Origin of the sequence: Acinetobacter sp. YH16038 (genome assembly GCF_013417275.1) — a bacterium.
In the GTDB taxonomy this organism is placed as follows: Bacteria; Pseudomonadota; Gammaproteobacteria; order Pseudomonadales; family Moraxellaceae; genus Acinetobacter.
Genome location: NZ_VPEG01000009.1, coordinates 1 through 115,343 on the forward strand (window position 1 = coordinate 1; position 115,343 = coordinate 115,343).

The window sequence follows — 115,343 nt, forward strand, 5'->3', positions numbered from 1 at the left end:
GAGAATTGAGACATCAATATGGCAATAAACTGATCCCACCGGGAAGCCGCTCTAAATTTCTGTCCAACATGGTGTACTTTAGCAAGTTGTTCAAAATCCTGTCGCACAACAGGTTTAATTAGCTCATGAAATACGGTATTCTGATGGGACAAAACCTGAATCCTGGTCGTTAAAGTGTTTGTTTGCACTCATATTTTAACTGTTAGGACTCAGGTTTTTTTATTTAAAGCAAACTATGGGATAGCAGTGATCTTTCGATTCCTTTTTTTATTGCTGAGCAGTTTAGCGCTGCTGGATGACTTTTTTACTTTTCAGCTCTTCCATTTCAGCAGGGCTTAAATACTGGCTCAAGATGGCGTCGGTATCTTCACCCAGACACGGTGGTGCTTTTTTATATTCTACCGGGGTCTTGGAAAGTTTAATCGGCGAACCAATCGAGGTGTAATCGTCACGTAGAGTATGCGGCATCTGAATGACCATTTCACGCGCCAGAACCTGTTCTTCTTCCAAAGCCTGTTTCAGGTTATTGATCATGCCCACTGGGACTTTGACTGCATGAATCAGATCTACCCAGTGTTTTGCCGGTTGAGAATAGAAATGCGCCTGCAGAAGGGTGGTCAGTTCTTCACGATGTGTAACCCGGCCTGAATTTTTCAAGAAACGCGGATCTTCTGCCACTTTGGTCAAACCCACGGCCTGACACAGCGCTTGAAATTGCAGGTCATTCCCACAAGCAATAATGAATTCACCTTCCTGTGCTTTAAACACCTGATAAGGCACAATATTGGCATGGGCATTTCCGAAGCGGCCAGGGACTTTACCTGAGGTCAGATAATTCATGGCTAGAACAGAGAGGGAAGCGACCTGGGTATCCAGCAGTGCCATATCAATATGCTGACCTTCACCAGTTTTTTCACGGGACAATAAAGCAGCTTGAATCGCAATTGCAGCATATAAGCCAGTGGTCAGATCAGCAAAGGCTAGACCTGCTTTTTGCGGACCACCCCCTGGAAGGTCATCACGTTCACCCGTAACACTCATCATACCGCCCATACCCTGAACAATGAAGTCATAGCCTGGTTCTTGCGCACGCGGGCCATTCTGGCCAAAGCCGGTAATTGAACAGTACACCAGACGCGGATTTATCTGGCTCAGACTTTCATAATCCAGACCATATCTTTTCAACGAACCCGCTTTATAGTTCTCAATCACTACATCACTCTGTTCTGCGAGTTTCTTGATAATGCGTTGACCTTCCGGAGTAGATAAATCTACGGCAACTGAATGTTTACCGCGATTGGCTGAAAGATAGTAAGCCGATTCATGGGTATCTTCCTGCTGATTATTTTTAAGCCAAGGTGGTCCCCAGATGCGTGTGTCATCTCCATGATCAGGCTTTTCAATTTTAATCACTTCCGCACCTAAGTCCGCCAGAATCTGGCTACACCAAGGACCAGCCAAAATCCGGCTTAAATCCAGTACACGAAAGCCTGTTAAAGCACCCATCGTTACGCTCCTTGTTCGATGTTATTTAGATTACATGTCATTTTAATAATCGCTTTAAAGCTATATGAAAATGGAAAAACAATCAACTTTACGATACTTAATTTCGTCTAACAAAATAAAACATCTAAAATGATTGAAAAATCATCCTAACTTCTTTAGCCTGATGACGAGAATAAATACGATTCAAAAATAACAGGAAAGGGAAAAGTCTCGGGAATGAGACTATAAGAACAGGAGTAAGTACTGTGCTTTGAAAACGGATCGCGCTTAAAGCGCATGCATACAGAAGTGTGCATACACAAGATCAGAATGAAAAAACCTAAGGATAGGAATAGAGATTTAAATATGACGGAATTAGTAAGAGAACAAGTTTTAGAAAGAGAACTCGCAAAGATAAAACCCACTACCAAACGAACCCAGCAGATTGCCTTTGTATTTGCCTTTTTGGCACTCTTGGTCGATGGCGCGGACATGCTACTGCTATCCTTCAGCTTAAACAGCCTGAAAGCAGAATTTGGTTTAAGTAATTTACAAGCCGGTACCTTGGGCAGTTTTACACTGGCGGGTATGGCGATTGGCGGATTTATTGGTGGATGGGCTTGTGACCGTTTAGGCCGAGTACGTACAGTCGTTATTTCAATTCTGATCTTTTCAGTATTAACTGCAGCCTTGGGCTTTACCCAAAACTATGAACAGTTCGCGGTACTACGTTTCCTGTCTGCGTTTGGGATCGGGTCTTTATATATTGCAGCCAGTACCCTGATGGCTGAATATGTACCAACCAAATACCGGACTACAATTTTAGGTACTTTACAGGCAGGTTGGACGGTTGGCTATATTGTAGCTACTGTATTGGCAGGTTGGATTATTCCTGAATATGGCTGGCGTACACTTTTTTTTGTCGCGATTATCCCATCCGTCATGGCGATTTTTATCCAGAAACTGGTTCCTGAACCAGAATCGTGGCAGCGTGCAAGATTACTGCGTTTATATGCACCCGCTGAAGAAACCACCAAACAGCCTGTTAAGAAAAGTACTGTCAAAGAAATCTTTGCGGATCCTGCGAATCGCAAGATGTTTATTTTATGGATTTTCACGGCTGGGTTTCTGCAGTTTGGCTATTACGGTGTAAATAACTGGATGCCTGCTTATCTAGAATCTGAATTACACATGAACTTTAAATCAATGGCGGGTTATATGATCGGAACCTATATCGCCATGATTTTTGGTAAAGTTCTGGCCGGATTTGCTGCAGACCGTTTAGGTCGACGCGCCGTTTTCTCGTTTGGTGCGATTGGTACGGCGATTTTCTTACCTGTAATTGTACTGTTCAACACCCCCGATAATATTGCCTATCTACTGATTTTCTTCGGCTTCCTCTATGGTATTCCGTATGCGATTAATGCCACTTATATGACTGAAAGCTTTGCGACATCGATCCGCGGTACTGCGGTCGGTGGTGCTTATAATGCAGGGCGTATCGGCGCCATGTTTGCACCTGCGATTATTGGTGCAGCAGCCAGCGGAGGTTCAATTGGCTTGGGCTTCCTGATTATGGGCGGTGCTTATTTCTTATGTGGTGCAGTGTCTGGGATCTTTATCAAAGATCGTCAATACGACCCACAAAAAGCATAATGATCTTTTAAACAATTATATTAAAAATGAGCCTCATAAGGGCTCATTTTTTTATCTGTTTAATTTAAAAATAGAATTTTTATTTTTTATTGGTCCGACTCTTTTTGCAGATGAATACTTTTCAGACCATCATTTACTTTATTGAGTAAATGAATCAGGGTAATCACATCATCAAAAGCCAGTTTATTTAAGGCTTGTCCATAAAACTCAAAAAAATCATCCTGCAGGCTATCCCAGGTCTGAAAACCTTCAGTGGTGAGTGCAACAATTTTGGCACGTCGATCCTGCTCATTGATCACTCGCTCTACCAGTCCATCACGTTCCAGTCTTTTTAATACGGCATCCAGATTTTGTCGGCTTACCCCCAGATATTCGGTCAGATCTGAAAAAGACATACCAGATTTAACTTTAGGACGAGACAGGGCACCCAGCACCGCCCAATGCACGGGAGATATTTTTAGCTCATTTAAGCATTTTCGATCCAGACTATTTCCCACCTGAAACAGACGGAAAAACAGCCGGTTATGAGCGGAATATAAGGATTGATCATATTTTTTTGACAAAGTATCACTCACTATATGCAACATCCTCAAAACTGAAATAGCCAAACGGCGCAAAGTATAACCTATCGCTTTTTCGCATAAATCAGTTTCTTTTATAATTTGTTTTAAAAATCATAGTGTTTTAGCAGAAATCTGCATCTTTAAATCCTGAACTAAGCGATTAAATCATTTAAAAATATCTTTCTTGATATTCACAGTTTCAGTTTGTTCTCTAGCTGAATATCAAGACAGTCATCTAGCAATCTAAAGAAATAAAACATCCTTCATGAAACAGAAACAGCTTAGTAATAAGCTGGGACTAGATATGGGTTACTCTAAAGATAAAAGTCAATATAGGTCAATACATTGAATAAATAAAATTATTAACTAATTGTTATTTAAATATTTATAAAAATATAAATATTATTTTATGTAAATATATTGACATAAATTCAATCTCTTTCTATTTTAGATAAAACACACCGAATTAGAACAACAGCTGATTAAATTCGACAACAAATAGCGTAGGGATAAAGCAATGAAAGGTTTAAAAGACAAGGTCATGATTGTGACAGGCGGTGCAGGCGGAATTGGTTCCGCAACCTGCCGACGTCTGGCTGAAGAAGGTGCAAAAGTTGCCATTTTTGATATGAATCTGGAAGCTGCCGAGAAGCTGGCAAATGAAATTAATCAATACGGTCAGGCGTTAGCAATTCAGTGTGATATTACCCAAAGTGACGTCGTTGAACAGGCAGTCCAAAAAACGGAAGCCGAACTGGGCCCGATCGATGGACTGGTGAATAATGCCGGTTGGGACATTTTTAAACCCTTCATTAAAAGCACCCCAGACGAATGGCAGAAACTGATCCAGATCAATCTGGTCGGTATGCTGAATATGCACTTTGCTGTGCTGAAAGGCATGGTCGAACGTAATTCCGGCAGTATCGTTAATATTGCCTCAGATGCAGCCCGTGTCGGTTCTTCGGGCGAAGCAGTCTATGCTGCCTGTAAGGGAGGATTGCTATCTTTCTCCAAAACTCTGGCACGCGAACATTCACGCCATAACATCAAAATTAATGTGATTTGCCCAGGACCAACTGATACCGCTTTACTTGCAGGCGTGACTGAAGGTGCATCAAATCCAGAAAAATTACGTGAAGCCTTTGTTCGTGCCATTCCACTGGGCCGTTTGGGTCAGCCGGATGATTTAGCTTCTGCGATTGCTTTTTTCTTAAGTGAAGATGCCAGCTTTATTACCGGACAGGTCCTTAGTGTCTCTGGCGGTTTGACCATGAATGGTTAAAGCATCAAATTAATTAACACTAAATTAGACAGATAAAACAGTACAGGACGTAATGAACATGAATTTTGAAGATATCTTATATGAAGTAAAAAACGGTGTAGCCTGGATCACGATTAACCGTCCAGAAAAAATGAATGCCTTTCGTGGTACGACCTGTGATGAACTGATCAAGGCTTTAAATAAGGCAGGCTATGACCGTAACGTTGGGGCGATTGTATTGGCTGGTGCGGGTGAAAAAGCGTTTTGTACCGGTGGTGATCAGTCTGCGCATGATGGCAATTATGACGGTCGCGGTACCATTGGTTTACCGATGGAAGAATTGCATACCGCCATTCGTGATGTTCCAAAACCGGTAATTGCGCGCGTACAAGGTTATGCTATTGGGGGTGGTAATGTACTGGCCACCATTTGTGATCTGACGATCTGTTCAGACAAAGCTATTTTCGGTCAGGTCGGACCAAAGATGGGTTCAGTTGATCCAGGTTATGGCACGGCATTTTTAGCGCGCGTCGTGGGTGAGAAGAAAGCCCGTGAAATCTGGTATATGTGCCGCCGTTATTCTGGTCAGGAAGCGGTTGAAATTGGCTTGGCCAATAAATGTGTGCCGGCAGATCAACTTGATGCAGAAGTTCAGGCATGGGGCGAAGAAATCTGTCAGCGTAGTCCGACCGCAATCGCGATTGCCAAACGCAGTTTCAATATGGATACCGCACATCAGGCAGGGATCGCTGGCATGGGTATGTATGCGCTAAAACTTTATTACGATACTGAAGAGTCTCGTGAAGGCGTGAATGCATTGAAGGAAAAACGTCAGCCTGAATTCCGTAAATATGCCAAATAAGGAGACTCATTAATGAAAAAGAATCCTTATATCACCGAAGATCTAGAATTTTTAGCTGAAACGGCAGAAAAGTTTGCCCAGAAATATGTGGCTCCGGGATTTCTGGAGCGCGACCAAAGCCGAGTCTTTGATCGTGATTTGGTGAAAAAGATGGGTGAAATGGGCTTTATTGCACCAGAACTGCCGGAACAATACGGCGGTCAGGGCATGGGCCGACTGGCGGCAGGGATTATCCATGAAGCCATTGCCAAAGCAGACTTAAGTTTTTCCTATATCAACTTGCTGGCTTCTTTAAATGGTCAGATTCTGGCAGAACATGGACAGCCTGAAGTGGTGGAACCATGGTTAAAAAAACTGACCGCTGGTGAAGCGATTTTCTCAATTGCGCTGACCGAACCGCGTGGTGGTTCAGATGCTGCCAACTTACGTTTAAAGATTGAACGTGATGGCGATGAATATGTCATTAACGGTGAAAAGACTTCGATTTCAGCAGCCGATCAGGCAGATGCTTCAGTGGTTTTCGGCCGCACTGGTTCAAATGAAAGTGGCGCACATGGCGTAACCGCCTTACTGGTACCAATGAATTTACCAGGCATTAGCACGACACGTTTTGATTGTCATGGCCAGCGTGCGATTGGTCGCGGTTCGATCTTCTTTGACAACGTCCGTGTACCGGTAAATCATCGTCTGGGCGATGAAAATAAAGGTTTCGTTCAGGTTATGCAGGGCTTTGATTTCTCGCGTGCCCTGATTGGTTTGCAAGTTTTGGCGGTTGCACGCGTTAGTCTGGATGAGGCTTGGGAATATGCTGCGCAACGTGAAGCTTTTGGTCAGCCACTTACCGCTTTCCAGGGTGTTTCCCATCCGTTAGCAGAATATGAAACGCAGGTTGAAGCTGCGCGCTTACTTTGTCTGCAAACATTATGGTTGAAAGACAACCATCTGCCACATACCTCTGAAGCAGGCATGTGTAAATGGTGGGGGCCGAAACTGGCCTATGATGTGATTCATCAATGCCTGCTGACTTTTGGTCATGCCGGTTATGATCGTGGTGTGATGGAACAGCGCATGCGTGATGTACTGGGCTTCCAGATTGGCGATGGCACAGCACAGATCATGAAAACAATTATCGCTCGGCATAAGGCAGGACGTAAGGCTGTACCAGCTTAAGGAAAGTATGCCCCCGCCAAAATAAGACTATTATAAAAAATGAGGAATAAGCGAATGGATTTCGATGCGGTTCTGATCCCGACAAGAAAAGAGGCCATGCTCAAACAGGGACACTGGCTCAATCAAACAATTCTCGATTTTTTACGCAGTGCGGTAGAAAAAAATCCGGACAAAACAGCTTTAGTGAGTTTTAAGGTCGAGAATCAAACTGAACAGACCTTCAGCTACCAGCAGATTTGGGACATGACCAATAAAATTGCGCTGGGCTTGAAACAGTTGGGTGTCGAGAAAAATGATGTGGTGTCTTGCCAGTTACCGAACTGGTGGGAATTTACCTTGCTTTATCTGGCTTGTAGTCGTATCGGCGCCGTATTGAATCCACTCATGCCGATATTCCGTGAACGTGAGCTGGAATTCATGCTCAAGCATGGTGAATCCAAAGTTTTTGTTGTGCCTAAAACTTTCCGCAATTTTAGCCATGAACAGTTGGCCAATCAGCTGCAAAGCAAGCTGGACACCCTGAAACATGTCGTTGTAGTGAATGGGGATGGCGAGAATAATTTTGATCGCCTGTTGCTCAATCATGGTCTGGAACAGAATGTTGCAGCCGTTGCTGCACTAGATGGACTTGAATCCGGCCCGGATGATATTACCCAACTGATCTTTACCTCGGGCACCACAGGTGAACCGAAAGGCGTGATGCATACGGCCAATACCTTGTTTTCCAATATTGTGCCTTATGCAGAGCGACTGCATTTAACTGAAAATGATGTGGTGTTGATGGCTTCACCGATGGCACACCAGACCGGTTTTATGTATGGCCTGATGATGCCGATTCAGCTCAATACCAAAGTGGTGTTACAGGATGTCTGGGATGTATCCAAAGCAGTCGATCTGATTCATCAGCATCAGGTGAATTTCACCATGGCTTCAACACCATTCCTGAATGACCTATCCAATACTGTGGCTGAACAGCATGACAAAGTCGACTCACTGAAAATTTTCCTTTGTGCCGGTGCGCCAATTCCTGGACCACTGGTACAAAAAGCTCGGGAGATTTTAGGGGTCAAAGTGATTTCAGCTTGGGGGATGACCGAATGTGGCGCGGTCACTACTACCTGTCCAGAAGATGACGATGAACGTTCTTTTAATACTGATGGCATCGCCTTGCCGGGTGTAGATGTCAAAATTGTCGATAAAACAGGGAAGACTAAGCCGGTGAATGAGTCTGGCCGCTTGATGATTCGCGCTTGTTCTGGATTCGGTGGCTACCTCAAACGTGCTCATTTAAATGATACCGATGCAGATGGCTGGTTTGATACGGGCGATATCGCCTATCAAGATGAGAAAGGTTATATTCGGATTTGTGGCCGTAAAAAGGATGTAATCATTCGTGGCGGTGAAAATATTCCGGTCGCAGAAATTGAATCACTTTTATATAAACATCCCAATGTGGCGGTGGTCGCTTTAGTGGCTTATGCAGATGAACGGCTGGGTGAGCGTGCCTGTGCGATTATCAAGTTGAAAGATCCGACACAGTCTTTAAGTTTTAATGAGCTGGTGGATTTCCTGAAAACCCATAATCTGGCAGTGCAATATATTCCAGAACGTTTGGAAATTTGGGATGAGATTCCGATGACACCATCTGGGAAAATCCAGAAATTTAAACTCAGAGAGTTACTGGCCCAGCATATTGCATCAACAGCAGCAGTAGCGAATTAGAATCTCGGCATAAAACTAATAAAAACCCTGATGTGACATGACATCAGGGTTTTTAACCAGCAAATAAGTAACTGGCCTACAATGACTTATATCTGGATGAAATCTTATTTTAATAACTTTAATAGGGCCTCAGCCGTTGCAGCAGAAGATGCCGGATTTTGTCCGGTAATTAACAGGCCATCTTGCTGTACATACACCTGCCAGTCCTCAGCCTTGGAATACTGTCCGCCTTTTTCTTTCAGTGTATCTTCAACTAAAAAAGGCACAATATCAGTCAGGCCAACACCATCTTCTTCAGTGTTACTAAAACCAGTTACCGACTTACCTTCAACGATAGGTCGGCCTTCTGCATTCTTAACATCGCGAAGTACACCCGGTGCATGACAGACAAGTGCCACAGGTTTATTGACCTGTAGAGTCTGTTCAATTAAGGAAATAGAATTCTGGTCATTGGCCAGATCCCATAACGGTCCATGACCGCCCGGATAAAAGACCGCATCAAAATTCTGATTCAGCACATCACTTAATTTATGCGTATTGGCAAGAGCCTGCATGGCCACGTCATCTGCTTCAAAACGTTTGGTAGTTTCGGTTTGCGCATCAGGTTCATTACTTTTTGGATCAAGTGGTGGTTGGCCACCGGCTGGAGAAGCCAAAGTTACGTCCGCGCCTGCATCAATAAAAGTGTAATAAGGAGCAGCCAGTTCTTCGAGCCAGAATCCGGTTTTTTTACCCGTTTCGCCAAGTTGATCATGTGAGGTTAATACAATCAGAATTTTCATATTTTTCCTTAAAATTATCTTGAATGACTTGATGAAATAACGAAACAAAGGAAGGAATCTGACTTCTAACGCAATCAGATTTTTTCGATTGTTTAAAAAATAAAAAGAATAAAATCTGGATAGTTGGAATGATGCTAAATCAATAGCATCATTTTCTTTGAATTTTAGACAGTTCAGTCTTTCTTTTTCTTACCACCGCCGTCCTGCTTATTCACAGTCGACCAGGCAATACGCTCTGCTTCGTCTTCAGAACGACCACGATCTTTTTCACTGTCTTCAATATGCTTAGCTTGCCGTTTTTGTTTTTCGGTATAAGCTGATTTATCACCTCTAGGCATTTTAGAATCCTCATCAGGTAGGGTCTGAAATCACTATAACAAGGGATGATTTTTATGCGGGTAATCATCTGTCAGGATTTGTTTGAATTGTTTTATAGCTTTAAGATGAATTTTATAGATATCCATCAAATTCTTTTTTTTAAAGATGTCTAAAATAAAACGTATCAAATAATTAATAAAAAGTAGATAACAGTTAGAAAGACTGCTATCTACTTTCAAACTTTGATTAGCCGTTAATAATACTGCCACCATTTACGTGAATGACCTGTCCTGAGATATAACTGGCTTCTTCACTGGCCAGAAATAAATAGGCAGGAGCGACCTCACTCGGTTGTCCCATACGTCCCATTGGTGTCTGTTTACCAAAATCTTCCAGTTGTTCTTCATCAAAGCTGCTTGGAATGAGTGGTGTCCATATTGGGCCTGGTGCAACACCATTCACACGAATTCCGGTTTTATTTTTAGAAAGATTGGTAGATAAGCTACGCGTAAAAGAAGTAATCGCGCCTTTGGTGCTCGAATAGTCTATCAACGTGTCATGCCCATGATAGCTGGTGATACTGGTCGTATTAATAATACTGTCACCTGCCTGCATATGCGGAAGCACCGCCTGAGTCAGATGGAACATGGACAGGATATTGACATTAAAGGTCTTGAATAACTGGTCTGGAGAAATATCAGTAATACTGTCCTGCGGATACTGCACACCTGCATTATTTACCAGAATATTAATGGTTTTAAATTCCTGAAGGGTCTGCTCCACCATTTTCTTGATTTCATCAGGATGCTGTAAATCGCACTGAATCAGCAGGCAACGGCGTCCTTCTGCTTCAACCATTTTTTTGGTATCAAGCGCATCCCGGTCTTCATCCAGATAGCAAATGGCAATATCAGCACCTTCACGGGCAAACAATACTGATACAGAGCGACCAATCCCGCTGTCACCACCTGTAATGAGTGCTACTTTGCCTTTTAATTTATCGCTACCTTTATAATTCTCTTTAATGACTTCTGGGGTAGGATCCATTTTAGTCTGGTCACCCGGTTGATGGGCTTGGGTTTCAGTTGAAGCTGGAGTTTCAGGATAGTTATTCATATTTTTTCCTTGATTGCTCTTGATGAAAAAATATATTAGGAGCTTTTAGTTGGGATTAAATTAGACTCAACATTTCATAACAGAACCTGTGCAAGATTTAGCATTTATTCATTTAGCTTAAATTGACACTTTAGAACTGCCTATTTTAGTTATTTAAAGTCGACTTCTAGAATGAAATATCGGGTTTCTTTTTAAGGAAAAGAGCGATAAGCAGGAATATACCTTCAGTGGATTGCAGCAGAGTTAAGTCGATTTAGGAACCAATCTGCAAAATAAAACCAATAACTTATTTACAACCAAATAAATCTAAAATATACAGCTAGATAAGCTACAAGTATTTCTTTACAACTGCGCTTTTAACCAGAATGGAGAAGCACATTGCGCGCTATCCGCTATAAATATATTGTCCTGATCCTTTTATTTTTGCTCGTTGCATTTGGCGTATTTCGCTGGTGGCAAGGGCCACAAGTCACAGGTTATACCTTAAAGCCGATGCCGCTGGTGCAATCAGTCGTTGCCACCGGGCAGGTAATCACCGTTTCACGTGCTCAAGTCGGTAGTGAAGTAACCGGCGTGGTACTAGAACGTCGGGTTAAGGAAGGTGATCGGGTCAAACCGGGCGATTTGCTGGTTGTACTCAAATCGGATGAACTTGCAGCTCAAGTCCGTCAGGCAGAAGTCGCATTGAATGAACTGGCAACCAATCGCCGTCCACAAGCCACCGCAGAATTAGCTTCAGCTAAGGCTCAGCTGGAACAGGCCAGCCGTGAAGCGACGCGCCGTCGCAACGCCGAAGCAGGTATCCTTTCGGCAGAAGAAGTTGAACAGGCTGTAGAGGCAGAAAGGGTAGCACGCAATAATTATGAAACTGTGCGTTTAAAAGCAGCTGCACTGGCACCGGGTCAGGTAGAAGAGGCTTCATTACGTGAGCAGCTTTCGGTGGCACAGGCTCAACTGGCTAAAACCAAAATCCGGGCAACCGTTGCTGGAACGGTGCTGACCCGTGATGTTGAGCCTGGCGATCTGGTTCAGCCAGGACGTACCTTATTTACCATTGCAATGGATGGCAATACCGAAATCCGTGTACCACTGGATGAACGTAATCTGTCACGGCTGGCGTTGTCCCAGAAAGCCACTGCAATTGCCGATGCGTACCCGAATAAGCCTTTCCCAGCCCGGATTAACTTTATTGCACCGAGTATCGATCCTCAACGTGGCACGGTAGAAGTGCGTTTATCGGTTGATCCGGTACCAGATTTTCTGCGTCAGGATATGACGGTATCGGTTAATGTTGAAACAGGTCGCCGTGATCGTACCTTGGCGATTCCGAATGATGCGCTAGGGAAAGTACAGGGCGGTCAGGCCACCGTATTACTGATACGTGATAGCAAAATCCAGCGACAAAAAGTGGAACTGGGTCTGCGCGGACTTGCCATGTCCGAAGTGATTTCCGGTTTAAAAGCGGGTGATCAGGTACTGTCAGATGCAACTTCAACTTTAAAAGATGGCACACGAGTTCGATTTAAGCCCGAAGAAATTAACTATGCCAACCAGAACAATGATGCCAGCAATAAAAATGAATTACCGGTGAAATTCGAGTGAAAAAATTACTAGGGCGTCTCTGGATTGAATGGAAGATCGCAATCAGTTTTTTGCGAGAAGGCCGAATGCAGTCTCTGATGATTACAGTGGGTGTTGCTGTAGGGGTGTCTGTGATTGTTTTTATCTCGGCACTGATACAGGGCTTGCAGTCTAATATCATCGAAAGGACTTTGGGGACACAGGCGCATATCCGTTTATTGTCTCCCGATGAAGTGAACCAAGTTATACCAGCACCCGCAGGCACTGTGCAGCTGGTTCTGGAAGATAAACGGGCCCAAAGGCTGCGCTCTATCAATAACTGGCAAGAAGTCGTAACGACCTTGGATCATGTGCCTTTATTGACAGCTGTTTCTCCAGTGGTTTCTGGACCTGCATTTGCACAGCGTGGTGAAGCTCAGGAATCGGTTGCGCTGGTGGGCATGGATCCAGAATGTTATCAGAAAATTATTCCACTTAAAGAATATATGATCAGTGGGCAGTTACGTGTCGGCGCGGATGATGTACTCATTGGCAGTCAGCTGGCTAAAGATCTGGGTGTACAGGTGGGTAGCAAGCTACGATTAGATACTGGTCAGGACAACAGTACTGTCGTAAATATTGCCGGGATTTTTGAACTCGGGGTACGTGAACTGGATTCGCGCTATGTCTATATGGATTTAAAACAGGCACAGTCTTTACTCAGCCTTCCCGGGGGGATTACCGTAATCGACCTGACGGTAGAAGATATTTTTGAAGCAGAAAATATTGCAACGCAGGTCGGGCGTTTGACTTCCTTACAGGCAGAAAGCTGGATTAAAACCAATGGTCAGTTAATGAATGCCATCTCAGCACAAAGTCTTTCAACCAATATGATTATTATTTTTGTGGCTATTTCTGTCGCTTTTGGTATCGCCAGCGTCTTGTCAGTCAGTGTCGTACAACGGACTCGTGAAATTGGCATCTTAAGGGCAACAGGGGCTACACAAAGACAAATCCTGCGCGTTTTCCTGTTTCAAGGCGCAATTTTTGGCTTGTTGGGGTCTATTATCGGCAGTGCAGTCAGTTATTTACTGGTCTGGATCTTTAATGAATTTGGCCCGGGCCTGTTCTATATTCCAATTTCAATCAATCTGCTATTGCTGGCTTTATTGCTGGCCACATTGACTGGTGTAGTGGCAGCGGCTATACCATCCCGTCGTGCTGCGGCACTTGATCCTGTGGAGGCAATTCGTCATGTCTGATTCATCGAATGAAGTCTTGCGGCTAGAAGCACTACGTAAATCTTATAATATTGGTCAGCCTAATGAAGTCGAAGTTCTGCATGGCATTGATTTGTGTATTGAACGTAATGACTTTGCAGCACTAATTGGTCCTTCAGGCTCGGGGAAAAGTACTTTATTGAATATTCTGGGTCTATTGGACCAGCCAACTAGCGGTGAACTATATCTGCTTGGTCAACCCACCAGCCGTATGGATGACGCTGCACGTACCGCATTACGCGGCAGCAGTATTGGATTTGTATTTCAGTTTCATCATCTGATTCAAGCTTTTAATGCATTAGACAATGTCCTAATGCCGTTAATGATGGCACATGGTAAACCGGATCAAAAAGCTCTAGACCGCGCTCATGAACTTCTGGCTGCAGTCGGACTGGAAAAATATGCACATCGAAAACCGAATGAGCTTTCCGGCGGGCAACAACAGCGTGTTGCAATTGCTCGGGCACTGATTACAGAACCCGCCTTGTTACTGGCCGATGAACCAACCGGTAACCTGGATACCCAGACCGCATCTGAAGTTTTTGAACTATTCCGTAAAGTAAATAAGGAACAGGGCTGTGCCATTTTGCTGGTGACTCATGATCCGCGCTTGTCTGTTAGTTGTGATCGCACCATCAAGTTAGTTGACGGTCTGATTCAAAGTGATACCAAAACAGCTCCAGCAGATATTCCTGAAAATACTTAATCTTTAAATATTTTAAGAATTTGTATTCTGCAATTATGGATTAATGAAGATTTTTCATATCACTTAAGCTTTACAATAAAGCTGATATAAGGTTTGCATCAGGGTGAGTACTTTGGGATCGGAAAGCTGATAAAAAATCTGCTTGCCTTCACGACGTGTGCTGACCATTTCTGCTTTTCGGAGTACGGTAAGTTGTTGTGAGAGAGTAGGTTGGTGAATATCAGTTTGTAGCTCAATCTGTTGCACATTCATTTCACTATCGACCAGTACACATAGAATTTTCAGACGGTCAGAATTCGACAACACTTTTAAGCGTTCGCTCACTACATGAGCCTGAGAAAAATCAATACGTGTCTGAGTTTCATCTGCTGTCATATAAAAACCTGTATTTGTATTAGTCACGCAATATTCAAAAACTGTCTTGATTAATATTTTTAATTATATAATATAAAAATATATATTGTAAGTAGGATATGCTCATGCATGACTTTTTGGCAGCGTTTCTCGGTGGATTACTGCTTGGTCTTTCAGTGGTCGGCTATCTGTATGTCAATGGCCATATTGCGGGCGTGAGTGGTTTGGTTGGGCAAGTACTTAATCGAAAGACGATTTTCAAAACTCCTGCGGTCTGGTTTTTAGCAGGACTATTTATAGTTCCATTTATCTACGGCGTTTTGTTTCAGCCAGAAATTGAGCTGAATGCCAGCCCATGGATGATGGTCATTGCCGGTTTGCTGGTCGGTTTTGGTACACGTTTAGGCTCAGGTTGTACCAGTGGGCATGGCATCTGTGGGATTAGCCGTCTGTCAAATCGCTCCTTTGTTGCGACCGGGTCTTTTATGCTGGCGGGATTTATCACGGTTTATGTTGTTCGTCATCTGGTTGGAGCTATTTAAATGAAAAATCTATTCGCTTTTCTATTTGGTGGCCTGTTTTCAGTCGGCTTAATGCTCTCAGGCATGTCTAATCCTGAAAAAGTTCTGGATTTTCTGGATCTGTTTGGGGATTGGGATGCCAGCCTTGCCTTTGTCATGATGGGGGCTATTCTGGTGGCTTTTATTCCTTTCCAGAAAGCTAAACATAATCCAAATCCAACCACTTTATTTAATGAACCCATTGATTTACCAAAGCATCAAAAGATTGACCCTAAACTGCTGTCGGGTAGTTTATTATTTGGTATCGGTTGGGGAATTGCAGGCATTTGTCCGGCACCCAGTTTTACCCTGATTGGTTTGGGACATTATCAAGCCTTGTATTTTATTGCAGCTATGCTGCTTGGGGTCTGGATTCACCGTAAATGGGCAGGAGTATAAATATGACACAACACCCAAACGTCAAAGCATTTTTTGATAAAAATACCAATACTTTTAGTTATGTGGTGAGCGATCCCCAAACAGCCCAATGTGCCATTATTGATAGCGTGCTGGATTACGATGCTGCGTCTGCCACTACATCGACCGAGCATGCCGATCAGATGATTGCCTATGTAAAATCAAAAGGTTTGACCGTGGAATGGATTCTGGAAACCCATGTGCATGCTGATCATCTGACAGCTGCCCATTATCTGAAGCAGCAATTAGGTGGCAAGATTGCAATCAGTAAGAAAATTGCGCTGGTGCAGGAAACTTTTGGCAAGATATATCATCTGGACATGAAACAGATCAATGCGCATCAGCCTTTTGATTATCTGTTTGAAGATGGTGAGCATTTCAAGATTGGCGAACTGGAAGTTTATAATATTCCTACACCAGGCCATACACCTGCCTGTTTAAGCTATGTGATTGGTGATGCCGTCTTTGTAGGGGATACACTGTTTATGCCGGACTATGGCACGGCTCGTTGTGATTTTCCAAATGGCAGTGCCTCGGTTTTATATGATTCTGTTCACCAGCTGTTCCAACTTCCGCAAAGCACCCGGGTATTTCTGTGTCATGACTATTTGCCAGAGTCACGTCATGAATATCAATGTGAAACCACGATTCAGCAGCAAAAACACCAGAACGTTCATATCCGTGAAGGGATTAGCAAATCTGAATTTGTACAGATGCGACAGCAGCGTGATGCGGGTCTAAGTATGCCTAAACTAATTTTGCCTGCCATCCAGGTCAATATGAATGGAGGGCAGTTTCCAATGCCAGAAGACAATGGTGTGTCTTATTTGAAGCTGCCGCTAAATTATTTTAAGAAGTGATCAATTTATCAGGAACAAAATATTAATCTTTAAATTAAGCGTTTATAAAGTTTGCGAATTTTAATATTCCACCCTATGCTATTTGGGTTAACTCATTTTTATATTTTCAGGGTGCATCGTGCTCAGACAGTTCTTTAAACAGATCTGGTTTGTGATGCTTATGGTCTTCGCCGTAGGCTGGAGCAGCATGTCTGTTGCTTCAACAAAAACGATGCATCTGGAAACGTCAGCCAAGCAGATGAGTTCCCATTGTCAGGAAATGGCAGAAATAGAGAAGTTACATAGCCAGCATCAAGCTATGCATGGTTCTGCTCATGATATGAGTCAGGACATGGATTGCCACTCCGACTTAAATGACCATAAAGATGACTGTCCGGATTGTATTTATAGCTCTTGCCATAACTTGAGTAGCTGGATCGATGTGGAAATCTCGAAGTTAATTCTCCCTGAGATTCATGCCTTAGAAACTACTTTTATTTCTAATTATCAAGCCAAGCACCTTGCCGGGTATTGGCAGGAAATTCTGCGCCCACCTAAAGCTTAATCCTCGTTATTTATATTTTAATAAATCAAGGATTAAGTTATGTCGATTAAAATTAGTCAAAGCCTATTATTGGGCTTAAGTTTAGTGATCTCGTCTTCATTATTTGCTGCTGTAAAAGAATATCAGCTGGTTATTGAAGAAGGTCCAGTCAATCTCACCGGTAAAACCGTACAGCGTATTACAGTGAATGGAAAATTTCCTGCGCCTTTACTGGAATTTGAGGAAGGTGATGAAGCTGTTATTCGCGTCAAAAACAATCTAAAGAATAAAGAAAGTTCTCTGCATTGGCATGGTTTATTGCTACCCGGTCTGATGGATGGCGTCCCGGGTTTTAACGGGTTTCAGGGCATTGCACCTAATCAGGAATTTGTCTATCGCTTTAAAATTCGTCAGAGTGGAACCTACTGGTATCATGCCCATTCCAAGGGGCAGGAACAGGACGGCCTTTACGGCGCCTTTGTAATCTATCCTAAAAACCAGGCGGAAGTTCCTGCACATGAGCAGACCGAGCGTGATTATGTGGTCATGCTTTCAGAATTTCATGAGCAGTCCGGCCTGCAGATCATGAATAATTTAAAAAAATCTGCCGAGTATTATCAAAATCAGCGTGAAACTCTGAGCGATGTTTTTCAGCAAATCAAACGGGAAGGGCTTAAAGCCACCTGGAATGATCGCAAAATGTGGAATCAGATGCGCATGCTGAAAACTGATCTGTCTGATGTAACCGGCTATACCTTTCTGGTGAATGGAAAAACGCCTGAACAGAACTGGATGGGACAGTTTAAACCGAATGAAAAAGTGCGACTGCGTTTTATCAATGCCTCTGCCATGTCATTTTTTGATGTGCGTATTCCACAGTTGAAAATGACGGTGGTCAGTGCAGACGGACAGCCTGTCAAACCTGTAGCGGTCGATGAATTCCGCATTGGTGCCGCAGAAACCTATGATGTGATTGTAGAGCCTACTGCGGAGCATTATCAGATTGAAGCTGAATCGATTGACCGTTCCGGTTTTGCGATTGGCAGCTTACAGAATGAGTTAAAGCCAGTTCATCACGCCATACACAAACCTATATCCCGTCCTCGTGCCTTATTGACCATGGAAGATATGGGACATGGCAATATGCAGGGTGAAGCACACGAGCAGATGAATCATCAGAATCATGCTAGCCATGACATAAATGTTAAAAAAGATACTGAACATTCGATGATGGGACATAAGCAGCATGCATCAGCCAAAATTATCGAACAAGGAGAGGACAATCATACCGAGCATTCAGATACTTCATCCGCTATAGATCATGTGAATCACTCAAATATGACCGGGGATATGCAACATGAAAAAGATGCCAAAACTTTTACGCAGCAACCAGTTTACGGCTGGGCCAATGCCTCTACACCTGCAGGGCATAAAGCTTTGCAATATAGCGACCTCAAATCTTTAACTCCGCAAAAAGATATTCGCGACGCAGAAAGCGAATTGGTGATTCGTTTAGGCGGCACCATGGAACGGTATATCTGGACCATGAACGGCAAGAAATTTAATGAAGCAGAGCCGCTCAAAGTGAAATTTGGGGAACGGATCAGGCTGAAATTTATCAATGACAGTATGATGGCACATCCGATGCATTTACATGGCATGTTCATGCAGCTCGAAAATGGCCAGTTTGCAATAGATATGCCGAATAAACATACAGTGATTGTCCCACCTGGAAAAACCGTTACGACTTTGCTGACTGCAGATGAACTAGGTGAATGGGCGATTCATTGTCATCTGTTGTATCACATGACTGCCGGAATGATGAATAAACTGATTGTAGCAAATGTTCAGGAAAATGACGTTTCGACTCAGAATACTGTGCGGGAAGAGCATTCCCATCATCACATGACAAAACCAGTAGAAAAACAAGGAGATGCTCATGCACACCATTAATCTTTGTTTGAAGCCTGTTTTGGCTAGTGTGTTGGCGTTGGGAAATATGACTGTTTTTGCCGAAGATATATCTCAACAGCATGCTGATCATTCGATGCATCATCAACAATCACTCCAATCGTCAGAGCATCATTTAACTTCAGTAGCACTGGAAGTTACTGAAAGTTTAATTTCAGATTCAGCTTCAACCTATTCCAGCGAACATGATCATCGCAAGGAACATGGAGGGCAAATTTATACGCGGGTCAAACTGGACAATAAATGGATCAAAAACTCAGAAGGTGAGGGAGGCTTACAGTCTGAGAATGAGCTTCGGATTGGCACGGATGAAAATAAACTGTTCATTAAACTCAAAGCTGACAAACAAGAATCCGGAGCAACAGAATATGCAGTCCAAGCTCTGTATAGCCGGAATATTTCAGATTTCTGGGATGCTCAGGCGGGTCTTCGCTACCGTCAGGAAAATTTGGGTCAGCCTAATGCTGGGCAAAATATTGAACATGTAGATGCAATATTTGGATTCCATGGGTTGGCGCCGTATTTCTTTGAAACCAATACACATCTGTATCTTGGTGAAGATGATTTTATCGGGCTTGAATTGGAAACAGAACGTGATCTGCTACTCACACAAAAACTGATTTTGCAGCCTTATTTTGAAGTTGACCTCATTCTGAAGGATAAAGCAGCCAATGCCAAAAAGACTGGAATAAGTCATGCGGCATTCGGTCTGGAAACTCGTTATGAAATCAATAAAAAGATCATGCCTTATCTTGATATTGCTTATGAATATTCCAAGGGCAACGAGAAAACTGCATGGCAGGACGCATCTGATTCTGAACAGGGCTGGCGTTATGGAATCGGTTTAAGAATGATGTTCTAAACAGATATGTATGTAAGCTAATATTTATGAGGCGGGAAAATCATTTTCTCGCCTCATATACTCAGCTATATCTTATTCTTAAGGCCTCTATAAACTTTTATATTTTTCTTTGTTTTAAATTATTCATTTTCAGAATAAATATAAATACGATTGGACTTATAACAACCCAAAGTGCCATAAAGCTAATACTACTACTGAATTGAGTTCGTAAAAGGAACAATACCAACAGTAAAAGATTGCCTGAGATCAATTTAACGATGACCGGATAACTCACCAGAAAAGAATATCGAGACTGTCTGGTTTTTAAAATCTGTTTTTCACTCACTGCATAAAAACCAAAACAGGCCATCCAGATCAGTCCTACTATTGCCATCCATATCATGAAGAAGACTCCTGCTGTGCAGTTTTAAGCTTGGCCTGAATTTTATGAACAGCTTTTTGCTGGATAGGTGTAATTTTCTGATGTAGGAAGTAAGCGAGAAGTGCCAAGATCCAGAGCATCAGATCGATACGCAAAAACAGCCAATAGTTCGCAAAAGAATCCAGATAATGCTGGGACCACAAATAATACAGGTCGATGAGTGGAAGCATAAAAGCGGCACAGATGAGAATTTTAAGCTGCGTTTTCCATAAATGCTGTTGTGGCGTTAAACAGGCCAAGATAAAACTACTCAGCCAAATACTAAAGAAGATATAGATTTCATAATTTGTGGTGCCCACAGGAATGTGAATCAAACGGTTTGCATAAAGATAAGCCAGCATGGCAATAGGTAAACCAATTATAATGGTGATATTCAGACGATTCACCAGATAATATCCAAAGTGAAAACGATCCGATTTTTTCTGCATCTGTCGTTTCAGGCTCCAGAGCAATAATCCGGAAGCGATCATGGCACAGCCTAATATGCCTGAGAAAAATAGGGCGAAACGTAAAACAGGTTCGGCAAAACGTGCCATATGCAAACCATATACTCCAGCATTCAGGGTAGCAATTGCACTGTCATTACGGGTGTTTTCAAGCAATTTGCCTGTCGTCGCATTTAATACGAGTTGTGCCTGATTGCGGGTAATAGAATGATCTTTCAATTCGGTTAAGGTAATCTTTGCCAGCTGGGTATTCGGCTGCTTCACGGTAATATTGTCAAATTCTGATTTTCCCCAGTGCTGCTGCGCCGTAGTGATAAAATGTTGAATCGGTAACATCTCCGTTTTAATGGGCACAGCAGAGGGAGCAAGCACATTTTTGGTTCGGATTTCTTCAAAATATTGAAATGGATTTTCTGGATATAGCTGCTTCATGCCAGAAGGCAAAACAATATAAAAGAAAATAGCCAGTCCAGTAAAAGTCATAGTTAAAAAGAACGGTAGCGCAATGACGGAACTGACATTATGAAAATCCAGATAGGAACGTTGTCCTTTAAAAGCTCTCAGAGTAAAGAAGTCGGTCAGAATTTTTTTATGAGTAATGATTCCGGAAATCAGGGTCATCAACATGATGAATGCAGCAATGGTGACAATCAGACGGCCAATGGTATAAGGTACGCCATATAGCTGAAAATGAAAGTTATAGAAAAAATCTCCGCCCTGTGTAGCCGAAAGCGTTAATTCCTTACCTGTCATAGCATCCAGGGTTTTAAGTTGATAAGCACCCTCTGCAGTTTGCCAATAAATTTTATTAACCGGTAAATCCTGATTCGCTACCCCGATATACCAGTTCTGTGCATCAGGTGCATGTTGCTGTAAATAGCTATAAGCAGTTTTTAAAGCAATTTCCTGGTTAACCTGCATCGTGGCAAATTGTGGCTGCATCCACATTGTAATTTCATGGCGATAATAGGTAACCGCACCTGTTAAAAAGATCGCGAAGAGGAGCCAGCCAAAACTTAAACCTAGCCATGAATGTAGCCATGCCATAGATTGACGGACAGATTTATGCATGGTTTAACCTATGAAGCGGGAAATGATAAATAAAACAATGAGAGGAATCAGGCTATAGACTGAAAGTGTTTTAAGATTTTGGATACAGAAGATTCCAATCACAAAACAGACATAAAAAATCAGGGCAATAAAGGCAGCCAGATAAACCGATTCAGCTTTGGGTAAACTCGCCTGTAAAAAATAGGCCAGATCGAGAGCAATCAGATAACTACATAAATAACCAATACCAAAGCTCATGCCTAATCGATACAGGATAGCAAGTGGCTGAAGGGTAGAAATCATGGAAAGGCCTTTATATGAATCTGTATAAATAAATATTGAGGCAACTTAATGCACGAAGCTTAAGGTAGTGACCAGGTACTGTTTCTTATACACTTGCTGATTCAATTTTCCTGTCTTGTCTACTTCTTGACTCACCTCTAGTACATATTGACCCTTCCATGGCGTAGCAATATTAATTTGGCCATGCTTGTTGGTCGTATAGTTTTTAAGCCAGTGCTGTGGGGAATAGACAGTCACTTTGACATCCGCAGCGGGTTTACCCTGATACATGACTGTAAAAGTATTACTGTTCGGTTGAACCGGTACGATATCCAGCTCTGAGTCTGCTTTCAGGTTTTGTCTGCCGGATTTCGCGTGATAGCTGAGTAAGGATTCCCCATAGATCAGTTCATGATAGAGCTCTACATCTGCTTGATCTTTTGTAGAGTAGACCAGATGATCCTGGTGTAGTTGGGGACTAAATTGTTTTTTAGTCTGAATCGCTTTTGCTTGGCTGAATGACTTTAAGGCACCTTCTTGAGTCTCTTTGAGCTGTTCACTATATTCACCAAAAAATGCATGTGTTTTTGCATCTGAAGCACGTTCTAGCCAAAGCATATGGGCCTGAGTAGAAAGGGCCATTGACAGTCCAATTGTCAAAGTAATGATTTTTTTCATGAATTCTACCTGATTATTGTTTACATATAAGAAAATGAGCTCCGAATATTCTTTCAAAGCTCAAGCGAAAAATTAATATTTGAATTTTACGGCCACACTGTAATTTGCCGGTGCACCATAGAAGCCTTGCTGATTCGGGAAATTAAATAAGTATTTTTCATTGGTCAGATTATTCCCGTTGGCCTGCAAAGTAATGTGATCATTGAGTTCATAACTGGCCATCAGATTCACAAGCGCATATGCATCCTGTTTGATAATGCCTGCTTGTTGGGTAACAACACCCTCTGTAGCAGCTTCAGGAACTTCTAGATAAGTTTTATCCTGCCATTGCACACCAAGGCCCAATTTCAGTTTTGGAATCTGTGGCACCTGATAGGTGGTCAGAAGATTGAAAGACTGATTAGGATTAAAAGTACGGGCATCACCACCGTTGATCAGATCTTTAAGACTAAACTGAGTGTAGCCAAAGCTTAGATTTAAATGATCCGTTAACTGACCAGCCAAACCGAATTCATAACCTTGTGAACGTAGATCACTCACCTGGGTTTTACGTAAAGTCGGGATACCGTCAGAATCTCGCAACGGATAATTGCTTTGTTCTGTTCTGAATACGGCCATGTTGGCGGTGAGCTTATCATCTAGCCAGGAACTTTTAATCCCGGCTTCATAACTTTCACCTTCAACCGGTTTATTAATACTGCCATCCAGCGCTTTAGTTGTTTGTGGACGGAAAATTGAGGTATAGCTTAGATAACCTGTATATTCAGGACTAAATTCATAAGTCAGGCCTGCATAAGGTAATAGCTTATTCTCATCATAAATCGTGTCTGTTCCATAACTGCTGCCTGTACTTTCAGCCTGAACATAGTTGGCACCTAAAAGCAGTTTCAGATCGTCAGTCATATGTAAACGGGTGGCGGCATATAGGCTTTGGTTTTTTTGCCGGATGTGCATCTCACCACTGGTTTTTGACATATCCCAAACTGGTTCGGGCGGCGTAAAACTGGATAAATCTGTGGTAAGTGGGTTGGTAAAGCTGCCTGCATAACCTAACTCATTCAGATTGTTTTCAGCCCAGATATAGCCAAAAGATGCCTCATGTTGTTGTCCCCAAAGTGGATAGGTGCCACTAAAACTCAGACTGGCCTGCTGTTCCTTGTTGTCATCAATATACATACCTGGATATAAGAAAATACCTGAAGTACCGTCAGCACCAGGTTTACCGGACAGGAATAAAAGTTTTGAATCCCGGTCAGTCCGTTTTTCCTCATAACTCAGTTTAGCTTTCCAATCAGCGCCAAATTGTTGTTCGATCTCGGCAAAATAGTTTTTAATATTACTGTCCCAGTAGGCCCAGTCCGGACTGTAATTATAATTTCTTGAATAGCTTAACTGTTCACCTTCAGTATTGATTAAAGGATTGGAACCCCAATTGACACCATTGGGATTATGATTCGTTTCGGTATAACCAGCAGTTATTAAGGTCGAATCAGTCAGGTCAGCCTCAACCACTGCACCAATGCCATTTTTTTCGAGTTCATAGTGATCCAGATAACTATCACCTGTCTGCTGATAGCCAAATACTCGGCCTCTGATTTTTCCATCCTGTGTCAGGGGAGAGGAAACATCTGCTTCATAACGTTGGGTATTCCATGAACCATAACTGGTATTAAACGCGGCCTGAAGTTCCTGAGTAGGGCGTTTTCTAATCATATTAATGGTAGCGCCCGGATCGCCAATACCATTATTTAAGGCATTTGCACCTTTAACGATCTCTATACGGTCAAATAAAAAGCTGTCTGGATTGTCATTATTGTAGTTATAGCCTTCAAGCGGAATCCCAACGCCGTCTACCAATACGTTTGAGATTTCAAAACCACGTGATAGATATGAAGTTCGTTCGGTTTCCTGGTTACTTACAGTGATCCCCGGTGAGTTGCGGAGTACATCACGGGTATTATCCAGTGCAAAGTCATCTAATTGTTGACGCGTCACTACATTCACTGTTTGTGGCGTTTCCTTAAGAGGAATATTTAGTTTTGAAGCTGTTGCAGAATTTTGAATAATATAGCTTTTAGTCTGTTCAGAGCTTTCTTTTGTTTGTGCTGCATCAGTGACTATCGTGATGGTAGGAAGCTGCTGACTATTTTCTGCAAAACTTTGCTGGGTCATCAAAATAGCAAAACTGAGCAAAGATAGCTTGAAAGTTGGATGATTGGTATAAAACATTTTAATAAATGTAAATGATAATAATTATCGCTAATGTTATTGATTAGATATTTTTAAATCAATCTAAATATAATAGGAAATTTAAATTAAAAATTACTCATTGATAGAGGAATACTTTGCAGTTAAAGCAGATTAAAAGAAGAAGGGGTTAAGATTTTACTTAAAATAAAAGCGATTTATTTTAGTAAAATAATATGTAAATTATTGACTTCATATTAATTTTTTAAATTTATAAAGTATATTCGCTAAATTTTTTTCATGTAGAGAATGAGATTAATGCTCAAATATAAAAAGAAAAATGAAATAAAAAAAAAGCCATCACATTGATGGCTTTTTATAAATGATATTGATCAATAAGTTTTATAAGGCAAGAACTTGCCAGACAATACGACATTGACACGGTCGCCATTCGGATTTTCTTCGCGTTGAATATCCATACTAAAATCAATCGCGCTCATAATACCGTCACCAAATTCTTCATGAATCAGTTCTTTAATGGTAGAACCATATACATTCACCACTTCATACCAACGATAAATTAAAGGATCGGTCGGTACGCTGGTTGGCAGGGAACCTTTATATGGCACGATCTGTAGCCATGCAACGGCTTCATCACTTAAGCCAAAAATCTGACCAATCTTTTCTGCTTGCTCTTTATTAAACGCCATCTGACCTAAACATGCAGCGGTTACCCATTCTTTAGAAAGACCAATCTCTTTGGCAACATTTGACCACTTAATTGACTTTAAAACTTTCGCTGAAATGATCATGTCAGTTACTTGTTGACGATGGGTAATCATAATCCTCTCCAAATTATTCTCAAATGAATGTATGCAGAACGGATAATGCAGATATCATGCCAATAGCATTTTAGAGTTCATGCTAAATAAAAAATGAATATTTAAGCGATTATTAATTATTTATGGCACAGCTTTTGCTTCTATTTCGATATACATGGCAACGACGCCATTCACCATTACCTGTTCTAATATTCAAGGCAACGGCGCCTAAGGTCTTCAGTGATCTTAGGCGTCTTTTTTTCGAAAAACAGGTCCGTATATTGAAAAAGAGGACGACAACATGGCATATCTTGCTCCTGCGGAGTTTGCAAAAAAAGTAGTAGATGCGGGTGAATCCAAGCTTCATATGGCAACCCGTGATGTTTTGATTCGTGCCTTTATGGCAGGTGCGATTTTGGCCTTGGCAGCCGTATTTGCAATTACGATTGCAGTGCAAACTGGTGTGCCATTGATTGGCGCATTACTGTTTCCTGTTGGCTTCTGCATGTTGTATTTATTGGGCTATGACTTGCTGACTGGGGTATTTGTATTGACACCGCTGGCATGGCTGGATAAACGTCCTGGCGTAACCTGGGCACGCATTTTAAAAAACTGGGGACTGGTATTTTTAGGTAACTTTACTGGGTGTTTAGTCGTTGCAGTACTGATGGCTGCTGTTTATACCATGGGCTTTGCGACTGATCCGAATCCAGTCGGTGAAAAGATTTCTCATATTGGTGAAGACCGTACCTTAGGTTATGCGGCTTATGGTTTCTCAGGTTGGATAACTATTTTTATTCGCGGCATGCTGTGTAACTGGATGGTGTCTTTAGGGGTGATTGGTGCGATGATGTCAACTACAGTGAGTGGCAAGTTCATCGCAATGTGGATGCCAGTGATGCTGTTCTTTGCCATGGGCTTTGAACATTCAGTGGTAAACATGTTCCTGTTCCCATTTGCCATGATGATGGGTGGTGACTTCTCGATTGCAGATTATTTCCTGTGGAATGAATTACCGGTTGCTTTAGGTAATCTGGTAGGGGGTTTAGCCTTAACAGGTCTGGCACTTTACACCACACATGTACGTACTGGCGCGAAAAAAGAATTCTAATAATGAATCATTTTTAAAGGGATCAATATGATCCCTTTTTGAGTTTTCAATATGAAAAAAACATTAAAAGTCGCTATTGGACAGTATTCTACGGCTGGTATTAAAGATCAGAATCAGGATTTTTATGGCATCTATTTGCCAGAAGGTCATGTACTGAAGCAAAAAGGTATAGGCTGTGCGATTGCCGACGGGATCGGCAGTAGCAATGTCAGTCACATTGCCGCAGAAACAGCCGTTAGCAGTTTTCTCTCTGATTATTATTCGACTTCGGATGCCTGGAGCACTCAGACTTCAGCAGCACGGGTGATTCGTGCCACTAATTCATGGTTATATGCACAAACTCAACAAAGTCAGGGACGTTTCGATAAAGATCGGGGCTATGTCTGTACCTTATCCGCACTTATTTTAAAGCAGCATCAGGCGCATATTTTTCACGTCGGTGATAGTCGTATTTATCGAATCCGAGATGGTGAAATTGAATTATTAACCCATGATCATCGCGTCTGTCTGTCTTCGACAGAACATTATCTCAGTCGTGCCTTAGGGGTGGATTATCGTATTGAAATTGATTATCAAAGCCTTGAACTAAAAGAAAAAGATGTCTTTCTACTCATGACTGATGGGGTTTATGAGTTTGTTACAGACCAACAATTATTAGATTTCACCTTAGCAGCAGATCACTTAAATCAGCTTGCCAAATTCCTGGTTGAACAGGCTTTAAAACAGGGCAGTGATGATAATTTAAGTCTTCAAGTGCTCCGTATTGAGCAGTTGCCTGAACCAGATCAGTTTTATATGCACCAGGATTATGTCTTTCCACCCCAGCTCAGCAAAGGTGAAGCATTTGAAGGCTATGCCATTGACAAAATCCTGCACCAAAATCACCGCAGTTGCCTGTATTTGGCACACGATCATGATCGGCAACCGCTAGTGATTAAAACTCTGGCAGTAGATTTACAACAAGATGAACAGGCTGTTGAACAGTTTCAACTTGAAGACTGGGTTTCAAAGCGTCTTAAGCACGAAAATCTGCTACAATGTTATACGCATCAATCAGAGAAAAAATATTTATTCCAGAGTTATGAATATTTGCAGGGAGAAACCTTAGATCGCTGGCTGCATCAACAGAAAAAGCCTTTGCAGATGGAAGATATTCTCCCTATTTTGCAGCAAACAGCATTGGCCTTAAATGCAATGCACCGACTGGAAATGTTGCATCAAGATGTACGTCCTGAAAATATTATGGTCTTAAACGTTGATAATACACTTAAAGTCAAACTGATTGATTATGGTTCAACTGCTGTACGAGGTTTAGTCGAAATTAATCCTAAACATGTGAATCGGACACTTGGTACCTTGGCATTTATGGCGCCTGAATATTTCATTGAACATTCACCATCGATTCAGTCCGATCAATTTTCTTTGGCAGCCATGGCTTATTATTTACTGACTAAACAGCTTCCTTATGGTACAGATTTAGCTCGATGTAAGTCATTGAAACAGATGAAAAAAGTTCAATATCATTCCATTCAAAAATATCGGCCGGATTTACCACTCTGGTTAGACCAGATTCTAAAAAAGGCACTGAATATCGAGCCGATGCATCGTTATGAGGCATTGACTGAATTGATCCATGATCTGGAACACCCATCCAAGGAATTATTAAAATCCAAAGCTCCTACCATGATTGAACGTGATCCTTTACGTTTCTGGCAAATCAGTTGTGCTGTATTAGGACTTTTACTTTTATTAAGTATTGCATGGCCATTTATTTAAGAAGGTTGGAGTGAATATAAGTAAAAAAATTAGACAGCGTTCTATGCTTTAGGCAACTTGCGTCACTAGTATATTTACGGCAATCAATCCACAACCAGAAACTACAAGAACTATATCATTACGATTTCAACCACCTTTTAAAATGGGAGAGATAAAAACAAAAAGCAAGGAAATACCATGGCGGCTCAATTTCTCCTATCAGCCTTAAGTACCGTAATCATATTGGCATTTACCGGCTGTACAGTTTCATCCAAAACACCTGTAACAGATAGTTATGGCGCTCAGCCGTCTTTACCTGAACCAAAATCAAGACTGTTTCCGGTCGTCAACATTGCCCCTGCAAAAGGTTGGCCTGAAGGTGTCATGCCGACGCCAGCACCAGGTTTAAAAGTGCAAGCATTCGCACAAGGCCTTCAACACCCGCGCTGGTTATATGTATTGCCGAATGGAGATGTACTGGTAGCTGAAACTGATGCTCCACCTAAGCCTGAAGACAGTAAAGGGATTAAAGGTAAAATCATGAAAATGGTGATGAGAAGAGCAGGATCATCCTATCCAAGCGCTAACAGTATTAGCCTGCTACGTGACAGTGATCAAGATGGCATTGCTGACCAGAAAACGGTATTTCTGCAAAACTTAAACTCGCCGTTTGGAATGACTTTAGTGGGTAATATGCTTTATGTCGCAAATACCGATGCTTTAGTTCGATTCTCTTATCAGCCAGGTATGACCCAGATCAAAGAAAAAGGCACTAAAGTATTGGACTTACCTGCTGGCCCCTTAAATCATCACTGGACAAAAAATGTTATTGCCAATCCTGCAGGGACGAAGCTCTATATTACGGTGGGTTCCAATAGTAATGTGGCTGAAAATGGCATAGCTCAGGAAGAAGGACGCGCCCTGATCATGGAATTGGACCTTTCTACAGGTCAAGCCCGGCCGTTTGCTACAGGCCTGCGTAATCCCAATGGCATGGACTGGCAGCCTCAGAGTGGAGCCTTATGGACTGTAGTGAATGAGCGTGATGAGCTGGGCAATGATCTGGTTCCTGATTATATGACCTCAGTAAAAGATGGCGCTTTTTATGGCTGGCCTTATAGTTATTATGGCCAGCATGTGGATACCCGGGTAAAACCGCAAAAGCCTGAACTGGTCGCGAAAGCAATTAAGCCAGATTATGCCTTGGGAAATCATACTGCATCACTGGGTCTGACATTTTATAAGGCTAATTTAATATCCCAATATCGTGATGGTGCACTCATTGGTCAGCATGGTTCCTGGAATAGGAAACCTCATAGTGGTTATAAAGTTATTTTTGTGCCATTTCAAAATGGTCAGCCTTCCGGTCAGCCTCAAGAGGTTCTGACCGGATTTTTAAGCAAAAATGGAGATGCATTTGGTCGGCCTGTGGGTGTAGCTACAGATGCTCAAGGCGCAATATTAGTTGCTGATGATGTAGGGAACGTGATTTGGCGAGTATCACCGAATTAATAAATAAGTAGATGCTAATAAAATAAAAGCCTTATAGTCTCTCCCAAAACTATAAGGCTTAGCGGCTGTAGTCTCTACTTTTATCACTTACCATCCCAGTAAGTTCGCTGTCTTTCGACTTTATTATCATTGTAATGCGATTATTATCAGCTTTCCTTGCTGACTCTTTATGTGAAACATAATGTCAAAAATTGAGGAAACAGGATATAGAGTATTTGCTCCAATCGATGTAAGCTTAAACTTACAAAAAAATAATATATTTATACAAAAGTTAACATTATGTGAACTTTCCTATATTTTACAAAGGGTTTTATGACTAAAAATAATTTAATTGTAGTAGATAAATAATGTTAAAAAATCATCTTTAAGGTTTTAAACAGCATTAAAATTAAAAGATATGATTTAAGAATCATCTTTTGCTTCAGGTTTGGCAGACGGGTTCCATGTTATAGAAGATACTTATGAACACTTTAACTAAGGTAATTGATGGATCTGATTTCTCTGCCATATATGTGGTTGGGGATCTGCATGGTTGTTATAGCTTGCTCATGCAAGAATTAGAGAAAGTTCATTTTAATTTTGAGAAAGATCTACTGATTTGTACCGGAGATCTGGTCGATCGTGGTAATGAAAACCTGGAATGCGTTTCATTGCTAAGTCAGCCCTGGTTTTATTGTGTTCGCGGCAATCATGAGGAAATGTGTATCAAGGGCCGTGACGATGCATGGATTCAAGATATGCATGCGCAGAATGGTGGTGAGTGGTTCTATCTTTTATCAACCGAAAAACAGGATGAACTCAGTGAAATTTTTTCTGCACTTCCTTTGGCCATTGAACTAAACCTCGAGTATAAAAAGATTGGCATTTTACACGCAGATATTGCGCTTAATGACTGGAATATATTTAAAAAGAAAATTGCAAAAGGTGAAAGTAGAATTCCAGGCTTAACTTCAGCATATACCAATGCTCTTTGGGGTAGAGGGAGAATTCGCAATCATTCTTATCGCTATGGAACCGTTAAAAATATCGATGAGATCTATCTGGGTCATACGATTGTAAAAAACCATACTCAAATTGATAATTGCCACTATATTGATGTAGGTTCTTCTTATACGAAGAAGTTGTGTGTTAATAAAATAAAAGATGCAAACTAGGTGCTACAGCAAGAGCCAATTGAAAGACACATCAATAATTTTTACCTTTAAAATTAAATTGATAGCTCATTTTTATAAAAGGCGATCTATATTTATTTTTGAATGAGAAACTGTATTTTGTTCTATTTAATTTTGAGTAAGTATTCATACAATTAATTCATCTATAGTGAATTTCTCTCATCTTTTACTGAATTTATATCGTTTTACTCATCTATAGATTCACGTTTAAATGAAGTTATACAGAAATTTGGCTTTATTTAAAAATTTAGGATAGTGAATCTCCATGGGTAATCAATTTACATGCTCAATCAAGCACATCCGTTTTGATGAAAATTATCAACCAGCAGACAACACACGTTTAACCACAAACTTTGCCAATCTGGCACGTGGTGAAAGTCGACAGGAAAATCTGCGCAGAACTCTGGCCATGATTAATCAGCGTTTTAATTCATTAGCGACAAGTGATAATCCTAAAGGCGACCGTTATTCCCTTGAAATTGACATTATCTCTGCGGAACTTGATGTCGAAGGCCATGGTCAAACTTTCCCTTTTATCGAGATGCTGAAAAGTACCGTCATTGATCATAAAACCAATGAGCGCATTGAAGGCATGATTGGCAATAGCTTTTCATCTTATGTACGTGATTATGACTTTAGCGTTGTATTGCCATCCATCAGCGATAAAACTGATGCAAAGCTTGACGACTTTGGTGATTTGCACGGCAAACTTTATCAGCATTTAATTCATTCAGATGTGTTTAAAGCCGAGTTTAAGAAACAGCCGGTGATTTGCCTGAGTGTATCTACCACGAAAACCTATTACCGTACTGCACATGTGCATCCTGTACTCGGTGTGGAATATAAAAATGATGATTATTCACGTACAGATGCATACTTCAGAAAGATGGGCTTAAGCGTTCGCTATTTCAAACCTGAACATGGTAATGCACCGTTGGCATTCTATTTTGCCGGTGACTTATTGCGTGATTACACGGACTTCGAACTTATCAGTGCGATCAGTACCATGGAAAGTTTCCAGAAGATTTATCGTCCTGAAATTTACAACACCAATTCGCCTGCAGGTTTGATCTATCAACCAAGCCTGAATTATCAGGATTATTCGTTGACACAAATCGTTTACGACCGTGTGGAGCGTAGTCAATTAGCAGTTAAGCAGGGCAAATGGACAGAAGAAAATTTTATTAAGCCGTATAAAGACATTCTTGAAAAGTGGGCCGCAAATTTTACTGTAGATAATGCTCATCAAGAGCATACTGCCTGAATGAAGAAATAAATTAACGAATATAGAGATAGAAGATTAGACATGAGCATTTTACTCCCAACATCTACAGCTGGCAGCTTGCCGAAACCGTCTTGGCTTGCCGAACCTGAGCAACTTTGGTCACCCTGGAAACTGGAAGGCGAGCAGCTCCTTGAAGCCAAGCGAGATGCTTTGAGCTTGTCCCTACATGAGCAACTACAGGCAGGCATTGATATCGTCAGTGATGGCGAACAAACCCGTCAGCACTTTGTGACGACTTTTATTGAACATCTGGAAGGTGTTGATTTCAAGAAACGTGAGACGGTGCGGATTCGAAATCGCTATGATGCGAGTGTGCCATCTGTCGTGGGTGCTGTCGCTCGCAAGAAACCTGTATTTGTAGATGATGCCAAGTTCTTGCGTAGCCAAACTAAGCAGCCAATCAAATGGGCGTTGCCGGGTCCAATGACCATGATCGATACGCTTTATGATGCTCATTTTAAGAGCCGTGAAAAACTGGCTTGGGAATTTGCAAAAATCCTGAATCAGGAAGCACTTGAACTTGAAGCAGCAGGTGTAGATATCATCCAGTTTGATGAGCCTGCATTTAATGTATTTTTTGATGAAGTAAATGACTGGGGCATTGCCACATTAGAACGAGCGCTTGAAGGTCTGAAATGTGAAACAGCAGTACACATCTGCTATGGTTACGGTATCAAAGCCAATACGGACTGGAAAAAGACTCTAGGTTCAGAGTGGCGCCAATACGAAGCAATTTTTCCGAAACTGCAAAAGTCTAAGATCGACATTGTTTCACTTGAATGCCAAAACTCTCATGTACCAATGGATCTGATTGAATTGATTCGTGGCAAAAAAGTCATGGTCGGCGCCATAGATGTCGCAACCAATCAAATTGAAACACCAGAACAGGTTGCAGATACTTTACGAAAGGCGCTTCAGTTCGTGGATGCTGACAAGCTGTATCCTTCAACCAACTGTGGTATGGCACCTTTATCGCGTCAAGTCGCACAAGGCAAACTGAATGCTTTAAGTGCTGGCGCAGCTATTGTTCGTCAAGAACTGACAGCCTGAGTATTCATTTGTCTTAAGAGCTGTATAAGGAATACATGTACTTTTACCGCTCTTCATCAAAGCGATAGTCAATTAGGGATTTAAGAGATGATTGAAGCGACTGACTTTAGAAATGCCATGTCCTTACTCACCACAGCAGTGAATGTCATTACAACCTCGGGTGAGACAGGAATGCATGGTTTTACGGCATCTGCAGTATGCAGCGTGACTGATACACCACCGACATTGCTGGTCTGTATGAATCAGTCATCTCGTTCACATGTGCATTTTATTGAGAACAAAATTTTGTCAGTGAACGTCTTAGGTCCACAGCACGAACAGATTTCTAATGCATTCGCATCCAGCAAATTCAGTTCTGAACGAAGATTTCAATTAGGTTCTTGGACAATACTAAAAACAGGCTCACCTGTACTAGGCGATGCATTAGTGAGTTTTGACTGTGAAATCGAGAATATCCAGCAAGTAGGGACACATAATATCTTTATGTGTCGAGTGGTTGCGATTCAACGGAGCGAACAAGATCAGAGCCTAGTGTATTTTAATCGTACTTACCATTCGGTTGGACAGTTAGAATTTGCTTGAATGAAAATGAGAAAAATGACAATAAGATAATGTAGATTTTCTCATTTTTAAGATTTGTATCGAATTTAACAAATCAAAAGCAATCGATATTCACCCTCATTTTCAACCGGAGCCCGATGTACACAAGGTAGGGCTCTTTGGACTGGATGATCGACTGCCAATCGCCAAAGATGTCCCTGACCTAAATTTACAGGTTTTGCATTAGGCTTAGGTTGATAATGCAGATCAAAGAAATACTCTTCCAGAAAACCTTCAAATCCGGCTTCTGGGCCATCATATAATTCTTTCAGCTTTGCCCTGATTTCTGGAATCAGAATCTTTTGTTCCACCTGATCATTAGGCAAGATATCGCTTGCAGCACCATGATAGGTACATAAGAAAGTATCTGTTTCAATCGGAGAGCGATCGACATGGAATGAATAGACATCTGTAGTAATGAAATCGAGCTCATTATCCCGTTCATAGCATTTGAGCAGATTGAGTGAAGGGGAAGCGCCGTAGTCAGTCAGTAGCTGTATATCTTCTAAGATAATCTTTCTTGCCAGATGACCGCTTTCTGACAGCTGGAGTTTCATAAGATCATCAATTGAAACTTCAGTCATATTTTCCTGTAAATGAAGCTTATTCACGATCTCGGCAAAATCACCCGCTAAATTTCTAGACCAGCAAATCGCATTCATCGCACCCTTAAAATCCGAATTAACGAGTTCTGAAAAGTTTGAGACTACACGAATTTGTTTATTGCCTGAAAATTGATTATGCATGCTTAAGTGAAATGACTTATGAACTATGCCTAATATTACCCTTAGATTCCTCAAAATAACTTTATGAGCTCATAAAAAAAGAGATTTTAAAACCTAAAATCTCTTTCCTTTCACAGTATCTTAATTTTCAGCTTGTGCTTTGGCTGCAATATTACTTTTATAGATAAAAAATAGTGCAACAGCTAATAGGGCAATTGCTGCTAGTCTGGATCCATCTAAATGAATCACCGGATTATTCAACCATCCAAAATGATCGATGAGCAGACTCATTAATAACTGGCCACTAATGACGGCGACAGTGGTGGCAGCAGCGCCCAGTCTAGGCATAGCAAATACAATCGTAAGCATATAGGCCACGCCAAAAAATGCACCTGTTAATTGCCATCTTGGTGCGGTGAATAAATTCAATGCATGGTTGGGTTCAAGAAAGAAAGCGATTAGAAAACTGACTAGAGCACCTAAGACAAATGTCAGCCAAGAACTTTCTAATACACCTACTTTAGCACCCAAACGACCATTAATTGAAGATTGAGCACATAAAACTGCTCCGCCAAAAATAACGACTAATAACATTATATAAATCATGGAGAAGCTTCCTTATTGAATAAGCCATAATGCAGCTAAAATAGCCACCAGCGCGCCAATACGATATTTATCTACAGCCCGTTTATGGCTACCTAACAAACCCCAGTGATCAATAATAAGACTGGTCGCAACCTGGCCAAACAGGATCCCCACCATGGTCAGGCCAACACCAATATGAGGTGTCGCTACAGTTAAAGCAACCACATATATAGGGCCTAATATACCGCCAGTCAGTTGCCACCGTGGCTGCTTGAACATGAGAGAAAGCTTTGGACGGCTGAAGATCAACCCCAAGGTTAAGAGCAGTGATCCGATCGCGAAAATTCCCAAGGTCGCCCAGAAATGCCCAATTTCTTCCCCGAGTGGACCCAGTAAACCCGCTTCAACAGATAACCCCATACCTGCAAGAACGACTAATGGGAAAATCCACAACTGTTTCATATATGCTTTCCAAAGGAAGAAAGCAACGAATTATATTCTCTTATTTAAAAGCTACAATTCCGCAATTTTTCAAAACATAATTGCTATTATGACAATAATAAAATGATTGAATTAAATTCAGGGATAGATCAAGTATGCAACTCAATGCATTACGCTATTTTGTGATGGTGGCAACGACAGGCAGTTTTTCAGCTACGGCAAAGCATTTTCAGGTTCCATCTTCCTCAGTATCTCGTTTTATTTCCAAACTTGAACAGGAAATTGGGCAACAACTTTTTTATCGTAATACACGCTCTGTTCGGCTAACTGACATAGGAGAAAAGTACTTTGTGCAAATTAAGGAAGTGCTGGATACGCTAGATCTGGCCAATGAAGAAATTTCTGGTAAAAATGCGATCAGAGGGTTAATTCGTATCAATACAGCGGTTGCGCTGGGAAGGCTACATATATCGCATATAGTGAATAAATTGCATGATAGCTATCCGGATCTTTCAGTCGAGCTGATCTTGACGGATACTTTTATTGATCCTGTACAAGAAGGCGTAGACATTGCCATACGGATTGGCTCATTACAAGATTCAGCATTAATTGCACGCAAGGTCTGTGATCAACAATATGTGCTGTGTGCGAGTCCTGCATATCTTGGAAAGTATGGAACTCCACATTCCCCACACGAGATTCAGAATCATCAATGTCTGGTGTATAAGGGCGTTTCAGGCAGCCAACGCTGGTATTTCCGTCAACAGGAGCATGACACTCCGATTTTAATTGAGCCACAAGGACCTTTAAGAAGCAATAATGCAGAAGTCCTGGTAGATGCGGCATTGGAAGGACGGGGGATTGTATTATTTCCAACCTGGATTTTTATGGAAGACTATTTCAAAACACATAAACTGGTTCAACTCCTTCCTGACTGGATCAGTACAGTAGAGCCTTATTCTATAGGGATTCATCTGGTTTCTCCCGAAAACAGAATTCGTTCACAAAAAGTCAGAACTGTGCTTGATTTCATTTTAAAAGAAATTGGAGATCCGCCGTACTGGGATAATATTCTTAAGTTTTAAAATTTTTATGATCCAATTATAAAAAGCTTAATTGGTTTCTTAGTTATCTTTTTTGATCAAGAAGGATTCTAAGGAAGAGCTAAGATGAAAAGCATAAAATGGAAGAACTTATATGATTTCAAATTTCTAACTTTAGATTTTATCTACACATCGCAATTGTAAAATTCTTAACTTTCCTTAAATGTATCTGCATTATTGCGATAAATCCAAAATTAAAATAAAAAAGCCTATCTCATTCGAAATAGGCTTTTTTACCTCTGAGGAATCTTCTCGCCATTTAATTCAGTAAGAATGCTATGGCTTAAAGACTGATAATCATATTATGAGAATATGAATAGTTTTTCAAACATAATTTAAATTTTATTTGATTAAATTATTACGAATATCACTGGTGCTTTCAGGATGGTGGAGGAACTTATTTTCAATAATCTGTGCTTTCTCCTGAAGAATTTGTACTAATTTTTCCAGATTTACGAAATCAAATCTATTCTTTGAAGCTAATAAAGTAAGCGCTAAGGGCGGTTCTTTAAGAGAGAATTTAACTGGTACAGACAAACCTGCAACTTGAGGATCAAGTTCACCACTAGAATAATAATATCCCTGTTTTTTGATCTTTCTCATTTGTTCCAGAAAAGCGGTTTCATTCTGCACAAATCCTACTTCTGCAAATGCATCGGCATAACGTTGGTAATAGTCAAGCAACACTTGTTTCGGTAAATGTGCCATGATGACTTTTGAAGATGAACCTACATAGACAGGACGTGGACAACCGCGTCCGAATGAAAGCAGATGTGCATTTTTAAAGACTTCGTCATGTAAGTCGATACAAGAATCATAATTGAGATGAGTCAATATACAAGAAAACTCAGTCCGTTCGACGATTTCCTGCATAAAGGGAATGCTGATCTGAACCAAAGGATCAGTTTTTCTTGAAATATAATCCAGAACAGCAATTTTCGAACCCAGCGTATAGTCACCGGATGTGCCACTGATTCGCTGTAATAATTCAGCCGATACCAATTCTTTTAAATAGCGATAACTGGTAGGTTTGGAGAGGTTTAATTCTTCACTGATGATATCTACATTAATCACTGAACGTGATAACGAAAATAGATCGAGAACCGTAAGAATTTTTCCAAAACTTGCTTGCGCCATAAAAAAAACCTGAAGTGCTGACTATTGAAAAAGGTGATGACTCACTTTAGCTTAAAAGAGGGTAGTAGAGGCAACTATTTACCTAAAATTCTCGAATCATGAGGATAGAGGAAGAAAAGAGACAAATATTCAGCATAACGGCCTACGCAATGAAAAAAAACATACTTATTCTCATATAGAGATATTTTTATTGACAATAAAGCGTTTATTTGAAAAAATTACTTACACAAATATCCAATGATGAATAATTAAGCAAAGCATTATCTTTTGCTTTTTATATTTTCATCAACCAGTTTCAGTTTAATCAGCTGAATATTCTAATTTTATAGACTTTCAACAAGTAAAAATTTTGTCACTGAGTTCTTTGGGCTTGGTGGGCAGGTTATTTGCTTTAGAAAATAAAATAAGCTCTTAGAGAGAAACCATGCTGCTTATAAAATCTTTACTCGCATTTCGTCCAAATAAAATGGACTGGATTTTTGCGACTAAAACGTTTGTGGCTGGTATTTTGGCGCTCTACGTTGCGTTGAGTTTGGATCTTGCTTATCCGATTTGGGCTATTGGCACAGTTTTCGTTATTGCCAATCCTTATACGGGAATGACCGCTTCAAAAAGTATCTATCGTGTACTAGGTACTTTATTAGGCGCAATTGTGGCAGTTGCAGTTACTCCTTGGCTAATCAATACGCCGTGGTTGTTTACGCTGTTTTTATCCTGTTGGGTTGGTCTTTGTTTATATTTCTCTCTGCTTGATCGTACACCGCGCAGTTATATATTGATGCTGGCTGGATATACGACTGTCATTATCTGCTTCAATATCATTTACTTTATTGATACTGCCTCATTATTTGATATGGCGGTAGGACGCTTTCTGGAAATTACTATTGGGGTCGTTTGCAGCGCGATTGTGACGACGACCATATTTCCAATGCATATTGGCCCCGCAGTGAAAAGTCGTGTCAGTAAAACCTTAGCGGATACTCAGCAGATTTTTAATAAAATTCTATTGGAACCACGTCAAGACCAGAACTATACAAAAGCTTTAAGCCAATTGGCTGGAGATATTGCAGATATTCATGTCATGGCTGTGCATTTAAGCTATGAAAAATCAGCTCTACAGGGAATGACCAAACCACTGCAGGAAATGCTGAACCAGATCACAATGCTGGTGAGTAATTTGGTGGCGATGTCTGAACGCATGCAACAGTTAGACTTCATTGATACAGGATATCGCCAGTCATTAGCAGATTTACATTCCAAAATTAATACATATCTAACTGATGAACATACATTACAAGAGTTTGAACTGAATCATCTTCCTGCTGATTTTGAAACAGATTTCCTGAAAATTTTTGAACATTCAAAAGATGATCAAATTGTAATATTGAAAAGCTTGAAAATGGATATCCGTCATTTCATTCAGAATATCCATGCAATTAAGTTGATCTGGCAGCGAATCCAACAAGGGGATACTTCACTGCCTGAAATGATTGTTCCACTTACTACAAACTATCCAGCTCTGCATCGTGATCATGGCGTAGCGGTGCGGGGCGGGGTTTCTGCATGCCTCACTGTTTTTATTGCTACTGCCTTTTGGATCTTAAGCGGCTGGAAAGCAGGATTTATGCTGGCTGAAATGGCGGCAATCAGTGCATGTATATTAACGGCGCTGGATAATCCGGTGCCTGCATTGAAGCTGTTTATTCGTAGTAGCTTATATGCTTCGATCGTGATCTTCATATATGCCTATGGAATTTTTCCAAATATTATAGAATTCTGGCAGTTAGCGCTTGTACTTGCACCATTCTGCATATATTGCCTGATGCTTTTTTTGCATCCACCCTTGGTTGGAATTGGCTTGCCTTTGTTGATGGGTACGATCATGGGACTGAATTTTCAGAACCGTTATACCCTGGATCAAATTTCTTTCTTTGATGCCGCGATTGGTACAGTGATCGGGCCAATCATCGCTGTATTTATTATCCATATGATCCGTGCAATGTCGCCAGATATAACCGTACAGCGCATTTTGGCCATTCATAACCGAGCCATTCGTCAGGCACTGTATATTCCTTATGGGGTACGGTTCCGTATCCATTTACGTACGATGATTGACCGCATCGGGGTATTGAATACTAAAGCAGTAGAATCTGAAGATCTGAAAAATAAAATCAATAAGGCACTCATTGAATCCAGCGCCGTAGTGGATCTGGCACGGTTACAGGAACTCATACTTAAGTTGCCTGAACAGCAGCCTTTGACCCAGCAACTCGAAGATCTTCAAATACAGCTGGATGAATATTTTCGTGCCAAAGAAATTGGACAAAATTATGATGCTGCCTTCGCACAGTTAATTAACAGAATACAGGCTTTGGAAGCAGATCTTAGCATGCAGGAACACACAGATGTTGTAGAACGGCTGCATATTTCACTCAACAATATTCGTAGCAGCTTATGTCATATCAAGACACCGCCAAGATATGCAGGCGCAGGAGATTAATACATGGGAGAGCTGAATATCTATGGTGTGTATGTGCCGATTTTATTAATTCAAGCTGTGATTGCCTATGTTCTGCTTAGAATCTTGATGAAATGGCTAGACAGGCTAGTCGCAAATGACTGGATCATCATGCCAAATATCTTCTACTTATGCATTTACGTACTTTTGCTGGGCGCCGTCCATTGGACAGGCTTATTACTATGAAGTCTGATATTAAAATGATTGAGGAAAACCGTATATGACATCTGTCAATTTACGCAAATATTTGCGACCTGTACTTTTGACGGTAGTGGCTGTTCTCGCCATTTTAGTGATTCGACATATCTGGAATTATTATAATTCTGAGCCATGGACGAGGGACGGGCGTGTACGTGGTGATGTAATTCAGGTGTCATCAGATATTTCAGGCCTGGTCACAGAAGTACTGGTGCAAGATAACCAGACCATCAAGAAAGGGCAGCCATTATTTAAAATTGATGTTGAACGTCAAGAACTAGATGTTGAAGAAGCTCGTGCGGATCTTGCGAAAGCGAAAGCAGGTTTAGCGCAAGCTGAGGCTGAACTGGCGAACGCTAAAGCCAATGTCGTGAAATCCCAGGCGAGTATTCATCTGGCAGACAAAAATGCGAACCGTTATTCAAGCTTAATGGATGGTGCTATTTCAAAACAGGAACAGGATCAGATTTTTGCTGCACGAGATGAATCACATGCCGAGCATGAGCAGTCCTTAGCTGCAATCGAACAGGCCAAAGCGAATATCGAACAGCAAAAGGCATTAATACAAGTCGCTGAAAATAACCTCAATCTCGCGCAACTTAATTTACATCGTTCAGAAGTTGTTGCTCCGGCAAATGGGACATTATCAAATTTTGAATTAAAAGAAGGGAACTATGTCAAAGTTGGCCAAGCGGTTGCAGCATTACTAGATCGCAAACAACTCTATGTAGTGGGTTATTTTGAAGAAACCAAACTGGATAAAATTTATGTGGGAGCACCAGCTACAATTCAGCTGATGGGTGATTCGCAAAAACTTAAGGGCCATGTGCAAGGTATTGCCTCGGGGATTGAAGATCGCGAACGTACTGCTGGTTCAGGTCTTTTAGCGAATGTAAATCCAACCTTTAGTTGGGTACGTTTAGCCCAACGTGTCCCTGTTAAGATTATTCTGGATGAATTACCAAAGAATGAACTTGCCTTCGTTGCAGGGCGAACAGCAACAGTGCATATAGAAAAGCAAGAAAAATAAACTGACCTGTAATTCAATAACACAAGGTTCTTGACGAAAAGAGAACCTTGTTATGAATCCTGATTTAAAAAGATCAAATAGCTATATAAAAATAGTAATAATAAGAAGTATATAATTCAATCAATAAATTACCTTGTCATTACATTTTTATTGACCATTCGTTCAAATTTTTATATTTTCGTATGAACTTTTTTTAAACAGGAGGAATTTTTTATTATGAATGACGTAAGGCTTTTATATGTAAGTAAGTTCAAAGATGAGAGATACTCTACTTCTGAACTTTATAATATTTTAACAGAAGCCTTAGAATTTAATGAGTTACACAAAATCTTTGGTGCACTCTATTTCGGAAATAATTATTTTGTCCAGTGTTTGGAAGGCACTGAAGAAAGTGTAAAAGACCTTTTCTATAATCGAATAGTCAAAGATCCACGCCATAAGAACTGTGAAATTCTTTCTTATGAACTAATCGACTCATATCTTTTTTCTAGTTGGCACATGAAGTATGCCAATGTTCATAATGATCTCATTGAGTTCTTTATCAAGAATCATCATGATGGATTTAATCCTTATCTCCTGGGTCCAGACACTATTCCTGCTTTTATAGAATTACTCAGACAGCACGAAGATGATTTATACAAAGCCCAGGTGATGGCCTAATCAGATTAGATGTAGCATGTGATATGTTAATTTAAAGAAATTGCTATATTACATGTTATATTTATAATTTTAAGTTGTTGAAATTTATATAATAATTAAATTTTTAGTTTTAAAAAATAGAGATGGTTAGCCATCTCTATTTTTTAATAGATTTAAAATTCCGAGACAACTTAAATAAATTCCAGCACTTCAATTCTCAGTATTTAAAATATTTCCTGATTACATATTTCTATTCTTGAAATAAAATCCAGAGGCATAGTTAGTCTTTCAGCAGTTATTGTTTCGAAATGAACCCAGATAGCTGCGTCTCTATTCTCAAAACTAATACTTACAAGCTTAACCAAGTCATAGGGTTCAACATTGTGAGTCAAGATAATATTATAAAAGTGATCTGAGCGTACGTAAGAGATAAGCATTTGATGAATAGCTACTTGTTCATCGCTACTTAGCTCACTATATTTACTTAGTTCAGGTAAATCATGTTGTCTGTTCACTTTAGTCCTTATCGATCTTCAAGTTTTTTATAGAGGACCAGAATTTTATCAATTTAGACAGGGCAGCATTTAGTTGTTTTGTATAAATAATTGAACTTTTTATGAATGATGCTGAACAACAACGCTAGCCAGATTAAAGCGCACACTATAATTAAAACTGTAACTATAAGAGCGTAGAAAACAATGTCTCAAATAAAAATTTATGCTTTAAATAAAACAATCGAACTACATAGAATAGAACTGAGTAAAGCTATTCATCAAGCTTTAGTCAAAGAGCTAAATTGTCCCGAGAAAAGATTTTTCAACGATTTATACCTTATAGAGTCTGAAAATTTTATTTACTCAAAGGATCGATCCAGATCTTAGATCATTATCGAGATTTGAATGTTTGAAGGAAGAACAAAGAGACCAAGAGAGTATTTATTTAGGCTTTATTTAAAAATATAAGTCATTTATGTGGGATTAAATCCAATGATATTGAAATAACTATATTTGAAACTCCTATTTAACATAATATATATTATACGAAACGTATTATATATTAGCTTCAAATAGAAATGTCCGCCATAGATTCGCACTTATTGCTGATCTTGGCGGACATTCATATGTGAACATTAATCTTGAATAGATAGATAAAGCTTAAGTCAGATTTAAATTAAAACTCTTTTGTCACGCTTAACCCAGCACTCCAGTTACGTCCTTCTGCAGGTTCATAGAAACGACCATTGCTTTCGTTCACAATGACTGAACCTGAATAATCCTTATCAAACAGATTATCTACGCGTGCAAACGTTTTTATAGACAAATCTTTGACATTCCAGTTATAGCCTACATTAGCCCCAGCCACTGTATAACTTGGTGCAACTTCAGAGTTAATATCATTCACAAAAATCTGGTCTGAATAACGCACATCGAGACCTGCATTAAAGCCATTCTCAGGCTTCCATCCCAAACTTAAGAAAGCCTGATTCTTGGCAATCCCAGGAATATAGTTTCCATTGGGAATTTTCACTACAGCCACTTTTCCGTCTTTGCCTAGAATTTCCGGAATATCTGCATCAAAAGTTGCATCAATATAGCTATAGCTGGCTTGAGCTGCCAGACCACGCCAAAGATCTTTACTCCAGGACAGTTCCAGCCCTTTTCTTAACGTTTTATCTGCATTACGGAAAGTCGAACGCCCATTATCATTAACTGCAGAAACAATATCATCCTGAGTGCTAGTATGGAAAATCGCGGCAGTGAAATCACCAAAGCGATTCGCAGATTTTAATCCCAGTTCATAAGTTTCACTTTCAGCCGCTTTTAAGCTTAATACATCATTGCTACCATCAGCCGGATAAGCCATTTCGGTAAATGTTGGTGTTTCAAAACCTTGTGCATAGCTTGCATAAGTCATTAATTCAGGAAAAATTTTCCAACTTAATGCAACTGAAGGCAGCAACTTCTCATAAGTCGTTTTACCTGAATTATCGCCATTCGACTCGGTAATATAATGATCTTCTGATTTAAAATGCACATTGCTATAACGTATCCCGGCATCCAGCGTCCAATCAGGTGCAAAGTTATAAGAAGCTTGCAGATATGGATCGGCATTCCATAAGGTATTGTCTTCATCACGACGCAACTCACCTTTAACTCCTAAAGTGCTACCAATGAAGTTTTTATATCCTTTACGATCTTCAGTCATGCCATCAATTGCAACACCTGCAATCAGTTTGGTATTTTGAAGTATATCTTTACCTGTCCAGCGTAAGTCTGCTCCATAAAACTGACGGTCAAAATCAATCACACCGCCCGGGTGCTTTTCTAATGACTGAAAAAACTTAGAAATTGATTGATACTGAACAACCTCACGCTGTCCCCAATATGCCATACCATATAATTCATGCTGATCATTGACTGGCTTACTCCAAGTCAGACCTGTTTGAAACTGTTCAATTTCTTTTCTCGTATTAAATCCCTGAATTCTACTGTCTATTTGCTTTGGATTAGCTTTCCAATCTTTTTTTTCTAAACCACTCGGATCATCTGCTACAATTTTGACATAGTTATTGACCCAGTTAATTTTAGATCCATCCTCCAGATCCCAAGTCAGCTTGGCATTGTTCAGTACTTTATGTGCACCGCTATGGTCACGGAAACCATCCGTATCAAAATAAGATGAACTGATGATATAGCTTGGTTCAGAAGCATTCTCTGAACCACCTTGTAGCACCAGGTTCGTTTGGCCTTTATTCTGACTGCCACCCGAATATCCTAAAGTGACTGAATCAGGTCCCTGCCCTTCACGGCTTTGTGTCAGGATGGTTCCACCAGAAGAATTACCATATAGCGAGGAAAATGGACCACTCAGCACTTCAATATGATCCAAACTATTCAAGTCAATATTCGAGGTTTGCCCCTGCCCATCTGGCATGGTGGCTGGAATACCATCTACATATAAACGTACTCCTCGCACACCGAAAGTCGAACGTGCACCGAAGCCCCGTATTGAAATCTGTAGATCCTGAGCATAATTTTCGCGGTTATTGAGTTGCAAACCTGGTACACCTTTTAAGGTTTCAGACAGGTTTACATTTAAGCTATTTTGTTGTTCCTGATTCAGATAATAGGCAGATGCCGGGGTTTCCAGAATGGCACGATCTGTACGAGTTGCTTCAACCACAATGGGAGCCAGTCGCTGTACCTCTGTAACCGGTTCTTCCGCATAAATTCCTTGGCTGATACAAGCAATCAGACAGGATAAAGTCGATTTCATCGGCAACCGCGTGGTATGAAGGTGCATAGCTAATATTCCTGATATCTGGCATTCACTCATGCCATGGGAGTTCAAACGTTTTAAAAGTGTCTTATTAATTTTGAAAACTCAGCATCTGCAAAAGATCAAACTGAATACTTGCAGGAAAGCTGAGCTAAAAGTTCATCATTTTCTAATCAAGCTTTATTGTCATAACAGCCTGTATTTTGCATAAAAAAGCCTGACGAATCAGGCTTTTTTACTTAACTATAAAACTTCATTATTTATTGTCAGGTAGTGCATAGGCAACCAAAGAGTCACCCATTTTGGTACCGAAGGAACCGTGACCACCCGCCATAATCACAACATACTGCTTACCATTGGCTTCATAAGTCATTGGTGTCGCTTGACCACCTGCAGGTAGACGACCTTTCCACAGCTCATCACCATTAGTCACGTTGATCGCACGGATGTAATTGTCTTGAGTTGCACCGACAAACATCACATTACCTGCAGTCGAGATTGGACCACCTAACATTGGTACACCCATTTTAAATGGAGGCAATGGAATGCCCGGCATACTGTCACGAATCGTACCGATACGACGTTTCCAAGCGATTTCATGATTGGTCAGATCAACACCAGCCACATAACCCCATGCAGGTTGCTTACATGGTAAGCCGAATGGAGACAGGAAGGCACTGATTTCAACACCATAAGGCACGCCATACATTGGCTGTACCCCCGCTTCAGTACCTGCACCTTTGGCAGTCTGCTTACGGTTCGGATCTTGCGGAATCAGACGAGATACAAATGGCAAACCAATTGGATTGGTTAATGCGATTTGACGGTCTGGGTTGACTGACATACCGCCCCATTCGAATACACCGAGGTTACCCGGAAACACTAACGTACCATTTTCAGATGGTGGCGTATAAATACCGTCATAGTTTAATTTCTTGAACGATACACGACACATCAACTGGTCAAACATAGTGGCACCCCACATGTCTTTATCAGTCAATTTATCTTTAGGTGCCAGGTTAAAGTCAGAGAATGGTTGAGTTTTTGAATACCACTCGCCTTTGGTTTGCGGACCGCGTTTTACTGACTGAGGTACTGGTTTTTCAGTAATCGGAACGATCGCTTCACCTGTACGACGGTCTAATACAAAGGCATTACCGGTTTTGGTCAGCACGTAGATGGCTGGCACCATATTACCGTTTTTATCTTTGATATCAGTCAATGTTGGCTGTGCTGGTACATCCATATCCCACAAGTCGTGGTGAGTAGTCTGGAAGTTCCAGATCAATTTACCGGTAGATGCATTAATCGCTAGCATAGAGTTTGCATAACGCTCGTCTAGCTCAGTACGGTGACCACCGTAGATATCCGGTGTGCCTACACCTGTAGGTACATAGACAATATCCAACTGTGCATCATAAGCCAATGGCGCCCATGCGTTTGGTGAGTTATTTACGAATTTTTGACCAGGAGCTGGAATCGCGTTTGGATCTTCTGCACCAGTATCAAATACCCATAATAATTCACCGGTATTTACGTCATAACCACGAATCACACCTGAAGGTTCTTCAGTTGAGTAGTTATCCGTTGTTGAACCGGCGATGATAATGGTTGTACCTGTCACCACAGGAGGTGAAGTCGGGTTATAACCGCCTGGATATGGGAATGGCATGTCTTTTTGCAGATCGACTTCGCCGTTATTACCAAAGTCGGAACATACCTTACCAGTAGTTGCATTGACCGCCACCAAACGTCCGTCATTCACTGGTAAGATTACTTTCTGAGGACATTCGACAGACGTTGTAGAACGAGCAGCTAGACTGCTTTCAAAACCGGTAGTGTTATTGGCATCGTAATAAGACACTCCACGGCAAGTTAAATGCTGGAAGGTATTGTCCGCTTTCAGCTTAGGATCAAAACGCCATTTTTCCTTACCCGTCGCAGGATCAAGTGCAATCAGGTACTGGTGAGTGGTACACATAAACAGGTTATTACCCACTTTAATCGGGGTTACCTGATTGGTCGTTTCACCAGAATCTTTATCCGTTTTTACATCACCGGTATGAAATTCCCAAGCTAACTCCAGATCTTTTACGTTATCAGCAGTAATCTGTTTCAATGGAGAATAACGTAGGCCGGATTGAGTACGACCATAAGCAGGCCAGTCTTCGTCAGCAATACCTGGAATAGACTGATGCACTGCAGGCTGCTGTGATTTTAATTCGCCACGGATTTCTTGCGGATCATTAAATACAGAATAAATCATGACAGCAATCGTAATTGCCAGGGAGCCAGTCAGCGCCATTTTTGCAGCTTTGCTGTCACCAAAACCACGAGTCACTGCAGGAATCAGCAGGGCCAGACCGAATAGGCCTAAAATATCTAGACGTGGTGCCAGTGCAAAGAAGTCTGAACCCACTTCCCAAAGACCCCATACCACTGTACCAAGGACCAATACTGCATAAACAATAAGGGCTGTGCTTTTACGTTTTTGTAATAACACGGCTGTCGCCAGGAAGAACAGACCGGCAATGATGTAGTACCAAGACCCACCAAGTGTTGCCAGATATATTCCTCCAAATAGCAGAACCAAACCGAAAATGGCAGCAATAGCTGCCAGAATCGTTTTCAGTACTGAACCTGAAGACGAAGTATTCATATTGAACACCTTTTTTTTGATTTCTTGAACGTCTAAGCACTTAAGCGGCATAGACACCATATTGTTAAGTTCTTAGTTATAAATACATGAATACTTGGAGTATCAGTTCATCAATGCCCCAAAGTAATGGAAGAATCAATTGTGTATTTGCAACTAAAAACTCCGATTAGAACGACGTATTAAACTTGATTCCGCCTACCCAGACATTTTCACCGTCTTTATATGCGCCGACATGATGGACATATTGCAGGTTTGGACGGATGGTCAGCCAGTTAGTTGCATGAATGCCGTAATAGATTTCCGCATCGACTTCTTCACTACGGTTACCCAATACATCATTGTTCATATTGATCCGGGCAACACCCAAAGCAATTTCATCCTGTGGGCGGGCATTCATCGCACCTTTGTAGACAAGACCGACATTTTGCATATCACTAACTTGGTTGGTTTTAGAGTCATGAACAGTGACGTTCACGAAACCGCTTAAACCTCGTGATGTATCCCCTTGATGTGAAGTCAGCTGTTGCTTAGCTACAATCCACCCCCCGTGATGATGACCATTTTGGATTTGTTCATCTTGTGGAGTCACGCCATCAAATATTCTGGCATCAGCGGTACTGTAGTAATACCCGGCACGATATTCACCTGGCAGTTTTTGCTCACCCAGTTTCGGTGTCCAGACCACTTCTGCAGGAATGATCGCGCCTTTAGATCCGTCTGTGCTCAGGTTAAAGCCTTTGCCGCGTTCCAGATTCTCAGGGTTATATTCATAGACACCGACCTGGGTATAAACTTCCGGGGTAACGTTATATTTAACCCGCGCAGCCCATTGAGAAACCGGCCAGTTATACCATTGATCCCCTACCCAGTTACCCACTTGTGAACCGCACAATGCCAGATTCTGGAAGTCACAATCAAAACTGTTAAAGTCTTCACCTTCACCAAAACGTCCGACTTTTACATCCAGTTTTTGATCCAAGAATTGTTTCTTGATCCAAAAATCTGTTAGACGCCAAGTTTGACCGCGACCCCATACTTCCTGAACTGAACTTAAATGTCCTGTAAGCGCATCAGAAGTATTCGAAAGGTTGCGACCATCACGATGAGTTACTGTAATTTGTGCTTCAGTGTCTTGCCAGCCAGCAATTTTTTCCAGATCCAGATGAGTACCCAGGTTTAACTGACCTGTATATTCTGTGCTATGGCTATTTGAGCGTTTCGCGTCAAGTAAAGTCGCCATTTCACCTGTATATCCAAAGCTAAAATCATAGCCCTGCTCTTGAAGCTGGATACGTTGACCATTCCAGTCACCCAACATCCACGGACTTTCTGCACTAAATGCATCAGCGGCCTGAGTAGTTGTATTTGCCAATAGCAATCCAACTAAGGATGTATAGACAGCCTTAGATAAGGGAGAAATAGACATTAAATGCTTCACCTTAATCACGTTTTTACTAAATATAGTACACTCATTTAATTTTTTAGTTTCAAATAATGAAGGAAAAGTATTAATAATGTTATGAAGTTTAGCTAATCTAATTCTTTTGTTAATTTTAATTTAAGAAAATTTTAAATTTTAAATTCAATAATTTAAGAGAAAATAAATATAATATTAATAAAAATAATACTACCTATAAATATTTTTTCTACATCAGTTCTTTTGTACAAAAATTTACCAATTCGAATTGCGTAATAAAAAAATATTTGGTCTTTTGCTCATTTTATATACTAAAACTTGATGGTCATTGCCGTTCTATTCTTGGGTTTCTTAGCGAGGAAAATTGAGAAAAAACTAGATCTATATAGGTACTTAAACCCATTAAATAAGATAAAGAGTGATATCTGCTAAATAAAGTTTAAATATATGTAAAAATTATAATTATTGGCTATTCATATTAGATTATAGATGTATATCTTGTTTAATTCTTTCTATCAATATTCTTATTAACCACCTTATATAAGTTTTATCTTTTAATGGGTGATATTGAGTAAAACGAGTAATGATCATTAACTGAATTGAATCGCTACAAAATATGTAATGATTCTAGTTTAAAACCAAATAAAAAAATATTTTAATAATAATTATTAAATTTAAAAACAATAATTTATGTCAGTAAAAGTATATATTTTACTTTAAAATCTTCCCCAATATCCCCCTCTTTTCCTGCTTGCAATTAAAGCTTTTCAGTCACATGATTAAGTGATCAAGGCTGTATATCAAGTGAGTAAAATCATGACGCCTGAACAACGCTTCCAGGCCATTTTGGCCCAATCCAAGCAGCATGATGAAGAAAAATCCCAGCGCTCAAAGCTGGAAAATAACCTGATCGTGCTCAGTCATGAACTAAAGGAACTCGCAGAACGCATTGAGGAACAAGTCACTGATCTCATCTTCGCTGAAATGGATCATTTTCTAGAGTCCCAAGGCTGGAATTCAGAATTTATTAATACCAGAAATAAAAGATATACCCTGAATGAAAAAAATATTTATCTCAGCGCGCTTAAACCAGCGATTGGAAAATTTTTATTTGTGATCAAGCATGACCTATTTGAAAGTACTGAACATCAGGTGGAAGCCTGCTTTAAGGATAGTACGACCTTGAGTCATTTTAAAACTGCCATGCAAGGTGGAGATCTTAAAAATGATATTCCGATCAAGGCGCTTGAAGAATGGTTAAAAGGCTTACAGTTAACATTGCAGAAATTAAAAGCTGAAAGTAACCACCTTCAGGCTGATGGTCTGACCTATGAAGTAATTAAGGTCGGTCAGATCCATCATAAAAGACTGCCTAACTTTATCGAAGCCTTTTTATCCATTCTGGAGCATAGATAAGTCTGTTTAAAGTTAGGGTTAGTTTTTAAACTTTATTTACAGGCGCTGTAATTCATTGACCGCACTTCCCTGTTCTGCGAGCCATCTCGCGCGTCGCTGGAACAAGGCTGGAGCAGCCTGATTGACCTGATCAATTAAGATTTGTAGATCAGCACGTACCAGTTTTCGGTTTTCTACCACCATCTGACCGTTGACCATGGTCATATGTACATCCTGTCCTTGTACTGCATGTACCAGATTGGTATGTAAATTAAATAACGGGCCTTGATTAATCAAGGGTGTCATTCTTGGGGTCGCAATATCTACTGCAATAATATCAGCAAATTTCCCAACTTCTAAAGAACCAATCTGATCCTGCATACCTAAGGCTTTGGCACCTGTACGGGTCGCCATCTGACAGACCGACCATGAATCCAGTGCTGCAGCATCCAAACCGGAAAACTTCGCCAATAATGAAGCAGTTTTCATTTCTTCAAACATGTCTAAATTATTATTTTCTTTCTCGCCATCAGTACCTAATCCTACAGCAATGCCATGTTTAAGCATTTCCGTAATGGGGGCGGCGCCAGATGCCAGTTTCATATTCGATATCGGGTTATGTGCGACACCAACATTATAGTGTTTTAAAATTTCGATCTCTGCTGAATTGGCCCAGACACAATGCGCTAACAGGCATTGAGGTACATCCAGCATGCCCAATTGTTCCAGCGTCTGGATCGGGCGCACGCCATAACGTCGAAGGTTTTCTTCAACATCAAACTTGCTTTCGTTGCTATGCGTGTGAAAACCCGTCTGATATTCATGACACATTTTCTGGATACGTGCCAAGGCTTTTTCTTCAGCATAAAACAGATGTTCCAAGCCAACCCAGACCTGAATTCGCCCATTTGCAGCTTGATGCCATTTTTGAATTAAAGCTTCATTGCTGTTGAGGGTTTCAAAATAGTTGTGATCTGGATGTTCAGCCACATATGGCACCAGTACTGCACGTATACCTAATTGCTGTGCAGCCTCGGCACTACCCTCCATATAACGCCACATATCCACAATAGTAGTCGTGCCGGATAGCAGCGCTTCTGCATAACAGAGGTAGGAGGCAATTTTGGCATCTTCTGGCGTTAATACCCGATGCATCGGGTCAATAAATTGCTGCAGCCAGTCCCAGACTGGTAAACCTTCGGCAGTACCGCGGAGCAGGCCTGAGTGGCAGTGGGTATTAATCAAACCCGGCATCAATAAACTTTTGGGATACTGGGTAACTGCAGCTTCAGGATATTGCTGAGTTAATTCCTGTAATGTTCCTACCTGTTTAATGAGAACACCATCAATCAGGATGGCACCATCTTTAATACAGTCCAGGTTTGAGTTCATGGTCAGGACATAATCCGCGCTCATAATTTTCATAAAGTAATTCCTGAGATTTGTCCGATTAAGGGCTAAAGGTTTTGCCAAGTGACGCTGGTAAATTGAGTTTCAATAACTTCTTGTCACGTGAAATGAGGACTAAGACGACAATGGTTGCGATATATGGCAATGCCGATAACAGTTCATTCGGTACTTCTAGACCCAGCGCCTGGGCATGAAACTGCAAAATTGTTACACCACCAAACAGATAGGCACCCAACATCAAACGCGTTGGTTTCCATGCAGCAAAAACCACTAATGCAATTGCAATCCAGCCACGTCCTGCGACCATATTTTCAATCCACATTGGGGTATAAACCGTAGATAAAAATGCACCGCCAATACCTGCCATTGCACCGCCAAACATGACTGCACCATAGCGAATCGCCAGCACGTTATAGCCCATGGCATGTGCGCTTTCCGGAGACTCCCCAACAGCTTTCAGTAACAGGCCTAAACGGGTTTTACTCAGTACCCACCACACCAGCACAAAAGCAAGAATGGACAGATACACCACATAGTTTTGCTGGAACAGGACTGGCCCTATGAATGGAATATCAGCGAGTCCCGGAATTTTTAGGTTTTCCAGACCCGGTAAGGCCGTACTGACATAATTCTGTCCTAGAAAGGCTGAAATCCCGATCCCAAAAATAGTGAGTGCCAGACCACAGGCGGATTGATTGGTGCTTAAAGATAAGGTAAAAAATGCAAAAATTAGTGCCATCAATGTGCCTGCCAATCCGCCCATAAATAAGGCGCTGGCGACACTGGCTTCATACTGGCTAGCGAAAGCAAATCCAGCAATGGCACCGACCAGCATCATGCCTTCTACCCCAAGATTGATGACACCGGTACGCTCTGCTACCAGCTCACCCAGCCCGGCAAAGATCAATGGCGTTGCCGCAGCGACAGTTCCGGCAACAATTGCGGTTAATTCAATACTCATGTTGTTATCCTTCTTCTGTCTGGATCAGGCTGCTTGCGCAGTGGTCATGGTTTTTTTGATTTTCTTTTTGGTAAAACGGTAGCGGTTTTCAATCAGGGCATCTGAAGCCAACAGGAAAAATAAAAGCAGGCCCTGGAAAATTCCGGTAATCGCGACTGGGAGTTGCAACTGCATTTGTGCCAGTTCGCCACCTAAATAGATCAGCGCCATCAGGAAACCTGAAAGTACGATTCCAATGGGATTTAGTCGGCCCAGATAAGCCACAATAATGGCTGCATAACCATAACCTGGTGAAATATTCGGATTGAGCTGGCCGATTGGACCTGCAACTTCACAGATTCCGGCAATCCCCGCCATCAGACCTGAAATTCCCAAACTTAACCAGATGGCTTTTTTTGCTGAAAATCCTGCATATTGAGCTGCCAAAGGTGCCTGACCACTGACTTCCAGTTTATAAGCCATCAGACTCTTACGGATAAAAACCCAGAACAGCACCACTGCGATGATCGTGATAAAAATTGAGGCGTTAATCCGTGTGCCTTCCATAATCAGCGGCAGGGTCGCGCTTTCCGAGAACATTAAGGATTGTGGAAAGTTCATGCCATCTGGATCACGCCATGGACCATTGACCAGATACATCAGCAGGAAAAATGCCACATAGTTCATCATTAAGGTGGTCAAGGTTTCTTGCGCATTAAAATGGGTTTTTAGCAGCGCTGGAATCAGGCCCCAAATTGCACCACCAATCGCACCCATAATCACCATCAAAGGTAAAATCCACCAGCCGATCTGCTCATGAAACAGGATGGCAATACCACCGCCAAAGATGGCCCCCATAGCCAACTGCCCCTCAGCACCAATATTAAACAGACGGGCACGAAACCCAACAGCCAGACCCAAGGCAATTAAAATCAGCGGACTGGCTTTAATTATCAGTTCACTCAGGTTATAGACTGAGCTTAGCGGCTCAATAAAAAAGATATATAAAGCCTGAGCAGGATTCACTCCAAGCATTAAAAACAATAGGCTACCTACCGCCAGCATGGCGAGTAATGCAAGCACAGGTGAGAGCCATTTCATTAATTGAGAAGGATGTTCTCTAGGTTCTAATAAATGCATATTTACACCTCTTCTCTACGCATGCGCTTCATGGACAGGCTCGGATTCAGCCAGTATTGCTGGATCTGCCTGAATACCTGACATGAGCAGGCCAATCTGTTCTGCATTGGTATTTTTAGCCGGGACAGGTGCAGACAGCTTTCCACCAGCCAGAACACAAATCTGGTCGCTAATTTCAAACAGTTCTTCCAGCTCTTCTGAAATCACTAAAATCGCAACGCCTTGGCGGGAAAGATCAATCAGGGTTTGACGGATAAACATCGATGCGCCGACATCAACGCCCCAGGTTGGCTGGGAAATAATTAATACTTTCGGCTGTTGCAGGATTTCACGCCCTACAATAAATTTTTGCAGATTCCCGCCCGAAAGGCTGCGCGCTTCCGCTTGTGGCCCTGCGGCTTTTACTCCGAATTTTTCGATACATTGCTGGGCAAAAGCGACAGTTTTCTCAAACTGGATAAAGCCCCATTTGTTTAAACCCTGACGAAAAGCAGTCAATAAAGTGTTTTGTGCCAATGTCATATTCGGCACAGCACCACGACCTAAACGCTCTTCCGGAACAAAGCCCAAGCCTAGATCACGTCGCTGACCTGCACTGAGTTCAGAAATGTCATGATCTAATAGAAAGACTTGACCTTTTTTCGCCGTTTGCTCACCGGAAAGCAGAGCCAGTAATTCAGATTGACCATTACCCGAAATACCAGCAATGCCCAGAATTTCACCGGAATTTAGGTTGAGTTGAATATTGGATAAGGACACACCAAACGGATCATCAGTTTCGTAATTCAGGTTTTTTACCTGAAACAGCGTGCGATGTTCGCCTGTATATTCAACATGCGCATACGTCGGCAATTCCCGGCCAATCATTAATTTGGCCAGTTCACTGGTACTATTTTCAGAAGGCAATACATAGCCGGTGACTTTGCCATTACGCAGAATCGTCGCTTCATCACAGAGTTCTTTGATTTCATGCAATTTATGGCTGATATAAAGAATTGAAACACCTTGCGAAGCCACCAGTCGCAAAGTTTTAAATAACTGACGTACCGCTTGTGGGGTTAATACGGAGGTCGGTTCATCTAAAATGAGTAAGGAAGGATTTTGGAGTAGACAGCGGATAATTTCGACCCGTTGTCGCTCACCAACCGATAAAGAAAAAACTTCACGCCGTGGATCTACCGGTAAGCCATATTGTTCTGATACTTCGGTGATTTTAGCCCCTAAGCTTTTCAGGTCTATTTTCTCATCCAGACCTAATAAAATATTTTCAGCCACAGTCATAGTTTCAAACAGTGAGAAATGCTGGTACACCATACCGATGCCCAGTTTTCTGGCCATCGACGGACTTTCTATCTGTACTTCTTTGCCATTCCAGACGATATGACCGCTATCTGATTTCGTGGCGCCGTAGATGATTTTCATCAAGGTACTTTTACCAGCACCGTTTTCACCCAAAATGGCATGAATTTGCCCAGGTTGGACTTTTAAATTAATACTGTCATTTGCTTTCAATGAGTTATAGCTTTTGCTGATATTGATCAGCTCCAGTCGTGGAATTTGCTGCTCATTGAGCGATGACATTTCGATGTCATTTGACATGTGAGGCAGATCGCTCATAACTCAGTCTCCACTCATTTTGGCCCAGTCCATAAAGTGATTCATGGACTGGGGGATGATTTTTCAGGATTTACTTTCTTTTATTTTTAAGTCATACAAATAGTGAAAGAATTATTTAGGCAATGAACCTTCAACTCCTTTCACATAGAAGTTCATTTTTCCAAGCGCTTCATCTGTCATTTTTCCGCCCTTGGCAATCACCAAAGTTCCATCCTGTTTATAGATTGGACCCTGGAATGGATGTAATGTGCCTTTATGAATTGCACTTTGTGCACTTAAAGCGGACTGTTTCACCTTGACAGGAACAGCAGGCCCGAAGTTTTCAATTTTCACTGCATCCTGTTTTACGCCATACCAGAGAGCAGCAGGTTTCCAGGTTTTATTAGCCACTTGCTGCATGGCTGGTGTATAAATTTTTTCCCAGTGCAGTACTGAAGCAGCCAAATGCGCTTTAGGACCAAATTTGCTCATGTCTGAATCCCAACCAAAGGCATAAACGCCTTTTTGCTGGGCAGCTTGCACCACTGCTGGCGAATCTGTGTTTTGCATCAGCACATCAGCTTTTTGAGAAATCAGTGCCAAAGCCGCATCACGTTCTTTACCCGGGTTAAACCATGAGTTCACCCAGATGACTTTGGTTTTGACTTTAGGATTGACGCTTTGTGCACCCAAGGTATAGGCATTAATATTACGAACCACTTCCGGGATCGGGAATGAGGCTACGACACCCAAGGTATTAGTTTTGGTGGTTTGCCCTGCCACTACACCCAGCATGTAAGCACCTTCATAGGTACGTACATCATAGATGCCTAGGTTTTTCCCCTGCTTATAACCGGTCGCGTGCATGAATATGGTATTGGGGAACTGCTTCGCGACTTTTTCCATCTGGTTCATATAACCAAAAGAGGTCGCAAAAATCACTTTATTGCCCTGCTGTGCCAGATTACGAATCACACGTTCAGCATCGGCCGTTTCAGGTACATTTTCGATATAAGTCGTTTTGAATTTTCCGCCCAGAGCTTTTTCAGCTTTAATACGCCCCTGATCATGTGAATATGTCCAGCCATGGTCACTGGTTGGTCCAATATAGACAAATGCAGCTTTATCGACTGCAAAGCTCTGACTGCTGATCCCCAAACCCATAATTGCAGCCGCAATTACAGGCAGTGAAAATTTTTTCATTATCTTTTTATGTTTGGACATATTCAGCATAAATTGCCTCCGTGAATGCCATTTGAGTTTTATAAATAGCGGCTTTAAAAGATCTGAATCGACATCAAAAATTTTACTGATTGCTATATTTCTATTAATTAGCAACTTCTATTCCAATTCAGTTCAAAAAATAGAACAGGCGGATTGCAAGACACTTATAATTTTTAGAATGATCTGTTCTTTTATTTATTTTTATAAATTACAATTATTTACTACCAAGTATTGAGTATAAAAAAGTTGAACAGTTAAGAATATAAGCCGAAAAATATAGATATCAATCTAAGTCAATGAGCAAAGTTGCTAGAAAACCAGACTCAGCTCAAGATTGAGAAATTAATAAGATTAAATATTCAAGAATTCTTGTAATTTTCTTTTGTTCTGCGCTAGATAAGTGCGTCAGCTCTAAATCGTGTGCACCAATAAATGGCTTATAATTGGCAATGCACTGAATGAATAAAATGGATTTTTAAAAATAGAAAATTAAGGAAAGTATTTTTAGAAAATAGAGACTGGATTGTAGGGTTTTAAATTGAGCCTACAATCCAGAAAATCTGCTTTTATGGTCTTATAAATAATATAAATAAAATGAAGTAGAATTATAAAAAGAATAATTTCAAATCTTCACCGAGATGACCAGAAGTCTTTTTGCAATTGAACCGTTTCCTGTTCAAGTTCCATGATTGGTCCAATCAGCTCAATAATCTTCTGACCATGAGCAAAAACATACTCAGCATAAACACTCATAGTCGGATTCTCATTGTGGTTTCCAGTACATTGCAATAATTTTTCTTCGGTCATGGCATAGACCACCCGCCCGATATTGGCCCAATAAATCGTTCCAGAACACATGCAGCAAGGTTCAACTGCCGTATATAAGGTGCATTCAGCCAGATAATCCGGCGTAAAATTGCTGGCTGCGATCCGGGCTAAAGTACTTTCTGCATGGTTGACCGTATCAATATTACATTGGGTCAGTAAAACCGTTTCATGATCAGGCGCGACCAGGACTGCACCAAAAGGATGATGGCCTAAAGACATTGCTCGTTTGGCAACCTCATTGGATAATCTTAAAAAAGATAGCATTTGCTCATGGCTAGGCTGTGGCATAAATTACTCTAACAATCGAAAGTTCAAAGGTCATAGGTGCTTATAAAATAGGACTTTGAACAGATGGCATGGAATAAAAAAAGCACCCCAACAGACCAGGATGCATAAAGGAGGAAATTTAATTTAAACAATATAGCGCTTGCTTAGACCCCATTCCGCCAGAATGCGGCGATAAGTTGTCGAAGAACGGTCAGCTTCAAAATGTGCTTCCATCGTAATATCCAAAGGTAGCTCTTCCGGTTTTTGGCTTTCGACCATGTCCTGATCTTCAGCAAAAATCTGTGCGTTAAAATTGTAAACCGCTTGCAGATCACCAGTCGTATCAAAATTACGGGTCAACGGCACAAATAAGCGGGTTTTATTGTGAGATACCGGACAGCAGGCATTTAGAATTTTCAGAATGCCATTTTCCGGAAAATGCACCGTTAAAATCGCTGAAAATGGTGGATAAACATCAAACACACGTTTCCACAAAAATCCTTCGGGTGCCAGATGCTGCAAGCCATGTGGATAGTTGCTGACATCGCTGACATATTCCGTATGCAAGCCATAAGGGGTGCGTACAGTTGAATACTTTTGCACGATCGGGTTATCACGAGAAGCAAACGATTCATGATGCACCCAGGCAAAATGCGCCACATCAATAAAGCCTTCCAGCTGCCGGCCACTTGAACCACCGATATCAACAAATGGCGGTAAGATCGATTGGTGCTCTTCGCTCTCCCAGGTATCCAGATCAGGGAAATTAGCTTCTGATTCATCCCGGCTAAACAGGCTGGTCCAGACCAGACCATATTTCAAGACTACTGGAAACTTGGTTAAGGTAAAACGATCCGAAATGTTAGTCAGTTCTGGTTGAGCCGGTATTTTGGTGCATTTTCCTTGAGTGTTGTAATGCAGACCGTGATAAGGACAAATGATTTCTTCACCCTTTACCCAGCCTTTGGTTAATGGCACCCCACGATGCGGACAGATATCACGAACCAGATGAATGCTGCCACTCTCAGTTTGATATAGGGCCATCTTCACATCCAGAAGTTGTACCTGCTGTGGCGTAGTACTCACATCCTGTATACGGGCAACTGGATACCAATGCTGAGCCAGGATATTCCAGTCTGATGGGTCAAAGCCGCTACAGTGCGGTTGACTGAATAAATTAAGCACCGGGATAGCATTCATAGTTCACTCACAAATATTTATTGCATGACAACGGCTTAAATTTTTATCTCATTAAGCTGCCTTGTTGTTCTTTAATAAAATTAGCCAAATGCCTGTTCTGCTGTCTATTAGAATGTTTCGTAGCCCATGTTCCAAAAAATAGAACACAAAACTTTTACCGTTCCATTTCTTTGAAAATTGGCACAGAAATCGCTTATCCACTTGATAGAACCAGAATCACTTAGTTTCCAGCTGAAAATTATGTGATTAAAACGATGTGCAGGTGGATTGACGTGATTTTATGAATATTACTTTTTCAAGATTTTCAGAATATTTTATTGCCGTAGCCAAAACAGGCAGCCTCAGAAAAGCAGCTGATCAGCTTTATATTTCTGTCTCCGCGATTCATCGTCAGATTGCTCTAGCAGAAGAAGAATTTGGCATCGTGCTTTTTGAACGGTTGCCGAGTGGCCTGAAGCTGACATTAGCGGGTGAATTGCTGTATGCAGATCTACTCAAATGGCAAAAAGAATTCCAACAGACCTGCGTACGTTTTGATGAAATTCAGGGTTTATCGCGCGGCAGCATTGAACTCGGGCTCATTGCGGCACTCAGTGACGGTTTCGTTTTAGATTCTCTACAATATATGTATGAAAACTATCCCTGGATCAATTTCAATATCCAGATTCAGGAAAGTGATACTGTCTCTAAAATGATTATGGATGCTGAAGTTGATTTTGGCATTCTGCTCAATCCTAAAAGTCATAATCAGCTCGAAGTCATGTCTTTTGTGGAAATCCCGGTTGGATTTGTGATGGCCAAATCTCATCCTTTAGCTCAGGCAGAAAAAATCTATTTTTCCGACACTTTATACTTTAAGCATCTCATTCCCTGTGCCCCTTTAATCATTCATAACTATGTCTATAGCCTGTATAAACATCACCAATTTATGCCACAGCAAAAGCTGGAGTGTAATGACATTCGCATGATTACCTCTCTGGCAGAGCGCAACTTAGGGATTGGGGTACTGTCCTACATTGATGCTTTGCCTTATTTAGAACGTGATGAACTGGTGTTTAAACCGATCATTGAAAAAGGTATGCATCCACTGACCCTTGCCCTTTGTGTGGCACCGAAACGGCAAATTTCCCGTATCTCACAAATCATGATGAACCATCTGATCGACCAGATGGAAGATTTAAAAATTAAATTACAACAGCTTAATACTTCATGTGCTGCCTGATTTAGCTACAGCACGAATAATATTTATTGGAAATAAGATATGACAACCTTATGGATTAAAAACCCTCTTGCTGTATTTACCGCAAATGATCTGGATGCCCGTGGTGGCTTGGTCATCCGTGATGGCAAAATTATTGAACTGGTGGCTCTAGGACAAACCCCAGCATCATCTTATGACCAGTTCTTTGATGCCCAGAATTTGGTGATTACACCGGGACTGATTAATAGCCATCATCATTTTTATCAGACCTTAACCCGTGCCTGGGCTCCTGTGGTCAATGCTCCGCTATTTCCATGGTTGAAAACCTTATATCCGGTCTGGGCCAAATTGAATACTGAACAGCATTATCTAGCCACTCAAATAGCATTGTCTGAATTACTGCTTTCCGGTTGTACCTTTGCTGCGGATCACCATTATCTGTTTCCACAGCAGCTGTCCGATGCCATTGATGTTCAGGTTGAAGCATCAAAACAATTAGGGATTCGTGTAATGCTGACCCGTGGTTCCATGAGTCTGGGTGAAGATTCTGGTGGCTTGCCACCACAGCATACCGTACAGGATATGGATACCATTCTGCTGGACTCAGAACGACTAGTGCAGAAATATCACCAGCGTAGTGCTGATGCGATGGTCAATATTGCGCTTGCACCATGTTCACCATTTTCAGTCACCCAAGAAATTATGCGAGAAAGTGCTGCACTGGCAGAAAAACTGGATGTACGTCTGCATACACATCTGGCCGAAACACTGGATGAAGAACAATTTTGTCTGTCCAAATTTGGCATGCGCACCGTCGATTATCTGGAAAGTGTAGGCTGGCTTAATTCTAGAACCTGGCTGGCGCATGGCATTCATTTTAATACCGACGAGATCCAACGCTTAGGGCGGGCTCAAGTCGGTATCTGTCATTGTCCGCATTCCAATATGCGTCTGGCTTCAGGGATTTGTCCAACCATGGATCTACTGGAAGCAGGAGCAGTCATTGGTCTAGGTGTGGATGGCTCTGCTTCGGGTGATGCGTCTAACCTGATTCTGGAAGCTCGGCAGGCGATGTATTTACAACGTTTAAAATATGGTGCAGAAGTGATTACGCCTGAACGTGCTTTAACCTGGGCCACACAAGGCTCGGCACAGGTACTGGGACGTGAAAAGCACCTAGGACAAATCGCAGCAGATTTTCAGGCAGATTTAGCTTTTTATAGTCTGGATGATGTGCGTTTTTCAGGGATTCATGATCCGATTGCCGGCCTGTTACTGTGCGGTGCAGACCGTGCCGAACATGTCATGGTGAATGGACAATGGGTCGTTAAAGACCGGGAAATCCTGAATCTGGATCTTGAAGCGGTTCAGGCTGCACATCGTCAGGCAGCGAAAGCTTTACTTGCGGCCTAAAAAATCTATTAGCGAATTCCTGTTATTTAAATATAAAAAGCCCTTCGATATGAAGGGCTTTTTGCCAAGAGATTAAACGCAGAATTAATCTAAAGGATTGCCAATAATATTGCTGATAATCCCTTTCATGATATGCGGTCCCTGCTCTTTACGCAGTTCTTCATACCATTCTTTGGTCACGGCTTCATCTTTCATATGTGTCACATCACACCGTTTACGTGCACGCAAGACCAGCTCATTGGCACGCTCATTGCGTTTGTTCTGATAGCGTTTCAAGGCATCTTCCAGACCCAGCGTATTAATCTGTAAAGAACGAGCCAGATAGATTGCATCTTCCATGGCCTGGCAACCACCCTGACCAATATCCGGTGTGGTGCTATGTGCGGCATCACCAACAATTACAACACGACCTTTATAGAACTGGGCAAACGGTTCAATATCATGAATTTCAACCCGATTGGTTTTCTGTTCATCCAGCGCGTCAATCAGATGCTGAACCGGCGCACACCAACCTTCAAAATACTGTTTCAATAAGGTTTTATATTCTGCCCGATTATTCTCTAAACCGACCGGCAACGGTACATCAAAGAAGAAATAGAATTTTCCGTCTGCCACAGGCATCAGCGAAACGCGCTTACCTTGTCCGACAAATGTGGTCCATTGATCTGCCGGAGTAAGCTTTTCTGAAATTTCTACCAGACCATTCCAGTTGACATAACCGGCATAGCGACGAGAAACCTGTTCGCCCAGTACATAGGCACGGGTAATGGAATGGGTTCCATCTGCGCCAATCAGTAGGTCTGTTTTAATTTCTGTACCATCCGCAAATTTAACCAGAACACCGTCTTTCTGTTCTTGCAGCTCAACCATCTTCTTGCCCAGCTGAATATCTTCACGGCCAAGCTCGTCCATCAACATGTTCTGTAAATCAGCACGTGCCACCGGATATGGACGTTGTCCCACTTCTTCAATCAAAGGCAATAAACTGAACTGGGTCATGGTGTCGCCCGTCAAACCATCAATATAGGCCAGCTGATCCATCTGACCACCGAGCTTGGCCACCTGCTCAGTTAAGCCCAGATAATTCAAACATTTTACCCCATTTGACCAAAGTGAAATTGCCGCGCCCACCGGTAAAATCTTTTCTGCCTGTTCATAGATGGTGACTTTATGCCCAAACTTTTTTAGTGCAATTCCTGTGGTCAATCCCCCCATCCCTGCACCAATAATTGTAATCTCCATCTATATGCTCCTCTCAAAATTGTGTTTCTTCCTCCCTGTGTAGCTAAAAGCGTGCCATTTCGAAAATAATGCACTGATTTTTCTCAAAAGTTGGCACAAGCCGTGCATTCATCTATTCATTAAAAACCTGTTTTTATAAGGTCTTTCAGCAGAATTACAGACTTTTATAAAAAATTAGATTCACGTTAAACATAATTTGAATGGAAGATAGTTATGGCAACATTATTTGCACCCATTTTCGAGATCCCTGCCCATATCCAGCAGCTTACCAACTTGGCTGATAGCCGGATTGGTGCAGAAATTCTTGAATGTTCAGATGATTTTTTTGCTGAAGCAAAACGAATGTTGCAATTTGATGCACCAATTTTTGTTGAAGATAAATTTGATAATCATGGCAAATGGATGGACGGCTGGGAAACCCGCCGCAAGCGTCATGCCGGCTATGACTGGGCGATTGTCAAACTGGGGGTAGCTGGAACCATCAAAGCACTAGATATTGATACCACATTCTTTACCGGAAACTATCCAGCTTCTGCTGCAGTTGAAGCCTGCTATGCACCAAATGGTGACTTAAGCACCGCAACCTGGCACTCAATTTTACCAAACAGTATATTAGGTCCGAGCCAGCATCATATTTTTAATATTGATTCAGACGAAGTCTTTACACATGTACGCCTAAATATTTTCCCTGACGGGGGTGTAGCTCGCTTTAAAGTCTATGGTGAAGTAAAAATTCAGGTTCAGGACAGCAATCAGGTGATTGATCTGGTCGCTCTGGAAAATGGCGGTCGTGTCATTGCCTATAGTGATGCGCACTTTGGTCATCCACGTAATCTGATTAATCCGGGGCGTGGCATCAATATGGGTGATGGCTGGGAAACCAAGCGCCGTCGTGCACCCGGCTTTGACTGGTGTATCTTGGCTCTAGGTCAGAGTGGCCAGATTGAAAAAATTGAGATTGATACCGCGCATTTTAAAGGTAACTTTCCTGCTCAAGTCTCTATCCAAGCGATTTATATTGAAGATGCGACTGACCAGCAGTTAATTCCGCAAAGTATGTTCTGGCCATTCCTGCTTGAAGCACAAGATATGCAGATGGATCATATTCATAGCTTTGTTGAGGAAATCTTAAAACAGGGAAAAATTTCTCATATTCGGGTGAACATGATTCCGGATGGTGGCATTAGCCGGATTCGACTGTGGGGAAAAGTTGCCTGAGTAATTATATCTATGAGCATGCAAACCATAAAAATACAGCCCTTAACTGCTGAAAGTTTCTTGCCTTATGGCGAGGTAATTGCCTGCGAAGGCAATGATTTTTTCCATATTAATGATCAGCACACCGAGCGTTATCATGCTCTGGCGGTTGCTGAAACAGATGCTAAAGTTGGTCTAAGTATTTTTAGAAATATTCAGACTACAGCCATTCCCTTTGCAATCGAAATGCTGGAACGTCACCCTGTCGGTTCACAAGCGTTCATCCCGATGCAGGGCCAGAAATTTTTAATTGTGGTTGCGCCTAATCTGGATCATGAAAAGCCTGATATCAGTCAAATTCAGGCTTTTATCAGTAATGGTACACAAAGTGTAAATTACCGTGCCGGTACCTGGCATCATCCTTTGCTGACCTTTGAAGCTCCAAGTGATTTCGTGGTAATCGATCGGATCGGCACTGGTCCAAACTGTGATGTTTATACTTTTCCTGAAAAGATTTTTATCGAAAATTAAGCCCATTAAATTAAAAAGCCCTTATTGATAAGGGCTTTTTAATTTCTTATTTTAGAAATGATATTTCACTAAAGCACTCACGTTATTTTCATCTGCATCCGGAATACCGTATTTGTTATTCCAAACCGAATGCTCAATACCGAGATATAAATTGGTGTCAGGAGAAATATGCTTGCCGACATTCCATTTCCACTGAGTCGTCCAGTTCATCTCACTCGCATGATCATCTTCAGCAGTTGACCAGTCCAGGAAGCCATCTACCAGGAATTCTTCAGTACCCAATTTAAATGGCACACCATAGGTCAAGGTGAGCTGATAGTCGTCTTCCATATTTTCGTTATTTACACGATAAAGATTCACGCTGGCATAATTGAATTTTGGAATAGCCAGGTCGAAACCTACGCCGTACAGGAAGTTATCAAAACCTTCACCACCTTCCCAAGTCGTTGCTACCAGAACATCTTTCACTGGACCAAATGCCAGCTTTTGACCTGAAACTTCACCCAGACTTAAACGTGGTGAAAATTCAAAATAGCTTGATTTAATATCGTCAGAACCACGCATACGGTCAATGAAAAAGAAGACATCTGCATATTTAACTTTTGCAGCGTATTCAACAGTTAGGGTTGCCTGTTTTTCATCTACAACTTCATAGTTTTCCCCATAAAGCCCAGTAACGCTAAAATCCTGCCAGACTGGTTTTGCCTGTGCAGATGCTGCACCCCATGCAAGTAATGTTGCAGCAGCAACTTGAGTAAATTTCATAAATAAGGTTCCCCAATGGAATTAAAAATCTCATTCTGGATTAAGCAAGAACAAAGCCAACTTTTTTAATTTTTGATAAAAAAGCCCATGACTGGCATGGGCATATGGAGGAAATCATACTTTAATGCAGCGTTTCTGCAATCTTTTCCGGAACCTCTGTTTTCGACTTGAACATTTGCAGATGATTAAACAGAATGTTTAAAAGGATCGCCATTAAACAGGTTGAACTGATGCCAGAATGAAATAGGGTTTGAAACCATTTTGGAAAATTAGCATAGAAAGAATAGTCAATAATCGGGATCATGCCGGCTGCAATTGAAGTTGCAACAATAATCAAATTCTTTTGCTCGTTATAATCAATTTTTGCCAGAGTTCGGATGCCGCTTGCAGCCACTGTACCAAATAGCACCAATCCTGCACCACCAAGTACCGGAACCGGAATTGCGGCGATTAGTCGGCCCATAATTGGAAGTAATCCCAAAACCACTAAAATCATACCGCCAGCAGCGACCACAAAACGGCTTTTAATCCCGGTAATGGCTACCAGCCCGACGTTCTGTGCAAAAGCACTTTGCATGAATGAACCAAAAATCGGTGCAACTGCACTTGAGAACATATCTGCACGCAGACCATTGGAAATACGTTCTGAATCTACTTTGGTTCCAACAATTTCACCCACAGCAATAATATCAGCTGTTGTTTCAGTCATAATCACCAGCGTCACGATCAGCATGGAAATGATTGCACTGAGTTCAAAAGTTGGCATGCCGAAAGCAAAGAAACTCGGAAATTGTACCCATGCACCATTGCCGACTTTACTAAAATCGCCAAAACCAAACAGATAAGCCAGCATTGAACCCAATACGATCGCCAATAAAATAGACAGGCGACGAATCGAGGCATTTCTACTCAAGTTTAGACAGATCACAATGGCCAAGGTCATCACGGCCAAACTGATATTTTCTACACTTCCCCATTCAGGTGCATTTTTATTGCCCCCCATCATCCAGCGAACGGCTACGGGTAAAAGTGATAAACCGATAATCGTGATCACACAGCCGGTCACGACTGGCGGGAAAAAACGGATAATTCTAGAAAAATAAGGCGCAAGGAAGAAACCAATTAATGAAGCTATGATGACTGCACCATAAACAGCTGATAAGCCGCCACCTGTAGTTACAATCGCCACCATCGTCGCCACACCCGCAAAGGAAACCCCTTGTACCAGTGGCAATTTAGCCCCGATATATTTCACTCCAATGGTTTGTAAAATCGTAGCCAGACCGCCAACAAACAATGCAGCCGCAATCAATAAACCGATTTGTGTAGCTTCCAAACCTGCGGCAGTACCCACAATGAGTGGTGGTGCGATAATACCACCGTACATGGTCAATACATGTTGCAAGCCATAGGCTGCACTTTTGCCTGCGCCCAGATATTCATGTTCTGGTGAAATGTTTGTGCTTTGTTCTGTCATTCTTTTTCTCTCCCTGAAAGCTTGAATAAAAAAATCAGCTTCCGCGATATGTGGAGTACGCGAATGGGCTGATCAGTAAAGGAATATGAAAGTGCTGAGAGGCATCTTTCACCTGAAAATGAATGACTGCTTTAGGAAAGAAAGTTTCTAGACCTAAGCCTTCAAAATAATCAGAAGTAGCAAATTCAAGACTGTATTTACCTTCCTCAAATTCGGTTAAACCAAAATCTGTGACTCGACCATCTGCATTGGTAAATGCTTTTCCGAGTAATTCACCTTCTTCATCAAAGAGTTTGATTAAAACATGTGCTGCAGGTTTGCCGAGATGCGTATCTAAGATATGAGTGCTGATCATGCTTGCAGCTCCTGTGACAGTCTTAATAAAGCGATTTCCGCCAGTTGCGTATGAACAATACCTTTTTCAGTTTCCGGATCATTAGCTAAACGATCTTTCAAGGCATTCAGCACTTCTTGGCTATTTAGACCAGCCGCTTTAATCAGGAAGATATAACCGTATTTTTTTTCATAAGCGATATTGCCTTCTAGCAAAGCTTGCTGAGTTGCTTCGTCCTGAGTTATCGCAGCCTGTTCACGATTGGAAAAGTTTTTTTCAACTTCGCTTAATTCAGCCTGTGCCTTTTTTTCACCAATACGTGGATGATTATCCAAAGCTGCTTTGATTTCGTCCCAGGTCCAGGTTGCAGCCTGTTGTCTGGCTATATTCAATACATCTTCAACAGATGCGTAAGGACGCTTTGCTTCAATCTGGGTCGACCAGCTCGGTATTTGCACACAGTGCTTTAAAAAGGTAATGGCCTCTTCTGAAGATGCCTGATTAAATTCAACGAGTTGCACTATTAAATCGCCTGATGATATTCATTTTTTGTTCAGTACAGGTTTTGCAATAACAGTGCCAAATCTTCTTAATCTTGTGTTTTTATATGATGTATAAAGCAAAAAAGAGAACTCAAGGTTCTCTTTTTTAATATATTTTTCTCATTTTGGTGCGTGATATTTATACCAATGTGCTGCAATATCACCCCGTCGGCAAATCCAGACTTTTTTATAACCTTGCACATAATCGAGGAACTTTTGTAGGGCTTTAAAGCGTCCTGGCCGCCCTAAAATACGACAATGCATCCCGATCGATAGCATTTTTGGTTCAGTTTCACCTTCAGCATAGAGTACATCGAAGGCATCTTTTAAATATTGATAGAATTGTTCCCCGCTATTAAAGCCGCCCGGTGAACTAAATTTCATATCATTGCTTTCTAAAGTATAGGGGATGATCAAATGAGGGCGTGTTTCCCCTGCCCGATTGGTCAATGTGCTCCAAAATGGCAAGTCATCTCCGTAGTTGTCGCAGTCATATTGAATCTGAGGAAATTCAGCCAGTAATTGACGGGTATTTGGACTATCCCGACCGGTATACCAGCCGATTGGTGCTTTGCCGAACAGAGCCTCCAATACGCTAATCGCCTGATCCATATACTGGCGTTCAAGTTCAATCGGCATGTCCTGATAATGTACCCAGCGCTGACCATGTGAAACTACATCATAATTAGCTTCTTTAATCGCTTCGACTATATAAGGATTACGGATTAAAGCCATCCCAACCCCAAAAATAGTCATCGGCAGATTACGCTTTTTAAACTCGTTATGAATGCGCCAGAAGCCTGCACGTGAGCCATATTCATACATGGAATCCATCGACATGTGTTTGTCTGGAAAGCTGGCTGCGCCGATAATGTCAGATAAAAATTGTTCTGAACCGGCATCACCATGTTCAATGTGGTTTTCACCACCTTCTTCATAATTCAGTACAAACTGAACTGCGACACGGGCCTGATTGGGCCATTCTACTTTAGGTACATCACCATGATAGCCAATCAAGTCACGTGAATAAGGCTGGTTTCGAATTTGATCTATGAGTTCTTGTCCGCGTAGATAGGTACTGGTCACGTTTAATCCCTGATGTGTTATATCAAACAGTAAAATTGAATAAGCGTGACAAGCAATTTATGCGCCAAAAAGGATCATTTAATTTCTTCTAAATTCACCTATTAGTTTTGCCAACTTTTCCATACCATCAAATGTAGTTGGAATCTTATCGTCAGATGAGACCAGTGGAGAAAAAATAATATTCTCAAATTTTTCAAAACCTGCTGAATTTTTCTTATGTAATGTCTCTGAATCCTCAGCATAATTATGAATAAACTGGCATAACGCCATACGGAGTTCAAGTTGCATCATTTGTGACTTGATAGAACGAGCTTCTTGCAAATTGATGCGATAAAAATAAAACAGAAATAAGATTAACGAAATCGAGGGTATCAACATGTACCAGATCGTTGCGGAATTTATCTCTATTTCTCTAGCAATCAAACAACTAAAAAATAAAATTTCTAAAATCGGTATTATTAAAATAAATCTAAAAATCCATTTGTAATTCGATGTGGGATCTTTTAAATCATTCTTTTTTTGATCATATAAACTTTTAAATCCTGCATTAAGCAAAACAAAATCATATTTTTGCTTGCTACTTTCTAATCGAGATTCTAATTGGGTGACAGCATTTTGTTTGGTTTGAAGTGTATTCTCCCAGTTTTCAATTGTAACTAAAACTGAATCAATCTTATTGAATGAGTTTAAATATTCTTCAAATCTAGGTTCTTTAATAGTTTGAGAAATTTTTTGAAAATTAGGATTACTATAAATTTCGCTCATTATCAAAAACGGAATTTGATCAACAAACGAAAAAAAATAATTTAAGTTGCTTTGGAAATTAGATTTATTATCTTCTATGAAATTAAAAAAAGGTTTAAGCATTCCGGGATTAGTTATCCCGTCCCTGAAATTTCTTTCTTTATAATAAACATACATACAGAGAGTAAATATTTCTAACTTTTCACGATCACTCACATTTTTTTTATTTTCAAATATATGTTCTAAATTAAATCCGTAATATTGTTTTGTTAGAACACATTTCTCTTCAAAAATTCTTAGATGTGATTCTGGTAATGTACTTACAAATGCTAAATTCTCCACTAAGGATCTAGACCACTCATCTAAATTAAGATTGTCCTTAACCCTTATATAAAGTTCTAAAACTTTATCAACAGCATTCGAAAACTCATCACTTAAAAAAGAAAAACTCATAACTTTTTACATTTACTGTATTTCACTTGAATATTATATAAATCAAAAACTAAATCAACTTCATCCCCCTAACTTGCTGCCAAAAAATGGAAAAGAAATATAGCTAATATTAAATCCCTCCTAACCTCCCTTTATTAAAGGGAGGTTAGGAGGGATTTAGAGAGATTCTTAAAATAAAAAATACCTCTGCGCCATTGGCAGTACTTCCGCAGGTTCACAGATCAGATGCACACCATCTGCACGAACTTCATAAGTTTCTGGGTGCACTTCCATCACAGGACAGTAACTATTATGTTTCATGTCCTGTTTGGTTACCTGGCGCGTCGCTTTACATGGTGAAATCAACTTTTTCAGACCTAATTTTTCATGTACGCCATTCTCAATTGCAACTTGTGACAGGAACGTAATACAGGTGTTATGCACACCACGCGGATAAGCCCCAAACATTGGACGATAATGCACAGGCTGTGGCGTTGGAATAGAAGCATTAATATCACCCATCGGCGCTGCTGCAATCATCCCACCTTTGATAATCATGGATGGTTTGATTCCAAAGAATGCAGGTTTCCACAATACCAGATCAGCCAATTTACCTTCTTCAACAGAGCCAATTTCGTGGCTCAAACCATGAGTAATGGCCGGATTAATCGTATATTTGGCGATATAACGTTTGACCCGGTTATTGTCTTTATAGGCAGTATCACCTTCCAAAGGCCCACGTTGCACTTTCATTTTATGCGCCGTTTGCCAAGTCCGTAAAATTACTTCACCGACACGTCCCATCGCCTGAGAGTCTGATGACATCATGGCAATCGCGCCCATATCCTGCAATATATCTTCTGCAGCAATGGTTTCACGGCGGATACGACTTTCTGCAAAGGCCACATCTTCTGCAATCGCTGGATCGAGATGATGACAAACCATCAACATGTCCAGATGTTCATCAATGGTATTGACGGTATATGGACGGGTGGGATTAGTTGAAGATGGCAATACATTCGGTTGACCAATGGCTTTTAAAATGTCCGGCGCATGTCCGCCACCTGCACCTTCGGTATGGTAAGTATGAATGGTTCGATTTTTAAAAGCTGCCAAAGTTTCTTCCAGAAAGCCACTTTCGTTTAGTGTGTCAGTGTGGATGGCGACTTGCACATCGTACTGGTCGGCTACAGTCAGACAGTTATCAATCGCTGCTGGTGTCGAGCCCCAATCTTCATGCAGTTTTAATCCGACTACACCAGCTTTGATTTGTTCTGCAATTGGCTCTGGCTGGCTTAAGTTGCCTTTACCTAATAAACCAATATTCATCGGTAAATCATCAATCGCTTGCAACATGGTGGCAATATGCCAAGGCCCTGGAGTCACGGTTGTCGCAGAAGTTCCAGCTGCCGGACCTGTACCGCCGCCGACCATCGTGGTTGTGCCAGACATCAGTGCCGTTTCAACTTGCTGCGGACAGATCCAGTGAATATGGGTATCAATTCCGCCAGCTGTTAATATTTGTCCTTCGCCAGCAATGACTTCTGTAGCCGCGCCAAGTGGAATAGTAATATTTGGCTGAATATCCGGATTACCGGCTTTACCGATTTTCCAGATTCGACCATTTTTAAAGCCTATATCTGCTTTAACAATGCCCCACCAGTCGACAATCAGCGCATTTGTAATGACAGTGTCAGCCACTTCAGATGACAAAAGTTGTGATTGACCCATACCATCACGAATGACCTTGCCGCCACCAAATTTAACTTCTTCACCATAAGTGGTGAAATCCTGTTCGACTTCAATGAATAATTCAGTATCAGCTAGACGAACACGATCTCCTACAGTCGGTCCAAACATTTCGGCATAAGCACGACGTGACATTTTCATGATTTATAAACCTTTATAATTCTGCTGCAATTTTTATGAATCGAGCTTGCGCATGATTCGCCCGGCGAAACCGTAAACCTCACGTTTACCTGCTAGTGCAACCAATTCCACATCACGTTTTTGCCCTGGCTCAAAACGAATCGCCGTACCAGCAGCAATATTTAAGCGAAAGCCTTTGGCCAGCTCACGATCAAATTGCAAGGCATCATTGGCTTCAGCAAAGTGAAAGTGTGATCCGACCTGAATCGGTCGATCACCAATATTAGCAACAGTCACTTTCAAGATTTCCCGACCGACATTCATTTCAATATCGCTCTCAGGTGTAAAAATTTCCCCTGGAATCATATGCTGCTCCTATACGATCGGTTGATGGACAGTGACCAGCTTTGATCCATCTGGAAAGGTTGCCTCGACTTGCACTTCTGCAATCATTTCCGGAATGCCTTCCATGACATCATCACGTGTCAATAAGGTCGTACCGTAATGCATTAATTCACTGACCGTCATGCCATCACGCGCACCTTCAAGCAATGCCGCAGAAATATAGGCAATGGCTTCTGGATAATTCAGTTTTAAACCACGAGCTTTACGACGCTCTGCCACCAGACCCGCAGTAAAAATCAGCAGTTTATCTTTTTCTGTAGGGTTGAGTTCCATAACTGGTTCCTCATTGATATATATGTATTTCTAAGCAAAATATGTGCAAGATTCGATATTTGGTGTTCTCTCTCCCTTTGGGAGGGAGTTAGAGGGAGGGTTTTAATAAATGTTTAATCACCTCTCCCTAACCCTCTCCTATAAGGAGAGGGAATTAAAGGATTACGTCCGCCAAATCCTCGGAAATGCCTCATCCAGACCGAACCAGTAACGTCTTAATCGAGCGCGAATTGCAGCAAAACCATCATGGCATTGACGGACATCATCTCCCAGAAAACGTGCACTAATTACATCGCCAAGCAAAGTCAAGGTAATCGGTACATCCATCCGCATAATAAGCTCACGAATTAAATCGAGATGCTGTTCCAGATAAAAACTCGCGCGATATTTTTCAGGCGGTACAGCCCAGAAGCTACCCATCACCGCATGTCCATTCATACCTAGACATGAACTGAGCCAGCGGTCATTGCCCTTAAAATTCAAGGTGTCTGCAACCAGCAATTTGTCTTTGCGCCAAAGCTGAAACCGGTTTTGATAAGCTCCCTGTGCAAACTGCTCATCTCGTGCCTGACGGCCGATCACCAACATATCCCAACCAATAAAACTGGCTGCTGCATCTAAGTGGACGATTGTTTCGGAACTGGCATTAGCCCCATCAAATAGCATAGTTTCTTGAGGTAGCCATTCAAAAATGGCATTGTCATTTAAACGGATATGAATGTGCTGAAAAGCCTGCTTGCCATTGGTTCTGTACCATTTACCCGCACCCGGTGTAGTCACCAAGGCATGGGCATTGGCATCCACCTGCATATCAAAAGTGAGATGATCTCCACCGGCGATCCCTGCTGGCGGATGCACGATAATGGCATGGCAAATCCCATTGGCTTCTGGCCATAACATTTTCTGGATGCGTACCGGTCCATGATGCTTGCGATGTTGCAAAATGGTTCGCGCAGTCTGTTGCTGCGCCTGAAATCCCATTTCCAGACGTGCATACCATAAGTTCTGCTGTGTGCTTTTTTCTGCCAGTTCGTGCATCAACAAATCAACTCAATTTCATCTGCGAATAATTAACGAAGCATTAAGCCAAGCCAATGACAGCAACAACTGCAGCTAAACCACCAACGATCTGCTTGCCATAAGGCACATATTTTTTCACGAATGCACCCAGAGCCAAGCCTGCACCATAAATCAAAGCCATTGCTGAAACCATACCGACAATTAATAGCGATACATGTCCACCTTGTCCCAATTCACTTCCATGCGCCACGCCGTGGAAGCTGGCCAATAAGATTGCAGCGACAGGCAAAACCTTATTCGATTTAGTCCACAGCGCAACAGCTAAAATGACCAGTGAAGCGATGATGCCTGACTCAGCCAGTGAAGTTGAAAGCAGACCCTTGCTACCGAGCACAAAGCCTGCAACCATCGCTACTGCCAGACCGATGAGACCCGTGATTTTCCAGCGCTGATTTGTAGTCCACATCAATACACCAAAAGCAATTGCCATCATCAGGTGATCTAAACCGGTAAAAGGATGGACAAAGCCAGACCAGAATCCACTGTGATGGTCATGTCCCGCGTGAGCAAATGCCAACATCGGTAAAGCTGCCACGCTTGCAACCAGTAACTGTTTGAATAGACGCATGATGAATTTCCCCTTAAGACTTAAATAAACCTTGTTTTTCGATAAAGCTGATAATTTCGTTCAAGCCATCTTGTGTTTTCATATTAGAAAATAAAAATGGTTTATCGCCACGCATGCGCTTCGCATCCTGATCCATCACCTCCAGGCTGGCACCCACCATTGGTGCTAAATCTGTTTTATTGATAATCAGCAGATCCGACTTGGTAATTCCCGGACCACCTTTACGTGGAATCTTCTCGCCACCGGCAACATCGATCACATAGAGAGTTAGATCGGACAATTCAGGACTAAAGGTTGCCGCAAGGTTATCGCCACCACTTTCAATAATGATCAGCTCCAGCCCATCAAACTTTTCACACAAATCATCAATCGCAGCTAGGTTAATGGACGCATCTTCACGAATCGCAGTATGTGGGCAACCACCTGTTTCTACACCGACAATACGGTCTGGCGACATCGCTTCATGACGGGTTAAAAAGTTCGAGTCTTCTTTGGTGTAGATGTCATTGGTCACCACTGCCATATTGTATTTTTCACGCAGTGCAAGACATAAATTCAGGGTTAAAGCCGTTTTACCTGATCCAACCGGACCACCAATTCCAACGCGTAATGGACTACGTTCTGACATGTTGATTTCCTTTTTTACAATTTCTTGGCACCAGTTTTAATGATGCTTTTCAATCTTTTTACTGCTGCTCTGGTCTGAAGATTACGACCGAAATAAGCGTGAATACTGGGTTTCATGCGACATGCTCAACATGGCATATTGCGGTAATGCGCTGCTGATTTCATAATCGTTCAAAGCTAATGCAGCCTGTACAGCTTCAGGAATTTCCTGATGTAATTGCCAAATAATCCGCTGCCCGCTCATTTGCCCGAGTGGAATGGTTTTTACTGCTGCCAGCACCTGATTTTCCAAAACCGTAAAGCTATAAGCAGTTAATACATCGGCAAGATCTAAACCCAGCTCACCACATAAATGTGCATACACCGGCACAAACCCTAATTGCTTTTTTACGCTCGGGGGCTGTTTTAAAACATCTCTAATCCATGCATTCAAGGAAAATGCCAACTGTTGAGATTCAGCCAGTAATTCTTTGGATTCTCGGCTGGCCCGATACAGTTCTGCCCAATATTGAAACTGTTCAGGATTATCAAAAGACTCCACCAGACGCTTGAGTACTGGAAGCTCAAAACGCACCAGCAGCATTTCCAGTACTTCCTGGAAGTAGCTCACACAGGAGGCTTCATCATGTACCATGCCTTTTTCAATCGCACTTTCCACCCCTTGTGAATAGCAGTACGCTCCAATCGGCAATGCCGTTGAAGATAAAGTCAGCAAGCTGAGCAGTTGAGACGCATTAGTGATGGACATGATGTAAAGCCTTGATTGGGCTTAAACGGTGATCATGTTGATGCTGTGCATAAGCACCACTTTCAGGTTCAAATGGGTGCATGACTTCCTGAACTTCAAGACCTAAGCCTTGCACCATTTCAGCCAGTACATGATCCGGTTCAAAGTACAATGCAGTAGGTGTTAACATGAGAGGAACATGACGATTCCCCAGGTGATAGGCTGCTTTTAATAAGTCAAAGCTATTGTCCGTAGTCACCTGAATCAATTTTTCAGGCTTCGCATCGACCCGAAGAATGTCGCCCTGTTCAGTTGCTATAAAAGAACCACTACGCAAAATTCCTGTACGTGGTAAATCTGCACCAATATCGACACCATTTTTTAAAGTTGCACGAAAACGGCTCTTTTGTCGTGTATCGAATGTGAGTTCAAGAGACTCAAAATCACTTTCTGGTGCAATGTTTTCCAAACGTTGCGTATAAATTTTCATAACTACCCTACTGATGCTGATAAATCCTGTATTTGTTCCAAATTGAAACCAAATAATTTTTAGCATTTAAAATTTGCATCAAAATAAAGCAGTTATCGTGCCAACTTGGTTTATCAGATGTTCTAATATTAAATAGATAATCCGTATTTATCTCATGAATAAATAGCACGCATTAAAAAACCGCCACTTTTTAATGACGGTTTTAAATGAAGTTGGGTTCAAAATAGGATAGTAAAATTAAATCGCCACCAGATCCCGAATACCTTTTTCTGGCATTTCGCTTCCAATACCTTGAGCAATCACTTGTCCACGTGCCATGACGGTATAACCATCTGCCAGTTCTTCAGCAAAGTCATAGAACTGTTCTACCAGAACAATTGCCATTTCACCGCCATCAGCCAACTTACGAATTACCCGACCAATATCTTTAATGATAGATGGCTGAATCCCCTCAGTCGGTTCATCCAAAATGAGCACACGTGGTTCAGAAGCCAATGCACGAGCAATGGCAAGCTGCTGCTGCTGGCCACCGGATAAGTCACCGCCGCGTCGATACTTCATTTCCTCTAATACGGGGAAAATCTCATAGAGATGTTCGGGTACTTTACGGGTTTTGGCTCCCTTAAATTTCGCCATGCCAATCAGAATATTTTCTTCAACGGTTAAAGTCGAAAAGATATCCCGACCCTGCGGCACATAAGCCAAACCTGTCCGAACCCGCTGTTCAGGACTCAGTTTGGCAATATCTTTGCCATCTAACAGTATCTGACCTGATTTTATGGGCAATATCCCCATCAAACATTTAAGTAGCGTCGTTTTACCAACGCCGTTACGACCCAGAACCACTGAGCACTCACCGACAGGCGCATTGAAAGACACATCACGTAAAATGTGACTACCGCCATAAAACTGATTTACATCTTTAACTTCTAGCATCAGTCAGCCCCTTAACGTCCAAGATACTTTTCAATGACCTCTTCATTGGCCTGTACTTCTGCCAATGTGCTCTCAGCCAGAATCGCCCCTTGTGCCAGCACCGTTACTTTTTCACTAATGGTATCGATGAAGCTCATATCGTGTTCGATGACCACCAGCGTATGATTCTTTTTCAGTTCCAGACACAGTTCAGCAGTCCGTTCGGTTTCGGCATCGGTCATCCCTGCCACTGGCTCATCCAGTAAAATGAGTTTTGGACGTTGCATCAGCAGCATGCCAATTTCCAGCCATTGCTTCTGACCGTGCGATAAAAGCCCTGCAGGTTTGTGAATAAATTCCTGCAAGCGGATTTGCTGTAAGGATTCATCCAAGGCATTTTGTGCATCCGGATCGAGCTTGCTGAAAAAGCTTTTTTTAACACGTTTATCCTTAGGTGCAGCCAAGAGCAGATTTTCCATCACGGTAAAATTTTCAAACACCGTCGGCTTCTGGAATTTACGTCCAATCCCCGCTTCCGCAATTTCTTCAGTACTCATTTTCGCCAGATTATAGGTTTGGCCAAAAAATGCAGAACCTTCAGTCGGCCGGGTTTTCCCGGTAATGACATCCATCAGCGTGGTTTTACCCGCGCCGTTTGGCCCAATGATGCAGCGCAATTCACCTTCTTCGATATACAGCGATAAATCATTTAAGGCACGGAAAGCATCAAACCAGACACTGACTTTTTCCAGATAAAGTACGATCCCATGGCTAAAATCTGGCCCTTGCTCTTTTGGTCGGCCATAGCCTTCAGAAGCATGGCCGCCATGAGGTTGTAAAATTTCACTCATTCGCTACGCTCCTTTTTAAAACGGTCAAATAATCCAATCACGCCTTTAGGCAGGAAGATGGTGACCACAATAAATAATGCCCCCAGAATTAATAACCAGGCTTCTGGATAAGCGACAGTAAAGTAAGTTTTAACTGCATTAATTAAGCCTGCACCCAGGATCGGACCGATCAAGGTACCGCGACCGCCAGCCGCTACCCAGACTGCCATTTCAATCGAGTTCACCGGATTCATTTCGCTCGGATTAATAATCCCGGCTTGTGGTACATACAGTGCACCAGCGATACCTGCAATCACAGCAGATAATACCCAGGCTGAAAGCTTGTACCATAAGGTGCGGTAACCTAAATATTGCAGACGGTTTTCACTATCACGAATCGCGCCAAGCACACGACCATAAGGTTTATTCATTAAATGGCGTAGACCAACAAAGCACAGCAATAACACCAGAGCCGTGATAAAACATAGGCTGGCACGCATTGGTGCTGATGTGATGTCCATGCCTAAAATGGTTTTGAAACCGGTAAAACCGTTATTCCCGCCAAAGCCTGTTTCATTGCGGAAGAATAAAAGTGCTGCCGCAAAAGTCATCGCCTGAGTAATAATCGAGAAGTAAACGCCTTTGATTTTTGAGCGGAAAGCAAAGAAGCCGAAAATAAAGGCAATTAGTCCTGGTACCAAGACCACAAGTATCATGGCCCACCAGAAATGATTAGTCCCCACCCAAAACCAGGGTAATTCAGTCCAGCTCAGAAAACGCATAAAGTCAGGCAAACCATCACCTGCTGATTGACGCATTAGATACATCCCAAAGGCATAACCACCCAAGGCAAAGTACAGGCCATGACCTAAACTTAAAATACCGGCATAGCCCCAGACCAGATCAAGTGCTAAAGCCACCAACGCCAGGCACATGATCTTGCCGATCAAAGTGACCCAATAAGCAGACAGATGCAGGCTCGAATCCGCTGGCAATAAATGTAACCATGGCAAGGCCAGTAAAATAACAAAACAGATCGCAATTGCGAGTGCGCTATAAGGTTTATCTGAAAGTAATGATGTGATTTTCATAGGCTTACTCCATAAAGCGTCCTTTAATGGCAAACAAACCTTGTGGGCGTTTCTGAATAAACAAAATCACAAGAACCAAGAGAATAATTTTCGCCAATACTGCACCCATACCAATTTCCAGTACGGTTCCACTGACACCTAGTCCCAAAGCGGCAAGAACTGCACCCCATACTTGACCAACACCACCGACAACAACCACAAGGAAAGCATCGATAATGTAGTTCTGGCCCAAATCTGGCCCAACATTACCCACTTGAGCCAAGGCACAGCCGGCAAGACCGGCAAGACCTGAACCCAGACCAAATGCCATCATGTCAATCCGGCTGGATCGGATACCGACAGCACGAGCCATTTGACGGTTTTGCGTTACGGCACGGACAAATAAACCAAAACGGGTTTTATTCAGTAGATAAACAAGTAGCAGCAAGACAGCTACAGTAAAGACAATAATTGCAATACGGTTATAAGGCAGCATCAGGCTTGGAGTAATCGAGATCCCGCCTGAAAGCCATGAAATGTTAGAAACTTCGACATTTTGTGCCCCAAAGATCATCCGCACCACTTGCATCAGGATCAGGCTCACCCCAAAGGTTGCCAATAAGGTTTCCAGTTGACGGCCATATAAAGGACGAATCACGGTACGTTCGATCAGCATGCCAATCGCTGCACTGACAATAAATGCCGCAGGAATCGCTGCGATCAGATACCAATCTACCAAACCACTAAAATGCGATTTAAAGAAACTTTGCACTACATAAGTGGTATACGCCCCGATCATGATCAGCTCGCCATGCGCCATATTAATGACACCAAGCAAGCCATATGTAATGGCTAATCCTAAAGCCGCAAGCAATAAAATACTGGCAGTACTTAAACCGGAAAATACATGTCCAGCCCATTCACTGGCCTGAATTCGGGTTTTGATACTACTTCTGGCATCGACCAGCGCTGCTTTTAAATCAGGATGTAGATTTGGCTGAGCCAGTTCATTTTGAACCAGTGCAAGAACGTCTGGTCTGTTGGAATCTTTTAAAACTTTTGCCGCTTCTATTTTGGTCAGGACATTTTCAGATTGATAATCCAGACGTGCTTTTAACTGGGCAAAACGTGATTTAACCGTATTGTTTTTTTCATTTAAATACATCTGATTGATGGCTTTAGCATCAAGTTCGGACAAGTTATTTTCCAGAATATCAATCGCCTCAAGTCGCTGAGAGGCTTCTTCTGAATTTAATTTCTTTTTTGCTAAACCAAAGGTCAGTGCTTTATTTAAGGTATTTACCAGCGTAATTTGCGATAAATCAGATGGCCAGGTTTCCACGGTTTTTCCGTCAGGATAGCTAACCAGTTTGTCTTCTGCTTCCAGAATATAAGTATTGCCTGAACTGTCAGTATAAAGCTGATCTTTTTCAACAAACTCTGCCAGCTGATCAAGTTGTTCAACACTGGCAGGCCACTGGTTTAATAAAGCACGACGAGTGGCAAAGTCCCCACGAACAAACTGCTGAATAGCATCAAGTGACTGTTGAGATGATTGCGATACGGTTGTTTCGCTAGATTGAGTTTCCGCATGCACCATATTGAGACACAAACACTGACTCAAAATTAAAAAAATGGCCGCGAGATTTAGGCGAGTGGACATGAGTGCCCTCCCTATTTATATATTTAACGCTGTCCCGTCCGGGAGATGAAAAACCAGAAAGGCCTACTGCCGGAGCAGCAGGCTTTGGAGGAAATTATTTAGGAATGTATGGGCTCCATGGCTCAGCAGCGATGGTTTTCGGAGTCTTATAAACCACGTCAAACTGACCATCACCACGGATCTGACCAATCATCACTGGTTTATGTAAATGATGGTTGTTAGCATCCATTTGTAACTGATAGCCAGATGGTGCATCAAAGGTCTGACCTGCCATCGCTTCACGAACTTTATCCACCTCAGTAGAACCGGCTTTTTCTACCGCCTGTTTCCACATATTGATACCCACATAAGTCGCTTCCATCGGGTCATTGGTCACAAACTTGTCTGCATTAGGCAATTTGTATTCCACGGCATACTGTTTCATCTTGCCGCTGAATTCAGTATTTTTCGGATTTTTCACGGACATGAAGTAGTTCCATGCCGCTAAATGACCAACCAATGGTTTTGTATCAATACCACGAAGCTCTTCTTCACCTACAGAGAATGCCATAACTGGAATATCAGAAGCTTTAATGCCCTGGTTACCCAATTCACGATAGAACGGTACGTTTGAATCGCCGTTGATGGTTGAGATCACCGCAGTCTTTTTGCCTGCAGCAAATTTTTTCACATTGCCGACAATGGTTTGATAATTACTATGACCAAATGGTGTGTACTCTTCCATGATGTCAGCATCAGCGACGCCTTTAGATTTCAGGAAAGCACGGAGAATTTTGTTAGTCGTACGTGGGTAAACATAGTCTGTACCTAATAAGACAAAGCGTTCTGCTTTACCGCCTTCTTCACTCATCAAATATTCAACAGCCGGAATCGCTTGCTGGTTAGGTGCAGCACCGGTATAGAAAATATTTTTAGACTGTTCCTGACCTTCGTATTGGACTGGATAAAACAATAAGCCGTTTAACTCTTCAACCACTGGCAATACTGATTTACGTGATACTGAAGTCCAGCAACCAAAGATGACCGCAACTTTATCTTGAGTGATAAGCTGACGTGCTTTTTCAGCAAATAGTGGCCAGTCAGATGCTGGATCAACGATAACCGGTTCAAGCTTTTTACCTAAAACACCCCCATTGGCATTGATTTCATTAATCGCCATCAATGCGGTGTCTTTTAATGAAGTTTCAGAAATGGCCATCGTGCCAGATAAAGAATGTAAAATACCAACTTTAATCGTTTCCCCACTAGTTGCAGCTGCTTTCGGCTCAGAGGTAGCGGCCGTTTTATCTTCAGGCGACTTTGAACAACCTGTTAAAGTTAGTGTCCCCAACATTGCAGCAACAATTAAATTTTTAGAAAACTTTTTTTGTTCGACTTTCATGTACTTCTCTCCAACCCTAGTTAGGCTTTTTTAGAAAATTTAAGAGAAGCTATTCAAATACTGTGCCACTTTTAGTTTACGATTTTAAACCACTGAATTTCATTATGATTATCTACTTCGAATAAAAATAGAGATTAAATTTTGCACCAATAAATACATGTTGCCCAAAAATAGAAAATAAATCCTGAGGCGAAAAATCAATTAATTAGCCTAAAAACACATCAAAATAGCGCAGGCTTTTCAAACTTAAATTTCAATAATGCTTATTTATGATGCATTTTCTAACCTTGAGTTCTTTTCTAAATTTTAAAACTCTATATTGTTTCTTTTTTAAGCATAACTTTTTAGCTTATTCTAAAAATCCGTTCATATTTTTAAATTTTTTGACTACTCGCTCTCCTTATTAAAGCACCTCAAATTCGATCCTACGATTTTTCTTGCGACCTTCCACAGTTGTGTTATCAGCAACTGGTTTATTCGAACCAAGGCCTTCAGTGCTTAAAGATTCTGCCGGAATATTCTTATGAATTAGATAAGTTTTAACCGCATCTGCACGTTGCTGACTCAAGATGATATTTTTATCAGCATCTCCAGAACTGTCTGTATGCCCTAAAATCTTGACCTTTTTTCCACGCACACGTTTCAATACAACTGCCATCTCATCTAAAATCTGCACCCCTGAGGCGGCTAAAATTGCACTACCAGATTCAAATTCAATAATACGATTTTTTAATGCAGCATCAATGATTTGCTGTTCTGCCTGATTCAATGAAAGCTGGGTATTTAAGCGAAAATTTACTGGTGTCAAACTTTGAAATCTAACTTGAGTTGTTTGTATATCTTCAGGATTGGACAATTTTCCTGTCAGCTTAATCTCTGTTCCGTTTACCGTTAAATTGCCCTGTTTCACCTTTTTAAGATCATCATTAATCACTTTCGTTACTGTATTTATCCAGTTACTCGGTGTTGTAACCTGGCGAACCTGAATCTGATCCACCACATTTTGCTGTCCATAGATGCTATAAGCTTTAGCCAAAATCTCAGCCTTTATTTTTTCATTTGGCACTGCCCCTTCAATCAAAATCGGTTGAGCAAAAATCATAAAGCTTGTACTTAGCCCTAAGACACCTATTAGTATTTTTATTGGGTCAATATAGTTCTTTTTTTTCATCTTATTCTTCAATAAATGTTTGTTTAAAAATTTGGATAATATTAGTCAGGCTCATCCGTTGTTGATTCAGTATTTGTTCTAACACTGCTAGTCCTGCATTTTGTTCTAAATAAGGATCAATCCAAGCCGTGTGCACCAAGGACACCCAATGCTGACTCTGCATATTTTGATTAAAAATATCGCCTAAAGCCGTACTGTCAGTACCTTGGAAGCCACATAATAAAACCGGTTGATCTGCATGCAACAACCCAATAAATAAATGACTAGACTGTTTCTGTATAAACAGGCTGATCAGATTGATCCAAAATGCAGCGATTTCATAGCTATAGCGCACGTTATGAATAGGTAAAATCAGAATTTTATTTAAACGGGCTGTACCCTGCTGAATAATGGGTTGCAGCAATAATCCGAGTGCAATCAGTGTTTGTACCAGTTCATATACTGAACCCCCCATAAGCCTAGACAGCGAATTCAATGTCTGCGTATCATAAAATTGCTGAACATCTTCAGTACTATATACCGAACTTTGATCGGTTAATTTGCTTAATTTATCCAATAAAATATCCGGATTCTGAATCGAGCGTATCACCCGATTACGCTGATAAAGCTCGATCAGCGTCGGTTTAAATCGGTAAGTTAAATACATCAGGTTTTCATAAAGCTGATGTGTTTCAATAACTTGTCCTAAAACCATTGGAAAATGATGGCCTGAATAATCTTCACTGCTGATCAGATTTGCCACCAAAAACTGACCTACCTGAAGATTGACTAGGAAAAAATCTAAAGATGGCAATTTGGTATAATGCTGCTTGAAATTGTTAGACCGCATCGCATATTCAAGCGCTTTACTGATCCAACGGTCTATAGATTGAATCAGCCCATGCTGGCCTTGGGATTTTAAGAAGTCACCATGAGCTGGGCATTTTCCATAATAAAAAGGCTGGGTCGATAATTTATACATCGCCACTCACCTCAAAATTCTGCTCCCATAAATTGATCCACATCATGGTGCAGTTGCCTCTAACTTTTGCTGGCTAGTCGCCGTCGTTAAAGATGACGTTAACTGACCATTGTTAGTTGCCGACTGTGCAGCAACCACTCGAACTGCCTTGTTTGACATGACCTGATCAACCAGCTGTAAATTGTGATAACCCGCACCTCCTGCAATCGAACTAGAAGTATCTCCACTGACCAGACGGAAATTAACTTTTACTGCTAGGCTCGGCTGCGCTTTGCTCTGCCAAACCATTTCAAAAATATTCCCTTTTTGCTGCCGCTGCGCTGAATCAATCAACCGATTAATACCATATTCACCTGGCTCATCAAAAATGGTATGGGTCTTCCCTTCAAGATCGACTACGCTAATCCGTGCACCCGGAATCGTTCCGGGATTTGGCCAGATAAAATTCACCCATTGTTGAATACCGTTTTCAAACTGCATACGCTGTCCATCAATCTCAATGCTATAGGACAATACATTCGGATTTTCCAAAGGATAGAACTGGAAATTTGACTGATTTGAAGAGATTGCTCTATTCGAACTTTGGTTTAATTCACCTGTAGCGACTCCATGTACAGGCGCAACATAATTTTGAAAATTTGACACAAAAGCAGGATTCAAACCGACGCCTAAATCCTGCCAGGTTTTAGAAGTCAGCTGATAGCCACGACGAATTACTAAAGGATCCAGATATTCTTTTACAAAGCGGGCAATACTGCCATTTTCACCAAAAATCTGGTTAATCTCGGCCGTTGTTGCCTGAAGGCTGGCTTGGCTGCTAAATGGGTATTTATGTGCAAGACTATTGTTAAATGGCTGATAAGCGTGAATCTGCCATAACTTATTGATTTCAGCCTGTGCTGGTGGCATCAGACTCGAAAAGGCCTGTGTCAGTGGTGCGACTAAAATCTTTTGCAGGATTTGTTGATCGAGTTCCTGGCTTCCTGTAGACATTTTTTCAGTGACAAATTTCTGGCTTAAATTAAAGATAGAATTCTGCTCATGAATCGTTTGTCGCAGTAAAGCCATACTCGCTGGACCAATATCTCCTGAACTTTTCAGGTCATTAAACTGACTACGCATCTTGCCCAGTAACACAAGATATTCATCCAGTAATGATTTGTTTTGCAGGTCATCTCGCTGGCGGACAATTTGGTATAGCACCTGAAAATCTTGGGCAATTATGCCTTGAGACAAATGAGCAGCTGTATTTTGTGCCAGACTGGCCTCATCACGTCTTAAAATTTTGCGTTTAAACCAGGCCATGAAACCTTTTTGTGGCATCGCTAATTCCGCTTGAATCATTGGATTATCCCAACTGGTTTCTTTGGCAACACGTTGCAATAAAATTCGGATTGGAGAATGTTCTGTTTCTCCCAGAATATCCATCCGGCGGATCTGCTGATCCATATCGGTAGCTTTAATATAATGAATGCCATTCAAGAACTTACGCCATTCAGCAATATATTCTTTTTTATACATCTCTGTGAGCTGTTTACGGATTTGTTCCGGACTGCCACTAAAACTGAGATCATCAGATTTTGAGACATTCAGTACCCAGTCTTTACTCTCGGTCGGATTTTGTGCCGCCTTTTCAATCGCAGGTTGTACATACTCGTTCCAGGCTTGATAGCTAAAAAAACCCGGTATGGCATAACTACCTAACATCGTGGATTGAGTATCTTGTTCTAGTATCTGCTTTAATGTCAAAGTGGGGTAACGCACCGAAGCACGCATTTTTATCTCGTTATAGACGCGATCTCGTGCCGAAACGCCTGTTGTAATCGCGGTTAAAATCTGACGGCTTTGCTCGACCAACACCGCATCAGAATTTAATTGAGGAAAATGCTGGTGATTGGTTAAGGTCATGGCATAACTTAATAGCTGTTCAGCTTTCTGAATCATCTCGGCACGAGGCATCTCACCACGATGAATATCCAACCAGGAACGCCAGAAACGGGTGACCTGATCACTCAGATGTCCCGCCTCTATATACTGCCGATTACTTAGCATCAAGTAAGTTTTCAAGGCATTATAAGCATCTTGCGGATTCTGCTCAGACGGTTCTGATATCACTTGTTGCACTTGAACAGTCTGCTGTACAGGTACATTGATATAATTGGCTTTCAGATGAGCTTCATTTAATTTGAGCTGTTGTAAGTATTGGGCAATATTTTGTTGTGTGGGTTGCAGTACTAGCAGCTCTATCCCTTTTAAATATTCAGTTTCTAGCTGTTTCCGAATTTGATCACCTTGATAGAGTCCAAAACTGTATTTGTATGGAAGCTGCTGTTCATATTGATCCAATTGTTGTAAATGATCTTGCAAAATCAATAAAGAATCCAGCTGGGTCGAGAGTTCATGACCAGATTGCTGATGCAGCTGCACAACTTTATTTAAATCAGTCTGGATTTCGCTCATTAGTTGCTGGTTATTACGATATGACCAGATCCATAAATTGAGTACAATTGCAACTGTCAGCAGAGTGCCTATAAACCCGATAAAACGCTGACGTTTACGCAGCGGGTTAATCTGTTGTTTAACCAGATTTTTATCTTTTAAAATCACTTCTGAAAACAGGTTTTTTAGAAAATATCCATGATCTTGAGATATCGATCGTGTAGGTAGACCAAATTCAGCATCTTCACTTTGAATCAGGTGAAAATCTTCAGCAATCTGTTCGGTTTTTGGGCTTTCAATGCTTCCTTCCTGCAGGGCACTGGTAAAGTAAAAGCCACGAAATACCGGTTTAAACTGGTAAGGATTTTCTTGAAATAGGGCTGAAATAAAGGTTCTTAATACCGGTTTTAAACTTTTAAACTCAAGCGGAAAAGTCATTACACTTGGTGAAATATATTGAGAATGACGACGAGACAAATGGGTATGACTGACATTTTTTAGACCGTCATATAAAATATTATAATGCTTTTCAAAGAGCTGAACCGCATTCTCACTGGACTGAGGATCGTAGGCTAAGGTAGCACCCCAGGTCTGATTGAACTCATGCTCGCTATAACAATCAAAAAATTCAGTAAAGCCGGCAATCAGATCCATTTTAGAAAAGATCAGATACACGGGTGTCACAACTTCTAAACGTTCAGTCAAGTCCTGAATCCGGGCACGCAATTTTTTTGCCAGTTGAATTGATTTATCTGGGCTCTGGCTCACCAGTTCAGCAATGCTGACAATGACAATTAGCCCATTAATTGGTGCTTTGGAACGACTCTTTTTTAGAATATTGAGAAAACCCAGCCATTCGGAATGATCTTCGCTATATACTGAATAACGTCCGGCTGTATCCAGTAAAACACCGTCTGTAGAGAAAAACCAGTCACAGTTTCGTGTACCACTTAAACCAGCAGACACCGTTTTACGATGGGTTTCTTCAAACGGGAAATTTAATCCAGAATGATAAATCGCTGAACTTTTTCCTGCTGCCGGATTGCCAATGACCATATACCAAGGCAACTCATAAAGGGCCGCATTGCCTTTACGATCCCCCAATTTAGATTTTCGGAGAAGTTGGATTGACTGCTTCATTTGCTGATTAATCAGTTGCAGTTCTTCCTTATTTTTATATTTATTTTCTGCTTCAGCATTTTTGGACATGGCCTCAGCTAGCGCCTTACCCTTTTTGCCATGGCGATAGCGTTGAATCAACTCGTAAATTCCCCAGCCAACCAGAACAGTAATATAAACAGCTGCCAGACTCCAGAAGACCCGATCAGATACGGTATTCTTCATCGAAATCAGAACAACTAAGAAAGATAGGGCCATGATCACTTTAGGATGAGTGACATATTGCCAGACATAACCTAGGACCGTATAAATTAATGTATTCACTATAATCTCTAATTATTCTATTTTTTTTAGTTATTTATGCAACTAAAGCTGTTGCTTCAATTTTTTCTAAATCTTTATTTTCACAATAAATATATGTGTTTTCCTGTTCCAGGCTATAGGTCATCGTAATGATATTGTTTCGCATTTGTGTCACTAGCATCATCCCAAAAATATGTCCTAAACATTGCGTATTTCCTATAAAAGATTGGATATAAATAAAAAATTCTGGATGAACTCCAATCGGAATAAAAGTTTGCTGTAATTGATGAAGATTTTTGGATTTTTTTGTTTCATCTAAGAGCAATACAAAGGCCTGTTCTTTTTCGATCTGGCCAGCTAAATCTAACTGCTGCTCAGTTAAATAATTTTTTAACTCTTTCATCTGAGTGCTTATTCTTATTTTTTGTAATACAGGAACTACCTCAAGAACGACTTGTTCAGCAGTTAAGCACCAACTGGCTGCATATTCTGAAGCAATATATTGCTCATTTTGCCAAAGTTGTTCATCCAGCCAGTCCTGATCGATTTCAGAATCCACCATAATAATCAGGTTTGCTTGTTCAGGCTGCTGAGCAATCTCTTGTAAAAGTTCAATATAAGAAGCATAAGCCTTGGGTTGGCTGAAATAATAGAATTCAATATGCAGATGATCTGCCCGGAATGAGTAATCATCTTCTAACTGCTGTAAAAGTTGAGTTTGAAAAACCTGATCATCCCAAGTGTGAATCAGATTTTCTGCTAATAAGATATAAACATTGAGACGATTTAAACGTACTACAGTTTCTATCTCTTTATGAGAAATATCCTCTTTCTCATTGAAATTTTCATGAAGATTTTCTGGATTCCATCCGGGATGTATACGGTATTGGTAGGCAAAGTCACTCTCATAAAAAAGTGCAGACCGTTTTAATTGCTGGGAAATCCCTTGCAAACTCTGTTCATGCTGTTGCAGTTGCTGCCGAATTAACTGCTGTATTCGCCGTTCACGTGTAGTCAAAATTAAAAATTGATCTTCATCATCGTCTTGAGTTTTTTCCAGCCACTGATCGAGTGCTGTAATACGATAAGATAAAAGAGGCAAGCCATAATTATTGCTCAGTTGGAAATCCAGTTCAGGGCTTCTAAACTGCTGCATAAACTGTATGATTTCTTCATTTTCTCCAAAACAATGCCAAGCAGCACTGGATAAAATGTTCAAAGTGTAATGCTGGGCTGTTTGCTGAGCTAAATTCACAGCTTGTTTTTCTTTTTGCTGTACTAAAATAGATAATTCCTGATCTTTTTGTTGCTGCAGTTTTTTGTTTCGGAAATTTTGAATAGTTTTATAAATAAAATAAGGGCTTAAAATTAGCAGACAAAGTGAAACTGGTAGCAAGATAAAAGACCAGATCAGATCCATTTGGGATGGATCATAGTTGCTATCTCGCCAGTAATAGATCGCTAAAGTGCCAACTAAAATAGTAAAAATCAGAAAAGCAGAAATGATAAATTTGATCATGCCATGCTCCCCTTTAAGCAATAACACGTTTCATTATTATGTTCATCCTGTTCAGGCAGGATGAATGCCCCTTGACCCAATGTCATTGAATTGTTTTTGCCAAGCTGTACAGATGAAAGATCTTGTTTATCCAGAATCAGTCGAATATCGACTTGCATAGTTGGACTGCACCAAGTATTGATAATTTTTTGTAATTTAAGGTTGTATGTCCCTTGGGCTAAGAAATTTAGATAATCCTTTCGGCGTAAAGGACCAATCATAATTTCGATTCTTTCATCTATTTGAGTAATATTTTCACCACAAAAGCTATTTATGCCGAGTGCAACTGGTCGAGCTTCACTCAAAGAACTTTTCTGCTGATCATCTAAATGGAATTGCTCTGGCATCAGCTGCTTGATTTCAAAATCAAATTGAAAAATACAGGACAGAATGGTTTTCAAAGCATATTCACTATTATTTTGTCCCTGCATTAAACCTGCAAATTCAGCAAAATAATCATCTATGTACTGTTGGTCTTGTTGCTCTTCCACATAACCATTTAAGGCATGTAAAATTTTTAAGTAGTGATTATCCTGTTCTATTTCATACCGCACAGGCAAGTTGTAGTTCAGGCAGGCATCTATATATTGCACAGTGAGTTTGTTATTAAACAGCCCTAAAAAATACAAACTTTGTTCACGCTGTTGGCGTACTGCATGTCTGACTTTATGGGTGTAGGTATAAGGTAATACCCCCTGAATCCCCGTCAGCCCCACCATCAGATTAGTGATTTGTACCCGTTCATCGTCTAGCTGAAGTGATTCAATTTCAGATACCGGAAAATTCAGATTCAATGAACTTAAAAAATAAAAAGTATTATTCCATTTTTGCTGATTTTGCTGCTGAGGATCGTGTCGTAGTAACCGCGTTGCCTGAACCAGTTCAAATGCAGTCGGTCGCTGATAGAGCTGATCAATTACAGAAGTCTCTTGCCACCAACGTTCTGCACGCATTGGTATAACTCCTGTTTTGATTCTGAGTCCAGCACAGTCATCTCCACATAACTATTCATCTGAACTTTTAAATTAAAAATATGATTTAGAATCTGGGCAAAAATATAAATACTTGTACCTCGGAAAACTTGGGTATCCAGCTGGATCTCGACTTTAACCCCTCGAACAAACAGTGGAAATGGATGATGATCAATCAGCTTTTGCCCCAAAGAAAACTCAATCGCCTGAATTGAATTAATAATGAGCTGATTTTCTTTCGTTTGCGGTAAGTTATAAAGCTCAAGCAGCTCTTTCATATGACTAACTGAATCCCCTTTCATCAGAGACAAATTATTTAAAGACAGATGAGAAATAATTCGCCATTGTTCTAGCTGTTTTTGCTGAAAACAATAAGGTAAGTTCGGCCGTTTTAATAATTTGCCTTTCCGTACCAGATGATTTTCATTGAGAGATAAGCTGTTTTGATCTTGGTGATAACTTTGATAAGGCAGATCCCTATTAGTACATAGTAAGCGTACACTAATAAAATCAGAAGTCGTCGTTCCCGGTTTTAAATTCTTGGAAAGAATCGAGTATTTAAAATCAATACTGTTATTTTTATTCGCTGCTGGTAAAAGCTGATAGAAAAACTGTTCGTTCTCCTGATGAGAATGACTCATGGCAAAAAATGGCAACACTTTATAAATCAGTTGATTCTTGTCACTCTTTTCTCTTAAGAGATTCATCTCAGTAATGCCGTAAACCTGAAAATATTCAGGATGATGAGCATCACTGATTAAAGGATATTCGAGTTGTTGATGATCAATTTTTTGAGGTTCAGCCTGTTTTTCAAACAAATTGACGATTGGTGTGCTAAACAGCTTGAAGTTTGCACTATTTAACTCTGCATAATTTCGGATGACCGCTTGATCATTCAGGTCTACCTTAAAATGAATCTGCAATTCGAAATCTGTAATATCTTCCATCACAGATTTTAAAAAATTTAAATTGAGATTTAAAAAATTAAATTTTTCTGGAAAACAGAAATATTCAGTCAGCAGACGATAAGCTTGATGTGTATATTGATCAATCGGAAGAATACTTTCCTCTTCAGTAAAACCTATCCCTTCAAATGGACGAGCAATATCAACTTTGTGATTCTGATATTTTAAAGAAAAATGGGTGTCAGACTTAAAAATCGTATCGAGAACCTGTAAGGGAAAATTAGAAATCGCATCCAGATACAAAGGTAATTTCTGTCGGGCTAATAGTTCAATTTGCTGATCAAATATTTCAAATTTAAGAATGAGTGTGGCATTACGATTTAAATGAGTATAGGCAGAAGGATGCGCTTTAAAACTCACTTCTTTCAATTGAATCGGTAACAGCGTAACAGTGTTGACAGTTCGATATTCACATTGCACACCACGAATACTACGCGCCTTTAAGACTGTATTTTTCGGAATTATATGGTCTTCTTTTAAGTTCTTTGTCTTATTGCTATCTTCGAAGCTGACGATTGAACAGGCAGGAAAAGTTTTTAGATATTGTGGAAACATCACCTCAAAAATTGAGCGTGTAAAGATTTCATAACTGTCATTCAGCTTTTTATCAATACGTGCTGAAATCAGCGAAAATGCCTGTATCAGCCGTTCAATATGTGGATCATCAATATGCTCTTGATTCAAAGATAAGCGTTGCGCAATTTTAGGATATTTAGTAGCAAACTCTCGTGATTGCTGGCTAAACTCCTGTAACTGCTTTTCATAATATGGTAGTAAATCTTCAATCACATGCAGCCTGCTTATTTTCGAGCCAAGATAACGTATTGCTGTGTTGTTGGTTTAAGTAATGCATCAAACATCACCACCTCGTATAAAGGTGAAATATTTAAGTAAGCCGAAATACTTAAATACAGGCTGCTCATATTATTTTCATTAATCAGCATCTCTACTTTCACCTGTTTTAAACGCGGTTCATGAGCACTGATCGACTGCTCTATTGAACGGCAAATTTTGTCACGATCTGTAGGATTCGCAGTCGACAAGCCAACAAAATCAATAATTCCAAATTGCAGAATTGAATTTTTTATCCCAAGATAATGCTCTTCCGTTTGGTCCAGGCGAGTCATCCGATTATTTAAAAGATCTTCGAGATCATGGGCAATGGATTGTCTTAATTCTTGTAAAGACAAACCTTGTCCAGTGTATTGATCATCTACAGGTAATAAACGTTCGAATAACGTACTTCTAAATCCATAAGGATAAAGTTGATCCAGATTCATATTCTTTTCATTAGATATTTTCTAAAAGAGAAAGATAAAGGCTAGGGATATCAGCCTTTATCCAGGCCATGTAAATTAAGCTGCGTAAGAAGCAGTATTATTTGATAATGACCATTTCTTGGTAACTGCACCTTTTTGCGAACCGTTAATATCCTGCTGATTATAAGTCCACTCAACTGCAGCATATTTCAAACCAAATGTTTCAGTTGGAACGCCTTCCTGATTCACATTTGGTGTCACTTGAGAAACCAAGACATGCTTGAGTCTGATCTGCAAATACTTGATACGTTTGTCACCGTTGGCACGATAAAAATCAATTTGTACTTCATCAAAGGTATACCCTGCAGAGCAAGCCTCCCAAAGCTTTGGACTCGTTGCATCCAGATCCTTTACAAAGACCATATCAGAATGCTCAACTCGTTCTGCAGTATGGCCGCCCACACTTGAAGAGGTAGCAGATTTAGGCTGACGGATATGGTGTGCCCATGAATTTACTTCTAACCAGCTTTTATGTTCAGAATCGCGTGATTCGCCATCGACTTTATATTTGCCACGAAATTGGACGTAAATGTCTTTCATTTTACTAATTATCCTATTGTTATAAATGCTTATAGTTCTTTAATCGCAGTAGTCCTATTGACTTGACTGCGGCAGTTCAGTGACCAACCTGAGTGATACAGAGAGCTCATCTAACTGAAAATGTGGTCTTAAAAAAACCACAGACTTGTAGTGACCAGGTTCAGCTGGATTTTCTACAACTTTGATCGAAGCTTCACGAAGCGGATATTGAGCTTTTGCTTCTTGTGAAGCACCGTCGTCTAGTAAAATGTACTGAGACAGCCAGTCATTAAGAAAGGCTTCGACATTTCCTGCCGAGGCAAAACTGCCCACTTTATCCCGCATCATGGCTTTTAAATAATGAGCGATACGTGAAACTGCCATAATATATTGAATTTGACCTGATAATGCAGAATTGGCATTAGCAATATCATTGTCATATTTTTTGGCTTTTTGCACAGACTGTGCACCAAAGAACGCAGCATAGTCCGTATTTTTGCAATGGACTAAAGGAATAAAACCAAGATCACTCAGTTCTTTTTCACGCCGATCGGTAATGGCAATTTCTGTTGGACATTTAAAAATCACTTCACCATCATTGGTCTTGAAGCTATGTACTGGAAGGCCCTCAACCAGACCACCACCTTCCACACCACGAATGGCTGCACACCAGCCATGCAGATCAAAGGCATTAGTCAAACGGGTGCCAAATGCATAAGATGCATTCATCCAGAGGTATTCATTATGATGTTCACCAGAAACTTCCTCGATATAATTGAAGCCCTCAGTCACTGTACCTTCACGTGGATGATAAGGTAAGCGTCCCAGTACTCGAGGAATGGTCAGTGCCACATAGCGAGCATCTTCGCTTTCACGGAAAGAACGCCACTGTACATACTCTGCTGTTTCAAAAATTTTAGAAACATCACGCGGACGATCAATATCAGTAAATGACTCTAGTCCAAACATTGATGGGCTTGCAGCAGAAATAAATGGTGCATGTGCTGCCGCAGCGACATGAGAAATCTGTTCCAGAAGGTACATATCTTCAGGTGTGCGATCAAATTCAAAGTCACCAATCAAGGTTGCATAAGGTGCGCCACCGAATGAACCATATTCTTCTTCATAGATTTTCTTGAATAAGGTACTTTGATCAAAATCGGTCGCACTTTGGAAATCTTTAATTAGCTCCCTTTTTGTAGTATTCAGCATCCGGATCTTGATTAAAGAATGTGCTGGTGTTTCTTGGCAGAAATAATATAAACCACGCCAAGTCGACTCAACTTTTTGAAAATCTTCATGATGCATAATCTTGCTAAGCTGACTTGAAATCATGGCATCAATTTCAGCAATACGCTTATCAAGTGCCAGCGTCATATTCTCAGAAACAGTAATGGTCCCTGCCATAACCTCTTTAGCAAGTTCACCAATCAAACTTTTAGCACGATCATGTTCTTTTTCAGTACGAGCAATACGGCTACGCTCGACAATTGAATCCAAAAGTGAATGTTCTTCAAGTGCAGTATCCATGGCACTTGCAGCATTATAATTATTCATCACCAGCCTCCACACTGATCTTTTGTACTTGATCCGTGTTTTTCAGCACTTCATCCAATAAATCTTCCAGACGTTCACTATTGGAAATTTTATTACGCAGATCAGTCAAACGTTCACGTGCTTCAACCAGCTTACGTAAAGGTTCCACCTGTTGCACAATTTGCTCTGGGCGAAAATCATTCATCCCATTGAATACCAGGTCAATCGCCATAGTGCCGCCGGCTTCGGTTAAAGTATTTTCAACCTGAAAATTTGCTCGCGGAGCAAGTGATTCCATCACTTCATCAATATTTTCTAAATCGATATTGATAAATTTTTTATCTTTTAATTTGGTTTTTTCCAGCTCAGAGGAAGCAGAAAAATCGCCTAAAACACCCACAACAAATGGCAGTTCCTTAATTTCCTTTCCATCACCGACTTCAACATCATAGGTCAGTTGTACGCGTGGTGGTCGGATCCGCTGTAATTTTTTCTGTACGCTTTCACGTTTGGCCATTGTTTATTTCCTTATTAATTATTCTTTAATGAACCAAATGGATTAGAACTGGCAGTATTGGTGCGAGTACTGATATTTTCAGTCTTTTTAATAGGAACAGATTTGACTACATTTTTTGTTTTAGTGCTGGTTGTAGTAGATCGCTTCGTACTTGCAGCAGTCTGTTTCTTGCTATTTTTGGTATTTGAAACAGTATGTGATTTAAACTCAACTGGCGCTAGTGCAGGTTTTGCAAACTGAATATTCTCAGCCAATAATTTAGCTTGAGGATAGGTCGTTTCATTTAAGGCACGAACTTCTGTACTACGCATTTGCTGTAAAGCATTTGATGAAATAGCAATCCCTGCCATAAAACTCAAGTCCGTTAAAGTCTGGTTATACTGTTGCTGGCGGTGTAATTGATCAATCAAATTGAGTGCTTTGAGATGAGAACCTAACTCCACATAACGTTTCGCAATTTGTGTATTGAGTTCATGTTGTAAAGGAATATTTTTTTTCGCTGATTTATCACAAAGCTGTTGATATAAGCCAATTAATGTTGGGTCTGTTTCACCCGCGGCATAAGGATTGACCTTAATACATGATTTTTTTAATTCAGCAGCATGTACTTGTGGAAGGTAAAGACAGGCTGTACCAAATATAAATAATGATATGAAACTTATATACTTTTTCAAAATGAGCCTCAGTTATTTTTGTTTGTTGTTATATTTTTTAATGTCTAAATATTATTTTTATTTGACAATCGTTTGGCGGATTTAACATAAAACATTAAGGAGAAGTCAAGCTAAAAAAGATTAACGGACTTAGTGACTAAAAATTTTAAGAATTGACAAAATTCTGATGAAAGATACAGACTTTTATTTTTATTTGAGTAAAATGAGCCAAAATTGTTCGGTCAATTTTCATAAAAAGTATAAATATGGGCCGGATAAAAATAGAGAAATATTCATTTTAATAAATATAAAAAACACAGCTACCCATTTAAAAATTCTAAAGTTTTGTATGCTAACAATAATGAGAAACTCATGAATAATTTAAAAATTTTGATTTTGAAACTTTCTGAACATGCACGCCTATGTCTTGAGAAATCTGCCAATACCTGTATCCAGCAAAAAAATTATGAAATTGAGATCGAGCATTTTTTTCTAGAATTACTCCAGCATCCAGAATTGAATGATTTAAAAATATTATTAGCAAAACATTGTATTGATAAAGACCATCTGATTAATCAGCTTGAACAAAGTATCCAGCAGCTTAGCAAGGGAAATTCCCGTACCCCTATTTTTGCCAAATCGATTATTCAGCTCTTGGAACAAGCCTGGTTGCTGGCATCCGCAGATCAAAACCCAGTGATTCGTAGTGGCCACTTGTTAGTCGCTTTACTGATTTCGCCAGAGCTTTATCAAATGGCTCTTCGGGCATCTTCTCTTTTTGCACAATTCCCTGTGGATAGCATGAAACATCAATTTCTGGAACATTGCCAGAAAAGTATTGAACAACTTAAAGTGCCTCAACCCTCTATTCCTTCCCCTGATTTATCTAGTGTTTCAAAAAAGACACCAGCGCTTGACCAGTATACGATTAATCTGACTGAAAAGGCTCGTCGTGGTGATATTGATCCAGTGATTGGGCGTGAATTCGAAATCGGGTTAATGCTGGATATTCTGTTGCGCCGTCGTCAGAACAACCCTATTCTCACTGGTGAACCAGGCGTGGGAAAAACTGCTGTAGTTGAAGGTTTAGCATTGAAAATTGTCAATGGCCAAGTTCCGAATGCTCTTAAAACAGTTGAGTTACACGTATTGGATATGGGTTTATTACAGGCAGGTGCCAGTGTCAAAGGTGAATTTGAAAATCGCCTCAAGCAAGTCATTGCAGAAGTACAATCCTCTACCCACCCTATTATTCTTTTCATTGATGAAGCACATACATTGATTGGAGCGGGTAGCCAAGCTGGTCAGAATGATGCAGCGAATTTGTTAAAACCGGCGCTAGCACGTGGTGAATTAAGAACTATTGCAGCGACGACTTGGGCTGAATATAAACATTATTTTGAAAAAGATGCTGCATTGAGCCGCCGCTTTCAGGTAATCAAAGTTGAAGAACCAACTGAGCAGGTCGCCATCGATATGCTTCGTGCTATGGTTCCTGTGATGAGCCAGCATTTTCAAATCCAGATTGATGATGAAGCCATTCGTACTGCTGTGCATGCATCACATCGTTATATCAGTGGCCGTCAGTTACCGGACAAAGCAATTAGTGTATTAGATACTGCGGCTGCACGGGTGGCCTTGAGCCAAAATGCTCAACCTGCCAAATTGGATCAGTTACAGGCTAAGCTGCATAATCTCAAACTAGAATATCGACTTCTTGATCAAGAACAGACAACTTCATATCGAACTGATCGATTACAAGAGCTGTTAGATATGATTCATTCCATTCAACAAGAGATTAATCAGACTCATAATCAATGGCAACAAGAGCTGCAGCTTATTCATGAGATTCATGGCTTAACTAAATCGGAAGCATCGGTTGATCAACACCAGATTCATCAACTACGTCAAACATTAGCTAAGATTCAGGCGCAAAGTTCGTTGGTTTATGAGCGTGTAGATGCCAACATCATTAATGAAATTATCTCGCACTGGACTGGAATTCCAGTCGGTAAAATGATGAATAATGATATTTCGCAGATTCTTAATCTGAAAAATAAACTCTCACAGCGAGTCATGGGCCAGGATTATGCTTTAGAACAACTGGTTCAAGGCATTAAAACGTCCAAAGCTGGACTGGAAGATCCAAATAAACCTCAAGGAGTATTTTTACTCACCGGCCCAAGTGGAGTTGGAAAAACCGAAACTGCACTGAGTCTTGCTCAAGAACTCTATGGTGGTGAATCGCATCTAATCACGATTAATATGTCCGAGTATCAAGAGGCGCATACGGTTTCTTCTTTGAAAGGTGCACCCCCGGGCTATGTTGGGTATGGTCAAGGTGGTGTATTAACAGAAGCCGTTCGCCGCAATCCTTATAGTGTGGTACTTCTGGATGAAATCGAAAAAGCCCACCCAGATGTACAAGAATTATTTTATCAGGTCTTCGATAAAGGTGTGCTCGAAGACAGCGAAGGTCGCCTGATTGACTTTAAAAATACCACCATTTTGCTGACCTCGAATGTCGGCTCACATGTCATTATGCAATCCTGTATAAATCAGGAAGTTGATCAATGGCCAGATGCAGATACCTTAATTGAACATCTCAAACCAAGCCTTTATAAGCAGTTTAAACCAGCATTTTTAGGACGCATGCGAATTGTTCCTTATTATCCGCTTTCAGATGAACTGTTAATCCAGATAATTCAGCATAAATTAGGGAAAATTACCAAGAGGATTCAGCAGCAGTATGTGACTCAGGTAAGCTATAGCGATGAGGTACTGGAATTATTACTCAGTCGATGTACAGAAATAGATAGTGGTGCACGAAATATTGATCACATTTTAAATGCATCCATATTGCCAGATCTGGCGACAAAATTACTGGTGGCTATGAGTGAAAATCAGCTGCCAAAACTGATTCATATCGATGTTCAGAAAGATACTTTCTATTATCATCTGGATACAGAATTATCAGTACTCAAAAAAAGGCATTCCAAGAAAAATAAGGCAAATGCTGCTTAAACAGCAAAGATTAAAATAAGAATAATTAGGATTCATAATGACATTGGAATTTGAATATTTATTTGAAGAAATTTCTGTAGAGCATCCTTGCGGTATAGATTGCTCATTTTCGAACGAATTTCTAAGTATTAAAAGTGCCAGAATACAGGATGATCCTTTACTGGATCAAGGAGAATGGGTTGCCGAACCCAAGCAAGCAGATTGGGCTTTTGTAGAAATAAAGTCGATAGAACTACTGACTGAAAAAACTAAAGATATCCGTTTATATACTTGGCTGATTGAGGCTTGGGGTCATCTATATGGTTTTGAAGGTATTGCCCGAGGCCTAGAACTTTGCCATCGTAGCCTGGAGCAATACTGGTTGCAACTGCATCCTAAAATTGAAGAGGATGATCTGGATCAACGCTTGGGATTATTGGAAGGTTTCATTGCTCAACTTCCGAGATTAACCAAGCGGGTTTCTCTTATTCAGCAATCCCCTTTTTATAGCTTGAAAGACTATGACAATTTTCTATATTTACAGAATCAAAAACGTAAACAACAAGTAGATGATTTAGAAGCACAAGAAGGCTCCGAGCAAAAGTTAGAGCACTTTGAGCAGTTATTGCTTAATACTCCTAAAGAATTTCAACAGCAAAATTATCAGTATCTATTAGAGATTCAACATCAATGGCAACAGTTCAAGTCTGCGCTTGATGAACTTCTTGGAATAGATGGGCCAAGTTTTGCTGCAGCTGATGCTCAATTAGAATCTATTTTTGCCAATATTCAGCAGATATATAAAAAAGACATAAGTTCAGCGAAATCTGAATCTCCGGCTCCAGCCGATCATCAACTGGCTCAGACACTTTCTCAAAATGAAATAAACCTTTCTTCAGGTCAGGTGCTGCCTGCCTTCCAACAATCTATCCAATTTCATAGTCAAAATCATATGGTTAATCGTGAACAGGCTATGCAGATTCTGAAAGAAATTGCCGATTATTTTCAGGTGAATGAACCACATAGCCCGGTGAGCTATATGCTGCAAAAGACTATTACATGGAACCAAATGCCTTTACATGAGTGGCTGGCCAAAGTGATTAAAAATGAAAATCCTTTAGAACATCTACATGAATTATTAGGCGTCCCTGCCCAAAATGAATCAAGCTGCGAGTGGTGAAATCTCAATGTTTAAAGCAGAAAAAATACTTTGGGGTGAAGGTCTGTTTTTAAGACCTCAACATTTTCAATTACAGGATGCCTATCACGAACAGCGACTGAATCACACCATTCGTGCGACCTTCCCTTTTGCTCATGGCATTCAGTCGATTGAGTTTGATGAAGCTCAACTTGGAATGCAAATTCTGGCATTAAATAAAGTTGAAATGATCTGGCAAGATGGGGAAATTTATCAGGCACCTGCAAAGGATTTATTACCTGAACCGGTTCAGCTAGATACACTGAATTTACAAGGTGAAATGCAAATTTATTTGGCCTTACCGATGGTGCAGCCAAATAAACAGAATGTCAGTCATGCTGATCAAGCCCGACCTAGCCGTTATCATTCCCATTTAAGTTCAACTCATGACTTGTTTACCGATGCAAGTACTGCTGAGATTACATTATTGCGCCGTCGTGCTGAATTAAAAATATTTGAAGGTAGCCAAGAACCTCAGCATCACATGGATGGCTACCTGTATCTTCCAGTAGGTCGAATTAAACGACAAAGTTCAGGGAATTTTATTTTTGATCATAAATTTATCCCACCAATTTTACATATACAGGCCAATGAAAATCTTTTGGTTAATTTACAACGCACTTTGAATATTATCCAAGCAAAGATCAAGACCATCCAGAGTAATAATCGGGAAAATGAACAGAAACTGATTGAATTCCGCTCTGGGGATATTGTGTCTTTCTGGCTGGTCAATGCCTTAAATACTGCATATGCGAGCCTAAACCATATTTTGCAGTATCCGATTATTCATCCTGAACGTCTCTATAGTGAACTATTACGCCTAACTGGCTCATTGCTAACTTTCTCGACTGCTTATAATGTCGATCAACTGCCTAAATATCAGCACTATCATCTATACGAAAGCTTCAATCAGTTAGATATCATTTTAAGAAATCTACTGGATACCATTATCTCGAATCGTTATATCAGCATCTCCTTAAAAGAAACCCGACCATCCTATTGGCTTGGCAGCCTGGAAACCGACAAGATTACCCGAGATACGCGTCTATATCTGGCTGTTTCAAGCAGTGTGATGCCTGTCCAAGATTTAATTGCTTATGTGCCGATCCGTTTTAAAGTTGGCAGTACAGTTGATGTTGAACAGCGAGTCATTGCAGCCCTTCCAGCTATTCCAATTCAACATTTAATTCAGGTGCCAACAGCGATCCCGGTTCGTTCTGGAGTCAGCTATTTCGAAATTGAACCGAATAACGATTTGTATCAACGCATGTTCGATTCAGAATCGATTTGTATTTATATACCGAATGGATTTCAGGATATCAGGATTGAACTTATTGCAGTCATGAAAGGATAAGTATCAGTATGAATACAATTACAAATTCTGCACCATCACTATTTGATGATGGCCAGATCGGATCTGGAAAGATTGTTAAGCAAACAACTGATCAGAAATCTCATATGACGACCAATCTGATTGATCTTCTCTATGACGGATTTTATATTGTCTTTTTGCTAAAAAATCATTATATCCCTTCGCACCCAGCATCGTTTCGTGAAAAGATTCTGGAAATGCTAAACTATTTTGAGCATCAAGCACGTAAACAGCAATTTTCTTTTGAAGACATTCAGGATGCTAAATATGCTTATTGTGCCTTATTAGATGAAACTATTGTCACGCAGCAGGATGCCCGTTTCTTTGATCTGCAAAATTACTGGATGATGGATCCATTACAATTAAATTTATTTGGTTCTCAACTTGCAGGTTATCGTTTCTTTGAGCATCTAGAGGAAATTCGTTATAAAGATAATGAACGTTTAGCGGTACTGGAAGTCTATCACTACTGCCTGTTATTAGGTTTTCATGGAAAATATCGGCTTGAGTCTGTGCATAGTTTGAATCAGCTGATTACCCAAGTGAGTGAACAGATTGATTACCTAAAAGGTAAAAAAACGCCGTTTTCCCCTTTTGCAGCACTACCTGACAAGATCAAACATATTATTCATCGTGAATTACCATTTTTATGGATTTTAGTATTTTTGCTTTTGTTCACTCTAATGAGTTTTGTCGGTCTGAAATATATGCTATCGAGTGAAACTACAGAAATTTTTACTCAATATCAGAATGTGATTAGTGCACCAGCGGAACAGGCCTACATCACGATTCATTTACCTTAATGAAACCTATAATAAATGATCTATAAAAACTAATAACTTAAAATAAAAATGAAGATAAAACAAAGCAGCTTATATCAAATAATGTGTCATTTCTTACTGGAAAAAAATGCTTTAATTTATGAATATTTTAATATCAAGCTAATATTAAACTGCTCGAATGGGATGACTGCTAGATGATTTTTATCATTATTAGCAGCTTTATTCTTCTCAGCTGTATTTTGGTTTTGATGCAATTCTATGAGCTTAGGCAGTATATACAGAACTCTTTAATTGCATGGCTGCCACAAACTAAAAAACAGTTCATCACAATTAAGCAATTTATACATCAATTTAAACTGGCTGGATCTCCAGACTATCTACAATCACATTGGTATTTACAACAATGGTGGATCTTGATTGCAGGATCTATATTATTTATCAGTATCCTGATGTTTTCTTTGACTCGGCCTGTTTCTGCCAGTATGTCTGAGGCACGTTATTTACAAAAAGTCGACCCGCAAATATATGCACTTTTGGAAGGTCAAATTTTGACTCCACCTGAAGAAGTCGATGAAGCTCTCATTCTTGAAGCTTTGCAGGAAGACCAATATGTCCATCAACCGGTAATTTCAGCGCAACGATTTAATTCTAATATTCAGGATATACATTTAAACCACTATCAAGATCTGAATCAAGCTGATCGCAAATGGCACAAGATGAATCCGCGTTTTAAGCAGCGTTTATTGATGGTATTTAAAATAATGCAGGAACAGTATGGCTATGAACTGATATTGCTTGAAGGGTATCGGAGCCCAGAAAGACAGAACTCACTGGCGACCAATAGTAATATTACCCGAGCCAAAGGCTTTCAAAGTTATCATCAGTTTGGTTTGGCTGCAGATATTGCTTTTAAGCGTCATGGCAAAGTAGTAATTAGTGAGCGTGATCCATGGGCTATGCGTGGTTACCAGTTATATGGACAGATCGCAGAGTCAGTTGGACTCACTTGGGGAGGGCGTTGGAAGTCCATTCAGGATTATGGACATACGGAATATCGTATGCCTGGTCTGAAGAAAACTCCTGAAATGGCTTATCAATTAATAAATGAAAGTTAATTGCAAACTCATGCAATAACATCCCAGCCATAAAGAATGAGCAGAAGATACATCTGCTCATCAATAAAATTTATTTTTCATCAATAAAATTCTGCATATGCTTCAAAACATCCGCCGTCTTTTCACCATGTAGCCAGTGCCCTGCATTTTCAATCACTTCAACCTGTGCATGAATAAACTGCTGATTGATGGCTTCAAAATGTTCAGGTTTAGAGATATATGATGAATTTCCACCTCTTAAGAATAATGCTGGAAGTTCATTTTTTTCTATCTTCTCCCAAGCAGTAATATCTTCATAATGATCAAACAGTGCTTGCACATTAAATAACCACTGCCCTTTATTGAATGATTTTAAAAGAAACTGGATGACCATTTCCTCTTGAATATATTCACGCATAATTTTTGCTGCTTCATTTCGTGAAGCGACTTGCGCCTGCTGGACTGCAAACAAGACTTTAAATATTTCAGAATGATGATTTTCTTGATATTGAATTGGCGTGATATCTAATACAACCAGTTTTTCAATCAGATCAGACGCCAGGTCTGCCAGCTTCATGGCAATTTTTCCGCCCATTGAATGCCCGACTGCAATAAATTTTTTAATATTTAAACTGGCTAAAGTTTCTAAAATATCTTCGGCCATGATTTGATAATTCACTTCATCAGAATGGCCAGATAAACCATGATTTCTGACATCAATTTGAATCGTAGTTGCCTGCTCTGAAAAATGTCGGGCTAACATACCTAAATTACTTAAACTACCAAATAAACCGTGAATAAATACCATTGGGGCTAAAGTTGATGTTTCATGGGTTTGTATTTGATAATTCAGGATCATTTGAGAATTCCGTGATTTCCTATGTTAGGTGTTAATAGTGGAGTTATATTGGAAGTTAATCAATTGCCAATGACATAATTTAAAATTTTGCTTAGGCTATTTTGATTAAAGTAAAATCTGCTTAGGCTAAATTGCAATATCTGCTCATAATTGAGTGTCACACTAGATTATTAATAAAAAAAATATTTTAAAATTTTTAGGAAATATACGAGTTTTAGAGGTTTATTTGGTATTAAGTTTTAATTATGGGATATGGATTTTGTGAGAATAAATATAAAGTAGAAAATTGCTTAGGCTATTTTAGCGTGCAATGATTTTACCGCCCTTCGTTTGAGTAAAAAAGAAACACATAAATATTTAATATTTCTTAATAAATTTCAAAAGTAGCTGATATATACCCGGTAAAATTTGTATATAAATAGATTTTTATAAAGTTTATTTAATGAGTAATTTAAAAAGCACTGAAATCCATATGCTACGTTTCAGAGTATTTATGCATTTTATAAGCAAGCTGAGAGTCGAAAAAACAAGCTAATTTTTTGGCCCTACCCTTTTTATCCATCTACTTTCATCAAGGCCAACATACCTAATAAAATATGAAGATTTAATTTCATTAGCTTCTATATGCTTCATATCTGATAGTTTAAAGTAGTGTATAAAATGTATTCTAAGGCTATCTTATGAACAATTTAGTTAAAAAAAGCATTGAATTCTTAGTGGAACAAGACGTTGTTGAATCAGCAGAATGTGTAATAGCAGAAGCGGGTTTTACTCCAGCAGAATTGATCACGATAGTTTATGGTGAAATTGTTCGAACAGGTCAAATACCTATTATCCCTCAAGTAGGAACTAAGGATTTCAATATAGCTCGATTAACAGCAGCGAGTTACTCTATTCCAACTGTCAAAGTTTCCATTCCAGAACAGAAGGATGCATTTTTAAATGATGATGGTGGCTATTAAAACTCAAGACAATGCTCTTGCTTTTATGGATTAATTACACTTTCCTACTCTTACAAAATACTGCGGTGGTCATACCTGAATTATTCATACTCTGTGCTTGTCGATCCAGAAAGCTTTTAGCAATCATCGCCATTGTGGGCGCCATATTGAGTTCTTGATTTTCTTCAGAGACTTTTTGAATCTCTTCATAAGCCGTTAAACGCTGGCAGAATGCCTGACGTTGACTTTGTGCATCTGCATTCTGATCTGGCTCATCTAAAATATGTTTGGTTTCATTGACTATTTTTGTTTGCGTAGCAATAAACTGATCATAATCCGCTTGTGAAAGCTTTTCGGCAAAAGCCATATTGTTCAATTGCATGCAAATAAGCAAAGTACATATTAAAGATGAGGATTTGATCATTTTGAAAGTCTTCTTTTAGTTTTCTTCTTTCCAGACATCTTCATAATCATCTGCATCAATCATGAAGCGGTAGCCCTGCTCTAAAGCCAGATAAGGTAAAACTTCAGGGGCAATATCCTGTAACTCACGTACAGTCATGGTTTCAAAAGCATCTTCATTTGAAGCCAGTTCACCACCATAAATATACCAGCTAATATTTTCTTCTGTCTCAGGCTTTCTACGGATTCCGACAATTGGATCCAGCTTCAGGGTATGTACAGCCACTGCAACGACATCATCACCACTTACTTCTACATAGGCAGAACCGACCTCTTCACAAAGCAATTTCTGCTCTGCAATCAGTTCCTGTAATGGTGATAATTTTTGCGTGTTTTTCGACATTCGGTTTGACTCATTAAATTTTTTAAATACCGCTTTAGTTTAGCCTAGTTTTAAAAAATCTAATGCGTATTTTTATAAACAACCTGGCGATCTGTCCTTAAAAATGATTAAAGACAGATCGGAAATTAAGCTTATTGGAAAACTTTGAAGCGTTGATCATCTTCCAGATAATCTTTCGCACGCGCTTCGCCTTCAACTGAACCAAATACCAGTTGAGCACGAAGTTTCCAGTTTTCTGGAATATTCCACTCTGCATGAACCTGCTCATCTACAATCGGATTATAGTGTTGTAAAGATGCACCCAGGCCTTCAGTATGCAATGCTGTCCAGGTAGAGAACTGAGCAATAGCAGTTGAATGTTCTGCCCAGATGGGGAAATTCTCGGCATAAGATGGGAATTGCTCTTGCAAGCCTTTTACTACATTTTGATCTTCAAAGAATAAAACTGTACCCGTACCAGCAGCAAAGGTTGCCATTTTTGCAGTCGTTTTTGCAGCACTTTCTTCATCTTTGGCATAGCTTTTTAATTTATCAGCGACAAAGCCCCAGAATTTTTCATGTTCGCCATTGAATAAAATAACGGCGCGAGATGATTGCGAGTTAAAAGATGACGGACTTTGTTTGATTGCGTTTTGAATCAAATCAGTTAAATATTCAGGAGACTGTTCTACATTTTTACCAATGGCATAAATAGTACGGCGTTTTGTAATTAAATCTAAAAACTGATTCGACATTCGGTTAAATCCTTGGATATATCTTCGGGAAAACTGGAACCTTCACTTATTTTTATGAAGGAATTCTAATGAATAAGAATTCTGTGATTCATTTACTCATTAGTACTGATAGCTTAAAAAAATATGACTGGAATAGCTATATTCTTAAAGTAATATCTTTATATATTCTTTTGATAAAGAATAGTTTTTTAATTTATTTTTTTATCAAACGATAAAATAAATGCCCTTTTCTGAGCCACTTTCTGTTTTAAAATAAGTCACCATGTTTAATGATGTAGCAGAAAATTGTTTTGAAGATAAATATAGAAACTTGCTTAGACTATTTATTATCATAAGGGAAATATCAATTCTTAGAAATCGCTATAAAAAAATCATCCTCCAATTTGGAGGATGAAATTGAATGAATCAGCTTAAATTTACTTAGAATTTGGCATTAAGTACCTGAGCAGAGACTTTATTTTTCCAAAGATCACGTAAGGTTGGTAAATAGAATTTTTCACCGAGTTCTACCAGTTCAGCATCAATCAAGCCATGCACATCATGCATAAATAGATAATCCAGATCCACACTAGAAAGCTTAAGATGTTTCTTCTGATATTCTCTGCGTTTTTGCTGTGCCTCTTTCACCAACTGATCTGCAAATGTCTTATCTTTATACTGAGTGATCGCATTTAAACGCAATTCGATAATGCCCCAGCCTGTTAATAACATCTGAAACGTTTCAAAGTCCTGAGTGGTTGATTCCCAGGTCATTTCATCAAGATTTTCATTTTCTGGGAGAACAGGTAAAAGAAGTTCCATTACGCTTGGAAAAATCTTTTTAAAATTCAGAATAAATTTAACAGGATGCTCACCTGGATAATCCTTGAATTGAACCTTTTTTTGAACATCTGTTAAATAAATATCAAGCATTAAATTTTCCTTAAACAACCTGCCATTTTATGGATGTTTATTCATATGCTATAGAAACTCATGCGGAATAAACGACAAAACAGCAGTAAAAACGAACTGCATTTTAGCAGCTATATACGCTTATTCAATGTTAATTCGGTATGAGAAGCCATGAGGATAGGCTTTAGCACTAAAAAAACTTCAATAGTTATCTCTAACCATCCTTCTAATACGATTTCACCCGTAATTTTAGATTCTTTCTTTTATTTGCTCATGGATTTATAAAATTAAGAACTTCTGATGAGGAGAATAAAAAAGCCCACTCATAAAGCAGGCTTAATAAACAATTATGAGTTGAGTTAATCTATCTCACCAGTTTTTCCGGTTCCCATACATTTGACACACTGTTTGGCTTCCACAACGTTATAGCCGGTACCGCTACAGCTGCTACACTTCTTTTTTGTATAATCTGGATATAAATCCTCATCTGGATAGGATTCGTCCAGATCAAAATCATCATCAAAGTCAGTCATCACCCTTACCTCATTTTTCTAGTTATCAGGGAATTTCTATTAGTAATCCTTCATTGCATATCTGTCAAAACCTGAACGATAGATGGTTCATAGCATTTAATAAACAAGCTCAATTGAATAAGAATTTTCTAGCAAAAACATGTGCTTGTTATTTTATTAAAATTTGTATGAATAATCCTTAGATATTATAAAGCCCACATTTAGAGGGCTTTATTATTTAACCATAATTAGAAGACTTATTTTACGTTTGGAGCCACCATATTCTCAGGACGCACCACTTGATCAAACTGTTCTGCAGTCACCAATCCGAGTTCGACTGCGACCTGTTTTAAGGTTTTACCTTCTTTATAGGCGGTCTTGGCCACTTTAGCTGCATTCTCATAACCAATGACTGGATTTAATGCAGTGACCAGCATTAATGAATCATGCAGGAAGTGTTCAATCTTGTCACGATTAGGTTCGATTCCGACTGCACAGTTATCGTTAAAGCTGTTACATGCATCGCCAAGCAGTTGGATTGACTGCAACAGGTTATAAGCAATCACTGGCATAAAGACATTCAGCTCAAAATTCCCTGATGCACCGGCCACATTAATCGTCGTATCATTCCCTAAGACTTGGGCAACGACCATAGTCATGGCTTCACTTTGAGTCGGGTTCACCTTACCCGGCATAATACTTGAACCCGGTTCATTTTCAGGAATACGTAATTCACCAAAACCACAACGTGGTCCGCTCGCCAGCCAGCGAATATCGTTGGCGATTTTATTCAGGCTAACGGCTAAAGTCTTTAAAGCACCTGAAGCAAAAACTGCTGCATCACGGCCGGCCAAAGCTTCGAACTTGTTAGGAGCGGTGACAAAAGGCAAGCCTGTTAATTTAGCCAGAGTATCCGCAGCTTTAACAGCATAATCTGGATGGGCATTGAGGCCTGTACCGACGGCGGTTCCGCCTAATGGCAGTTCATATAACCCTTGCAAAGCCTGATACAGTCGAATTAAAGCATGATCCAGTTGAGAGACATATCCACTGAATTCCTGACCTAAAGTTAAAGGTGTGGCATCCTGAAGATGGGTACGACCGATTTTTACAATCTCGGTAAATTCCTGAGATTTGGCATGCAAGGTATCACGTAAACGTGTCACTGCCGGTATTAGCAGTTCATTGATCTGTAAGCTAGCTGCTACATGAATCGCAGTCGGAAAAGAGTCATTGGTCGATTGAGCGCGGTTGACATGATCATTTGGATGCACAGGCTTTTGTGCACCTAAAGGATTACCCAGCTTCTGGTTAGCAATATTGGCAATCACTTCATTACAGTTCATGTTACTTTGCGTGCCCGAACCGGTTTGCCATACCACTAGCGGGAACTGGCTATCCCATTGACCGCTGATCACTTCATCCGCAGCACCGATGATATAGGTCGATAACTCATGAGGAATCTGGTTTAACTCGGCATTGGTGATCGCAGCTGCTTTCTTGACCAAGCCCATGGCACGAATCATGGCGCGTGGCAAATGCTCATTGCCAATCTTGAAGTTCTGTAGACTACGCTGAGTTTGTGCGCCCCAAAGTGCTTCACTCGGTACAGCGACTTCTCCCATCGTGTCATGTTCAATACGTGTTTGCATGCTCAACCTCAATTGTTATTCCATGTTTTACTCATTTAGACAGCAGCTTCAATGCTGTACTCTATTCATCTTAATGAGTTTGATTAATTTTGCAAATGATAATTATTATCAATAATTAACTTATAGGATTCTTAATCACTGCCCTCTTAACGTATTCTGATAGAACAACCATTCATCCTCTAACATTTTCCTTAAGGTATAGCGTGGCTGCCAATGTAACAACTGTTGGGCTTTATCCGTATTAGCACCCAGTTGATCCATTTCAGCATGCGGATATGGCAAAGCATCTACTGTAGGAACAGCGGATTGGGTGACTTCTGCAACCTGATCCAGCAAAGTCTGCATTGAGATCAGCTCTCCAGCGATATTAAAGGCTTCGCAAGTCCATTGTTGCTGTTGAGACAGCCAATGTAGCGACTTGAATACCGCATCACAGACATCCATCACATGCAGAAAACTACGTTCTACTGTATAGTCTTCGGTCTTGGCCTGACGGCGCAATTCCAGATATTCACGCTGCTTCGCACCCACCTGCATGGCCAGAGGCACAATATTCTTTGGTAAAGGTGGCACCCATTCACCTAAAATGCCATTTTCAAAAGCACCCGCGACATTGGAAAGACGTAACATCGCAATACGCCATTCATTATCCGTCTTGGCAGTATCCCGGATGATTTCTTCCACCATCTGCTGTGATTTAATATAAGGATTTGGATAAGTGTAATTGAAAGCCTGATCTTCTTTTAAATCCGTTCCGGAATGGCCATATACAGCCAATGAAGACAAATGCACCAGATTGCGTACTCCAGTACGCTGCATGGCACGCATCAAGCTCATGATACAGCTGACATTATCATTATAATATTCAAGTGGTTTTAAAACTGATTCTTCTAATGATTTAAAGCTGGCAGTATGAATGACAGCCTGTACTGAATTCTGTTCAAAAACTTTATTTAATGCTGGAGTGTTACGGATATCAATTTTGACAAAAGGCACATAGCGGCCGGAAATAAATTCAAGGCGTTCTAAGGTCTGTAGACTGGCATTGGCCAGATTATCGACCACAATGACCTCTAGTCCTTGTGCCATCAGACTTAAAGCAATATGTGAGCCTAAAAAGCCTAAACCACCCGTCACTAAAATCATTGTATACTACCTACTTTCTTTGTAGCCAAGATCATCATCCCGCGTTGATCAAGCCTGTAGTGAATTTCGATGAGCACCTTAATTCTTGTTACCTCCGCACCGACTTCTATTTATGCCTGGCATGCGCTTGGACTCGCCCAAGCTTTACAACATAAACAGGAAGCTTTCCGTGTATTTTTCTATCAAGATGGCGTGTCGGTCGCAAATGCATTGCAATGGGTGCCCGACGACCAGCGTCATCTCACACGTTCCTGGCAGGATCTGAAGATCCGCTTACCTGTTTGTGTCAGTGCAGCCTTAGCGCGTGGGATTACAGATCAGGAAAATGCTCAACGTCACAATATTCAGCAACATAATCTTGCTGATGGTTTTGAATTGGTCGGTCTAGGCGAGCTTGCTGATGCTGTTCAGTCCTCACAACGTCTAATTCAATTCTAGATGCTTCATTTTTCAGGATGTGTTGCTTTTAAAAGGAATCTTGTGTGAAATCTGTACTTGTTATATTAACCCAAGCCAACCTAAACAGCTTACAGGTGCATGAAAGCCTGTCTGCCACGATGGTACTGGCGACCTTCGGCGCTGAATTTAAAGTATTACTCCAAGGCGCGGCCTTGAGTCTTTTACGTTCTGAGCTCCAGTTTGACCAGCTTAAACATGCCTTTAAACTGGCTTCAAATCTGGTGGATAGTTTCGAATTTTATGACCTGACCCCAATTCTGGTTGAGCAGAAAAATCAGGACTCTCCTTTTGTAAAGCAAAGCGAGCAGGAGATTGAGTTGATTGAACTCAATTCAGAATTCGTTCAAAAATTTGATCACGTATTGTATTGGTAAGTTGGTAAGGATGAAGGATAAATAAATGTCAGATCAAACCCTTTACCTGATCCAGTCAGATTATGCAGCGACGGCGTCAGTCCTTGATCAGTTAGCACAGCTCCATGCTTCAGATGATCAGGTGGTCCTGATGGGAGAATCTGTGCTGTATCTGGACCATGCTTTCGTACAGCAACTGCCGCAAGTTTATATCCTAAGAAATGATGCAGAAATTCTGATCTCACCTTTATCGGAAAATGTTGCTTTACTCGACTACTCCGAATTTGCAGATCTATGTCTGAAATTTAGTCGTTGCATCTCAATGAAATAATCCATGAGTCACATATGAATCTAGAACTGGACCAAGATGGTCATTTAGTCGATTACACCATCTGGAATGAAGACGTTGCCCAAGTACTGGCAGATACACTAGAACTTCAACTTACTCCTTGGCATTTTGAAGTGCTACAGGCAGTCCGTCAATTTTATCAGCAGTTTGGGCATTCTCCTGCAACCCGCCCGCTAATTAAGTTTTTGATGAAGACAGTCAGCCCGGAAATTAACAATGCCTTATTGCAGGAAAAGTTTAATACGGGTTTAGTGGCACGTCATTTAAGCCGACTGGCTGGTATCCCGAAACCCGCGAACTGCTTATAAGTTTTAATCTAAAAAATGAATGAAGAAGAAGTCCGTTTCTACGGGCTTTTTCTTATTAAGCTTATCTATGATCTGTATTCACAACTAAATAAAGCTTTAAACCGGAAGATTAAAAACTTTTCTGATCCAATGCATTTAAGGCTTGATCAAGCTGTGGAGAGATTTCAGGCAGAACTTTCTGCAAAAATTCTATTTGAGCTCTCGCCTCTTCCGGAGCAACGACCCGGGCATTCACCAGATTCTGCTGTTGTACCAGCAAATGATCTAGCTGGCGATAGTCTGGCTTTTCACCTTGACTTAAGCCATTCATCATTTGGGTAAAATCCAGATAAAGCTGCTCTCTCTGTTGTAATAAGACCTGCTGTTCAGAATCCACTTCCGAGTGTCTAGTCGTTTTTGCCGGTACAGCTGTTTTAGGATTTAAACTGGAAGTAATCAGTGACTTTGCTGGAAAAGTCATCTGATCATCAGGTTTCAGTATATTGAACTCTGCCTTATAGATATCCTTATGAACCTGATAAGCAATCCCAACCAGAATACCGGTCAATAACATTCCCGCCAGCAGATATAAAGTAAGTGTTTTGTTCCTCATATATGCCACCTACAATGCTTAGAGCAACGTTCATAACACATTGCTCTTTTTAAGCCATTATTTGCTACGGTGTAGACCAGTCTGCTGGGGCATAACCGATCCGGACACGCTGTGGATGATTGCCTACAGGTACACTGGTCACTTTATTGCCTGTCGCGAAATCAATTACGGTCACAACATCCGTTTCACTTTCTGAAATGATACAGCTACGGCCATCCGGACTTCGGGTAGCCCAGTATGGCTTACCTGCAGGAATCAATTTTCCGGCAGTCAGACTCTGACGGTCGACAATGGTGGCGTAATTATCCATCGTGCCCGCAACACAGAGCTTCTCACCATCAGCACTGATCGATAAACCATGATGGCGGGAATCATTCACCCATTTGGTACGATCTTTGGGAATGCTATCGCTACCTGGCAACTGCCCAATACGGGTCACTTTATTCTGGTTTAAGTCATACTCAATCAAACCATTAAAAAATGATACCTGAGCATAGAGTTTACTTTCATCCTTGCTAAAGACCATCGGCCGCACTGAATTAGATAAATCTTTTCGACCAAACGCATCCAATGCCGGTCTAAAGTCAATTTTCTTAAGCACCTGATGGGTATTGGCATCTGCAATGGTGATATAGCGTTTACCCTTGGTGAAATCCTGCCACTGCGCATCAAGAGAGGTTTCTACATTACCAATGGCCGAGTTCAGAATTTTTCTGCCATTATCAAAGTAGATATTTTCATGCGGTTTATCACCCGTCGCAAATCGACCAAGTTCCTTACCAGTATGAATATCCAGTACATGCACCACATTTCCGGAAGATGCGGAAACCGCGACACGCTGGCCATCTGGTGAAACTGCCATATGATCCGCGCGGAAGCCTTCAACTGGAGTACGCCAGTTAATTTTGCCTGTCTTGATGTTGATAGAGACCACATCGGCAAAACTTGGACGGGATGCGACCACTGACTGTCCATCTGGCGTGGAATACATATCGTCGACCAGCTGATCATTACCTTCACCCGCAGTAGCTTGAATATAGGTATAGGCAATCAGTTTAATGGGATTGAGGTGAATCTCTTTCAGACGCTCCTTACGATCAGGAATCATGTTGATCACACCAACCTTGCCAAAGTCACCTGAAGATCGAATCACTGTAACTGTTCCATCCCAGTTATTACCCACAAAGAAAACTTGCTGGGAATTGGGCGGTTGAGGCAAGGTAGACGAATCTGCCTGTGCAGTTGAAAAGACTGAGAGCATGGCCATCGCG

At 40.7% G+C, this 115,343-nt stretch carries 110 protein-coding genes (1 of these 110 running past the window's edge); 41 read left to right on the forward strand and 69 right to left on the reverse strand.

Annotated elements, in window-relative coordinates; translation table 11 throughout:
• Both FTV34_RS05300 and FTV34_RS05305 read right to left on the reverse strand, forming a co-directional pair.
• Positions 1-152: DUF4372 domain-containing protein (locus FTV34_RS05300; protein WP_141214591.1), on the reverse strand; the 152-nt coding region annotated here is incomplete at its 3' end.
• A gap of 130 nt (positions 153-282) precedes the next feature.
• A complete protein-coding gene (locus FTV34_RS05305; RefSeq protein WP_180012227.1) occupies positions 283-1,506 on the reverse strand; it encodes a CaiB/BaiF CoA-transferase family protein in 1,224 nt (407 codons plus the stop codon).
• 345 nt (positions 1,507-1,851) lie between these two features.
• Here FTV34_RS05305 and FTV34_RS05310 point away from each other — a divergent pair, with 345 nt between their 5' ends.
• Positions 1,852-3,141 (forward strand): MFS transporter, encoded by a 1,290-nt coding sequence (locus FTV34_RS05310; protein WP_180012226.1) that lies wholly within the window; start codon positions 1,852-1,854, stop codon positions 3,139-3,141.
• 86 nt (positions 3,142-3,227) lie between these two features.
• On the opposite strand, the gene FTV34_RS05315 is transcribed toward FTV34_RS05310, so the two are convergent.
• On the reverse strand, positions 3,228-3,716 hold the full coding sequence (locus tag FTV34_RS05315) for a MarR family winged helix-turn-helix transcriptional regulator (RefSeq protein ID WP_034706362.1): 489 nt from the start codon (positions 3,714-3,716) through the stop codon (positions 3,228-3,230).
• A 505-nt stretch (positions 3,717-4,221) separates the two neighbouring features.
• On the opposite strand from FTV34_RS05315, the gene FTV34_RS05320 reads away from it, so the two are divergent.
• The 4 genes from FTV34_RS05320 to aliA are packed head-to-tail and all read left to right on the forward strand — an operon-like array spanning position 4,222 to position 8,719.
• Complete coding sequence (locus FTV34_RS05320; RefSeq protein WP_180069146.1) at positions 4,222-4,986, forward strand: glucose 1-dehydrogenase; 765 nt, start codon at positions 4,222-4,224, stop codon at positions 4,984-4,986.
• A 58-nt stretch (positions 4,987-5,044) separates the two neighbouring features.
• Positions 5,045-5,827 carry a 2-ketocyclohexanecarboxyl-CoA hydrolase gene (gene badI / locus FTV34_RS05325; RefSeq protein WP_179993043.1) on the forward strand — a complete coding sequence of 261 codons (783 nt, stop codon included), beginning with the start codon at positions 5,045-5,047 and terminating at the stop codon, positions 5,825-5,827.
• Between the two features lie 12 nt (positions 5,828-5,839).
• Complete coding sequence (gene aliB, locus FTV34_RS05330) at positions 5,840-6,997, forward strand: cyclohexanecarboxyl-CoA dehydrogenase (protein WP_034706207.1); 1,158 nt, start codon at positions 5,840-5,842, stop codon at positions 6,995-6,997.
• Between the two features lie 54 nt (positions 6,998-7,051).
• Complete coding sequence (gene aliA, locus FTV34_RS05335) at positions 7,052-8,719, forward strand: cyclohexanecarboxylate-CoA ligase (protein ID WP_180069147.1); 1,668 nt, start codon at positions 7,052-7,054, stop codon at positions 8,717-8,719.
• 104 nt (positions 8,720-8,823) lie between these two features.
• Here the strand turns inward: aliA and FTV34_RS05340 are convergent, their stop codons facing one another.
• The 3 genes from FTV34_RS05340 to FTV34_RS05350 form a co-directional block, all read right to left on the reverse strand.
• Positions 8,824-9,501 carry a type 1 glutamine amidotransferase domain-containing protein gene (locus FTV34_RS05340; RefSeq protein ID WP_180069149.1) on the reverse strand — a complete coding sequence of 226 codons (678 nt, stop codon included), beginning with the start codon at positions 9,499-9,501 and terminating at the stop codon, positions 8,824-8,826.
• A gap of 173 nt (positions 9,502-9,674) precedes the next feature.
• Complete coding sequence (locus tag FTV34_RS05345) at positions 9,675-9,839, reverse strand: hypothetical protein (RefSeq protein WP_180013705.1); 165 nt, start codon at positions 9,837-9,839, stop codon at positions 9,675-9,677.
• 226 nt (positions 9,840-10,065) lie between these two features.
• Positions 10,066-10,935: an SDR family oxidoreductase gene (locus FTV34_RS05350; RefSeq protein WP_125278527.1), complete on the reverse strand. Its 870-nt coding sequence runs from the start codon at positions 10,933-10,935 to the stop codon at positions 10,066-10,068.
• Between the two features lie 378 nt (positions 10,936-11,313).
• On the opposite strand from FTV34_RS05350, the gene FTV34_RS05355 reads away from it, so the two are divergent.
• Genes FTV34_RS05355 through FTV34_RS05365 form a run of 3 tightly spaced genes read left to right on the forward strand, consistent with a single transcriptional unit; the run spans position 11,314 to position 14,481 of the window.
• Complete coding sequence (locus FTV34_RS05355; protein WP_180069151.1) at positions 11,314-12,537, forward strand: efflux RND transporter periplasmic adaptor subunit; 1,224 nt, start codon at positions 11,314-11,316, stop codon at positions 12,535-12,537.
• Positions 12,534-13,757, forward strand: coding sequence for an ABC transporter permease (locus tag FTV34_RS05360; RefSeq protein WP_180069153.1), 1,224 nt, complete (start codon positions 12,534-12,536; stop codon positions 13,755-13,757). The genes FTV34_RS05355 and FTV34_RS05360 overlap by 4 nt, the downstream gene beginning before the upstream one ends.
• Complete coding sequence (locus FTV34_RS05365; RefSeq protein WP_180069155.1) at positions 13,750-14,481, forward strand: ABC transporter ATP-binding protein; 732 nt, start codon at positions 13,750-13,752, stop codon at positions 14,479-14,481. The genes FTV34_RS05360 and FTV34_RS05365 overlap by 8 nt, the downstream gene beginning before the upstream one ends.
• Positions 14,482-14,544: 63 nt before the next feature.
• Here the strand turns inward: FTV34_RS05365 and FTV34_RS05370 are convergent, their stop codons facing one another.
• The gene (locus FTV34_RS05370) at positions 14,545-14,856 is read right to left on the reverse strand and encodes a metalloregulator ArsR/SmtB family transcription factor (RefSeq protein WP_125278654.1); all 312 of its coding nucleotides are present in this window, start codon (positions 14,854-14,856) and stop codon (positions 14,545-14,547) included.
• Positions 14,857-14,960: 104 nt separating this feature from the next.
• On the opposite strand from FTV34_RS05370, the gene FTV34_RS05375 reads away from it, so the two are divergent.
• From FTV34_RS05375 to FTV34_RS05400, 6 genes are all read left to right on the forward strand, one after another.
• Positions 14,961-15,377, forward strand: a complete 417-nt coding sequence (locus tag FTV34_RS05375; protein ID WP_004785742.1) for a YeeE/YedE family protein — start codon at positions 14,961-14,963, stop codon at positions 15,375-15,377.
• Positions 15,378-15,794 (forward strand): DUF6691 family protein, encoded by a 417-nt coding sequence (locus FTV34_RS05380; RefSeq protein ID WP_180069156.1) that lies wholly within the window; start codon positions 15,378-15,380, stop codon positions 15,792-15,794.
• Positions 15,795-15,796: 2 nt separating this feature from the next.
• Entirely contained in the window at positions 15,797-16,672 is an 876-nt protein-coding gene (locus tag FTV34_RS05385; protein ID WP_180069159.1) for an MBL fold metallo-hydrolase, read from the forward strand.
• Between the two features lie 118 nt (positions 16,673-16,790).
• Positions 16,791-17,216, forward strand: coding sequence for a hypothetical protein (locus tag FTV34_RS05390; protein WP_180069161.1), 426 nt, complete (start codon positions 16,791-16,793; stop codon positions 17,214-17,216).
• Between the two features lie 39 nt (positions 17,217-17,255).
• Positions 17,256-19,148, forward strand: coding sequence for a copper resistance system multicopper oxidase (locus tag FTV34_RS05395; protein WP_180069162.1), 1,893 nt, complete (start codon positions 17,256-17,258; stop codon positions 19,146-19,148).
• Entirely contained in the window at positions 19,135-20,028 is an 894-nt protein-coding gene (locus FTV34_RS05400; protein ID WP_180069164.1) for a copper resistance protein B, read from the forward strand. Before FTV34_RS05395 ends, FTV34_RS05400 begins: the two co-directional genes overlap by 14 nt.
• Before the next feature lie 97 nt (positions 20,029-20,125).
• Here FTV34_RS05400 and FTV34_RS18075 read toward each other — a convergent pair whose 3' ends face one another.
• The 6 genes from FTV34_RS18075 to cynS form a co-directional block, all read right to left on the reverse strand.
• Complete coding sequence (locus FTV34_RS18075) at positions 20,126-20,410, reverse strand: hypothetical protein (RefSeq protein ID WP_306669999.1); 285 nt, start codon at positions 20,408-20,410, stop codon at positions 20,126-20,128.
• On the reverse strand, positions 20,407-21,966 hold the full coding sequence (locus FTV34_RS05405) for a PepSY domain-containing protein (RefSeq protein ID WP_180069166.1): 1,560 nt from the start codon (positions 21,964-21,966) through the stop codon (positions 20,407-20,409). The genes FTV34_RS18075 and FTV34_RS05405 overlap by 4 nt, the downstream gene beginning before the upstream one ends.
• 3 nt (positions 21,967-21,969) lie before the next feature.
• Positions 21,970-22,248, reverse strand: coding sequence for a hypothetical protein (locus FTV34_RS05410; RefSeq protein WP_180069168.1), 279 nt, complete (start codon positions 22,246-22,248; stop codon positions 21,970-21,972).
• A 45-nt stretch (positions 22,249-22,293) separates the two neighbouring features.
• On the reverse strand, positions 22,294-22,905 hold the full coding sequence (locus FTV34_RS05415) for a DUF4198 domain-containing protein (RefSeq protein WP_166138845.1): 612 nt from the start codon (positions 22,903-22,905) through the stop codon (positions 22,294-22,296).
• Between the two features lie 72 nt (positions 22,906-22,977).
• Entirely contained in the window at positions 22,978-25,134 is a 2,157-nt protein-coding gene (locus FTV34_RS05420; protein ID WP_180069169.1) for a TonB-dependent siderophore receptor, read from the reverse strand.
• Between the two features lie 350 nt (positions 25,135-25,484).
• Positions 25,485-25,934: a cyanase gene (gene cynS / locus FTV34_RS05425; protein ID WP_180069171.1), complete on the reverse strand. Its 450-nt coding sequence runs from the start codon at positions 25,932-25,934 to the stop codon at positions 25,485-25,487.
• Positions 25,935-26,214: 280 nt separating this feature from the next.
• Between cynS and FTV34_RS05430 the strand changes: the two genes are divergently transcribed.
• The 7 genes from FTV34_RS05430 (at position 26,215) to FTV34_RS05460 (ending at position 34,380) form a co-directional block, all read left to right on the forward strand.
• Entirely contained in the window at positions 26,215-27,024 is an 810-nt protein-coding gene (locus FTV34_RS05430) for a formate/nitrite transporter family protein (RefSeq protein WP_125278664.1), read from the forward strand.
• Positions 27,025-27,075: 51 nt separating this feature from the next.
• The gene (locus FTV34_RS05435) at positions 27,076-28,800 is read left to right on the forward strand and encodes a bifunctional protein-serine/threonine kinase/phosphatase (protein ID WP_180069173.1); all 1,725 of its coding nucleotides are present in this window, start codon (positions 27,076-27,078) and stop codon (positions 28,798-28,800) included.
• Positions 28,801-28,977: 177 nt separating this feature from the next.
• Positions 28,978-30,291, forward strand: coding sequence for a sorbosone dehydrogenase family protein (locus FTV34_RS05440; RefSeq protein WP_180069175.1), 1,314 nt, complete (start codon positions 28,978-28,980; stop codon positions 30,289-30,291).
• Between the two features lie 461 nt (positions 30,292-30,752).
• On the forward strand, positions 30,753-31,445 hold the full coding sequence (locus tag FTV34_RS05445) for a metallophosphoesterase (RefSeq protein WP_180069177.1): 693 nt from the start codon (positions 30,753-30,755) through the stop codon (positions 31,443-31,445).
• A 283-nt stretch (positions 31,446-31,728) separates the two neighbouring features.
• Positions 31,729-32,727 carry a putative oxygenase MesX gene (locus FTV34_RS05450; protein ID WP_180069179.1) on the forward strand — a complete coding sequence of 333 codons (999 nt, stop codon included), beginning with the start codon at positions 31,729-31,731 and terminating at the stop codon, positions 32,725-32,727.
• A 42-nt stretch (positions 32,728-32,769) separates the two neighbouring features.
• The gene (locus FTV34_RS05455) at positions 32,770-33,798 is read left to right on the forward strand and encodes a methionine synthase (protein WP_180069181.1); all 1,029 of its coding nucleotides are present in this window, start codon (positions 32,770-32,772) and stop codon (positions 33,796-33,798) included.
• An 87-nt stretch (positions 33,799-33,885) separates the two neighbouring features.
• Complete coding sequence (locus FTV34_RS05460; RefSeq protein WP_180069183.1) at positions 33,886-34,380, forward strand: flavin reductase; 495 nt, start codon at positions 33,886-33,888, stop codon at positions 34,378-34,380.
• A gap of 65 nt (positions 34,381-34,445) precedes the next feature.
• Here FTV34_RS05460 and FTV34_RS05465 read toward each other — a convergent pair whose 3' ends face one another.
• The 3 genes from FTV34_RS05465 to FTV34_RS05475 all read right to left on the reverse strand — a co-directional run bounded on the left by FTV34_RS05465 (position 34,446) and on the right by FTV34_RS05475 (position 36,170).
• On the reverse strand, positions 34,446-35,144 hold the full coding sequence (locus tag FTV34_RS05465) for a DUF1826 domain-containing protein (protein ID WP_180069185.1): 699 nt from the start codon (positions 35,142-35,144) through the stop codon (positions 34,446-34,448).
• A 120-nt stretch (positions 35,145-35,264) separates the two neighbouring features.
• Positions 35,265-35,729: a DMT family transporter gene (locus FTV34_RS05470; protein ID WP_034170895.1), complete on the reverse strand. Its 465-nt coding sequence runs from the start codon at positions 35,727-35,729 to the stop codon at positions 35,265-35,267.
• 12 nt (positions 35,730-35,741) lie between these two features.
• Positions 35,742-36,170, reverse strand: coding sequence for a DMT family transporter (locus tag FTV34_RS05475; protein ID WP_034170896.1), 429 nt, complete (start codon positions 36,168-36,170; stop codon positions 35,742-35,744).
• Positions 36,171-36,304: 134 nt separating this feature from the next.
• On the opposite strand from FTV34_RS05475, the gene FTV34_RS05480 reads away from it, so the two are divergent.
• Complete coding sequence (locus FTV34_RS05480; RefSeq protein WP_180069187.1) at positions 36,305-37,234, forward strand: LysR family transcriptional regulator; 930 nt, start codon at positions 36,305-36,307, stop codon at positions 37,232-37,234.
• 360 nt (positions 37,235-37,594) lie between these two features.
• Here FTV34_RS05480 and FTV34_RS05485 read toward each other — a convergent pair whose 3' ends face one another.
• A complete protein-coding gene (locus FTV34_RS05485; protein WP_180069189.1) occupies positions 37,595-38,389 on the reverse strand; it encodes an IclR family transcriptional regulator in 795 nt (264 codons plus the stop codon).
• 424 nt (positions 38,390-38,813) lie between these two features.
• Between FTV34_RS05485 and FTV34_RS05490 the strand changes: the two genes are divergently transcribed.
• From FTV34_RS05490 to FTV34_RS05505, 4 genes are all read left to right on the forward strand, one after another.
• On the forward strand, positions 38,814-40,889 hold the full coding sequence (locus FTV34_RS05490) for an FUSC family protein (RefSeq protein ID WP_180069191.1): 2,076 nt from the start codon (positions 38,814-38,816) through the stop codon (positions 40,887-40,889).
• A gap of 3 nt (positions 40,890-40,892) precedes the next feature.
• Positions 40,893-41,093 (forward strand): DUF1656 domain-containing protein, encoded by a 201-nt coding sequence (locus FTV34_RS05495; RefSeq protein WP_180069193.1) that lies wholly within the window; start codon positions 40,893-40,895, stop codon positions 41,091-41,093.
• A gap of 34 nt (positions 41,094-41,127) precedes the next feature.
• Complete coding sequence (locus tag FTV34_RS05500) at positions 41,128-42,135, forward strand: HlyD family secretion protein (protein WP_180069195.1); 1,008 nt, start codon at positions 41,128-41,130, stop codon at positions 42,133-42,135.
• Positions 42,136-42,351: 216 nt separating this feature from the next.
• Positions 42,352-42,795, forward strand: coding sequence for a BLUF domain-containing protein (locus FTV34_RS05505; RefSeq protein WP_180069197.1), 444 nt, complete (start codon positions 42,352-42,354; stop codon positions 42,793-42,795).
• A gap of 203 nt (positions 42,796-42,998) precedes the next feature.
• On the opposite strand, the gene FTV34_RS05510 is transcribed toward FTV34_RS05505, so the two are convergent.
• The 4 genes from FTV34_RS05510 to FTV34_RS05525 form a co-directional block, all read right to left on the reverse strand.
• Positions 42,999-43,289, reverse strand: a complete 291-nt coding sequence (locus FTV34_RS05510) for a hypothetical protein (protein ID WP_004785797.1) — start codon at positions 43,287-43,289, stop codon at positions 42,999-43,001.
• A gap of 655 nt (positions 43,290-43,944) precedes the next feature.
• A complete protein-coding gene (locus FTV34_RS05515) occupies positions 43,945-46,077 on the reverse strand; it encodes a TonB-dependent receptor (RefSeq protein WP_180069198.1) in 2,133 nt (710 codons plus the stop codon).
• A 232-nt stretch (positions 46,078-46,309) separates the two neighbouring features.
• Positions 46,310-48,712 (reverse strand): glucose/quinate/shikimate family membrane-bound PQQ-dependent dehydrogenase, encoded by a 2,403-nt coding sequence (locus FTV34_RS05520; RefSeq protein ID WP_180069200.1) that lies wholly within the window; start codon positions 48,710-48,712, stop codon positions 46,310-46,312.
• A gap of 166 nt (positions 48,713-48,878) precedes the next feature.
• Complete coding sequence (locus tag FTV34_RS05525; protein WP_180069202.1) at positions 48,879-50,138, reverse strand: carbohydrate porin; 1,260 nt, start codon at positions 50,136-50,138, stop codon at positions 48,879-48,881.
• An 807-nt stretch (positions 50,139-50,945) separates the two neighbouring features.
• Here FTV34_RS05525 and FTV34_RS05530 point away from each other — a divergent pair.
• A complete protein-coding gene (locus FTV34_RS05530) occupies positions 50,946-51,545 on the forward strand; it encodes a hypothetical protein (protein ID WP_180001975.1) in 600 nt (199 codons plus the stop codon).
• Between the two features lie 36 nt (positions 51,546-51,581).
• Here the strand turns inward: FTV34_RS05530 and FTV34_RS05535 are convergent, their stop codons facing one another.
• From FTV34_RS05535 to FTV34_RS05565, 7 genes are all read right to left on the reverse strand, one after another.
• On the reverse strand, positions 51,582-52,949 hold the full coding sequence (locus FTV34_RS05535) for an amidohydrolase family protein (protein WP_180069204.1): 1,368 nt from the start codon (positions 52,947-52,949) through the stop codon (positions 51,582-51,584).
• 25 nt (positions 52,950-52,974) lie between these two features.
• Entirely contained in the window at positions 52,975-53,895 is a 921-nt protein-coding gene (locus tag FTV34_RS05540; protein WP_159123035.1) for an ABC transporter permease, read from the reverse strand.
• Between the two features lie 24 nt (positions 53,896-53,919).
• The gene (locus FTV34_RS05545) at positions 53,920-55,014 is read right to left on the reverse strand and encodes an ABC transporter permease (RefSeq protein WP_125278683.1); all 1,095 of its coding nucleotides are present in this window, start codon (positions 55,012-55,014) and stop codon (positions 53,920-53,922) included.
• A gap of 15 nt (positions 55,015-55,029) precedes the next feature.
• A complete protein-coding gene (locus tag FTV34_RS05550; RefSeq protein WP_180069206.1) occupies positions 55,030-56,631 on the reverse strand; it encodes an ABC transporter ATP-binding protein in 1,602 nt (533 codons plus the stop codon).
• Positions 56,632-56,742: 111 nt separating this feature from the next.
• Complete coding sequence (locus FTV34_RS05555; RefSeq protein ID WP_257226111.1) at positions 56,743-57,774, reverse strand: BMP family ABC transporter substrate-binding protein; 1,032 nt, start codon at positions 57,772-57,774, stop codon at positions 56,743-56,745.
• Positions 57,775-58,464: 690 nt separating this feature from the next.
• Positions 58,465-58,950, reverse strand: a complete 486-nt coding sequence (locus tag FTV34_RS05560) for a nucleoside deaminase (protein WP_180069209.1) — start codon at positions 58,948-58,950, stop codon at positions 58,465-58,467.
• Positions 58,951-59,073: 123 nt separating this feature from the next.
• Positions 59,074-60,129 carry an aromatic ring-hydroxylating dioxygenase subunit alpha gene (locus FTV34_RS05565; protein ID WP_180069211.1) on the reverse strand — a complete coding sequence of 352 codons (1,056 nt, stop codon included), beginning with the start codon at positions 60,127-60,129 and terminating at the stop codon, positions 59,074-59,076.
• Positions 60,130-60,409: 280 nt separating this feature from the next.
• Between FTV34_RS05565 and FTV34_RS05570 the strand changes: the two genes are divergently transcribed.
• Together FTV34_RS05570 and FTV34_RS05575 are read left to right on the forward strand one after the other, a co-directional pair.
• On the forward strand, positions 60,410-61,351 hold the full coding sequence (locus tag FTV34_RS05570) for a LysR family transcriptional regulator (protein WP_180069213.1): 942 nt from the start codon (positions 60,410-60,412) through the stop codon (positions 61,349-61,351).
• Positions 61,352-61,390: 39 nt separating this feature from the next.
• Positions 61,391-62,743 carry an 8-oxoguanine deaminase gene (locus tag FTV34_RS05575; protein ID WP_180069215.1) on the forward strand — a complete coding sequence of 451 codons (1,353 nt, stop codon included), beginning with the start codon at positions 61,391-61,393 and terminating at the stop codon, positions 62,741-62,743.
• An 84-nt stretch (positions 62,744-62,827) separates the two neighbouring features.
• On the opposite strand, the gene hpxO is transcribed toward FTV34_RS05575, so the two are convergent.
• Positions 62,828-63,985: an FAD-dependent urate hydroxylase HpxO gene (gene hpxO / locus FTV34_RS05580; RefSeq protein WP_180069217.1), complete on the reverse strand. Its 1,158-nt coding sequence runs from the start codon at positions 63,983-63,985 to the stop codon at positions 62,828-62,830.
• A 213-nt stretch (positions 63,986-64,198) separates the two neighbouring features.
• Here hpxO and alc point away from each other — a divergent pair, with 213 nt between their 5' ends.
• Both alc and FTV34_RS05590 read left to right on the forward strand, forming a co-directional pair.
• Entirely contained in the window at positions 64,199-65,203 is a 1,005-nt protein-coding gene (alc, locus tag FTV34_RS05585; RefSeq protein WP_180069219.1) for an allantoicase, read from the forward strand.
• Positions 65,204-65,215: 12 nt separating this feature from the next.
• Complete coding sequence (locus FTV34_RS05590) at positions 65,216-65,713, forward strand: ureidoglycolate lyase (RefSeq protein WP_180069221.1); 498 nt, start codon at positions 65,216-65,218, stop codon at positions 65,711-65,713.
• Positions 65,714-65,764: 51 nt separating this feature from the next.
• On the opposite strand, the gene FTV34_RS05595 is transcribed toward FTV34_RS05590, so the two are convergent.
• The 30 genes from FTV34_RS05595 to FTV34_RS05740 form a co-directional block, all read right to left on the reverse strand.
• The gene (locus tag FTV34_RS05595) at positions 65,765-66,478 is read right to left on the reverse strand and encodes an outer membrane protein OmpK (RefSeq protein ID WP_005235592.1); all 714 of its coding nucleotides are present in this window, start codon (positions 66,476-66,478) and stop codon (positions 65,765-65,767) included.
• 121 nt (positions 66,479-66,599) lie between these two features.
• The gene (locus FTV34_RS05600; RefSeq protein WP_125278692.1) at positions 66,600-67,955 is read right to left on the reverse strand and encodes a nucleobase:cation symporter-2 family protein; all 1,356 of its coding nucleotides are present in this window, start codon (positions 67,953-67,955) and stop codon (positions 66,600-66,602) included.
• Between the two features lie 34 nt (positions 67,956-67,989).
• On the reverse strand, positions 67,990-68,310 hold the full coding sequence (gene uraH / locus FTV34_RS05605) for a hydroxyisourate hydrolase (protein WP_005235589.1): 321 nt from the start codon (positions 68,308-68,310) through the stop codon (positions 67,990-67,992).
• Complete coding sequence (gene uraD, locus FTV34_RS05610; RefSeq protein WP_159123026.1) at positions 68,307-68,810, reverse strand: 2-oxo-4-hydroxy-4-carboxy-5-ureidoimidazoline decarboxylase; 504 nt, start codon at positions 68,808-68,810, stop codon at positions 68,307-68,309. Before uraD ends, uraH begins: the two co-directional genes overlap by 4 nt.
• A 141-nt stretch (positions 68,811-68,951) precedes the next feature.
• Positions 68,952-69,917, reverse strand: coding sequence for an allantoinase PuuE (puuE, locus tag FTV34_RS05615; RefSeq protein WP_180069223.1), 966 nt, complete (start codon positions 69,915-69,917; stop codon positions 68,952-68,954).
• A 78-nt stretch (positions 69,918-69,995) separates the two neighbouring features.
• Positions 69,996-71,114 carry a hypothetical protein gene (locus FTV34_RS17905; RefSeq protein ID WP_257226108.1) on the reverse strand — a complete coding sequence of 373 codons (1,119 nt, stop codon included), beginning with the start codon at positions 71,112-71,114 and terminating at the stop codon, positions 69,996-69,998.
• Positions 71,115-71,282: 168 nt separating this feature from the next.
• Positions 71,283-72,983, reverse strand: a complete 1,701-nt coding sequence (gene ureC / locus FTV34_RS05625) for an urease subunit alpha (protein ID WP_180069225.1) — start codon at positions 72,981-72,983, stop codon at positions 71,283-71,285.
• 33 nt (positions 72,984-73,016) lie between these two features.
• Positions 73,017-73,328, reverse strand: coding sequence for an urease subunit beta (locus FTV34_RS05630; RefSeq protein ID WP_180069227.1), 312 nt, complete (start codon positions 73,326-73,328; stop codon positions 73,017-73,019).
• Between the two features lie 9 nt (positions 73,329-73,337).
• Positions 73,338-73,640 carry an urease subunit gamma gene (gene ureA, locus FTV34_RS05635; protein WP_004785859.1) on the reverse strand — a complete coding sequence of 101 codons (303 nt, stop codon included), beginning with the start codon at positions 73,638-73,640 and terminating at the stop codon, positions 73,338-73,340.
• A 162-nt stretch (positions 73,641-73,802) separates the two neighbouring features.
• Positions 73,803-74,678 carry an urease accessory protein UreD gene (locus tag FTV34_RS05640; RefSeq protein WP_180069229.1) on the reverse strand — a complete coding sequence of 292 codons (876 nt, stop codon included), beginning with the start codon at positions 74,676-74,678 and terminating at the stop codon, positions 73,803-73,805.
• Between the two features lie 43 nt (positions 74,679-74,721).
• Positions 74,722-75,288 (reverse strand): HupE/UreJ family protein, encoded by a 567-nt coding sequence (locus tag FTV34_RS05645; protein WP_180069231.1) that lies wholly within the window; start codon positions 75,286-75,288, stop codon positions 74,722-74,724.
• Positions 75,289-75,301: 13 nt separating this feature from the next.
• The gene (gene ureG / locus FTV34_RS05650; RefSeq protein ID WP_004785864.1) at positions 75,302-75,916 is read right to left on the reverse strand and encodes an urease accessory protein UreG; all 615 of its coding nucleotides are present in this window, start codon (positions 75,914-75,916) and stop codon (positions 75,302-75,304) included.
• 81 nt (positions 75,917-75,997) lie between these two features.
• The gene (locus FTV34_RS05655; RefSeq protein ID WP_180069233.1) at positions 75,998-76,663 is read right to left on the reverse strand and encodes an urease accessory protein UreF; all 666 of its coding nucleotides are present in this window, start codon (positions 76,661-76,663) and stop codon (positions 75,998-76,000) included.
• Complete coding sequence (gene ureE, locus FTV34_RS05660) at positions 76,650-77,132, reverse strand: urease accessory protein UreE (protein WP_180018266.1); 483 nt, start codon at positions 77,130-77,132, stop codon at positions 76,650-76,652. Before ureE ends, FTV34_RS05655 begins: the two co-directional genes overlap by 14 nt.
• Before the next feature lie 237 nt (positions 77,133-77,369).
• On the reverse strand, positions 77,370-78,068 hold the full coding sequence (urtE, locus tag FTV34_RS05665) for an urea ABC transporter ATP-binding subunit UrtE (protein ID WP_180069235.1): 699 nt from the start codon (positions 78,066-78,068) through the stop codon (positions 77,370-77,372).
• 11 nt (positions 78,069-78,079) lie between these two features.
• A complete protein-coding gene (gene urtD / locus FTV34_RS05670) occupies positions 78,080-78,898 on the reverse strand; it encodes an urea ABC transporter ATP-binding protein UrtD (RefSeq protein WP_180069236.1) in 819 nt (272 codons plus the stop codon).
• Positions 78,895-79,968 carry an urea ABC transporter permease subunit UrtC gene (gene urtC, locus FTV34_RS05675; protein ID WP_034705328.1) on the reverse strand — a complete coding sequence of 358 codons (1,074 nt, stop codon included), beginning with the start codon at positions 79,966-79,968 and terminating at the stop codon, positions 78,895-78,897. The genes urtD and urtC overlap by 4 nt, the downstream gene beginning before the upstream one ends.
• 4 nt (positions 79,969-79,972) lie before the next feature.
• Entirely contained in the window at positions 79,973-81,610 is a 1,638-nt protein-coding gene (gene urtB / locus FTV34_RS05680; protein WP_180069238.1) for an urea ABC transporter permease subunit UrtB, read from the reverse strand.
• 94 nt (positions 81,611-81,704) lie between these two features.
• Complete coding sequence (gene urtA, locus FTV34_RS05685) at positions 81,705-82,991, reverse strand: urea ABC transporter substrate-binding protein (protein ID WP_179992532.1); 1,287 nt, start codon at positions 82,989-82,991, stop codon at positions 81,705-81,707.
• Between the two features lie 403 nt (positions 82,992-83,394).
• Complete coding sequence (locus FTV34_RS05690) at positions 83,395-84,162, reverse strand: OmpA family protein (RefSeq protein ID WP_180069239.1); 768 nt, start codon at positions 84,160-84,162, stop codon at positions 83,395-83,397.
• A gap of 1 nt (position 84,163) precedes the next feature.
• On the reverse strand, positions 84,164-85,123 hold the full coding sequence (gene tagF / locus FTV34_RS05695; protein WP_180069241.1) for a type VI secretion system-associated protein TagF: 960 nt from the start codon (positions 85,121-85,123) through the stop codon (positions 84,164-84,166).
• 42 nt (positions 85,124-85,165) lie between these two features.
• A complete protein-coding gene (gene tssM, locus FTV34_RS05700) occupies positions 85,166-89,005 on the reverse strand; it encodes a type VI secretion system membrane subunit TssM (protein WP_180069243.1) in 3,840 nt (1,279 codons plus the stop codon).
• Between the two features lie 34 nt (positions 89,006-89,039).
• Positions 89,040-90,404, reverse strand: a complete 1,365-nt coding sequence (locus FTV34_RS05705; protein WP_180069244.1) for a hypothetical protein — start codon at positions 90,402-90,404, stop codon at positions 89,040-89,042.
• A gap of 95 nt (positions 90,405-90,499) precedes the next feature.
• Complete coding sequence (gene tssG / locus FTV34_RS05710; RefSeq protein ID WP_180069246.1) at positions 90,500-91,495, reverse strand: type VI secretion system baseplate subunit TssG; 996 nt, start codon at positions 91,493-91,495, stop codon at positions 90,500-90,502.
• The gene (gene tssF / locus FTV34_RS05715; protein WP_180069248.1) at positions 91,459-93,267 is read right to left on the reverse strand and encodes a type VI secretion system baseplate subunit TssF; all 1,809 of its coding nucleotides are present in this window, start codon (positions 93,265-93,267) and stop codon (positions 91,459-91,461) included. Before tssF ends, tssG begins: the two co-directional genes overlap by 37 nt.
• Positions 93,268-93,278: 11 nt before the next feature.
• Positions 93,279-93,758 carry a type VI secretion system baseplate subunit TssE gene (gene tssE / locus FTV34_RS05720; protein ID WP_180069250.1) on the reverse strand — a complete coding sequence of 160 codons (480 nt, stop codon included), beginning with the start codon at positions 93,756-93,758 and terminating at the stop codon, positions 93,279-93,281.
• Between the two features lie 75 nt (positions 93,759-93,833).
• Positions 93,834-94,337 (reverse strand): type VI secretion system tube protein Hcp, encoded by a 504-nt coding sequence (locus FTV34_RS05725; protein ID WP_180069252.1) that lies wholly within the window; start codon positions 94,335-94,337, stop codon positions 93,834-93,836.
• 54 nt (positions 94,338-94,391) lie between these two features.
• Complete coding sequence (gene tssC / locus FTV34_RS05730) at positions 94,392-95,873, reverse strand: type VI secretion system contractile sheath large subunit (protein WP_180069254.1); 1,482 nt, start codon at positions 95,871-95,873, stop codon at positions 94,392-94,394.
• Positions 95,866-96,369 carry a type VI secretion system contractile sheath small subunit gene (gene tssB, locus FTV34_RS05735; protein WP_180014938.1) on the reverse strand — a complete coding sequence of 168 codons (504 nt, stop codon included), beginning with the start codon at positions 96,367-96,369 and terminating at the stop codon, positions 95,866-95,868. Before tssB ends, tssC begins: the two co-directional genes overlap by 8 nt.
• A gap of 14 nt (positions 96,370-96,383) precedes the next feature.
• Entirely contained in the window at positions 96,384-97,043 is a 660-nt protein-coding gene (locus tag FTV34_RS05740; protein WP_180069256.1) for a hypothetical protein, read from the reverse strand.
• 351 nt (positions 97,044-97,394) lie between these two features.
• On the opposite strand from FTV34_RS05740, the gene tssH reads away from it, so the two are divergent.
• From tssH to FTV34_RS05765, 5 genes are all read left to right on the forward strand, one after another.
• Positions 97,395-100,046 (forward strand): type VI secretion system ATPase TssH, encoded by a 2,652-nt coding sequence (gene tssH, locus FTV34_RS05745; RefSeq protein WP_180069257.1) that lies wholly within the window; start codon positions 97,395-97,397, stop codon positions 100,044-100,046.
• A 37-nt stretch (positions 100,047-100,083) separates the two neighbouring features.
• Entirely contained in the window at positions 100,084-101,205 is a 1,122-nt protein-coding gene (gene tssA / locus FTV34_RS05750) for a type VI secretion system protein TssA (RefSeq protein WP_180069259.1), read from the forward strand.
• A 7-nt stretch (positions 101,206-101,212) separates the two neighbouring features.
• Entirely contained in the window at positions 101,213-102,577 is a 1,365-nt protein-coding gene (tssK, locus tag FTV34_RS05755; RefSeq protein ID WP_180069288.1) for a type VI secretion system baseplate subunit TssK, read from the forward strand.
• Between the two features lie 8 nt (positions 102,578-102,585).
• On the forward strand, positions 102,586-103,398 hold the full coding sequence (icmH, locus tag FTV34_RS05760; protein WP_180069262.1) for a type IVB secretion system protein IcmH/DotU: 813 nt from the start codon (positions 102,586-102,588) through the stop codon (positions 103,396-103,398).
• Between the two features lie 173 nt (positions 103,399-103,571).
• Positions 103,572-104,492: a M15 family metallopeptidase gene (locus FTV34_RS05765; RefSeq protein WP_180069265.1), complete on the forward strand. Its 921-nt coding sequence runs from the start codon at positions 103,572-103,574 to the stop codon at positions 104,490-104,492.
• Between the two features lie 70 nt (positions 104,493-104,562).
• Here FTV34_RS05765 and FTV34_RS05770 read toward each other — a convergent pair whose 3' ends face one another.
• A complete protein-coding gene (locus tag FTV34_RS05770; RefSeq protein ID WP_180069268.1) occupies positions 104,563-105,330 on the reverse strand; it encodes an alpha/beta fold hydrolase in 768 nt (255 codons plus the stop codon).
• 680 nt (positions 105,331-106,010) lie between these two features.
• Between FTV34_RS05770 and FTV34_RS05775 the strand changes: the two genes are divergently transcribed.
• Complete coding sequence (locus FTV34_RS05775) at positions 106,011-106,292, forward strand: damage-inducible protein J (RefSeq protein ID WP_180069269.1); 282 nt, start codon at positions 106,011-106,013, stop codon at positions 106,290-106,292.
• A gap of 34 nt (positions 106,293-106,326) precedes the next feature.
• Here the strand turns inward: FTV34_RS05775 and FTV34_RS05780 are convergent, their stop codons facing one another.
• The 7 genes from FTV34_RS05780 to FTV34_RS05810 all read right to left on the reverse strand — a co-directional run bounded on the left by FTV34_RS05780 (position 106,327) and on the right by FTV34_RS05810 (position 112,011).
• On the reverse strand, positions 106,327-106,695 hold the full coding sequence (locus FTV34_RS05780) for a hypothetical protein (protein ID WP_180069271.1): 369 nt from the start codon (positions 106,693-106,695) through the stop codon (positions 106,327-106,329).
• 15 nt (positions 106,696-106,710) lie between these two features.
• Positions 106,711-107,076, reverse strand: a complete 366-nt coding sequence (locus tag FTV34_RS05785) for a hypothetical protein (RefSeq protein WP_180069273.1) — start codon at positions 107,074-107,076, stop codon at positions 106,711-106,713.
• A 131-nt stretch (positions 107,077-107,207) separates the two neighbouring features.
• Positions 107,208-107,810, reverse strand: a complete 603-nt coding sequence (locus FTV34_RS05790; protein WP_180069274.1) for a nitroreductase family protein — start codon at positions 107,808-107,810, stop codon at positions 107,208-107,210.
• A gap of 420 nt (positions 107,811-108,230) precedes the next feature.
• Positions 108,231-108,722, reverse strand: coding sequence for a hypothetical protein (locus FTV34_RS05795; protein WP_005235543.1), 492 nt, complete (start codon positions 108,720-108,722; stop codon positions 108,231-108,233).
• A gap of 338 nt (positions 108,723-109,060) precedes the next feature.
• Positions 109,061-109,234: a hypothetical protein gene (locus tag FTV34_RS05800; RefSeq protein ID WP_171431285.1), complete on the reverse strand. Its 174-nt coding sequence runs from the start codon at positions 109,232-109,234 to the stop codon at positions 109,061-109,063.
• A gap of 236 nt (positions 109,235-109,470) precedes the next feature.
• Positions 109,471-110,865 (reverse strand): class II fumarate hydratase, encoded by a 1,395-nt coding sequence (fumC, locus tag FTV34_RS05805; protein WP_180053664.1) that lies wholly within the window; start codon positions 110,863-110,865, stop codon positions 109,471-109,473.
• 135 nt (positions 110,866-111,000) lie between these two features.
• Positions 111,001-112,011 carry an NAD-dependent epimerase/dehydratase family protein gene (locus FTV34_RS05810; protein ID WP_034706304.1) on the reverse strand — a complete coding sequence of 337 codons (1,011 nt, stop codon included), beginning with the start codon at positions 112,009-112,011 and terminating at the stop codon, positions 111,001-111,003.
• A 69-nt stretch (positions 112,012-112,080) separates the two neighbouring features.
• Here FTV34_RS05810 and tusD point away from each other — a divergent pair, with 69 nt between their 5' ends.
• The 4 genes from tusD to FTV34_RS05830 are packed head-to-tail and all read left to right on the forward strand — an operon-like array spanning position 112,081 to position 113,480.
• Positions 112,081-112,449 carry a sulfurtransferase complex subunit TusD gene (tusD, locus tag FTV34_RS05815; RefSeq protein WP_166135495.1) on the forward strand — a complete coding sequence of 123 codons (369 nt, stop codon included), beginning with the start codon at positions 112,081-112,083 and terminating at the stop codon, positions 112,447-112,449.
• Between the two features lie 44 nt (positions 112,450-112,493).
• Positions 112,494-112,844: a hypothetical protein gene (locus tag FTV34_RS05820; protein WP_180069276.1), complete on the forward strand. Its 351-nt coding sequence runs from the start codon at positions 112,494-112,496 to the stop codon at positions 112,842-112,844.
• A gap of 25 nt (positions 112,845-112,869) precedes the next feature.
• On the forward strand, positions 112,870-113,154 hold the full coding sequence (locus tag FTV34_RS05825; RefSeq protein WP_004785940.1) for a DsrH/TusB family sulfur metabolism protein: 285 nt from the start codon (positions 112,870-112,872) through the stop codon (positions 113,152-113,154).
• 14 nt (positions 113,155-113,168) lie between these two features.
• Positions 113,169-113,480 (forward strand): TusE/DsrC/DsvC family sulfur relay protein, encoded by a 312-nt coding sequence (locus FTV34_RS05830; protein ID WP_005235445.1) that lies wholly within the window; start codon positions 113,169-113,171, stop codon positions 113,478-113,480.
• 109 nt (positions 113,481-113,589) lie between these two features.
• On the opposite strand, the gene FTV34_RS05835 is transcribed toward FTV34_RS05830, so the two are convergent.
• Both FTV34_RS05835 and FTV34_RS05840 read right to left on the reverse strand, forming a co-directional pair.
• Positions 113,590-114,072 carry a hypothetical protein gene (locus FTV34_RS05835; RefSeq protein ID WP_180069278.1) on the reverse strand — a complete coding sequence of 161 codons (483 nt, stop codon included), beginning with the start codon at positions 114,070-114,072 and terminating at the stop codon, positions 113,590-113,592.
• A 64-nt stretch (positions 114,073-114,136) separates the two neighbouring features.
• Positions 114,137-115,343, reverse strand: the 3' portion of a protein-coding gene (locus FTV34_RS05840) for a YncE family protein (protein WP_034705621.1). 47 nt of this gene lie beyond the right edge of the window; 1,207 of the gene's 1,254 nt are visible here — the last part of the coding sequence; its start codon lies off the right edge, out of view — the gene reads right to left on this strand; it ends in the stop codon at positions 114,137-114,139.

Coding starts and splice junctions, on each gene's coding strand:
- tusD (WP_166135495.1), top strand. CDS start 112,081: ATGAGCACCTTAATTCTTGTTACCTCCGCACCGACTTCTATTTATGCC.
- ureC (WP_180069225.1), bottom strand. CDS start 72,983: ATGAAAATGTCACGTCGTGCTTATGCCGAAATGTTTGGACCGACTGTA.
- aliB (WP_034706207.1), top strand. CDS start 5,840: ATGAAAAAGAATCCTTATATCACCGAAGATCTAGAATTTTTAGCTGAA.
- FTV34_RS05780 (WP_180069271.1), bottom strand. CDS start 106,695: ATGATCAAATCCTCATCTTTAATATGTACTTTGCTTATTTGCATGCAA.
- FTV34_RS05765 (WP_180069265.1), top strand. CDS start 103,572: ATGATTTTTATCATTATTAGCAGCTTTATTCTTCTCAGCTGTATTTTG.
- tagF (WP_180069241.1), bottom strand. CDS start 85,123: ATGTATAAATTATCGACCCAGCCTTTTTATTATGGAAAATGCCCAGCT.
- FTV34_RS05430 (WP_125278664.1), top strand. CDS start 26,215: ATGGCATATCTTGCTCCTGCGGAGTTTGCAAAAAAAGTAGTAGATGCG.
- FTV34_RS05540 (WP_159123035.1), bottom strand. CDS start 53,895: ATGAGTATTGAATTAACCGCAATTGTTGCCGGAACTGTCGCTGCGGCA.
- FTV34_RS05830 (WP_005235445.1), top strand. CDS start 113,169: ATGAATCTAGAACTGGACCAAGATGGTCATTTAGTCGATTACACCATC.
- FTV34_RS05455 (WP_180069181.1), top strand. CDS start 32,770: ATGAGCATTTTACTCCCAACATCTACAGCTGGCAGCTTGCCGAAACCG.
- FTV34_RS05320 (WP_180069146.1), top strand. CDS start 4,222: ATGAAAGGTTTAAAAGACAAGGTCATGATTGTGACAGGCGGTGCAGGC.
- FTV34_RS05825 (WP_004785940.1), top strand. CDS start 112,870: ATGTCAGATCAAACCCTTTACCTGATCCAGTCAGATTATGCAGCGACG.
- FTV34_RS05725 (WP_180069252.1), bottom strand. CDS start 94,337: ATGAAAGACATTTACGTCCAATTTCGTGGCAAATATAAAGTCGATGGC.
- FTV34_RS05350 (WP_125278527.1), bottom strand. CDS start 10,935: ATGAATAACTATCCTGAAACTCCAGCTTCAACTGAAACCCAAGCCCAT.
- FTV34_RS05790 (WP_180069274.1), bottom strand. CDS start 107,810: ATGTCGAATCAGTTTTTAGATTTAATTACAAAACGCCGTACTATTTAT.
- FTV34_RS05795 (WP_005235543.1), bottom strand. CDS start 108,722: ATGCTTGATATTTATTTAACAGATGTTCAAAAAAAGGTTCAATTCAAG.
- FTV34_RS05450 (WP_180069179.1), top strand. CDS start 31,729: ATGGGTAATCAATTTACATGCTCAATCAAGCACATCCGTTTTGATGAA.
- FTV34_RS05640 (WP_180069229.1), bottom strand. CDS start 74,678: ATGCACGAACTGGCAGAAAAAAGCACACAGCAGAACTTATGGTATGCA.
- FTV34_RS05775 (WP_180069269.1), top strand. CDS start 106,011: ATGAACAATTTAGTTAAAAAAAGCATTGAATTCTTAGTGGAACAAGAC.
- FTV34_RS05440 (WP_180069175.1), top strand. CDS start 28,978: ATGGCGGCTCAATTTCTCCTATCAGCCTTAAGTACCGTAATCATATTG.
- FTV34_RS05470 (WP_034170895.1), bottom strand. CDS start 35,729: ATGATTTATATAATGTTATTAGTCGTTATTTTTGGCGGAGCAGTTTTA.
- cynS (WP_180069171.1), bottom strand. CDS start 25,934: ATGATTACCCATCGTCAACAAGTAACTGACATGATCATTTCAGCGAAA.
- ureA (WP_004785859.1), bottom strand. CDS start 73,640: ATGGAACTCAACCCTACAGAAAAAGATAAACTGCTGATTTTTACTGCG.
- FTV34_RS18075 (WP_306669999.1), bottom strand. CDS start 20,410: ATGATATGGATGGCAATAGTAGGACTGATCTGGATGGCCTGTTTTGGT.
- FTV34_RS05810 (WP_034706304.1), bottom strand. CDS start 112,011: ATGATTTTAGTGACGGGTGGTTTAGGCTTTTTAGGCTCACATATTGCT.
- FTV34_RS05420 (WP_180069169.1), bottom strand. CDS start 25,134: ATGTTTTATACCAATCATCCAACTTTCAAGCTATCTTTGCTCAGTTTT.
- icmH (WP_180069262.1), top strand. CDS start 102,586: ATGAATACAATTACAAATTCTGCACCATCACTATTTGATGATGGCCAG.
- FTV34_RS05630 (WP_180069227.1), bottom strand. CDS start 73,328: ATGATTCCAGGGGAAATTTTTACACCTGAGAGCGATATTGAAATGAAT.
- FTV34_RS05535 (WP_180069204.1), bottom strand. CDS start 52,949: ATGAAAATTATGAGCGCGGATTATGTCCTGACCATGAACTCAAACCTG.
- FTV34_RS05600 (WP_125278692.1), bottom strand. CDS start 67,955: ATGACAGAACAAAGCACAAACATTTCACCAGAACATGAATATCTGGGC.
- FTV34_RS05380 (WP_180069156.1), top strand. CDS start 15,378: ATGAAAAATCTATTCGCTTTTCTATTTGGTGGCCTGTTTTCAGTCGGC.
- FTV34_RS05705 (WP_180069244.1), bottom strand. CDS start 90,404: ATGGATCTGATCTGGTCTTTTATCTTGCTACCAGTTTCACTTTGTCTG.
- FTV34_RS05365 (WP_180069155.1), top strand. CDS start 13,750: ATGTCTGATTCATCGAATGAAGTCTTGCGGCTAGAAGCACTACGTAAA.
- tssK (WP_180069288.1), top strand. CDS start 101,213: ATGTTTAAAGCAGAAAAAATACTTTGGGGTGAAGGTCTGTTTTTAAGA.
- FTV34_RS05560 (WP_180069209.1), bottom strand. CDS start 58,950: ATGCCACAGCCTAGCCATGAGCAAATGCTATCTTTTTTAAGATTATCC.
- tssB (WP_180014938.1), bottom strand. CDS start 96,369: ATGGCCAAACGTGAAAGCGTACAGAAAAAATTACAGCGGATCCGACCA.
- ureE (WP_180018266.1), bottom strand. CDS start 77,132: ATGAAAATTTATACGCAACGTTTGGAAAACATTGCACCAGAAAGTGAT.
- FTV34_RS05445 (WP_180069177.1), top strand. CDS start 30,753: ATGAACACTTTAACTAAGGTAATTGATGGATCTGATTTCTCTGCCATA.
- FTV34_RS05395 (WP_180069162.1), top strand. CDS start 17,256: ATGTCGATTAAAATTAGTCAAAGCCTATTATTGGGCTTAAGTTTAGTG.
- tssC (WP_180069254.1), bottom strand. CDS start 95,873: ATGAATAATTATAATGCTGCAAGTGCCATGGATACTGCACTTGAAGAA.
- FTV34_RS05345 (WP_180013705.1), bottom strand. CDS start 9,839: ATGCCTAGAGGTGATAAATCAGCTTATACCGAAAAACAAAAACGGCAA.
- FTV34_RS05385 (WP_180069159.1), top strand. CDS start 15,797: ATGACACAACACCCAAACGTCAAAGCATTTTTTGATAAAAATACCAAT.
- urtC (WP_034705328.1), bottom strand. CDS start 79,968: ATGAAAATCACATCATTACTTTCAGATAAACCTTATAGCGCACTCGCA.
- FTV34_RS05370 (WP_125278654.1), bottom strand. CDS start 14,856: ATGACAGCAGATGAAACTCAGACACGTATTGATTTTTCTCAGGCTCAT.
- FTV34_RS05480 (WP_180069187.1), top strand. CDS start 36,305: ATGCAACTCAATGCATTACGCTATTTTGTGATGGTGGCAACGACAGGC.
- alc (WP_180069219.1), top strand. CDS start 64,199: ATGGCAACATTATTTGCACCCATTTTCGAGATCCCTGCCCATATCCAG.
- FTV34_RS17905 (WP_257226108.1), bottom strand. CDS start 71,114: ATGAGTTTTTCTTTTTTAAGTGATGAGTTTTCGAATGCTGTTGATAAA.
- FTV34_RS05400 (WP_180069164.1), top strand. CDS start 19,135: ATGCACACCATTAATCTTTGTTTGAAGCCTGTTTTGGCTAGTGTGTTG.
- FTV34_RS05800 (WP_171431285.1), bottom strand. CDS start 109,234: ATGACTGACTTTGATGATGATTTTGATCTGGACGAATCCTATCCAGAT.
- FTV34_RS05405 (WP_180069166.1), bottom strand. CDS start 21,966: ATGCATAAATCTGTCCGTCAATCTATGGCATGGCTACATTCATGGCTA.
- FTV34_RS05575 (WP_180069215.1), top strand. CDS start 61,391: ATGACAACCTTATGGATTAAAAACCCTCTTGCTGTATTTACCGCAAAT.
- FTV34_RS05770 (WP_180069268.1), bottom strand. CDS start 105,330: ATGATCCTGAATTATCAAATACAAACCCATGAAACATCAACTTTAGCC.
- FTV34_RS05485 (WP_180069189.1), bottom strand. CDS start 38,389: ATGGCGCAAGCAAGTTTTGGAAAAATTCTTACGGTTCTCGATCTATTT.
- tssA (WP_180069259.1), top strand. CDS start 100,084: ATGACATTGGAATTTGAATATTTATTTGAAGAAATTTCTGTAGAGCAT.
- FTV34_RS05550 (WP_180069206.1), bottom strand. CDS start 56,631: ATGAGCGATCTGCCTCACATGTCAAATGACATCGAAATGTCATCGCTC.
- FTV34_RS05465 (WP_180069185.1), bottom strand. CDS start 35,144: ATGCATAATCAATTTTCAGGCAATAAACAAATTCGTGTAGTCTCAAAC.
- FTV34_RS05375 (WP_004785742.1), top strand. CDS start 14,961: ATGCATGACTTTTTGGCAGCGTTTCTCGGTGGATTACTGCTTGGTCTT.
- FTV34_RS05545 (WP_125278683.1), bottom strand. CDS start 55,014: ATGCATTTATTAGAACCTAGAGAACATCCTTCTCAATTAATGAAATGG.
- FTV34_RS05505 (WP_180069197.1), top strand. CDS start 42,352: ATGAATGACGTAAGGCTTTTATATGTAAGTAAGTTCAAAGATGAGAGA.
- FTV34_RS05490 (WP_180069191.1), top strand. CDS start 38,814: ATGCTGCTTATAAAATCTTTACTCGCATTTCGTCCAAATAAAATGGAC.
- aliA (WP_180069147.1), top strand. CDS start 7,052: ATGGATTTCGATGCGGTTCTGATCCCGACAAGAAAAGAGGCCATGCTC.
- FTV34_RS05500 (WP_180069195.1), top strand. CDS start 41,128: ATGACATCTGTCAATTTACGCAAATATTTGCGACCTGTACTTTTGACG.
- FTV34_RS05590 (WP_180069221.1), top strand. CDS start 65,216: ATGAGCATGCAAACCATAAAAATACAGCCCTTAACTGCTGAAAGTTTC.
- FTV34_RS05555 (WP_257226111.1), bottom strand. CDS start 57,774: ATGGGTTTGGGGATCAGCAGTCAGAGCTTTGCAGTCGATAAAGCTGCA.
- urtB (WP_180069238.1), bottom strand. CDS start 81,610: ATGTCCACTCGCCTAAATCTCGCGGCCATTTTTTTAATTTTGAGTCAG.
- FTV34_RS05305 (WP_180012227.1), bottom strand. CDS start 1,506: ATGGGTGCTTTAACAGGCTTTCGTGTACTGGATTTAAGCCGGATTTTG.
- hpxO (WP_180069217.1), bottom strand. CDS start 63,985: ATGGAGATTACAATTATTGGTGCAGGGATGGGGGGATTGACCACAGGA.
- FTV34_RS05565 (WP_180069211.1), bottom strand. CDS start 60,129: ATGAATGCTATCCCGGTGCTTAATTTATTCAGTCAACCGCACTGTAGC.
- FTV34_RS05525 (WP_180069202.1), bottom strand. CDS start 50,138: ATGTCTATTTCTCCCTTATCTAAGGCTGTCTATACATCCTTAGTTGGA.
- badI (WP_179993043.1), top strand. CDS start 5,045: ATGAATTTTGAAGATATCTTATATGAAGTAAAAAACGGTGTAGCCTGG.
- urtA (WP_179992532.1), bottom strand. CDS start 82,991: ATGAAAGTCGAACAAAAAAAGTTTTCTAAAAATTTAATTGTTGCTGCA.
- FTV34_RS05595 (WP_005235592.1), bottom strand. CDS start 66,478: ATGAAATTTACTCAAGTTGCTGCTGCAACATTACTTGCATGGGGTGCA.
- tssE (WP_180069250.1), bottom strand. CDS start 93,758: ATGAATCTGGATCAACTTTATCCTTATGGATTTAGAAGTACGTTATTC.
- FTV34_RS05410 (WP_180069168.1), bottom strand. CDS start 22,248: ATGATTTCTACCCTTCAGCCACTTGCTATCCTGTATCGATTAGGCATG.
- tssH (WP_180069257.1), top strand. CDS start 97,395: ATGAATAATTTAAAAATTTTGATTTTGAAACTTTCTGAACATGCACGC.
- FTV34_RS05495 (WP_180069193.1), top strand. CDS start 40,893: ATGGGAGAGCTGAATATCTATGGTGTGTATGTGCCGATTTTATTAATT.
- FTV34_RS05435 (WP_180069173.1), top strand. CDS start 27,076: ATGAAAAAAACATTAAAAGTCGCTATTGGACAGTATTCTACGGCTGGT.
- ureG (WP_004785864.1), bottom strand. CDS start 75,916: ATGTCAGAACGTAGTCCATTACGCGTTGGAATTGGTGGTCCGGTTGGA.
- FTV34_RS05340 (WP_180069149.1), bottom strand. CDS start 9,501: ATGAAAATTCTGATTGTATTAACCTCACATGATCAACTTGGCGAAACG.
- FTV34_RS05530 (WP_180001975.1), top strand. CDS start 50,946: ATGACGCCTGAACAACGCTTCCAGGCCATTTTGGCCCAATCCAAGCAG.
- fumC (WP_180053664.1), bottom strand. CDS start 110,865: ATGCAAACACGTATTGAACATGACACGATGGGAGAAGTCGCTGTACCG.
- FTV34_RS05690 (WP_180069239.1), bottom strand. CDS start 84,162: ATGAAAAAAAAGAACTATATTGACCCAATAAAAATACTAATAGGTGTC.
- tssG (WP_180069246.1), bottom strand. CDS start 91,495: ATGCGTGCAGAACGTTGGTGGCAAGAGACTTCTGTAATTGATCAGCTC.
- FTV34_RS05785 (WP_180069273.1), bottom strand. CDS start 107,076: ATGTCGAAAAACACGCAAAAATTATCACCATTACAGGAACTGATTGCA.
- FTV34_RS05310 (WP_180012226.1), top strand. CDS start 1,852: ATGACGGAATTAGTAAGAGAACAAGTTTTAGAAAGAGAACTCGCAAAG.
- urtD (WP_180069236.1), bottom strand. CDS start 78,898: ATGAGTGAAATTTTACAACCTCATGGCGGCCATGCTTCTGAAGGCTAT.
- FTV34_RS05460 (WP_180069183.1), top strand. CDS start 33,886: ATGATTGAAGCGACTGACTTTAGAAATGCCATGTCCTTACTCACCACA.
- FTV34_RS05835 (WP_180069278.1), bottom strand. CDS start 114,072: ATGAGGAACAAAACACTTACTTTATATCTGCTGGCGGGAATGTTATTG.
- FTV34_RS05415 (WP_166138845.1), bottom strand. CDS start 22,905: ATGAAAAAAATCATTACTTTGACAATTGGACTGTCAATGGCCCTTTCT.
- FTV34_RS05570 (WP_180069213.1), top strand. CDS start 60,410: ATGAATATTACTTTTTCAAGATTTTCAGAATATTTTATTGCCGTAGCC.
- FTV34_RS05475 (WP_034170896.1), bottom strand. CDS start 36,170: ATGAAACAGTTGTGGATTTTCCCATTAGTCGTTCTTGCAGGTATGGGG.
- FTV34_RS05645 (WP_180069231.1), bottom strand. CDS start 75,288: ATGCGTCTATTCAAACAGTTACTGGTTGCAAGCGTGGCAGCTTTACCG.
- FTV34_RS05515 (WP_180069198.1), bottom strand. CDS start 46,077: ATGCACCTTCATACCACGCGGTTGCCGATGAAATCGACTTTATCCTGT.
- urtE (WP_180069235.1), bottom strand. CDS start 78,068: ATGCTAGAAGTTAAAGATGTAAATCAGTTTTATGGCGGTAGTCACATT.
- FTV34_RS05655 (WP_180069233.1), bottom strand. CDS start 76,663: ATGTCCATCACTAATGCGTCTCAACTGCTCAGCTTGCTGACTTTATCT.
- uraH (WP_005235589.1), bottom strand. CDS start 68,310: ATGATCAGCACTCATATCTTAGATACGCATCTCGGCAAACCTGCAGCA.
- FTV34_RS05520 (WP_180069200.1), bottom strand. CDS start 48,712: ATGAATACTTCGTCTTCAGGTTCAGTACTGAAAACGATTCTGGCAGCT.